This window comes from Microbacterium sp. PRF11 (assembly GCF_031844085.1).
Classification (GTDB): domain Bacteria; phylum Actinomycetota; class Actinomycetes; order Actinomycetales; family Microbacteriaceae; genus Microbacterium.
Map to the genome: position 1 here is coordinate 1 of NZ_JAUZUP010000002.1, position 115343 is coordinate 115343.

Sequence of the window (115343 nt, forward strand, 5' to 3'; positions counted from 1 at the left end):
CCCCCCCCCCCCCCGCCGCCCCCCCCCCCCCCCCCCCCCCCCCCCCCCCCCCCCCCGGCACGGGCCCGACCCCGGGAACCGGAGCCACGGCTTCTCCCCCGCCGTGCGCGCATCCACAGCCGACCGCAACCCCGTGGCGCGCAAGCAGACGGATGCCACGATGGGCGCATGCGCTTCATCGTCCGCGTGGCCGTCAACGCCTTCGCCATCTGGATCGTGACCCTGCTGCCCGCCCTGCAGGTCCGACTCATCCCGTTCGCACCCGGCGAGCCGTTGCAGGTGCTGCTCACGCTGCTCGTCGTGGGCTTCATCTTCGCCCTCGTGAACACGATCGTCGGTACCGTCGTGAAGATCGTCGCGATCCCGCTGTACATCCTCACGCTGGGGCTCATCTCACTCGTCATCAACGGGTTCCTGCTATGGCTGACGGCGATCATCACCGAGAACTGGGACTGGGGTCTGCGCACCGGCGAGTTCTGGCTGACGGTGGTCGCCGCTCTGCTCATCGCGGTCATCAACGCCGTGCTCGGCGGCATCCTGCGCCCGCGCCGCGAGGAGACGCGACGCCGCTGATGCGCCGACGGCGCTTCCCCGCCATGATGGAGGGATGACCGCGAGTGCCGACGCGCCCTTCCGCGTCGTGTTCGTCTGCAGCGGCAACATCTGCCGGTCGCCGATGGCCGATGTGGTGTTCCGGCGTATGGCGGAGCAGGCGGGCCTCGGCGCGCACGTCGCCTCGTCGTCGGCGGGCACGGGCGACTGGCACGTGGGCGAACGGGCCGACCATCGCACCCTCGCCGCCCTCGACCGGCTCGGCTACGACGGCGCCGCGCATCGTGCCCGCCAGTTCCAGTACGCCGACTTCGAACGCAACGACCTCGTCGTCGCCCTCGACCGCAGCCACGAACGGGTTCTGCGCGGCTGGGCCCGTGACGACGACGACGCCGACAAGATCGCCCTGCTGCAGTCGTTCCTCCCGGATGCCGAGACCCTCGACGTCCCCGACCCGTACTATGCCGGGCCCCCGATGTTCGACGAGGTGCTCGGTATGATCGAACGGGCCAGCCGCGCCCTGTTCCGGCAGCTCGAGCCCGCCATCCGATCCGCGGGCTGACCCGTCCGCGCGACCCCCGGGAGACCCGTGTCCTCTCTGCCTCCGCAGCCCCTCAGCCCGCTCGACGGCCGCTACTTCGCCGCCGTCGCCGAACTCGGCGACTACCTGTCGGAGGCGGGCCTGAACCGGGCTCGCGTCGAGGTCGAGGTCGAGTGGCTCCTGGCCCTCACCGACCGTTCACTGTTCGGTACCGCTCCGGTGTCCGACGCCGACCGGGCGAAGCTGCGGGCGCTCTACGAGGACTTCGGAGCCGACGAGATCGCCTGGCTGAAGGAGAAGGAGGCGGTCACCCGCCACGACGTCAAGGCCGTCGAGTACCTCGTGCGCGACCGCCTCGACAGCCTGGGGCTGGCGGCTCTGGCCGAGCTCACCCACTTCGCCTGCACGAGCGAGGACGTCAACTCCACCGCCTACGCCCTCACCGTGCAGCGCGCGGTCGAGCGGGTCTGGCTGCCGAAGCTCCGCGCGGTCACCGAGGCCCTCACCGAGCTCGCCGCGCAGCACCGCGACGCCGCGATGCTCTCGCGCACCCACGGCCAGCCCGCCACGCCCACCACGATGGGCAAGGAGATCGGTGTCTTCGCGTGGCGCCTCCAGCGCGTCATCCGACAGCTGGATGCCGGGGAGTACCTCGCGAAGTTCTCGGGAGCGACCGGAACCTGGTCGGCGCACGTCGCGGCCGAGCCCGACGTCGACTGGCCCACCCTGACGCGGGACTTCGTCGAGTCGCTCGGCCTGGGCTTCAACGAGGTGACGACGCAGATCGAGTCGCACGACTGGCAGGTCGAGCTGTACGACCGCGCGCGTCACGCGGGTGGCATCCTGCACAACCTCGCCACCGACATCTGGACCTACATCTCGCTCGGGTACTTCACCCAGATCCCCGTCGCCGGAGCCACCGGCTCGTCGACGATGCCGCACAAGATCAACCCGATCCGGTTCGAGAATGCCGAGGCGAACCTCGAGATCGCCGCAGGGCTCTTCGGCACCCTGGCATCCACTCTCGTGACCAGCCGCCTGCAGCGCGACCTGACCGACTCCACGACGCAGCGCAACATCGGCGTCGCCTTCGGCCACTCGCTCCTGGCACTCGACAACCTGCAGCGCGGGCTCACCGAGATCTCGCTCGCCGAAGACGTGCTACTGGCCGACCTCGACGCCAACTGGGAGGTGCTCGCCGAGGCGATCCAGACGGTCGTTCGCGCCGAGATCGCCGCCGGCCGTTCGCAGATCACCGACCCCTACGCCCTGCTCAAGGACCTCACGCGCGGACGTCGCGTCGGCGCGCCCGAGCTGGCCGAGTTCGTGCGCGGCCTCGACATCGGCGACGCCGCGAAGGAGCGCCTGCTCGCGCTGACCCCCGCCGCCTACGCGGGACTGGCGTCGCGGGTGGTCGACGCGCTCTAAGCCGCGGGGCGCTCGCGTCGCCCGGTCGTCGGCAGGTGACTGCGCGCAATAGCGGTCGCGTGGCCTTCTCGAGTGTCCAGGACACCCGGACGCGCCACGGATATGTCCGGATGTCTTGGACACTCGACCCGCTCGGGCACGCGCGGACACGTCCTCCCCGCCGCGGACCACGCGTCACCTGACGTCGAGTGTCCAAGACACGCCGCGCGGGCCGCCCACGGAACGGCGTGTCTTGGAGACTCAACGGATTCCCCGGGGGCGGGTCACGGCACCAGCCCGCCCGCGCTTTCCCCTGGAGTGTCCAGAACACCCGGACGCCTCTCGGAAACGTCCGGGTGTCTCGGACACTCGACGCACCTCGGCATCCGCCGAAACCCTCGTACGGCGCGAGAAAGCTCTGGACGCCGCCTCGGCAGACCCTTAGTGTTGACGTCAACATCCCCCCACCCCGTGCGCCGCATCGTCGCGGCGCGGATCGGAACAGACGCGATGACGCCTCGACGCCCCTCGTCCCGACGCCGCCTGCTCGCGGCGGCGACGGCTGCCTTGCTCGCCGGAGCACTGGCATCCCCCCTCTCCGCCGTAGCGGGCGCCCCCGTCGATGCGGCCGCGGCTGCGACGGGCGTGCCGACCGATCCGGGCGACGGCGTCCCCCGCGTCGACCCGCCGGTCACCTACACGAACTACCAGCCGCTCGCCGACCCGGGTCTGGGGGCGACGGACTACTTCCAGCCGAAGTGGTTCGACACCGACGGGCGGCACATCCAGGCGCACGGCGGCCAGGTCGTCACGACCGAGGAGGACGGCCAGACCGTCTACTACTGGTACGGCGAAGACCGCACGAGGGGGTACTGGAACAGCCCCGGCGTCTCGGTGTACCGGTCGACGGATGCCATGAACTGGACGAACATGGGCGACGCGCTGCGCAGCATCTCCACGCGTGACGACCTGCTCACGCCCTACTTCGAGGAGCTGTACGACACGGTCGACGAGAACGGTCAGCCGCGCACCGAGAAGATCGACCAGCTGGCGTACCACTTGAACTCCACGCGGGAGTCCGATTACACCGCGATCTTCGAGCGCCCCAAGGTGCTGCACAACGACAAGACCGGCCAGTGGGTCATGTGGTGGCACGCCGACGGACGCATCGAGCCCGGCGGCAGCACCTACGCCCGCTCGATGGCGGCCGTGGCCGTGTCCGACTCGCCGACCGGGCCCTTCCGTATGACGGGCGCGTTCCGCATGCCGAATCGCAGCGACTACCAGGCCTGCACGCCGTACGCGGTTCCGGGGCAGGCCCGCGACATGACCGTCTTCCAGGACGACGACGGGAAGGCGTACATCTCGTACTCGTCGGAGGAGAACTACAGCCTCTACGTCGCCGAGCTCGACGAGAGCTACACGAACGTCACCCACACCACCGACCGCGACACCCTCGACGTGAACCAGTACTCGGAGGACGGCCGCTTCCCGTACGTCTTCGCCGACGGCACCCCCGAGGCGCCCGTGCGCGGTGAGGACTTCCAGATCGTCAAGGAGTGCGGCCACCTCGAGGCTCCCGCGATCTTCGAGCGCGACGGCACGTACAGCGTCGTCACCTCGGGGGCGACCGGCTGGGCGCCCAACCCGCAGACGTACTACACGACGAAGGACCTGATGGGCACGTGGATCCGCGGGGTCCAGGTCGGCGACGAGCACGAGAACACGTACTACAGCAGCATCCCCGACGGGGGCGACGGCCTGCTCTCCGTCGGTGACGCGCGCCGCTCGACCTTCGGCTCGCAGACCACGAACGTGTTCGAGCTCGAGCCGGGCAAGTTCGTCTACATGGGCGACCGCTGGAACGAGGGCGAAGCGGATTCGACGTACGTCTGGCTGCCGCTCACCGTCGGCGAGAACGGTCGTCTCGAGATGCACAATCCCGCCGCCGAGGACCCCGAGCGCTACGGCGACGGATGGGACCGGTCGTACTGGGACGACAAGGGCTTCGGTCACGGCACGTGGTCGCTGACGCCGAACGCCGTACCCACCACCGTCCTCCGCGGCGCCGCGCCGGCTCTGCCCTCGACCGTGGGCGTCGAGTCGAACGGCACCGTCTCGCAGGTCGGGGTGACCTGGTCGAGCATCGACACCACCGTCCTCGGACCGCAGACGCTCGTCGGCACGCTCGCGGCCGACGCCGACTTCACCGAGGGCCGGATGTTCCGCCGCACGATCGAGGTCACCGCCCCCGGCATCGTCGACATCGCGCCCGAGGCGGCGGTCACCGTCTCGAGCCGCTCGAACCTCGCGGGCACGCTCACCGACGGCAACGCCAGCGGCAAGGGCTGGGACGACTGGACGGGCAACGGTTACCCGCGCGACAGCTGGCTGCAGTTCGAGTGGAGCGCCGAGCGCACCTTCGACTCGATCGTCGTGCACACCTACAAGGACGGCCCCACCGCCACCTGGCCGTCGCGTATTCAGGTGCAGACCCGCAACGCCTCCGGCGCGTGGGTCGACGCGGATGCCGCGGCCACGCTCGCGCAGGACGCCTCGGCGTCGGCGCCGGTCGCCGTCATCGACGCGACGACGGTGCCCGCGGCGAGCGCGCTCCGTCTGCGCCTGACCAGCGAAGCGAACACCTGGCAGTCGATCGCCGAGGTCGACGTGTGGGGTACCTCGGCGGGGACGAACGTGTGCCGCGCCGCGGGGACGACGGTGTCGGCGTCGTTCCACCAGACGAAGTGGGCCACGATGCCGGCCGCGAACGCGTGCGACGGCCGCGTCGACACGCAGTGGTCGACCTGGACCGACGCCGGGTACAAGGACTCCGCGACCTTCACGATGGAACTGCTCGAGCAGCACCGCCTGAACGAGGTGCGGTTCACGAACAGCGAGGGCACGATCGCGGGGGTCACCGCCGAGTACCGCACCCCCGCCGGCGAGTGGCTGCCCGTCACCGCGACCGGTACCGCACCCGCGGTGACCAATGGCACCGAGACGACGCTGTCGTTCGAGACGGTGATCGCAACGGGTCTGCGGCTGACGTTCGCGACCCCGGGTTCGTACCTGAAGATCCCCGAGATCTTCGTCCCCGAGGCCGGGGGGATCGCCGCCATCACGCCGTCGGTCGAGGGCGAGACGAACGCCGCCGGCTGGTACCGCTCGGCCCCCGTGCAGGTGTCGCTGTCGCACGACGGCGGTGCCGACGTCGAGGTGCAGTACCGCATCGACGACCAGCCGTGGCAGACGGGCACGGAGATCGATGTGACCGCCGACGGCGCCCACACGGTGTCGTACCGCGCGCTGTGGAACGGCGCCGAGGTGCCCGAGGTGGCCGGTTCGCTGCCGGTGCGTCTCGACACCGTCGCCCCGGTGACCGAGGCTTCGACCACGGCCCCGGCGACCCTGAAGCGCCTGATGGCCCCCGCCGCGGTGTTCGACGCCCTCGCGCCGGCGCAGGCCACGGTGGTCTTCCAGGCGATGGATGCCACCTCAGGCGTCGCCGAGACCGCCTCCTCGCTCGACGGCGGAGCTACGTGGACCGTCGGCGACACCGTGACGATCGCGGATGCCGGCGACCACACCGTGCAGTTCCGGTCGACCGACGTGGCGGGCAACGTCGAGCAGACCCGCTCGATCATCGTGACGGTTCCGACCGCGACCGACCCGGGCACGGGTGGCGGCTCTCCCGGCACCGGCGGTGGCGGCACGGGTACTCCCGGCACGGGCACCCCGGGCGACGCGGGAGCGGGTGCGGGCGCTCCGGGCTCCGTGTCCGGTGCAGGCGCGGGCGGCTCCTCGGCCGGAGCGAGCGGCGGAAAGGGCGGCTCCGCGACGAACGGTGGCGGCCTGGCCGTGACCGGTGCCGAGGCGCCGATCGCCCTCGGCATCCTGGCCCTGGTCCTGGGAGGTCTCGGCGCCGGCCTGCTGGCGCTGCGCCGCCGCCGCGCCTGAGGCCGCGGGGCGCGCCCGACCCCCGGGCCCGCCCCGTCAGCCCCTCGAGTGTCCAAGACACCCGGACAGATCTGAAAAACGTCCGGGTGTCTTGGACACGCAACCACCCGAGGGGGCCGAACTCACCCGTGCCACGCCCCGCCGTGGGGCGCCAGACCCCGTCGCCGCGCCGCGGGAGAATGGATGCCATGCGCGCGATGATCATGGACGCCCTGGCCGAACCGCTCGAGGTCCGCGAGGTCGACGCCCCGACCGCACCCGTCGGCGGGGTCGTCGTCGAGGTGCACGCCACGGGGCTGTGCAAGAGCGACTGGCACGCGTGGGTGGGCCACGACGACGTCGCGCTCCCCCACGTCCCCGGGCACGAGCTCGCCGGGGTGATCGTCGAGGTGGGCGAGGGAGTGCGGCGCTGGAGCGTCGGCGACCGCGTCACCGTCCCGTTCGTCATGGGATGCGGCGCGTGCGAGTGGTGCCTCGGCGGGAACGCACAGGTGTGCCCGCGACAACAGCAGCCCGGATTCACCCAGTGGGGCAGTTTCGCCGAGCGGGTCGTGCTCACGGCGGCCGACACGAACGCGGTGCGCATCCCCGACGGCGTCTCGTTCGAGGCGGCGGCGGCCCTCGGATGCCGGTTCGCCACGGCGTACCGGGCACTCACCGGCCGCGCACGGGTGCAGGCCGGCGAGTGGGTCACCGTGGTCGGCGCCGGGGGCGTGGGACTCAGTGCCGTGATGATCGCGGCCGCGCTCGGCGCCCGCGTGATCGCCGTCGACCGCACCCCGGCCGCCCTCGACGCGGCGCGGCGCCTCGGGGCGGAGCACACGTTCGTCGCCGACGGCGCCGACGTCCCGGCCGCCGTGCACGAGCTCACCGGCGGGAGCCACGTCTCGGTCGACGCGGTCGGCAGCCCGCAGACCGCGCGCGACGCCGTGCTGAGCCTGCGCCGTCGGGGCCGGCACGTGCAGATCGGGCTGCTCCCCACCGCCGACGGCATGACCTCGATGCCGATGGCGCGCGTGATCGCGTGGGAACTCGACCTGCTCGGCAGCCACGGCATGGCCGCGGTCGACTACCCCGAGATGCTCTCGCTGATCGAGAGCGGCGCCCTGCGCCCGCAGGAGCTCATCGAGCGGATCGTCGGCCTCGACGAGGCGGCGACGCTGCTGCCGGGCATGGACTCGGCGTCGCCCGCGGGGATGACGATGATCGACCCGCGGCGAGCCTGAGCGGCGGGTTCCGGGGTCCCTTCGACGGGCTCAGGGACCGCGCGCGTCGCCCGAGGGACACCTGGGCGGGTTCCGGGGTCCCTTCGACGGGCTCAGGGACCGCGCGGGGTCAGGAGCGCTTCGCGCCCGGCTCGCCGTCGTCGGTGCGCGGAGCCTCCGGCGCGGTCGTGTCGCCGGGGGCGGCGGCATCCGGAGCGTCCTTCGGCAGGAGCAGCGGACGGTCGACCGTGGCGGTGACCTTGGAGGGATCGACGGCGAGGAGCATGAGCGAGACGCTCACGAGCACGATGATGAAGGTAGCGCCCGCGGCGATGAGCGCGACGATGAGGGCGTGCTGAATCTGGTCGGCGGGCCGCGTCTGGAAGAAGCCCATCGACATGAGCGTGACGAAACCGGCGAACAGCGCGGCGATGAAGGCCAGACCGAGAAGCTGGACGGGCTTCATCAGGTCGCGGCGGGTGGCGGGCTTGTCGGTCATGACGCGGCCTCCTCGGAGGGTACGGCCGGAACGGGCTCGGGGCGGCGCGGCGAGAAGCCGGCGATCGCGAGGAACACGGCGACGACCGCCGCGTATCCGCCGAAGAGTCCCACGGCGATGGTGATGCCGGTCAGCGTGAACGAACCCGCCCCGGCGATGCTGTAGTCGAGCGCGTACTGCTGATTCGGGATGAACAGCACGACCCCGAGCACGAGACTCAGGATGCCGATGAGCACACCGTCCCGCGAGCCCGCGGCCCCGACCGTCTTGCGTTGACGCAACGCGCCGACCAGCTCGATCGCGCCCGTGATGAGGGCCCAGGCGATGACGACGCCGAAGAACACGCCCGTCGTGCGCCACGCGCTGACGCTCGCGACGAGACCGGCGACGATGCTGACCGCGGCGAGCAGCAGCACGATGAGGCGCTGCCCGCGCGGGAAGATCAGCCACGCCGAGAGGGCGAAGACGAGCCCGGTCGCCAGAGCGAATCCGCTGAACACGCCGAGCCCGAGGGGCGCGGAGTGGTCGGACGAGAACGTGACCATGACGGCCGCGAGCGCCGCGAAAAGGGCGCGCGCCAACTGCAGATGGCGAACGTCGAAGACGCGCTCGGAAGAAGGAGTGGTCACGGAGGGTCCCGGTGAGACGGTGTCGATGCCATCCAGTCTATTCCTCGGCACCTGAGCGGTCCTCGGGGAACCTCGACGACGAGGGAGTCGCGCGCGAGCGCGGCGCCACGCATCATGGACCCATGACATCAGCGAAGGCCGTCGCCGGCACCCTCGTGCACCGGCTGCGGCGGTGGGGCACGGCATCCGTCATCGTGGGCGGCGCTCTCGCGCTGTTCCCGCGTACTCGCGCCTTCGGCGCGCAGACGGCGATGTGGGGAGCGGTCGACGTCGGCTTGGCGATGCTCGCCGGCCGCCGGGGTGCCGCACCGAAGCGGCGGCCGCTGCGGCGCCTGCTGCTGATCAACACGGTCCTCGACGTCGGGTACGTCGCCGCCGGCGCGCATCTCGCCGTGCGCACCCCGTCGTTCGGCGGGCGCCTGAGCCCCGACGCGGCGCGTGGTCACGGCGTTGCCGTCGTCATCCAGGGCGCCGTGCTCTTCTGCCTCGACCTGACCGCCGCGCAGCGCCTGCGCCGCTGAGCCGACCGCCGGGGTCACGCCGTCCACACCGCCGCGCAGCGCGCCTGCGCCGCCGAGTCCCGCGCCGGCGCCGGGCCCGCGGGTCACTCGACCAGCTGACGCTCCTTCTCGGCGAGGGTGCGCTCGACCGCAGCGGCGACGCGCGCGTCCTCCGCCTGCTGGGCCCGGCGACGACGCTCGCGCAGCAGACGTGGGCCGAAGACCGCCGCCACGACGATCAGCGCGAGCAGGAGCAGCAGCGGCCACGGCACCGCCCACCCGAAGGTCGAGACTTCGAGGGGGTCGAGCGTCGAGATCGAGCCCGCGGCATCCGTGACGATCGGGGTCGCCGACACCGACGCGATCAGCACCCCCATCGCCGCCACCGCCGGTACCCGCACGTCGCGCTCCCAGCTCTCGCCGGGCAGCAGGGTCGGGGCCGCATCGTCGGGCGCGGCCTCGATGCGCGCGAGACCGAACGGTCCGGTGACCGCGTCGGCCTCTTCGGCCGCGAGCGAGACGTTGCCGGTGTTGTGCAGGCGGTAGTGGACGGTGGCGTCGCCGAAGAGGAAGGGCAAGAAACCGCCGTCCCACCCCACCCGCAGGTCGTCGACGGCGAGCGCCGGGGCGAGGTCTCCTCCGACACGGATGCCGGTGCGGATGCCCAGGCGACGGTCGACGTTGACGTTCGCGGAGGCGTCGGCGACGGTGAGCGAGGTGACGATCCCGCCGGCGTAGTCGCCGGGGGTGGCGTTCGGGGGCACGTCGACGGCGAAGGGCACCTCGACGGTCTGGCCGGCGGGCACGGTGACGTGGCGCTGCGGCACGGTGACCCACGCACCGACGCCCACCGACTGCTCGGCCGCGACCCGCAGGTCGAGCGCGCCGGTCGAGGTCGTGTACCCGTCGGCCGCGTAGACGTCGAGCTCGACGGCCTCGGTCCCGCGGTTCGCGACCACGAGGGCGTCGTCGAGGTGGGCGCCGGGGTTCAGCGCGTAGCTGTAGTTCGTACGATCCGCGCCGAGGGCGTTCGAGGCGGTGCGCACGGTCCAGGTCACGTCGTCGGTCGCGGCGAGGGCGGGACTCGCGCTCAGCGCGCCCGCGGCGACCATCGCGGTGGCGAGAACGAGACCGGCGGTCCGCGGGAGGGAGAGCAGTCGAATCATGGGGGGTCCTTCGGGACGGGCGCCGGCGGGGAGACACGCTCCCCGCCGGCGCTGTTCGCTCTGGTCAGCCGGCCAGGGCGGTGAGGGTCAGGGTCGCGCGGTAGCTTCCCTTGTCGATGGTGTTGGGGATCTTCAGGTCGAGGTCGGCGCCGACGACTCCGGCGCTGCGGTCGTGACCGGTGGGAGCCGAGCCGAGCAGACGCGAGACCGACAGACCGTCGCCGCCGTCGTAGCCGGAGTTCACCGCGGCACCCGCGACGGCTCCGGCACCCGGGGTGACGACCTTGGGCGCCCAGCCGAGGAACGACCCCTTGAAGGTCTTTCCGTCGTCGACGAAGTCGCTCACCGACGCCGAGACCGACCACGGCGACTTGCTCGCGCGGGTGTCGGTGACGGTGATCGGGTTGATCTGACCGGTGGCCTCGAAGTACTGCAGGTTCTTCTCCTGCGCGGTCCCCATGTCGACCAGGCCGTTGTGGCCGTTGATCGTCCAGCCGAACTCACCGGGGGCGCCGCTGGGGACGTCGACCTGGATGTCCTGGCCGTCGCCGTGGTTGGGGTGGATGGTCACCTCGTCCTGGATGGTACCGACGGCCTCGGCAGGCTTCGACCCGTTCTCGGGACCGCACCACAGAACCTTCTTCAGCTCGACGGCCGCGTTGGGCGCGTCGCAGGTTCCGGAGCGGATGTTCTGGACGATCAGCTGGTCCTTCTTGACCTGCACCTTGACGTACGAGCGCACGTGCTCCTGGTTCTGCACGGAGTTGTACCAGTAGTTCGCCGGGTTGAGCGGGTCGGCGCCGTTCCCGGCTCCGCTGGTGCCGCTGTTGTCGGGAGCGGTGATGTCGTAGTACTTCGATCCGGATGCCGTGTTGGCGGTGACGTAGACGACGCCGCCGGGGCCCTCGAAGATCTCGTCCTGGCCGGGCTTCTCGTCGGCGTTCGCCTTGGCGCCGTTCTTGATCTCGTACGAGCGCGAGTAGCTGTGGTCGTGGCCCTGGAGCACCAGGTCGACGCCGAGCTTCGAGAACGCGGTCGGGAAGTCGGTGCGACGGACCTTGTTGTCGGAGTCCTTCGCGTGATCCGCCGGCGAGTAGATCGCGTGGTGGTACACGAGCACCGTGTACTTGGCATCCGCTCCGTGCTTGTCGACGACGTCGGTGACGTACGAGATGTGCGCGGCGTCGCCGCCGCCGCCCTGCGAGGTGGCGTAGCTGTTGCTGTTCAGGTCGATGTACAGCACGTCCTTATAGATGAACCAGTAGTCACCGCCCGACTCGGTGCCGAGGCTGCCCGAGCCCTTGCGGTAGTAGGCGCCAGAGCGGTCGGTGTTGGGGGTGTAGAGGTGCTGCTCGTAGGCCTTGCCGCCCACGTCGTGGTTTCCGATGGTGGCCGCCCACGGGATCTGGCGCAGCGCATCGGGGGCGAGGAAGGCGTTCCACTGGTCTTCGCGGTTCGCGGAGTCGACCTGGTCGCCGCCCGAGACGAGCATCTCGGCGTTCGGGTTGGCCGAGACGGCGACGTTCATCGTGTCCTGCCAGCCGGCCTGGTCCTTCGCGATGTCGCCCGACGAACCGATCTGCGGGTCGCCGAAGAAGAGGAAGTCGTAGTCGCCCTCGAACGACTGCGTCTTGAAGGTGTAGGTGTTCGACCAGTTGCCGTCGGAGCCGACGCGGTACGAGTACGCCGTGTTCTCGCTGAGGCCCGTGATCGTGGCGTGACGGTTGAAGCCGCCGCTCGAGGCGATGTTCGCCGTTCCGGATGCCGAGAAGGTCGTCGCCGACGCCGGGAACTGGCCGCCCGTCAGTGCCGAGGTGGGGGCGAGCTGCACCGTCTGGGCGGTGTCGGCCGAGGAGTACCAGGTCACGATGCGCTGCGACTGGTCAGCACCGACGCCGAGGATGACGCCGGTGAGGGTGGCCGTGGTGTCGGCCATCGCCGCCGGGACGCTCGCCACGCCCGTGAGGACGAGGGAGGCGCCGACCGCGGCGGTTGCGATCCACGAGACACGGCGACGCGTGCGCGTCCCGTGCGACGTCGATGCGGTGAGGAACATGGTTGTCCGTTTCTTTCGAGGGGGTCTCTGGTGCGCACTCACCGATGGCGAGCGCATCCCACGCTCCGCCGGCTGGGTGACATCGCGGTGAATAGTTGACTCAGCACACCTATCGACTGCGCCAACACCCGTCACTCGATACCGAGGACGCGCTGCACGAACCACACCAGGCCCGCGATGGTGACGATCACCGCGATGGCCGCACTCACCCACATGCCCAGGCGCGGTGCACGCCGGCGCAGCAGCACCAGCAGGGGGAAGACGACGACGATGATGCCGATCTGCACCGCCTCGATCCCGACGTTGAAGACGAGCAGCGACCACAGCAGGGTCCACGACCAGGGTTCGTCGATGCCGAGGGCCGACGCGAAGCCGAGACCGTGCACGAGACCGAAGACGAACACGACGGCCACGCGCATCCAGCCGGCACGGTCGAGACGCAGGAACCCGTGGGCGTCCGAGAGGTCCTGGTCGGCCCGATCGCGACGGAACAGACGCCAGAGGTACCAGGCCGCCACCACCGCGATCGAGAGGGCGATGGTCGGCTCGACCACCTCGGGCGGGGCCGCGATCACCCCGGTCGCGGCGAGAATGAACGTCACCGAGTGCGCGAGGGTGAACGTCGTCGCCGCGATGACGATCTCGCGCAGGCGCCGCGAGCCGACGATGAGCGCGAGCAGGAAGAGGATGTGATCGATTCCCGTGAGCAGGTGCTCGGCGCCGAGGCGGAAGAACTCCCAGAAACGCTCGAGCGTCGTCTGAGCGGTCGTGAACGACGGGTGCTCGGCATCCAGGACCGTGCTTCCCTCGTGCAGGTCGAGGTCGTACGTGAGGATCGTCTTCGTGTCGGTGACGAAGCCCTCGGCGTCGGGGAACAGGGATGCCGTGATCTCGTGGCCGTTCTCCGAGGGCGGGCAGGTGTCCTCCAGTGTGACGACGGCGTAGGGCACGCCGTCCTGCTGGGTCATCGAGATGTCGTCGTCCAGGCGCGGGGCGCACGCGGCTCCCGCCGCCGTGATGCGGAAGCGCTCGGTGACGTAGCGGGCGATCGTGTCGCGGTGCGCGGTCAGCACCGCCGCCTGCGCGGCCGCGTCGCCGCGCTCGAACGCGTCCATCCCGGCCCGGTAGAGCGGGTCGTCCTTCTCGGCGTCGGCGGCCGAGACGACGAGCAGGTCGTACTCGAGCTGCAACTGGGCGCGGACGACACCGGTCCCGCCGCTCTCGAGATCCGCATAGACGACCGACAGGATGCCGTGGGCCGAGGCCGGCGCCGCGAGCGACAGCAGCGCCGCGATCCCCGCGGCCACGATCAGGACGCGCGAGAGGACGCGTCGAACGAAAACAGACATGTGCACCTTTCCGGGATGAGATGGTGCGCCCCGGTCGTGAACGGTTGCCCGCGGTGGGGCGAACGGAAACGAAACGTGCGGGCGTCGTTCTCCTGCGGGTCACCTGCACCGTCCAGGGTGAGGGGGTGAAACGACGGGTCCTTGCCGCGGTGGCGGCGACAGCGGTGGTGACGCTCCTGGCCGGATGCGCGAGCGCCGAGGGCTGGTCGACGATGCGTCCCGCTCCGGAGGCGGTCGGGACCCCGGCGCCGGGCTTCTCCCCCGACACCGCGCCCGCCCCCGAGTCGACGCTCGCGCCCGCCCCCGGTTCGTGGAACAGCGTGAGCGCCCCCGCCGGCTACCGGGTGGTGCTGCTCACCGTGGGGGACGACGCCCCCACCGCGACGCTCGTCGCCGCGGTGCAGGACTGGGCCGAGGAGACGCACGCCGATCTGCGTGTCGTGCACGCCGATGACGACATGATCGACGGCGCCGTCCGCGCGATGGAGCTGAACCCCGACCTCATCATCAGTGCGGGTGACGCCCTCGTTGACCCGCTCGCGACGGTGACGGCGAACCATCTCGACCGCCAGTTCCTCATCGTGGGCGCCGAACTCGCAGAGCCGACCGAGAACGTCACCGCGGCCGATTGGACCGGCGCCGCCTACCGCGGCGAGGACCTGGGAACCGCAGCCGCCTACGACCCCGCGACCTTCACGCCCGAGCGCGCGGGAGCCGCGGTACGGGCGGGGGTGGCGGCGGTGCTCACGGGGCTGCGCGGCGTCGTGCTCTGGATCGACTGAGCGCGGCCTCAGGCGCGACGACGACGTCGCACGCCGCGAACCGCCGCGCCGGTGGCCACGGCCGCGACGGCCAGGGCGGCACCCCACAGCGCGACCTCGACCCCCGTGGCGGGGAGCGTTCCGGAGCGGGGGGTCGTGGCATCCGGGACCGCGCTCGTCGCGGGCGTCGGCGTGGATGTGGTCGGAGCACCCGTGCGGGCGGGCACCTGCACCTGGATGATCATCGAGTCGTCGGCGGGCGCGGAGCCGTCGGCGGTCAGGGGCAACCACAGGGCGGAGGTCACGAGCACCACAGCCGCCGCCTTGAAGGGGATCACGACGTCGAGTGTGTCCGTCGCAGGTGAGCGCGGGGCGACCGGGGAGTGAACGGCAGATCGATCTCGAGGACGACACGGATCCTCCCCGCGGCGGACGACCCCGAGCTGCCCTCTCGGTGGGATGGAGGCATGACTCCCTCACCTGTGCTCACCGCCACCGGCCTCGTCAAGCAGTACGGCGCGCTGCGCGCCCTCGACGGCGTCTCGTTGACCATCCGCGCCGGCGAATCGGTCGCCGTCATGGGCGCGTCCGGCTCGGGCAAGACGACGCTGCTGCAGTGCCTCGCCGCGGTCATCGCCCCCGACGGCGGGTCGATCGTGCTCACCGTGCCGGGCGTGGCTCCGCGCGAGCTCGTCGGGCTGAGCGAGGGCGACCGCGCCCGGATCCGGCGCGACAGCCTCGGCTTCGTGTTCCAGGAGCACCTGCTGCTGCCGGAGCTGACCGCGGTCGAGAACGCCGCGCTCCCGCTGCTGTTGAAGGGGGTGCGACGACAGGATGCCGAGCGCCACGCCGCCGCGTGGATGGCGACGCTGGGACTCGCCGGCCTCGAGACCCGGCGCATCGGCCAGCTCTCCGGCGGACAGGCGCAGCGCGTCGCGATCGCCCGCGCGCAGGTGACCGGTGCCCCCGTGGTCTTCGCGGACGAGCCCACCGGCGCCCTGGACTCCGCGACGTCGGCGGAGGTGCTCGACGCCCTACTGTTCGCCACGACGGGTCAGGGCCGCACGCTCGTCATGGTCACGCACGACGCCGACGTCGCCGCGCGCTGCTCGCGCATCGTGCGGGTGAGCGACGGGCGCATCGTCGCGGACTCGGCCGCGGCATCCCTCTCTTCCGGGGGTGCGCGATGAGCACCGTCCTCCCCCTCGCCCGCCAGCTGTCGCGTCCCGGACGCCAGGGCCGCGCCGCGGTCGTCCTGCCCGTCGTGGCCTTCGCCGTGACCACCGCCCTGTTGCTGGTGGTGGCCGGCGGCGCGCGCATGTTCCTCGTCGACCCGCGCACGGGCTCGGATGCCGGGTTCTACGGCATCCTGACCGCGTTCGGCGTGCTGATGCTCGCGGTGCCGCTGATCACCCTCGGCGCCGCGGCGGCCCGGCTCACCAGTCGCCGCCGCAACGACCGTCTCGCGACGCTCCGCCTGCTGGGCGCGAGCACGCGGGAGCTGTGGGCGCTCACCGTGCTCGAGGCGACCGTCGTCGCCGCGGTCGGCGCGGTCGCGGGCGTCGTGCTCTACGCGCTGCTGCTCCCGCTCGTCGGTCTGCTGCCGTTCTTCGGCGGTCCGGTGGGTGTCGCCGCGGTCGCCGTCGATCCCCTGACCGGGTTCGCCGCGGTCGTCGCCATGATCGTCGTGGGCGCGGGGAGCGCCGCCGTGAGCCTGCGCCGCGTGAGCGTGACGCCGCTGGGCGTGCGCACCCGCAGCGACGCACCGCCGATGCGACGGCGCGCGCTGGCCATCGGCGGGGTGCTCATCGCGGGCGTCGTGCTGCTGGTGGCGAACTTCAGCATCCTCGGTCAGGTGCTCGGTTTCGCCGCGACCATCGTGCTGCTGCTCCTGCTGTTCGCGGGGGCCCTGGGGCTGCTCAACCTCGTGGGCGCGCCGATCATCGCCGCGCGCGGCCGGAGGATGGCCCGGCGTGCGCGGACCGCAGCGGCGCTCGTGGCGGGCCGCGAGCTCGCCGCGCACGCCGGTCCCGCCTGGCGTCGCGTGTCGGGGATGGCGATCGTGTCGTTCATCGCGATCGTCGCCGGGTGCGGCATGTCGCTCGCCGACGCTGCGAGCACAGCCGGCCCCGGGACGGTCATGAGCGACATCCGCGTCGGCGCGCTCGTCATCCTCGGGATCGGCTTCATCCTGCTCGCGTGCACCGTGGGCGTCACGCAGGCGGCATCCGTTCTCGAGGACCGCGAACTCATCGTCGGCCTCGACCGCCTCGGCACGCCCGAGCACGAACTCGCCCGGGCCCGCCGGCTGACCGTCATGGTGCCCCTGCGCTGGGCCGCGCTGGGTGGCGCGACGCTCGGCGGGGTGATGACGCTGCCGATCGTGGGGATCAGTCTGCTCGTCGCCCCGCTGTCGGTGCTGACGATCGCCATGACCTTCGCGGCCGGCTTCGCCCTGGTCGCCGCGGCGGTGGCGTCGACGCGACCGGTGGTGGCGGGGATCCTGCGCGAGACCGCGTGACGCTTCGGTCCTGCTAGCGTGCGGGGGTGATCCCGGATGCCACCACCCCCCGCCGCATCCACGTCTCGGCCGCGGTGATCACCGACGCCGACGGGCGCCTGCTGCTCGTCCGCAAGGCCGGGACGACGGCGTTCATGCAGCCCGGCGGCAAACCCGAACCCGGCGAGACCCCCGCCGAGACGCTCGCGCGCGAGCTCGCCGAGGAAGTCGGCCTGCACGTCGACCCCGACGCCCTCGAGCCCCTCGGCGCGTTCCGAGCGAGCGCGGCGAACGAGCCCGGCTTCGAGGTGGTCGCCGACGTGTTCCGTGTCGACATCGGCGACCAGCGTCCGGTCCCGGATGCCGAGATCGCCGAGCTCCGCTGGGTCACCGCCGCGACGGCATCCGGGATCGAGGTCGCCCCGCTCGCGCGGGAGTACTTCCTGCCTGCGTGACGCCGCGCGCTCCGCGCCTCCGGCGCCGCGCGCTGTCGGCTCGAGCGTCCAGAACACCCGGACGGATCTCGGAACCGTCCGGGTGTTGTGGACACTCAACGCCCGAGGCTCACCGCCTCGGCCAGATCGTTGCCGCGGACGGGCACCGCGCTCTTACCAGCTGCCCTTGGCGTAGTCCTTGAGGAAGATGCCGAACAGGTCTTCGCCGGCCTCGCCGCGCACGATCGGGTCGTAGACGCGCGCGGCGCCGTCGACGAGGTCGAGCGGGGCGTGGAAGCCCTCCTCGGCCAGGCGCACCTTGGTGAAGTGAGGGCGTTCGTCGGTGATCCAGCCGGTGTCGACGGCGGTCATCAGGATGCCGTCGGCCTCGAACATCTCGCGAGCGCTCGTGCGCGTGAGCATGTTGAGCGCGGCCTTCGCCATGTTGGTGTGCGGGTGGCCGGGGCCCTTGTAGCCGCGGCCGAACACGCCCTCCATCGCCGACACGTTGACGATGTACTTCCGGCGCGCGCTCGACGCGGCCATCGCGGGACGCAGCCGGCTCACGAGCAGGAACGGTGCGGTCATGTTCGCGAGCTGCACCTCGAGCATCTCGAGCGGCTCGACCTGGTCGACGTATTGCGTCCAGCTGTTGATGCGGTCCTCGTCGGGGATGAGGCCGCCGGCGTCGATCGCGGTTCCCGTCATCAGACGCTCGAGCGAAGAGGAGCCCGCGGCCATCGCCTCGGCGGTCAGCTCGTCGGCGGTGCGCGCGGCCGACGCGAGGATCGGGTGCGCAGATACCGACTGCGCGAGCGCGAGCGGGTGCGCGTCGTTCGTGTGCCCGAACGTCAGCAGCTCGGGCAGCGGTCCATCCGGAAGCGGCGCGAGTTCGGCATCCACCAGGGGTTTGTAGGCTCCCGGCGAGCGCCGAACGGTCTGCGCGGCGTTGTTGATGAGGATGTCGAGCGGACCCTCGGATGCCACGGAATCGGCGAGTCCGATCACCTGAGCGGGGTCGCGCAGGTCGATGCCGACGACCTTGAGGCGGTGGATCCAGTCGGCGCTGTCGGGCAGCGACGAGAAGCGGCGCACGGCATCGCGCGGGAAGCGCGTGGTGATGGTCGTGTGCGCACCGTCGCGCAGCAGGCGCAGGGCGATGTACATGCCGATCTTGGCGCGCCCGCCGGTGAGCAGTGCGCGCTTGCCGGTGAGGTCGGTGCGGGCGTCGCGCTTCTCGTGGCTCATCGACGCGCAGTCGGGGCACAGCTGGTGGTAGAACGCGTCGACGAGCGTGTAGTCCTGCTTGCAGATGTAGCAGGCGCGGGCCTTGATCAGCTCGCCCGCGAACGGCATCGAGGTGCGCGCGGCGAGCGGGATGCCGCGCGTCTCGTCGTCGATGCGGTCGGGGGCGCCGGTGGCGGTGGCGGCGACGACCGCGCGATCGGCCTCGGCGATGCGCTGGCGCTTCTCTTTGCGCGACTGGCGCTTGACGTCCTTGTAGAGCTTGCCGGTCTGACGGCGCAGGGCGATGTAGGCGGGGTCGTCGTGGTCGAGCGAGGAGGCCGCGTCGATGACGCGCAGCGCGATCTCGAGCTCGTAGGGATCGATGGATGCCGATCGCGCGGCATCGCGATCGGGGCTCAGCAGTGTTTCGGGCACGGGGCAGTGTACCGAGGCGCGGCTGAACGCGCGGTGGGCCGGGCGTGTCGCGGGCTGCCGCGGCCCTCACAACAGGGGATGCAACCGGAATCGGCGATCAGCCGCGGACCGGCCTGTCCCCGCCGCTCGCCCTCTCCTGCTTCCCGCCATCCACCCACCGCGTGTGCGCCTTCAGCGCGTGCAGCACGGCGAAGCGCACCACGACGTACAGGGCGGCGCCGAGGACGACGAGGCCGATGCCCCAGGTGAGAAGAAGGATGAGTGCGTGTGCGCCGAACATCCGGCGAGGCTAGCGAGTCGTGACCGGTTCCGCCAGGTCGCGCGCCGGGGCGGGCTGCACGCGCGCCCGCGAACGGTCGTATCGCAGCAGCCACCGCTGAGCCGGCACCTCGACGGTCTTGTGCAGCACCCATGCGATCGCCAGCGAGATGGCGAACGCCGCGAGACCGAGCAGAACCGCCTGCCGCCAGGGCAGTTCGGGATGCCCGTCGGGCCACGACGACGACACCGACGCGATGACCAGCAGGTGCACGAGGTAGAACGCGAACGACACCCGCCCGAGCTCCTGCCACAGCGGCCGGGCGAGGAACGTCGAGCGCCCGCGCGCATCGGCGGCGGCGAGGGCCGCGACCAGCAGCGCGTAGAAGCCGACGTTCGCGGCGAGCCCCGGGTGGATGTCGGTGCCGGGGATCGTCGGCGCCTCCGACGCCGCGTATCCCACGACGGAGAGCGGGACCGCGATGCCCAGGTGCAGCGGCATCCATCTCCCGCTCTTCATCATCAGCGCGAGGGTCATGCCGATCACGAACTCCGGCAGGCGGAGGAGGGGTGTGGATGCCGCGGACAGCGCGCCGGGAGCGAGGGCGGCGATCTGCGGAGCGAAGGCGACGAGCACGAGGGATGCCGCGATCACGATGATGCGGGCACGGTTCGACAGCCGCGCGAGGGGGCGGATGAGGAACGGGAAGCTGAGGTAGAAGAAGGCCTCGCACACGAGCGACCAGCTCGCGGGGTTCCCGGCCTGCCACCAGTCGGGGACCCAGCCGTTGAGGAGGAACACGTTGGCCACGACGGGTGCCGGACCGTCGCTGCGGATCTCGGGGACGAGGGTGGCCGCCGTGATGAGCGCGAGCACCACGCCCACCAGGTGCAGCGGGTAGATGCGCGCGAAGCGGTGCCAGTAGAACGAGCCGGAACTCTGCTGCGGCTTGTACCCCCAGGCCAGGACGAAGCCCGAGAGGATGAAGAACAGGGTGACCCCGGTCTTCCCCGCTTCGAACAGGAAGCCCCAGGCGACGCCGGCGTTGCCGCCGAAGTAGTTCACCGCCATCAGGTGGTGGCCGAAGATGAGCATCGCCGTCGCCCAGCGCAGACCGGTGAGCGACGGGAGATTTCGCACCCTGTCGAGCGGCCCCGGGTGGGCGGCCATCGGCGGCGAGGCGGGTGCGGTCATCGTGCTGATGGTCATCGCCTCCCGCCGTCGAACCGGGCGCGACGGCGTGCTCCCGAGATGCGCCCGGGGGCACGCGGCATCGCGCAGAACGATAGGACGCTACCGCGCGCCGTCGAAGAGAACGCTGAAAAGGCCGGGGCTTGACGCCACGACGACGCGGTCGTCAGCTGATCGTGATGGGGGTGCCGAGGGGCAGCAGGCCGGCGAGTTCGGTGATGTCGTCGTTCGACAGGCGGATGCAGCCGTGGCTGGCCGCCTGTCCGATGCTGTCCTCGTCGTCGGTGCCGTGCAGGCCGATCTGGCCCGGTCCGCCGCCGAAGCTCGACAGCACGTCGGAGAACGCCGAGAGCCCGAAAGCGTAGGGGCCGTACCCCTCGTTCGTGGGCTCGAGCAGTTCGGTGAGGTAGAACGACCCGTGCGGCGTCGGCGTCCCGCCGGTGCCGGTGGCCGCGCTGAAGGTCTTGACCGCGGCGCCGTTCTTGCTGAGCGTGACGGTGTTGTCCTCGGTCGAGACGGCCAGGCTGTACTCGAGGCTGTGCAGGGTGACCGCGTCGGCCTTCACCCAGCCGGTGCTGCCGTTCGGACGCTGGGCGAGCTGCACCTGCAGCCAGTCCCCGTCGGTGGACTCGACGAGGAGTGTCAGCGGCGCGCCCGATTCCCGGGGGTTGGTCAGCGTAGAGGTGACGGTGCCCGAGGGGGCGTCGTAGACCTCGAGCGTGGCATCCGTCGCGGTGGCCGAGGTGCCGACGACCGTGGGAACCGGAGCGGCCGAGGTGGCGACCGCGGTGGGCACGGGCATCGTCGGCGTGGGCGTCGCCGCGTCGGGCGTGGCGGCCGGGGAGCACCCGGTCAGCAGCAGGGCGGCGACGAGCGCGACGGCAGTGGCGGACATGCGAGGGGACACGGGGACTCCGGGGAGGGTTTCGCGGGGGAATGGGAGCGCCGGGCCGGAACGAGAGTTCCGGCCCGGCGTACGGGATGCCGTGAAGGTCAGCCCGTGAAGGTGGCGGCGCGCTTGACCGGCTTGGCGGGAGCGGCGACCGGAGCCGACGGGGTCGCCGCGGCGTCTGCGGTGACGACGAAGCTCACCGGAGCGGCGCTGACGGCGAAGCCGTTCGAGAACGCGCTGAGGAAGTAGGTGCCCTCGTTGGCGTAGTTGGTGCCGACCTCGGGCACGAAGCGGAGGACGACCGTGCCGTTAGCGTCGGCGACCTGGTCGGGACCGGCCTGGTCGCCCGAGCCCTCGTTGCCGATGCCGAACGAGACGGTGGCGCCGGGCTCGAAACCGGTGAAGGTGGCGGTGACGCCGTTCTTCAGGTACGAGGAGAGCGACTGCGACCCGGGGGTGACCGAGGAGGTCGGCTGCGCGACGATGGTGATCTCGATCGACGCGAAGCGGGGGAGCAGCTCGCGCTCGCGCGCGTCGGGAGCGAGAGCGTCGCGGTTGACGACGGCGACCTCGTGGGCGCCCGGCTCAAGCGATTCCGGGAGCACCGCGGACCCCTTGTAGGTGCCGTCCTGGCCGGCCGCGACCGGGCCACCGTCGACCGGGTAGGTGACCAGTTCCTCCTGCAGGTCGATGACGAACGCAAGTTCGGTGCCCGGCTCGAAGCCCGACGCGGTCAGCACGACGGTGCCGCCCGCGGTGGCGGTCGAAGAGCTCGACTCAAGCGAGGGGTCGGCGATGGCCTGGGCGGCGGTGGTCCCGCCGAAGAGCATCGCGGCGGCCAGCAGACCGGTGGAGACGAGGGCCGTGGTGCGCTTCAGCGCCGAAGCGCGGCGCGGGGATTCGGTCGACATGCGGTGTCCCTTTCAGGGAAACAAGGCACCGCCCATTGCGTTTCTCGTGGGCGGTTGCCGATGGGCAGGGCGCACCCAGGAAATGACGCTGGCGAGAAAGCGACGGAGTGAGCTACTGCATTGTTCCATATGAAAGCACCCAGAAAACGCAATCATTTCCCGCGATGTCCGTGAGATCGCTCCCGTGCGTATCGATCGTCTGAACGGGTGCGTATCGTGACGGTTTCACGACCCCGGGGAGAGCTCATGCCCACACCCTTGTCACCCGAGAAGCTCGATCGCAGAGCGCGCATCGTCGGCTTCGTGATGGCGCCCGTCTATGCCCTGATGGGACTCGGTTTCGTGATCCTCGGGCTCGGTTTCTGGCCGATCCTCGTCGGCGGACTCACCCTGATCGTGCTCACGATCCTCCTCGTCATCGCCGGCCTGACCCCGGCTCCGGCGCTGCGGTGGATCGCCGCGGCGGTCGGCGTCCTGGGCGGGGCGACGGCCTCGACGCTCGCATTCACGGGTTTCGGCTCCGACCTCGGACTGGCCGTGACCTACCTGCTCGGCATCCTGCCCATCATCGGCCTCGCCACGTTCGTGGTGATCGCGGTCTCGCGGGCGCGCCGGCGGGGGTGACGCGGGCGCGGGCTGCGGGGCACGTCGTCGCGGAGCGCTGGCTGTGGGGCCGCGTGAGGGAGGAGAAAGTGCGGGCGGAGGACAAAACCCAGCCGAAGATTCCTCCCCCGGCCGAATCCCCTCCGCGCGGGCCACGGCGCTACTCCCCCGCGTCCGGCAGCGCGCGCTGCGCCACCACCCGGCGGGCTTCGACCGCGGCCTCGGCGAACTCGACGTCGGGGTCGTCCATCACGATCAGCGTCGCGCGCGCGTGCGCGCTGACCACGTCGTACGAGGACTCGGCGGCGCGCTGAACGGTCGGCTCGGCCCGGAATCCGATCGCCGCGAACGCCCGACTGAGGCTGCGTTGGGTGTCGTGGTCGCCGCGGCCGAACTGGGTGGCGAGCTCCTCGGCGAGGCTCTCGTGGGCGTCGTCGGGAACGAGACCGGATGCCGTCCGCCAGGCCGCGCGAGCCACCTCGGGGTGTCGGTCGCGCAGCACCGCCCGGGTGATGGCCCCATATGCGGCGGGGTCGCCGATCTTCGACAGCGTATGGAGCGACTGGCTGCGCGCCTGCGGGATGTCGGACGTCACCTCGGGCAGCAGCCGCGGCACCACGCGCGCGGGGTCGTGGCGGGTAAGGGCCCAGGTGAGCATGTCGCGCACGAAGAAGTCGGACTCGACGGCGCATCGTGCGACGAGCTCGTCGATGTAGCTGTCGTCGGGACGGGTTCCCGCGGCGAGCGCGGCCTGCAGGCGTGCCGAGGCGTCGGAGTGCTCGAGCGCACTGCGGAGCCGCTCGGCGGGCGTGGTGTCGGTCATGGTGCTTCCAGCGTTCCACGGCGCGGCGCGGGGTGGGCCGTGCGCCGGGCCGTCCCTCGTATCCCCCGGGCTACGGGCGGGCCGGCACCCGCAGCGGCGAGCGGGCCGCCTCGGTCCCGAAAACCGCATCGAGGAACAGGCGCGCCGCACCCAGGATGCCGCCCGTGCGGGGGTGGCGCGGCACGGCGACCTCGAGGTTCTCGGTCGCCATGGGGAGGCAGTCGGCCCACAGCTTCGACTTGATCGCGGCGATGAAGACGTCGGAGGCGCTCAGCGAGCCGCCGACGACGAGCCGGTCGGGGGTGAAGAAGTTCACGATCGTGGCGAGGACGCCGCCGGTCATGCTGCCCGCCTCGCGGAGAAGACCTGTGGCGAGGGCGTCTCCGTTGCGGGCCAGATCGATCACCGTCTCGACGTCGGAGACATCACGTCCGGCCTCCTGGGCCGCACGGGTGAGAGCCGACCCGCTCGCCACCGCGTCGAGGCAGCCGACGCGCCCGCACGAGCAGGGTACGGGGCTCGCTCCGGGCACGGTGACGTGGCTGATGTCACCGGCGGCACCGCTCCGACCCGTATAGAGCTGCCCCCCGGCGACGACGCCCGACCCGATGCCCGCCCCGGCCTTGATGAACACCTGATTGCGGGCGTCAGGGTCGCCCCCGACGAGTTCGCCGACGGCCATGCAGTTGGCGTCGTTGCTCGCGAGGGCCGGCACTCCGAGGATGTCGGAGAGAACAAGGGCGACGTCGACGTCGTGCCACCCGGGCATGCGCGAAGGCGCGACGAGACGGCCGGTCTCCGCCGACACCGGCCCCGGCAGCGCGATCGCTGCACCCGTCACCGTGGGGGCGCCATTCGCCTCGGCCAGCGCGTCGAGTTCTCTCGCGACGCGGCGGAGCACGGCATCCGGGCCCTCCGCCAGATCCAGCACGAGGTGCTGGTGGGCGAGGGAGGTGCCGGCGTAGTCGACCAGACCGATCGTGCTGCGCTCGACGCCGAGGTCGATGCCGGCCACCGTCCCGAGATCGCCGCGGATGGCGAGACGCCGGGGCCTCCGGCCCCCTCGAGAGTCGTCGGTTCCGTCTTCGACGATGACCCCCGCCGCGATCAGCGGGTCGACGCGGGCGGTCACGGTCGAGGGTGACAGGCCCGTATGCGCGGCGAGTTCGGCGCGCGATCGCGCGGCGCCCGTGCGCAACGGCGTCAGCACCGCAAGAGTCTGCGGGCTGAAGGACGGCAGGGCGACGGGAGGGGTCTGCACGGTTCCATCTTACTCCAAAGTTGGAGTATCTGACTCGAATTATCTCTGTAACATGGCCTCGTTAGTTTGATTTCACCAAGGACGCGGAAATCACCTCCGCGTCGGCTGTATCGATATCGCGGCGAGTCCGCGGGAAGGATCCACACCCGTGTCGACGCCCGCCTCCCCCTCCGCCCCGATCTCCGCGCCCCTCGTCGCGGTCCGCGGGGTGCAGAAGCACTTCGGCGACCATCACGTGCTCAAGGACATCGACCTCGACGTCGCCCGCGGCGAAGTGGTGGTGATCGTCGGCCCCTCGGGGTCGGGCAAGTCGACGCTGTGCCGTTGCCTGAACCGCCTCGAGACCATCACCTCGGGCACCATCACGATCGACGGTGTCCCGCTCCCCAGCGAGGGCCGCGGTCTCGCCGACCTGCGCGCCGAGGTGGGCATGGTCTTTCAGTCATTCAACCTCTTCGCGCACCGCACGGTGCTCGACAACGTCGCTCTCGCCCCCCGCATCGTGTCGAAGGCGCCGCTGAAGAAGGCGCGCGAAGAAGGTCTCGCCCTGCTCGACCGCGTGGGCATCGCCGACAAGGCCGATCGTTTCCCCGGCGAGCTCAGCGGCGGTCAGCAGCAGCGTGCGGCGATCGCCCGCGCCCTCGCGATGAAGCCGAAGCTGATGCTCTTCGACGAGCCGACCTCGGCACTCGATCCCGAGATGGTCAGCGAGGTGCTCGATGTGATCACCTCGCTCGCCGAGGAGGGCATGACCATGGTCGTCGTCACGCACGAGATGGGCTTCGCCCGTCGCGCCGCCGACCGCGTGATCTTCATGGACGACGGCCGCATCGTCGAAGACACCACCCCCGAGCGCTTCTTCACCCACGCCGAGAGCGACCGCGCGCGGGCGTTCCTGTCGAAGATCCTCGCCCACTGACATCCTCCCCGCCCCCGACGCGGCTCGTTCCGCACGCACCAGCAAACGAAAGGCAGTACCCGTGATCTCCTCTCGCTCGATCCTTCGCCGAGGCCTCGTCCTCTTGGCGTCCGCGGCCACGGTCGCGTCTCTCGCCGCGTGCTCGTCCGGCACCGCGGCCGTCCCCGGGTCCGACCCCAGCGCCGCGGCCCAAACCGGCAGCCTCGAAGAGGTCTACGCGAACGCGCCCGTCGCCGACGCCGCAGCCCTCATCCCCGACTCGACGATGGCCAGGATCAAGGAGCGCGGCAAGCTGATCGTCGCCGAGGCCCTCGACGCCCCGCTGCTGTCGCAGCAGGACCCGACCAACCCCGAGGACGTCCAGGGCTTCGACGCAGACCTCGCCAAGATGCTGGCCATCTACATCCTGGGCGAGCCCAACGTCGAGATCGTCCCGCCGGCATCCGAGACCCGTGAGGCCCTCCTCGCCAACGGCACCGTCGACGTCGTCTTCAACACGTACACGATCACCGAGAAGCGCGCCGAGCAGGTCGACTTCGCCGGTCCGTACCTCGAGTCGGGTCTGGCCGTCGCCGTTCGCAGTGACAACACCGACATCAACGGCATCGACGACCTCGGCGGCAAGACTGTCATCGTCGGCGCCAACACCCCCGCCGTCACCGCCGTGCCCGAGGAGCAGCCCACCGCGGAGATCGTGAGCTTCGCGACCGACCCGCAGGCCCTCCAGGCGCTGCAGCAGGGTCGCGGCGACGCGTACGTGCAGGACTTCACCCTGCTCGCGAGCCACGCCATCGATGACAAGAGCATCAAGGTCGTCGGGCAGCCCTTCACCAGCGAGGCCTACGGCATCGGTCTGAAGAAGGACGACTCGCAGTTCAAGTCGTTCATCAACGACTGGCTGAAGCAGATCCAGGACGACGGCTCGTGGGCCAAGATCTGGGACGCCACCCTGGGCTCGGCGGTCGAGTCGAGCGCTCCGACTCCCCCCGCGATCGGCAGCGTCCCCGGCTCCTGATCCCCCCGACCGACCGGCGCCCGTTCCGCACATGACGGGCGCCGGTCTCCCTCTTCCCCTCCCGCTCTCCTGAGGACCCCATGGACTTCTTCGCCTCGAGCGCCGGGCCGATCGCGCAAGCGCTCGGAACGACGATCCTGCTCGCCGTGTCGGCCGGCATCGGGTCGATCGTGCTGGGCACGCTCGTCACCGCCGCGCGCATCAGCCCCGTGCCGGTGCTGCGCTGGGCCGCGTTCGCCTACGTGCAGTTCTTTGTCAACGTGCCCCTCCTGGTGCTCCTCGTGCTGGCGGTGTTCGCCTTACCGGACGCCGGATTCCTGCTGCCCCTGACTCCGACGGCGATCATCGTGCTCACGCTCTACGAAGCCGCGTACGTCGCCGAGGCCGTGCGCAGCGGCGTGAACACCGTGAGCCGGGGCGAGATCGAGGCCAGCCGTGCGCTGGGCTTCTCGCTCGGGCAGACGCTGCGCGTGCTGGTCATCCCCCAGTCTCTGCGGGCGGCGATCCAGCCCATCGGCAACGTCATGATCGCCCTCACCATGAACACCGCCCTGGCCGCCGCGGTGGGCGTCGTCGAGCTGACCAGCGCGGCCAACAAGCTCAACCTCGTCGAGGCTCAGCCCATCCTGATCTTCACCGCGGCGGGGCTCGTCTACATGGTGCTCGCGCTGGCGATCGGCCTCACCGCCGGCCGCCTCGAGAAGAAGTTGAGGATCCGCCGATGACCTCCCCCCTTTCGCTCTACGACGAGCCCGGTCCCCGCACCCGTCGCCGCATCCTCATCTGGTCGATCGTCAGCGCCGTCGTCATCCTCGGCCTGATCGCGCTCGCGCTCGCGCAGTTCGCGTCGAAAGGCCAGCTCGACAGCGACCGCTGGCTGCCGTTCCTCGACATCGCGATCTGGGAGTACCTCGGCGTCGGCCTGCTCGGGACGCTGCAGGCCGCCGCCCTGACCGCCGTCTTCGGGTTCGTGCTCGGCCTTCTGCTCGCGCTCGGCCGCCTCAGCCGGGTCCGCTGGGTCAGCTGGATCTGCACCGCCTACATCGAGATCGCTCGCACGGTCCCCGTCCTGCTGCTGATCTATCTCATGCTGTTCGGTCTCCCCCAGCTCGGGCTGAACTTCCCGGTGCTGTGGAAACTCGTCATTCCGCTGACGATCGCCAACGCCGCGGCCTTCGCCGAGATCATCCGCGCGGGCGTCCTCGCCCTTCCCCGAGGGCAGACCGAGGCGGGCCTCAGCCTCGGTATGACGCGCTGGCAGGTCGACCGCAAGGTGGTGCTGCCGCAGGCCCTGCGCTTCGTCGCGCCCTCGCTCGTCGTGCAGCTGGTGAGCCTGCTCAAGGACACATCGCTCGGCTACATCGTGGCGTTCACCGAGCTGCTGTACCGCGGACAGGTGCTGTCGAGCTTCAACGGCCTGCTCATCCAGACCTTCGTCGTCGTGACCGTCATCTTCCTCGCGCTCAACGGCGGCCTCTCGGGTCTCGCCGCCCGCCTGCAGAAGCGCCCGGGCCGGCGCAGTCTCGCGACCCCCGCCGAAGTCGCCCCCGCCGGCCTCACCACTGCGAACGCCCCCGTCGACCGCTGACCCGCCTCTCCGCCCCGGCCTCGAAAGAACCACCCATGACGTCCCTTCCCCCCGTCCCCTCCCCGCTGGCCGACCTCGCCGTCGTCATCCGCTCGGGTGTCGTCGAGAGCCGTCACCTCGGTTCGATCGCCGCCCTGGCCGCCGACGGGTCGGTGGCCTGGCAGACCGGCAGCGGCGAGCAGATCCTGCCCCGCTCCACGGTCAAGCCCGTGCAGGCGCTCGCCTGCCTGCTCGCCGGCGTCGACATCGACGGTGCCGATCTCGCCATCGCCGCCGGCAGCCACACCGGCGAAGACGTGCACGTCGACGTGGTCCGCGACCTGCTGACCCGTGCCGGCCTCGACGAGGACGCCCTCGCCTGCCCGGTCGACTGGCCCGAAGACGAACCCACGCGCGAACGCCTCATCCGCGACGGCGAGCGTCGCTCCCGCGTGCGGATGAATTGCTCGGGCAAGCACGCCGCGATGCTGCTCGCGTGCGCAGTCAACGGGTGGGACACCGCGACCTACCTCGACCCGGCACACCCCCTGCAGCAACTCGTGCGGTCGACGCTCGAGCGCCTCTCGGGCGAGACGGTCGCGTACGAGGCGGTCGACGGCTGCGGGGCTCCCCTCTTCAGTGTCTCTCCCCTCGGCATCGCCCGCATCTTCCGCGCCCTCGTGACGGCCGCGCCCGGGACGCCGGAGCGGAAGGTGGCGGATGCCATGCGGTCGTACCCCCGTTTCGTGGGCGGTGACCACCACGCCAACACCGACGCCATGCTGCGCGTGCCGGGGCTGCTGTCCAAGGGCGGCGCGGAGGGCGTGATCGGCATGGCCACGGCCGACGGCGCCGCGGTGTCGATGAAGATCCTGGACGGGAATCCGCGCGCGACGACGCTCGTCGCTCTCACCGTCCTCGAGGCGCTCGGCGCCGACATCTCGACCGCGGGCGACCTCGTCGACCTGCCGATTCTCGGCGGCGGCGTCCCGGTCGGTTCGATCCAGGTCGGCGGAGACGTCCGCGCCTGGCTCGGCGCCACGCCCGCTGCGGACGCCGCACCGTGACGAGCGCTGCCGGCCCGGCATCCCTCGCCGAGAAGTCCTCCTCGGGCGCCCGTGCGCTCGTGGAGATCTGCGTCGACGACCTCGCGGGGGTGCTCGCCGCCGAGCGCGCGGGCGCCGACCGCGTCGAGCTGTGCGCCGACCTCCTCGAGGGCGGCATCACACCCAGCCTCGGGATGATCGAGTCGGTCCTGCAAGCGGCCCAGCGCGTGGGTGTGCAGGTCATCGTCCGCTCGCGCGGCGGTGACTTCGTGTACTCCGACGACGAGTTGCGCGTGATGCAGGCCGACGTCCGCGCGATCGCCGCCCTGGCGCGCACCAGCCGCGTGCCGGTCGGTATCGTCTTCGGCGCGCTCACCGTCGACGGACACGTCGACGAACGGGCCCTCGACGCGATCCGCGCGGCGGCGGGCGACGTGCCGATCACCTTCCACAAGGCCTTCGACGACACCGCCGACCTCTTCGAGGCGTACGAGACCCTCGCCGACCACGGCGTCGCTCGCGTGCTCACCTCGGGCGGCCGAGCCACGGCCCGCGAGGGAGTCGAGGTGCTCGCGGCGCTGCGCGCACGTTCGGAGGGGAGGGGGATGCCGACGATCCTCGTCGGCGGTTCGGTGCGGGCCCACAACGTGGCGGCGCTCCTGGACAGCACGGGCGCCCACGAGGTGCACCTGCGCGCGCAGGTCGCCTCAGGCCGGGGCCACCTCGTCACCGACGAGTCCGTCATCCGCGACACGATCCTCGCCGCGGCCGAGAGCGACCGCGCATCGCACCCCGCGGTGATCGCCGTCGACATCGGCGGCACCTCGGCCAAGGGCGCGCTCGTCGACAGCGACGGGCACGTCCTGCAGAGCTCGCGCGTCGCGACCGGCGGGTCGGGAGCCGAGACGGTCACGCGCATCGCCGAGCTCCTCGCCGACCTCATCGCGGGAGCCGAGACGCTGGGCCGCTCGGTCGTGGGTGCGGGCGTCGTGAGCCCCGGCCTGATCGACAGCGCCACCGGCACCGTCCGCTACGCCTCGACGCTCGGGTGGACCGACGTCCCCCTCGCCCGGCTCCTGTCGGATGCCACCGGCCTTCCCGTCGCGGTCGACCACGACGTGCGCGCCGCCGGTGCGGCCGAACTGGCCTACGGTGCCGCCGCCGGGTCGCGCAACGTCGTCTTCGCCGCGATCGGCACCGGGGTCGCGGCATCCCTCACCTCCGACGGCCGCGCGGTCGCGGGAGCCATCTCGGGCGCCGGCGAGCTCGGCCACATCCCGGTGGTACCCGGCGGAGAGCTGTGCGCGTGCGGGCAGCGCGGCTGCCTCGAGGTGTACTTCTCGGGCGCGGGGCTGGCCCGGCGGTACGCGGCGAGCGCGTCCACGGCTGACGACCTGCTCGTGGAGACTCCGGATGCCGCTGCCATCGTCGCCCGCATCGACACCGACCCCGTCGCCGCCCGCGTCTGGTCGGAGGGGCTCGACGCCCTGGCCACGGGGCTCGCGACCCTCACGCTCCTCGTCGACCCCGAGGTGATCGTGCTCGGCGGTGGCGTCGCGCAGGCCGGTGACGTGTTCCTCCAGCCTCTGCGCGAGCGCCTGTCGGCCGCTCTCGCGTGGCGCGAAGCCCCCCGCCTCACGACGGCCGCCCTCGGCACGCACGCCGGTCGCATCGGGGCCGCGATGCTGGCCTTCGAGGCGGCGCAGCGACCCGAGGTGATCCGTACGTGGGCCGCGCCTGGCATCCTGGCTGAGCCGACCACCCCCCGAACGGAGGCCCGCGCGTGACCGAGATCGCGATCGTGCACGACCAGGCGGATGCCGGCCGCATCGCCGCCGACCTCATCGTCGCCGCGCTCGGTCGCCGCAGCGATCCGACGCTGGGGCTGGCGACCGGATCGACGCCCCTGCCGGTGTGGGCGGCCCTCGCGGAGCGCTCTCTCGACCTCTCCACCGTGCGGGGTTTCGCTCTCGACGAGTACGTGGGTCTGCCCGCCGCGCACCCCGAGAGCTACCGCGCCGTGGTCGATCGCGACATCGTCGCGCCCCTCGGACTCGACCCTGCGCTCGTGCGGGTCCCGGGCGATGACGACGGTCCGCTGGCCGAGGCCGGCGAGCGCTACGAGGCCGCGATCGCCGCGGCGGGCGGGATCGACCTGCAGATCCTCGGCATCGGCCGTACCGGGCACATCGGGTTCAACGAGCCGGGGTCCTCGCTCGCGTCGCGCACGCGTCTCAAGGCCCTGACCCCCGCGACCCGCGCCGACAACGCGCGGTTCTTCGACAGCATCGACGACGTGCCCACGCACTGCCTCACCCAGGGCATCGGCACGATCCTCGACGCGGGAGTGCTCGTGCTGCTCGCGTTCGGCGAGTCGAAGGCCCCCGCGGTCGCCGCGGCCGTCGAGGGTCCGCTGACCTCGTCGTGTCCGGCATCCGCGATCCAGCTGCACCGACGGGCCGTGGTCATTATCGACGAGGCCGCCGCCTCGCAGCTCGAGCACCGCGACTATTACCGCTTCGCCTGGGATCACCGCGAGATCGCCTCGGCATGACCGACGACCTGCTGCTCACCGGCGCCCGGGTGGTCGACGCCCGGCGCGACCTGCCCGACGCCTGGGTGCGGGTGAGCGGTGGCCTGATCGCCGAGGTGGGCACGGGGCCTGCTCCGTACGCGACCGATCGGCTCGACCTGGACGGGGCGATCCTCACCCCCGGACTTATCGACCTGCACGTGCACGGGGGCGGCGGGTACGCCTTCGACGACGGAGCGGATGCCATCACCGCCGGCGTCGCCGCGCACCGCCGCCACGGCACGACGGCGACCCTGGTGAGCCTGGTCTCGTCTCCGCTCGACGTTCTGCGTCGGCAGCTCTCCTCCGTCGAGGTCGCACGCCGGTCCGACCCCGGGATTCTGGGCGTCCACCTCGAGGGCCCCTGCCTGTCGCCCGCCCGGCGCGGGGCGCACGATCCCGGCGCGCTCGCTGCGCCCGATGCGCGGTTCCTCGAGCTGGTGCGGGATGCCGAGCCAAGCCTCATTCGTCAGGTCACCCTCGCGCCCGAACTGCCTGGGGCGCTCGACGCGATCGCGGAGCTCGTCGCCCGCGGCATCCGCGTCGCGATCGGCCACACCGAGGCCGACTACGCCCTCACGCGCGAGGCGATCGACCGGGGAGCGACCCTGCTCACGCACGCCCTCAACGCGATGCCGGCGATCGGGCACCGCCTGCCCGGACCCGTGCCCGCCGCCCTCGAGGACGACCGCGTCACCCTCGAGCTGATCCTCGACGGCGTGCACGTGCATCCGTCGGTCGCGCGCCTGCTGCTGACCGCAGCGCCGCAGCGGGTGGCGTTGATCACGGATGCCATGGCCGCCGCCGCCCACACCGATGGCAGGTACCGACTGGGTGAGCTCGATGTGCAGGTCACGGACGGCCGCGCGCTGCTCGACGACGGCGTCACGATCGCGGGGTCCACGCTGACGCTCGATCGCGCCGTGCGCACGGCTGTCGTCGACCTCGGCCTGAGCGCCTCGGATGCCGTTGGGGCGGCGACCGCGGTGCCCGCTGCGGCGTTGGGCGACTCCTCCCGCGGGCGGCTCGAGCCCGGGAGGCGCGCCGACCTGGTCGCGTGGGACGCCGACTGGCGTGTGCAGCGGGTGTGGCTCAGCGCTTCGTGACCCGCCGCTCCACCAGCTTCCGCGCGACGTCCATGAAGCTCGGCGCGTACTTGGCCCACTCCTGGTCGAGCTTGCGCACGTCGATCTTGCCCGTGTGCAGGAGTTCGCAGATCTTCATCCAGCTCTCCCCGGTCGCGGCGGTCAGCGCACCCGCGACCGCGGCGTTGACCACGATCCCGGCACCTGGAATGAGTTTGAGGAAGCTGGTCGCCAGGGCTCGCCCCGCGACCTGCACGCCGAACTGGGCGAGGGCTCCGGCCGAGAGCATCGTCTTGACCTCGAGGTCGTAGATCGCGGCGATGCGCCCCATCATCGTGAGTTGGATCGGCGCAAGAGTGAGAGCATCCGAGACAGGAAGCGGAACGGTCGCCGCTCCCGCGGCCGCCGTGGCCGCCGCCGCGATGATCGGCCGAGCCATCTCGCGCTTCCACGGGAGGTTGAGGCGCTGTGCGATGCGAAAGGCATCCTTGTCGCGCTCGGGGGCGAGGTCGAGGGTCTCCGTGACAAGGTCACCGAGGCCGTGCCCCTTCCCCTTCCCGTGCTTGTCGCGGGTGGAGGTGAGGATGACCTGCCGGTAGGGGATACGCAGCCGCTCGCCGGTCGACGGATCGATCGGGTCGTTCAGCCAGTCGACGAACGCCTGCAGGTCTTTCGCGACGCCCTGGTGCCCGGTGATCGGGTTCTTGATCCAGTCGACCTTCGTCAGCACGAGGATCACGGGCAGCCCCCGCGCGTCGAGCTCGCGGATCATCGCGATGTCGGCCGGGGTCAGCCGGTCGTCGGCCGCCCGGACGCAGTACCAGACGACCGAGATCTGGTGGTCGCCCGGGTGGGCGGCGATCGCGTCGAGATGGTGGCGCAGCTGCTGGTCGGGCGGCACCGGCGAGCCGATCTCGAACCCTTCGACGTCCCAGATGCCGAGCGAGTCGTCGCTGTAGAAGTGCACCCCGCGGGTCACCGGCAGCCCGCGCCCGACCTTCGCCCAGTCCCGCCCGAACACCGCGTTCACGAGCGACGACTTGCCCACGCCCGATGCGCCGACGATCGCGAGGTTGAAGCGGCCGTACCGCGATTTCGCCTCCGACGTCGCGTCGACGAACGCCCTCTGGTCGAGGTCGGGTCTGTCGGCGTTCTTCTTGGCCATGGTGTCGCCTCACAGGGGAACGGTGTCGCGCCGCGGATGCGGATGCCACGAATCTACGGCCCGGAGTCCCACACCGACGTTTCGGCGGTGCCGCTTGCGCGTGCGCGGTTGCGGTGGAAGGAGATTCGGCGAGGGGAGGGCTTCCCCCGCACCGGCGTTCCTGCCGTGCCTTGCGCGGGGCTGTGGGGGGAGGAGATTCGGCGAGGGGAGGACTTCCCCCGCGGCATCGGTCCTCCGCTCCCGGATTCCCCTCCGCTCCGACGCCGACGGGTCACGGCCCGCCGCGACGCCGACCCGTCACGGCTGTCGCCGCATCCCCGCCCACTCGTCACCCTCGCGCGTGAACACGATCCGGTCGTGCAACCGCGACGGACGCCCCTGCCAGAACTCGATCTCGCGTGGCTCGATGCGGTATCCGCCCCAGTGCGGCGGCCGCGGGACGGGTTCGTCGCCGGCGAAGCGGGCGCTCACCTCAGTCATCTGCTCCTCGAGGGCGGTTCGGGATGCCACGGGCTCCGACTGATGGCTCGCCCAGGCCGACAGCTGCGAACCGCGCGGACGCGAGGCGAAGTAGGCGTCGTCACGCTCGGCGGGGAGCGGGGTGGCCGTGCCCAGCACGATGACCTGCCGCTGCAGCGCGTACCAGGGGAACAGCACCGACACCGACGGGTTCTCGGCGAGCGCCCGACCCTTCCGCGACTCGCGGTTGGTGAAGAACCAGAGGGCGCCGTCGTCGTCGATCCCGCGCAGCAGCACGGTGCGTGCGGTCGGCGAGCCGGCGGCATCCACTGTCGAGACCACCATCGCGTTGGGTTCGGGAAGCTCTGCCGCGTCGTCGAGCCACCGCCGGACAAGGGCGATCGGCGAGGCGGACAGAGCGTCGTCGCCGAGCTCGTCGAGCCGGTAGTCGAGGCGGTGGGCGAGGGGGTTCTCGGTCATCGCCGGTCCTTTCGAAGCGTCGCGGGAGGCACCATCGTATGCGCGGGTCAAGCGGTCCTTTCCCGACTTGCGCGCCCTGTGGAATAGGTCGTCGCCTCCTCCCGTTGGGGAGGCGTGGCCCTGTTCCCCCACGAAAGGACACCCGTGAGCCTCTTCTCCCCCACCACCGTCGGCGACCTCGGCGTGCGCAACCGCGTCTCGCTCGCTCCGATGACGCGTCTGCGCTCCGGCGCCGACGGCGTTCCCGGCCCCATCGTGGCGAAGTACTACGCGCAGCGCGCGGGCATCGGCCTGCTCGTCACCGAGGGTGTGTACCCGAGCGACGAGTCGAAGGCGTACCCGGGCCAGCCGGGCATCGTGACCGACGCGCAGGCCGCCGGGTGGGCGAAGGTCGCGGATGCCGTGCACGCCGAGGGCGGCGTGGTGTTCATGCAGCTCATGAACGGCGGACGCGTCACCCACCCCGACATCACCGGCACCGACCGCATCGTCGCCCCCTCGGCGATCGCGATCGACGGCGAGACCCGTCTCGCCGACGGCTCGAAGGTCGCCTACGCCGTGCCGCACGCGCTCGAGACCGCCGAGCTCGCCACCGTGCGCGACGAGTTCGTCGCCGCCGCCCGTCGCGCCGTGGATGCCGGCATCGACGGCGTCGAGCTGCACTCGGCCAACGGCTACCTGCTGCACGAGTTCCTCTCGCCCGCGTCGAACCAGCGCACCGACGGCTACGGCGGATCGCCGGAGGCCCGTGCGCGCTTCGTCATCGAGGTCGCGCAGGCCGTCGTCGCCGAGGTGGGCGCCGGTCGAGTCGGCATCCGGATCTCGCCCGCCCACAACATCCAGGACGTGTGGGAGAAGGACGACGCCGAGACCCGCGCCACCTACGAGGCCCTCGTCGCCGGCCTCGCGCCCCTGGGGCTGGCGTACCTGAGCGTGCTGCACGCCGACCCCGCGGGCGAGCTGATCCAGGATCTGCGCCGCGCCTTCGGCGGCACCTTCATCGTGAACTCGGGTTTCTCGGCGGTCACCACCCGCGACGAGGCCATCTCGGCCGTCGACGACGGCATCGCCGACCTCGTCGCCGTGGGTCGCCCCGCGATCGCCAACCCCGACCTCGTCACCCGCTGGGAGAAGGGCGCCGACGAGAACGAGGTCGACCAGGCCACGGTGTACGGCGGCGGCGAGGGCGGCTACACGGATTACCCGTTCCTGCAGGGCTAATCCGACCCGCTCTCGGGGCCCCGCGCGACTCGTTCGCGCGGGGCCCTTCTGCATCACGCCGACCGGTAGCGCTGCACACTGGCGCCCGACCGGAACTGCCACCGTTCCACGAGCTCGAGCTTCATCTGATCCCGCACGCCCTCGAGCAACCGCGGACCTCGCCCCGTAATCACCGGATGCACGACGAAGGTGTATTCGTCGATGAGCCCCTCCGCCGCGAGCGCTGCAGGGAGCGTCACCCCGCCGAGCGAAATTCCTCGCCCGGGCTCCTTCTTGAGCCGTTCGACCGCCTCGACGACGTCCCCCTCGATCCGTTCGGCGTTCCAGTCCACCGCGTCGAGAGACGTGGATGCCACCACCTTCCGCATCGGATCCATCACCTCCGCGAAGGCCACCTCATCGGCATCCATCCAGTCGGGCCACTCCCTCGACGCGGGTCGGCGCCACGCGCCCTCCATCAGCTCGTAGGTGACGCGGCCATACAGGAGGGTGTCGGAGCGGCGCAGTTCGTCGGTCCAGAACGCCATCGACTCCGCGTCGGGCGGCAGTCCGGTCTCGTGTGAGCAGCAGCCGTCGAGGGTGACGTTGATGGCGTAGCGGAGAGGCTGGGTCATGCGGCTAGCTTCCTCGCCGGTCCCCGTCTTTGGAAGAACCCGCTGCCGCGAACAGCGCCGCCTGCACCGCGAACGCGTCCGCCAATTCCGGAGGCTCGACGACCTCCATCGCCACCTCGAACCGCCCGAACGATGCGGCGAGCGCACCCCACGACCACGACCCGACCTCGAGAGTGCAGCGGTCGTCGTCGACAGCCGTGACGACGCCATCGCCGGCGAACGGCAGCACGTCCCGCGCCGACGCATGCAGCAGCACCGTTCCCCGACAGGGCCACTCATTCGTGTCCGCCCCTTTGAACCGCGCCGATACGAACGCGTCGACGTCACCACCCGGCAGCGCACGCGGTACGAATGGCGCGCCCTGAGGGACACGAGGACGCACCCGCTCCGCCGAGAACAGCCGCCAGTCGTCCCGCTCGAGATCCCACCCGAGCAGGTACCACCGACCGTCCGACGTCACGAGGTGGTGCGGCTCGATGCGCCGCGACCGAGGGTCCCCGTCGCCCCTCGGCAGGTAGTCGAACCGCAGCGTGACCCGGTCGCGCACCGCCTGGGCAAGAGTGAGCAGCACGTCGAGCGGCACAGCCTCGATCGGCGCCTCGCCGGCACGGGCCACCGTCGTCACCTCGACGGCATCCAGTCGGTGGCGCAGACGCAACGGCAGCACCTGGCGCATGGTCGCGAGGGCGCGCACGGCCGCCTCGCCGATGCCAGCGCCCAACGCCGGGGCCGACCGCAGCGCGATCGCGACCGCGAGCGCTTGATCGTCGTCGAACAGTAGCGGCGGCATCTCGGCACCCGCGTCGAGGCGATATCCCCCGTCGGGACCCATCGTCGTCTCGATCCGGTAGCCCATCTCGCGCAGGCGATCGATGTCTCGCCGCACCGTGCGATCGCTGACGTCCAGCCGCGAGGCCAACACCGACCCCGGCCAGTCCCGCCGGGCCTGCAGCAGCGATAGCAGTGTGAGCAATCGCGACGTCGTGGCCATGTATCCGACGGTACTCGCGGTCTAGGACAGGAATCGACCTATACGGGTGGGAACGTGATTTCACGAGCCGATCCCGGCCCATTCATCGAGGAGCAGACATGCCCGTACAGACCACCACCCACCTGAACTTCCGCGGCGATGCCCGTCAGGCGCTCGAGTTCTACCAGACCGTCTTCGGCGGCCACCTCGCCGTCAACACCTACGCCGACTTCGGCATGCCGGCCGAGATCCCCGGATCCGACAAGGTCGTCTTCGGCCTCGTCGCCGCCGAGAACGGCTTCCGCATCATGGGCTACGACATCCCCGACCAGATCGAGGGCGGCATCGCCGGCGGCGGCTCCACCCGCCGCGAGAACAATACGACGATCACCGACCAGGCGCTTTTCGTCTCGATCAGTTCGCCCACGCTCGATGAGCTGCGGGTCTACTGGGATGCCCTGGCGGTGGATGCCACGATCGTCGAGCCCCTCGCGGCGTCGGCGTGGAGCGCCGGGTTCGGGATGCTGACCGACCGGTTCGGCGTGACGTGGAGTGTCTCGGTCGCCGCGGATTGACGCGGACGGCCGCTGCGCGCACTCGCTGCGCGTCGCGATCGCCCTCTCAGGCGCCGAGCCCGCGAGCAGCCTCGTCCAATGTCGGGGCCGCACCTTTGGCTGCACGTCCGTCAGCCGCTGGCTTATGATCACACGCGACCGGTCAAAGAGACGGCAGAAAAGCATTACAAATGGTCTGGCTATCGAAGAAGTATCTGGCCAGAAGCGAAAGTCGCCGTTCCCCTGGCGGGACTCGAACACGTTTTGAGCCGTCTGCATAGCGACGTCAAACGACAACTTCCGCGGAATTACGGGGATATCTGAGACTACGACGACATTGAACGACGTCCGAAACAGCCAAGGGCGAATGGGATGCGGCCAAAATGCGGGCAAGACTCGCCAATAGTAGAGCGGGTATCCAGCCCACGCAACGAGCAGATGCGGGCAAGTTCGTTTTGGGCCTGTTGCGGGGGCATCGATTTTGGGCAGTCTGCTCAAGACATGGATCGTCACTAAGCAACATGTCAACCAGCTCTCAGCGACGCCTGGGCGGCATCACCCGTGCAATTGGCGGGGGCGTGTTCGCGCTAGTTCTCGTGACGGTGATCACGATCGGCGCCCTGAGCGAACGGAACGCTCCCCCAGCGGAGGCCGACGTCGCGCCGACGCCTTCGGCAACCCGGTCTCCTCCCGCGAAGACGGAGCCCGCACAGCCTGTTCAATCAGAGGAGGCTGCAGAACCGGAGCAACCCGAAGCTGCCGTGATCACGCCGGCCAACAACGCCGAGTTCGCGGCGATCCTCGCTCTCACGGACTACTGCGCACCCGCAATTGCGGCGTTTGCGGACAAGTACTCCGGGCAGACGATCTCCTTCGACGGAAACATTGGCGCCCTGAACAACCACGATGGGTACGCCACTCGCTACGACGTCCTAATCGGTGTCGGGGACTACAGTGAGACCGCCCAGCCCGGACCGGCGTTTCAGTTCCGAGATGTGAACCTTGCGAGCGACCTGAACATCATCGGAGATAACCCCGGCAGCATCGGCGCGGGCACCACACTTGGAGTCGTCGCCGAGGTGGGTGAGTACGAGTCGAGCTCCTGCTTGTTCTTGATTGAACCGCTCGCGACGTCGGTCCGGTAGACAGAATTCGCGGTTGACGCTGTGGCAACTGGAGTCTCGGCTCGTTAATGCGGCTGTGGGGATACCTATCACGGAAGGGACTAGGTCTCGTCGTCAGCCGCACACTGCCCACACCGACGGGATAGAAGTTGTCCGCGATGCTCAACGAGTATCGCCTGCTGGAGACGGCGTTCGCGCGTCTTGAGCCCTCGCGGCATCAAGGGGCGGTGGAAGTTGGCGTCCGCTTGACTAGTCGCAGTCTCCCGCCGTCGCAGACGCGACCGAGGCGGTTCAGTTCCGGTTGAGCCCGTGACGTCGTGAATCGAGCGCGTCCTTGAAGTGGTTCTCGGCTGCGTCGATGTCTCGTGTCGGAGTCGACGGGTCAAACACACGCAGCAGCGAGAAGCGAAAATGGGCGGGGTCCAGTCCGCGCAGTTCGACGTTCCCGCCGTGCCCGTTGGTTGCGTAGGCGCTCCAACGCTGCCGGATGCTGTCCTGGCCGTCCGCCTTGCCGACGTAGTGGCGTCCGTTCACAGTGTCGGTGATGAGGTAGATCCCGTACACCGACGCTAGAGCTGTGCGCCACGACGCGTAGCGGTGCTCGCGCATCACTGCTTGCAACGCGACGTGGTCGAGGATCAGGCGGTCAAAGCCAGGAAATGGAATCGGTTCCGCGTCGGCGATACCTATGACCGGATAGCGCGCGGCGGTGGCTGCGCTCATCCGCCACGTGCGAGGCGATCGCCAGCCGATCACGAGCCGATCGCGTAGATCCGCCATCTGATCGGTCTCGGCGACGTCGAACGTCCGAATGATCCCGTTGTTGGAAATCTCACCGCGGTTCTCCACCACCGACCACAGTCGTGCTTGGTCGCCGCCCTCCCTGATGAATACCACCCACACCGGTGGAGGAGCGGCCGGGAAACTCTTCGTATTGGAAGACTGTCTCCGCGTGTACTCGAATATCTCCATGTGGGTGGAGTTGGCGTGAAGCCCCGCGAGACCGCTCTCTTCGGACTCCTGCACGAACGCGTGACGAATGACGAGCGCCTGGGAGGGATCGATTCCGGCGTCCATCAGCAGCGGGCCAAGCGTCAGTGTCATGGGTGCGTCGTTCCTCTTGGCAATCAGGCTACGGGCTGGATTAGGTGGGCCCGCACCCTGGAGAGTAGTCCCGGACTTCCAGAGCCGATCTACGAGCTCGCCGCGGCCGGTGGGGGACTCCTCGGGGCGCAAGCAAGCTCGTCGGTGGTCGCGGGCGCAACCCCTCCGGTGTCCAAGCTTGATCGACTCGACCCCAGCGCGAAGAAGACGGGCCGTCACACAGCGAGATCGGCGCGTAGCGGGCCTACCGCGTAGCGCCCAGCGTGTGGGTGACCCCTGCTATCTTTCGAATGACATCGGCACCTCGGGGGGACCACTTGCCAACCAATCCAACGTGGGATGTCGTTCGGCAGACCCCTTCGGGAGCGCCCTACGGCGACCTTCATGGCACGAACGTGATGGAGCAGTACAGCATCGCTTTCGCGCACTCGATCGCCACGCGAGCGCGTTGCAAGATGGAGAATCTTCGCGTCGACGACGAGCAAGTGGACGTCACGATCCGGCAAAAGGCTAGCCACACGATCTATGACGCGTGCGCGGTAGATGTCCAGCTCAAGTGCACGCATCGGGATGTGTTGCACGCAGATGGCGTTCACTTCAAGCTCCCGCGAAATCAATACGACGGTCTGCGGATGAGGTCGTACTTGCCCAAGATCCTCGTCACACTGCTGGTAGACGAAGACTTCGATCAGTGGATGTCCCACTCTCCGGACGATTTGCTCCTTCGAGGGCAGGCTTACTGGATGTCCACTGCGGGGCTGCCCGCGACCACCAGCGACTCCAAGACGGTGATCCTTCCTTCTGCCAACCGGTTTGATGCGGACCAGTTACTAGACATGCTTCAACGAATCGGAAACGGGGGCACGCCGTGAGCAAGTACTTCCCTGATTCGCAGGCTCGAAACTACAACCCATCCGTCGACTTGACGCCGTGGGCGGTCGAGCAATACCTCCTACTTTCGGAATGGCGCCTGGTCGAACGGCGAGGGTCCGACTTTGCAATATGGGGAACCGCTGACGAGCGCGCCAGCCTCATGCTGCCGTACGACAGTTCCTTCAGCGATTTCGGTCTCAGATTCCGCGAGGCGCTCCGGGCGATCGCGGAGGTAGTCGAACTCGAGGGGGAGGCTCTTGCGCTCGAAATAGTCTCAGCACGCAAGGACATCTTCCTCGTTCGCGCGGATCAGGACACAGCCGATGGATCAATACCGTTCGTGGAGGCACGTAACCTGATCACCGGTGTCGAGAAACTTTTGACGACGGCAGCTGCCAGCGCCATTCGCCCCCGGGCGTCAACGGCTGGACGCAAGTCTGGAGTCGTGAGGGGGTTCCTCGAGGACGATGTCCGGATGGGACACACCATGCGGGGGAGCTTTGTCATCACCGTGCTCGCAGCGGACTCGGTCGAGGACGGAAAGCGCCAGGCCGCATGGGAACGCGCTATAGCAAGTGCGCCGATCGGCGTGAGTGTCCCGGTGCCGCGGAGCGAGCCAGATGACGTCACGTTCTCGCGGCAAGTAATGACAAATCTTGCAACCGGCCTCGAAGCGGCACAGGACATCCTGTCCAACCCCGTGACTGAGAGCCGGCTTGAAGATGCGGTGGAATTGGGGCTGACTGCTCAGCTGCTAGAGGCTGTGACTTCCATGTCGTCGTCCGAGGGCGTCCAAGGACTGGACCTGTCATTTCGATGGTCCCGACTCGACCGCCAAGACTCGGACGTGCCCAAAGCGGTCCGTCTGGATCGCGACGACGCGCGGTCGGCGAAACCGGTTATCGAAAAGCTGCGCCGCGCACCCGAAGTGACCGAGGACCAGGTAGTAGGCGAAGTATGGCGCCTTGAAAGGTCGCAAGGCTCCTCGGATGGTCTCGTCATTATCGACGGCACTGTCGGCAAGTCACGCCGACGCGTCCGGGTCCCACTAAGCGGTTCGGCGTATCAGCGTGCCATTGCGGCGCACGACTCGCATGCGATGGTGAAGGTTGTCGGAACGTTTGTGCCCAAGTCCCGCGGCTGGGAAATGCAGCCGAACGCGACACTCACCCTGGTCTGAGTCTCGGGCTACGTCATAGTGAATTGGCCTGACTTTAGCTCCAGGGAGCCTTGTCCGGCGGGTCGGTTGGGCGGATTCCCTGGTCAGCGTCGGCCACGAGACTGCCGGTAGTTGTGGCCATCGACCCATTTGCCAACATATACCGCCGAAGATGTTTGTGAAGCCGCTTCCGGAGTCGGTGAGATCACGCAAGAAGCAGGCCGTTACATCCCAAACCCGCGCCCCGTACTCGGCGCCCCAAGCACCGGCCCCGTAACCATCGCCGCCTCCCGGTTCCTCGCCGCACGCCGCAGCTCCGCCTGGGCAGCGCGCACGGCATCCTGAATTGTCAGCTCCGGAGTGCCGCGCTGCGTCGACTCGGCGAGGCACTGTCTCTGGTTGGTCGAGGAGGCTGCTCCAATAGGCTAGGCACTATCGCTTGCATTGGCGGTTCGAAGGTCGCTGGAGAGCTGGCCATCCTTTCGGTAGCGTCGGGTTCTCGCCCGCCGTTTCTCGGGTGAATGCATCGACGTGCCTGACGGATCCGGGGGCGAGCAGTCCGAATGCGCTGCCGCCGACGACGATCGGCCGCCGAAGTCGGTTTGACATGCCCAGCTGGCCGTGATGAGCTCGCATTGCGAAGTAAGGATGGATCCCCATGAAGCTAACCGCGCTGTCGCTGTTTTCTGGCGCAGGCGGCATGGATCTCGGCCTCGAGCAGGCTGGCTTCGACTCGGTAGGGGCGCTGGAAATCGGCGGCACCCAGCGGGAGTCCATTCGTCTCAATCGGGACTGGGAACTAATCGGGAGCGGCGACGTGAACGAGCTGTCCCGCTCCCTCACCCCTAAGTCGCTGGGGCTTCGCCGAGGTGAACTGGACTTGATGGCCGGCGGGCCGCCCTGCCAGCCATTTTCTATGGCTGCCCAGTGGGCGCGGCGCGGTCGCCAAGGAATGCTGGACCAGCGGGCTGAGACAGTGCTGAGCACGCTCCGGCTGATCGAGCGCTTCCTGCCGCGAGCCGTTCTCCTGGAGAACGTGGCCGGATTCGTCAGAGGCCCAGGCGCGGCGCTTCAGTACTTGGAGGACGAGATTGCGGCGCTGGGCAAGCGTTGCGGCGTGACCTATCGACCCTACGTGTCCGTCGTCAACGCGGCGGACTACGGCGTGCCTCAAAACCGTAGGCGAGCAATCGTCATCTTCATGCGGGATGAAGTCCCGTTCGATTGGCCCGCCCCGAGCCATGCGGATTCACCGCGCACCGCCTGGGACGCGCTCTACGATCTGACGACGTCGTCTGCGCCAGGAGCAACCGGTAAGTGGGGTGAACTCCTACCATCGATTCCTCCAGGGGAGAACTACCAATGGCTGACAGCGCGAGGCGGCGGTCCTGAGCTGTTTGGATATCGAACTCGGTATTGGAACTTCCTTCTCAAGCTTGCGCCTTGGCTGCCCTCGTGGACATTGTCAGCCTCTCCCGGTCCCGCAACTGGCCCGTTTCACTGGGACAACCGACCGCTCACGGTGAGTGAGCAGCTCCGACTGCAGTCATTTCCAGATGGCTGGCGGCTCGCGGGCGACTCGCGTGCGCAGGTCTTGCAAGTGGGCAACGCGACCCCACCGCTCCTCGCGGAAGTAGTAGGGCGAGCGCTGAGAAGGTCGCTGACCGGCGCATGCTCCGTCGAGTTGCCTCGTTTGCTGCGGGCGCCGGCGCCCACGCCTCCGCCAACCAGTCCAAAGCCCGCGCCGTTGCCACGTCAATTCGACCGCCTGGTCGGCCAGCAGCCCGCGCACAAGGGGGCGGGCCTCGGACCCGCACCCAGACCCGCGTTTGCGACCGGCTAGCGTCGCGAACCGGCGACACGAGTAGTGATGCCATCTCGCAGGCCGGCGCCCGACGCGAAGTGCGGGTAGTCCGCCGCGCCTGCAAGCACTACACGCCCCGTCCAGGCCTCGGGCTGAAGCTCCACGCCCTTGCTGTCGAGAGGCCCCTCCAGGCGCACCGCCTGGTGGGTGGCCTGCGTCACGTTGATCGAGTACACGACAATCAGCCAGAACTTGTGACCGCGAGCAGCTGCGTGCTGTCGCTGCCCCTCCGATAAGTGGAACACGGGGTCCGGCAGCACCGTGCCTTTCACCTCGACATGAAGGTCGCCGTCGACCCGATCCACCAGGATGTCAAAGCCGGGATTGCCTGGCGGCATTTCTCGCACACGGTCCGCGCCGAACAACTCAGCGAGTAGATCCATGGCCACCGCGACTGAATACCGTTCCATCGCAGACGTATGCTGTGGCGACACAATCGCATTCGCGCGGCTCGGCGTTGTACGTTCAGAGTTCGACCGATCAGCTGCTCGGTCAAGTACGCGCTCGAGTACATCCATAGAGATGCGCCGCACTCCGTTGGGCCAGTTAGTACCTCGGGTGCTACCGGTCTCTAGATACGTGCCATCGGGTGCCTTGGCGAGTACCGGACTGTCGAACAGATGGACGTCGTGTACCTGCGCAATCAGGTGATCGGCGCGGGAGCTTGCGCGCACTTGACCAATCACACCTACACCGAAATACGACGCTCGCCCGTCGCTGCCGCCGCGCGATCCTCGATAGTAGATGAAGGCGTCACCAGGGGTCACCATATCGTCGTACCTGGCGGGAAACTCGTACTGCTTACCCAACACGTCGTCGTAGCGATGACCGGAAGCGGTCGGCGCGTCCGTAACGAAAACCACGGGCATGCCGTCTCCCTCTTTTCCCGACACAGCGGATTTTACCCGATCGGTGTCCCCAACAATCTGTAGCTTTATAGCGACTGGGCGAGGGGGACAAGTTTGAGTGCTGCGTACGAGCGCGTTAGCGAGGCTATCGCTGACGAGTTGTTCGGATCCGAACACGCGGGCCGCCCCGTCTATGCCCTTGCGGACGCAGCAGCGCTGGAGCGCATTGCATGCGCGGCCGGACTCGACGACCTGGACCCCCTCGCAAGTATTGCGCAATTGGTCCGCGCGTCCCTCGGCTTCGAGGAAACGGGTCGGCCGCCGTTTCGAGCGCATGCGAATGCGGCAACTGCACACAAGACGCAAGTCCTCGAGACGCCGTACGCATTGCCCTTGCTCGTAGTCCTATCTGTCGCAGCTGAGCAGATGCAGGCCGACGGACAAGTGGCGGCGCACAACTACTATGCGCGACTCCACGACCTGCTTGATATCCCGGCCGATCGAAGATCACGGGTCCAAAGCGACTATCGCCGCCACGCCGCTGCCTTGTGGGGTTCGCTGAACGCGTGGCTCGAGGCGTGGGAAGGAGAGCGAGGGATTCCGACCGCTTACAGCGTAGGCGGCCACGAGTACATTGGCTTGCCCCTGTCTCAAGCCGTGGTCCGGCAGCATGATCGGGATGGCCTCCACGAGTTCTTCTCGCTCGAGGGTCTGGCGCCCGGGGCGCGGCTGTCGCCCGCCGATATGGAGATCGGCATGGACCCGTATGCGATTGCGACGCCGAGCCCGCTGAGTTCTCACTTGCGAACGCTGTGGAAAGCGCCTGGTGCACGAGAGCGGATCGTTGAGGCAGCATGCCTCGAACTCGAAGCATGGAGCGGAGCCGATAGCACCGAAATCGGACGTGAAGGCAAGGCCGCGTCGCCACGGCTGCTCGCGTTCTTGCGGACCTTCCCGAGGAAGTCTGTCGCGTTCGGGCTCATGCTGCCATACCGATCGGAGGGGCCAGACATACTGCGTTTCGGTCTTGTCGACGGTGAGGTCTCCGTGCCGACGTCGGTTGGTCCTGGTGGGTCAACTAGATTGTCGGCCGCCGAGGGAGTTAGCGCGATCTCCCTGCTAGAGGAAAGGCTCAGGGGGGAACTCGGAGATGATGCGGGGCGACCGTTCGAGCGACTTCCCAGACGAGTAACGCCGCTTCGTTGGGACGACATGCAAGGCGCCTTCGTAGAGGTCGAGCGAGTCTCACTCGGCGACGACACTCTTGTCGTCGCGAAGGAGGATACGAGGGACCGAGTCGAGACGCATCTCGCCTCCCACGCCAGACCCGGATGGGTCGAAGTACAGAACCTGGGGGGCATGCCTGAGGGGTGGCTCATCTACGAGCACGTTCAGATCGTGTCCGCTGCGATCGAGGGCGTTCATCCCGACCTCCTGCCCCTGACGCCACGTGCACGCACGAGCCTCACTCTCCGTGGCGGATTCGTCCTCCCCGGGCTCCTTCGCAAGTGGTCGTCGCTGGAACCTCCGGAGGTAATCGCTGTCGCCGCCGGCGCTGGTTCAATTACGGTCCGGGTTTACCGGGGCGCGCGAATCGACGCGAGTGAACTCATTCTCGAGGTAACGCAGCCGGGAGAACTCAATGTAGTGCCCCTCGTCGACCACCATCTGGAGGACGGGGAGTACCTGATCACGATGCTCGTCGACTATTCGGCGCGACCCTCATCAAGTGCTCTGCTCCGCCTTCGTTCCGCAGCAACGCCCCAGTTCAGTGTGGACGAAGCCGACATCCGGCTGGTCTATTCACCTGATGCTGCCAAGACATGGCCGCTTTCAGCGGCGGCGGCGCGCTGGGACCGGTACGTCAATGGTGCGAGGGTGGTCGGCGCGCTGGGCAGCGATCTCGCCCACTCCTCGCAGATGGGCGAATTCACGCTGCGCGAGCGGACGAAGGCTAACGCATTTCCTCGTCCCACAGCCGTGGGGATCTCGATGGAGGTCGACTCGTGCCTCGTGACTGGCAAACATCACTTCCAGCTACCAACGGTGTTGCCCGGGCAGCCGCCGATTCGGAGCGTCGAGGGGGGATGTCGAACGTGTGGTCTCGTGCGTCGTTTTGCCGGAACGCCGTGGGCTGCGCGTCGGCGCACCGCGGGCAATAGCCGCCCGCCGGTTGAGATCGCCATTCCGCCGGTCTCGGTGTCCGCCGAACCCGATTTCCAGGTGGCGTTCGACGCGCTCAACCACATCGGACACGGAAGCTTCGCCACTTTCGAACGCGTCGCGGCGCAGGTGGAGGGATCGGGACTGTTTGCGGACGCATTCCTGAGGCGCCAAGAGGTCGCGGGGCACATCGATGTCGCCCGCAACGATTGGTTTGAAGTGACTGACTGGGCCGTGAACTCTGCCACCTTGGTTCCCGTAGCAGCGGATCGATGGGTGTTGATCGGAGCCCGGTCGCGCGCGCTCCTCGAGGGACTCCACGCGTTGGTTGGCGATGGCGCCGAAGTGCGCCAATCCGTTGACGCGGAACTGGCACGGGTGGAGGTCGTTGGCGAGATACCGAACCGAGCCGCGCTGTCCACCTTGGGCGTGTCTCTTCTTTCGGAGTCGCCAGCACCCCTGATCGCTTCGGGTCTGCCGGCCCTCTCGGTGGTTGCGCTAGGGCTCAAGAGAGTCGCGGTACCCGCTCATCGCTCTGCAGAACGGTGGGACACGGCATCGGCCTCGTGGCACTTGACCAGCTCGCTCGCCGCGCCCGGTGCTTACCGACTCAGGGATTTTCGGTCTCTCTATGTCGTTCGATCCGAGGACGACGTTGACGCAGGGGTAGTCAGACTTGGCAATGCCCAGCTCGTGAAGCACATCGCCAATCTCTGGAGTGACGACCCCCTCCTGGGATACCACTCACGCAGCGGATCAGTGGTCGTGCCGCTTGGTGCCGATCTGCCCGCGCTTTACGGACGCGCGCTAGCCCTCTGCTCAGGCATGTCACCACGTGAACTCGTCGAGCATCGAATGCTTCAGTATCCGTCTGTTCCTCGACAAGTCGCCGACGTCGTTTTCAGCAAGCTAACCCAGTGAGGTCTCGTTGAGTTTTCCCACGCCAGTACAGATCGCGCAAGACCTCCGCGACGGTTTCCTCCGGTATATCGACACCGCCTACGCACTCCGCAATCTAGACCTGGTGGAGGAACGCAGGCGTCTCCTGCTAGAGGGGCAAGGGAATCTCTTTGCGCCACTTATGCTCGAACCGGTCTTGCCGTACGAGGGACGTGTATCGGTGAGTGCCGGCGCCTCGACCGCAGGCATCGAACCAGACGATCTTCGCGACGTGGTCGGGTCTGTGTTCGGCGTGCCTCTCGAACTGCTTGACGAAGTGAGGCTCAGGCACCATCAGGCGTCCGCACTGTTTGCCCACTTCGATCGCGGTCAGCGTCACAACCCAGTCGTCACGTCGGGCACGGGGTCTGGAAAGACTGAGTCGTTCCTAATTCCGATGCTCACGCGGATCGTCAAGGAGAAGCGCTCGAATGAGGAGATCCCTTCATGCCACGACTGGTGGGACGTTAGACGTCAGAACGAGCAGTGGCGGCCCGCTCGCTCAGCGGGCCGGGCGCCCGCGGCAGTTCGATCGCTCATTCTTTATCCAACCAACGCACTCGTCGAAGATCAGGTAGCGAGACTTCGCCGAGCCGTCAGAGGGCTCCGCGAGCAGGCGAAGCCAATTGACATCTGGTTTGGCCGATACACCGGCGCGACTCCCGGGTCAGGTGCACTCCCGGCGGGAAGGTCATCAGTTCCCGCAGTTCTTGACGTCGCGCGGGACATCCGCGACCTAACTCGGCAGAACGCCCGTCTGGCGGAGTTGGGCGATGCAGAGTTGATGGCTCAATTTCAAGACCCGTACGCAGGCGAGCTTCTCACGCGCTGGGACATGATCGCGACGCCGCCCGACGTCCTGGTGACCAACTATTCGATGCTCAACGTGATGCTGATGCGAGACGTTGAGGAGCCTCTGTTTGAGTCCACACGCAGCTGGCTTGAGCAGTCCGCGGATCATGTCTTCACCCTTGTCGTTGATGAGCTTCACCTCTACCGCGGCAGCACCGGCGCGGAGGTCGGCATGGTCGTCAGGAACCTGGCGTCGCGACTCGGGCTAGACCCGGGGTCCGATCAGTTCCGCATCATCGCCACAAGCGCCTCGCTCCCTGGCGACGAATCGGGTCTGGAGTATCTAGAGCGGTTCTTCGGTGTTGATCGCCGCACATTCTTGATCGAGCCTGGACAACCAATCGACCTGGTCGCGCCGCCGGCACCCAGCGCTGGCAAGATCGTGACGATGCCGGAGAACGACATCGCTGACGCCGCCTCGCAGGGTCGCTGGGCAGAAGCCATCGCACTGGCGTGTGTGAGCGAGTCTGATCCGCGTCCGCGCGCGACGCGGTTCGAGGAGGTCTCGCGGCGCCTGTTCGGAAGCCAGGTTGAAGGCCCAGCAGCACTCGCAAGGATGCTCACCGGACTCGCTGCAGTCGAAAAGCCAGCCCTCCAGATCCGGGGCCACGTGATGATGCGTGGGATGCGAGGATTATGGGCATGCTCTGACCCGGAGTGCGCGGGGGGCAAGCCCGGTACGGGTCGCCGAATTGGACGGATGTACGACACCCCTCGTTCGACCTGTGAGGCATGTGGGTCGCGCGTTCTCGAGCTGCTGTACTGCTTCGAGTGTGGAGACGTGAGCCTCGGTGGTTATGTGGTCGATCGGCCGGACCGAGGCACGGTTGTCCTCTCCACAACGCCAGTTCAGCCGGGTGACAACGCGGGTGACTTCGTGTACAGGAGAACCAACGACGAGTACCGGTGGATTTGGCTAGGGTCCCCGGTGCCCGACAGCCCTACACGGCATAGGGCGCCCGCGGACGAGGACCAGGACCCGATCACGGTGGATGTCAACTTTGGCGCCGCTGTGTGGGACCCAAAGTTGGGCGCGCTGATGCCGACTGGAACCGGAATTCCGGCAGTGGTGCTCACCCACAACGCCCCCGACGCGAGCGGGCTATCCGTACCTGCGCTGCCGGAGGCGTGTCCTCGATGCGGAGGCAGTCAGGACAACCGTGACGCGAGCGTCTACTTCGCTGGGAACGTTCGTTCCCCCATCCGGGCACACACTTCGGGCCGCTCTCAACTGAATCAAATGGCCGTGTCACAGTTGTTCAGGAGTTTGGGAGACGAAGCGGCCGAGTCGCGCACGATTGTCTTCACGGATAGCCGCGACGACTCCGCCCGAATCGCGGCCGGGATCGCCCTCAACAACTTTCGCGACCAGGTGAGGCAGGTCGTTCGTCAACTGCTGCACGGTCGCGAGAGTCCGGTTCCCTTGCTGAGAGCTCTCGCCCGCAACGAGGTCTCGGGGGCGGATCGTGTCAGAGCCGACGAACTTCGGCACCTTCGACGGGATCTCTACGACAAGATTCGGCTCGAACACGCGGGTGTGATGGACGAGGCAGATCGGGAATACATCGAGGCTGCGGAGCGGGAGGCGGAAGCATTACCGTGGGCGACTCTCGTTCACGAGGCCGAGCGCGTACTTGTCGCCGCTGGCATCAACCCGGCGGGGGCTGGGCCTTCCGTGGCTCAGATTGACGGCGAGACTCCTTGGTATCGCGCATATGATTCGCCTGCACCCGAGGCGTGGGTTCCGCTTCCGGAAAAAGTTGCACGACCTCACCGTCGAGAGCGCAGCCGGTCCACAGCGACAGCGGTTGCCGAGGCTGTGTTCGATCGAGCGTCACGAGATCTCGAGTCCACTCAGCTCGGGTTCGTTCGGTGTCGGGCGCGTACACCCGAGTCTTGGGATCTGCCCCCAGCTGTGGCCAGCGACGCGCTAGCGAGCGTGATTCGTCTGCTCGGCATTGCGAAGCGCTTTGAGGGCGGTTACGTCGCAATGTCCAACTCCGCACCGAGGGTGGTGCGAACCTACCTCGCGCGGGTTGCGGCCAAGTATGGACTTCCGACAGACCAGTTGATTGCGGACGTCGGCGACTTCTTGCGATCGCACCGGATCGCCGACGATTCCTGGACCCTCAAAACACAAACGGGTCAAGGAGCGCTCGAACTCCATCAACCGGGTGGGTCCGTCTGGATCTGCAGCAACTGTGGTTCAACACACCTCCACCCCTCCGCCGGCGTTTGCACGAACGAAGAGTGCTCCTCGGGAGTCCTCATCCAGCAGAGGAGGACGGAGGAAAGCGACTACTACGGCTGGCTGGCATCCCAGCCGTTGCGCCGAATGCGCGTCGCTGAACTCACGGGGCAGACCAGTCTCGTTGATCAGCGCACGCGTCAGCGACTATTCAAAGGGGCGGTTCTGCCTTCGCCGGAGGAGAGTCCGCTAGCGGACCCCCTTGATCTCCTATCCGTGACGACCACCATGGAGGTCGGCGTCGACATCGGCTCGCTTCGTGCCGTTGCGATGGCCAACATGCCACCGCAACGGTTCAACTACCAGCAGCGAGTGGGTCGAGCGGGCCGGTCGGGCCAGCCCTTCGCATTCGCCGTAACGGTTTCGAGGGACCGTGCGCACGACGATTACTACTTTCAGGCCCCAGAACTCATGACAGCCGCGGACCCGCCACCGCCGTTCATTGATCTGTCAAGGCCTCGGATCGTCCGTCGGGTCATCGCGGCTGAGCTTCTTCGGCGCGCCTTCCTCAGACTGCCGGCTCCTCCACGACGCACAGCCGACAGCATTCACGGGATGTTCGGGCCCACGAGCGAGTGGACGCAACGCCGCTCTCATGTCGCAGCCTGGCTCGATCGTTCGGTCGACGTGCCGCAGGTGTGTGAACGGTTTTCAGCATTCACCGACTTGAGCGTCGAGGATCTCCTTTCTTGGGCGCGCGGCGCCCTGGTGGCGGATGTCGACGAAGCGGTTGCCAACCCGTACTTCGGCCATCCGGAACTGAGCGAGTTGCTCGCCAACGCCGGCGTTCTGCCCATGTTTGGGTTTCCCACTAGAGTGCGCCCGCTCTACTCCCGCCAGCTGAGAGCGGCGCGAGATGCAGAGCTACATACAGTCGCAGATCGCGACCTAGGAATGTCAATCACGGCGTTTGCTCCGGGGGCGGTAGTCGTTAAGGACGGCGCGGAGCATCTGGCGGTCGGATTCGCCGCGTACAACATCATCGGAGCGAGCGCGCGGCCGGTAGATCCACTGGGGCCTCCGCTACCAGTGCACCGCTGCGGGGAGTGTGGAAGTCTCGACACAACTCCGTCCAATCAACCTCGCAACTGCTCTGTTTGCGGTGAGCTAATGCGCAGCTTCCCTCTGTATCAGCCTGAGGGTTATCGAACGATCTATAGCAACCCCGATTTCGACGACACGCATATCGCTCCGATGTACGCCGGCTACTCGGAACTTTCCACGAACACGAAGCTTGGGCAGGCGGAGCGGCTGTACGGCGCGACCGTCCAGCTGCTCGAGCAGGCAGAGGTCGTTGCCGTCAATGACAACAGTCGGAAGCTCTTCGCGTTGCGGCGCCTCGCCGACCAAACGGTGATCGCAACTAATCGGGATCTTTATCGCCGGCCGCTTCCGGATTGGATGCGCACCGGCGGGACAGCGCTCGACGAAGCCGCCATCGGCGAAGTGCGACGCACTGACGTTCTCTTGCTCGACCTCGATGAGCTCAAGATACGGGACGGTGCGATCGCCACACGCCAACGAGATTGTCCGGCGGGGTACGGGGCGATGCTTTCCTTCGCCGAGCTGCTTCGCAATGCGGCGAAGGCATACCTCGACATCGATCAAGCTGAACTCGAAGTCGGACTCCAACCGCATCGCTCTGGAACGGTCGTGTCAGCCAAGGTGTTCCTAGCGGACGCACTCGACAACGGCGCGGGCTACGCACTCGAACTCGGCAACCCTCGGACTCTGGAACGACTACTGCGGTCGATTCAGAACGAGACGGGAAATCGACTTCGGGATACCCCGCACGGAGACTCGTGCACCTCGTCCTGTCCGGGTTGTTTGCGCAACTACGAGAATCGATTTCACCACTGGGCACTCGATTGGAGGCTTGGGCTCGACGTCGTGGATCTTATGCTCGGTGAGGAACTCAACTTTGAACGTTGGCGGGATCGCATCGCCCCCCTCGTCCAAGGCTTTATCGGTGGATTCGGAACGTACGTCGAGATTGCCGATGAGCTGGTGAACGGGCTCCCCGTACTGGCTAGCGGTGAGGTCGGCTCCGCCGTTGTGATCGGTCATCCGCTGTGGCGCCACGACGCCCAAGGATGGAACACACAAGTCCGTCACACGGTCGACGAGCTGCGCAGGCGGGGCATCGCCTCGGTGACGGTGTCCGACGCGTTCGTACTCGACCGGACGCCGATTAGAATTTTCGGCGCTCTAATGAGCAACTAGCACAGCGATGATCCCTTTTGCGCCGCGATCGTTATCCGAAGGTCTCGAATCAGCTCGATCGGACCGATCGACGAACGCTGGAGAACCTGCGTGATCTCGCCTTTCTCGGACCGAAACGGGGCGAGAGGTGGCATAACCCCGTTTGGTCCCGCCGTCGCAGGACACAGTGGCACCGCGCGTTTTAGGGTTGCGCGACGGTGGTCGATGTCTGATCGACGCCAAGGACAGATTTGAAGTGCTCCCGAAGGCCTGGATCGCATACATAGAGGTAGGTGCCGAGGATTCCTCGTGTGAGCAGCACCCCGTAGATGTTCTGGATCAGCGCGAGGAGATCGTCATCGGTCGTATGTTGACGGAGCTTCCTGAGGTTCTCTTTGCCCTTCTTGTCACGATAGGCGGCGCGGTCGACCATCACCTGTCGCGTGAGTTCGTCGTAACGAAGATCCGGGCCGATGATCACGCCGGCGTAATTAAGGTCGTATCCCTGCACCGTGTGGATTGAGCCAACCTCATTGATCGATCCCTTCGAGTTGATCCAGTCCCTATCAGTGCGATTCCAGATGAACGCGGCACCCTCCAGTTTGAAGTCGAAGCCGGGCTTGTTGCCGCGGGTCTTCCAATCCCAGGCGTACCCGGCGACAAGCCTGGCGAGCCCCGCCTCTCGGTCGCGTTCGCGGATCGCTTCCTGCATGTCGACGACGCTCTCAAAGAATCGCAGGTCGTACTCACCAAGGTCCGGGCGTTCACCTGTGCGAAGTTCGCCTCGAAGAAGCTGTCGAATGAAGCCGACGTAGTCTGCGTCCGCCCTCACCCGCATCTGCCTCGCCAGCGGAAACCACCGATGCACTCGCTTTGCATCAGCGATCTCAGCGGCAAGAACCTCACTCGGGAGGTCTGCTGGCCGCACGCCTTGCTGCTCGTCGATGAGCAGGATCTGGTGCGTGCTCCGGGCGCGGAGCCAATCGAGCTGGGTCTTGTTGAGGTCATCAGAGCCGAAGAGTCGTTCGTTGATGTCCGCGAAGTCACGGTTGCGCATACCCGACGATTGGTTCGCGCGGCGATTGAGCCGGTGCGTCTCGTCGACGATGAGCAGGTCGAACGGCGTCGACGACTTGCCGACGTCGAACGGGTTCAACACGAGGTCCTCACTGACCTTCGGCGTCTTCTTGAACACCTTCTTGATCGAGTCTCGAAGCGACTGCTGAGGTACGACCATTCCGACGCGGACGCTCTTCAGTAGCTCGCGGTTCTCAGGGACAAAGAACTCGGAGAAGAGCGAGTCTTGCTCGATCTCGTCCGTGTCTTCGTAGTCGCGGATGTCGGCCAGCAGCTTTATGAGGAAGATCGCCACGATCGTCTTGCCCGTACCCGGATTGCCCTGGATGACGCTGGTCGATCGTGTGCCCGTCGCGAGGTCCGCGAGCAGCGATTCGACGATCTGCTCGACGGCGATGGCCTGCTCTCGGGTGAGGACCTTGAAAGGCGAGAGCTTGAAGAGATCGCTGTTCTCGATCTCGGGGATGCTGCGCTGAAAGATCCCGTCCGATCGCAGCTGCTCGAAGATGTCACGGAAGCTCTCCCGGTACTGGTCGCGCTCGTAGTACCGCGCGTCGATGATGCCCTCGTTGCCATTGAGCACTGTGAAGTGCCCGTCGCCGGCGAGCCAGCGGATGAGGTGCGACTCGAGGTCGAGACACGCCGACTTGTTGAACGTCTCGTCAATGACGACACGCGCCCGGCGGAACCCTGCCTTTGATGGATTCTGGATGTGCTGACGCATGCGTGACACCGCACTGACCGTCTCGCCGACATAGACAGATGGCGCATCTGGGGACCCGGCGCTGTCGAGAACGTAGACGACTGGCCAGTTCGTCCGCCGTTCATCGCCGGACGCCCAAGTCGAGATCGCGGGTGTGGTGAAGTCGAGCCGTTCGATCTCAAAGGGCGTCATACTTCGTGCTCCGCCCTCTTGATCGATCGGCGGGGTACTTCGAGCCTGTTACCGCGAGCTTCTGGAGGACGATCTCGTCCAGATCGACTCCCAGTTGAGCGGCGAGCAGTGTGCAGTATGTGACGACGTCGGCGAGTTCATCGCGCACGCGAACCTCGTCTGCATCGTCGCTCCACTGGAAGCACTCGAGCAGTTCGCCAGCCTCGATCGAAATGCTCTTCGCGAGATTTGCCGGCGTATGAAACTGAGCCCAGTCGCGCTCGCGCACGAACTCCGACAACGCCTTACGAACTCGCTCACTCGTCACGGTGTGACGGTATCGCACAGCGGCCTCCCCTCCGACAATCAGCCGTCCCAGCGCTTGGGCGCGGCGCAGTGCTCGTCGTGGAACGGCTGCTGAGCGACGCGCGCAAGCGCGGAGTCTGCAAAGAGTGAGCGGCGAGAACGGAGGCGCGACCGAGCGCTACGCTCTCGGCGTCGGAGGGAGGCGCCCCTGCCGACGCCAGTTGAGAACGTCTGCCGACATCTATCCACATCTGCGATCGGCCGCGTTGACGAGCCGCGATCAGTGTCCGACACTGAGCGGACACGGACCGTCGAGCCGGGAAGAGCGGAGGTCGACATGGGCACCATCACCTCGTACGAAAGGGCGAAGGGCCGCCGATACCGCGTGCGCTACCGCAAGCCTGATCGCACCGAAACGCAGAAGCGCGGATTCACGACGATGCGCGAGGCGAAGCTTTACCTGTCCATGGTCACCGTGTCCAAGTCGAAGGGCGAGTACATCGATCCTGTGGCATCGCGGGTGCCGGTCCGGATGTTCGCGGACAGCTGGCTCCGGTCGAAGCAGCCGCCTATGTCGAAGCCTTCGTACTACATGACGCTTGAGCGGGCGTGGAAGAACCACGTCGCTCCAGTCTGGGCAGACAGGGAGATCTGGTCGATCCGGCGGTCAGGACTGGGTGTCAGAGTTCGCGACGCAGAAGTCGCGCACGGTCATTCTTCGCGCGCTGGGAGTCCTCGCAGGCATCCTGGATGTCGCCATCGATGATCGTCGCCTTGCGAACAATCCGGCGCGACACATTCGCAATCTCCCTCGGAGCGGACCAGGCAAGCGCCGCGTCTATCTCTCGCATGGCCAGGTGGCGACGTTAGCGGCATGCTCGGCGTATCCGACGATGGTCCTGACCTCGGCCTACACGGGCCTGCGCTGGGGTGAGGCGACGGGGGTACGCGGCGGAGTGTGAATCGACTGCGTCGACGCTTCGTGATCGAGGAGAACGCCGTGATGATCGCGTACGAGATCCACGTCGGCACGCCGAAGACGCACGAGAAGCGCTCGGTGCCATACCCCGCGCTGCTCGCTCCGATGATCGAGCAGGGGTGCGCCGGCAAGGGACCGGAAGGGCTGCTGTTCGGCGACGGCATCAACCACATGCGCAACTCAGGCGCACAGGGATGGTTTGCCAACGCGGTCCGCCGTGCGCAGGCTGTGGACCCATCGATCCCGAGGGTGACGCCTCACGACCTCCGCCACACCGCCGCATCGCGATCAGCTCGGGCGCAAACGTGAAGGCTGTGCAGCGGATGCTCGGCCACGCGTCGGCCGCGATGACGCTCGACACCTACGCCGATCTCTTCGACGACGATCTGGACGCCGTCGCAGCGCGCCTCAACGACGCGATGCCGCTCGTGGCGCTGCCCTCAGGTCCGCAGACCCGCTACGCCCGACCGACGTAAACGCCGGAGATGCTCGATCTCGTCGTTCTCAGGCGTCGAACGACGCTCCCTGAAGGGCGTCGAATCTGCCTCGGTTTCGGCTCACACGTTTCTCGAGTGCGGCCAAAAAGCGGCCAAAAAAGCTACCTCAGTGGTCTGGCCACAGAAGAAATACCCGGTCAGAGGCAAAAAGAGACTGTGCCCGTGGAGGGGCTCGACCCCATGAGTGCAGTCGGAATCGACTCGAGCTACACCGCCGGCAGCCCCCCGCAGAGAGTTACATCCCCGGCGCCATATCCGCGAACCGCGAATAGTGACCCTGGAACGCAACCGTGATCGTGTCGGTCGGGCCGTTACGGTGCTTCGCCACGATCAGGTCGGCCTCGCCGGCACGGGGCGAGTCTTTCTCGTACGCGGCCTCGCGGTGCAGCAGCACCACCATGTCGGCATCCTGCTCGATCGAGCCCGACTCACGAAGGTCGCTCAGGGCGGGCTTCTTGTCGGCGCGCTGCTCGGCGCCACGGTTCAGCTGCGACAGCGCGATGACGGGAACCTGCAGCTCCTTCGCCATCAGCTTGAGCGCACGCGAGAACTCACTGACCTCCTGCTGACGCGACTCCACGCGCTTGCCGCTCGTGAGCAGCTGCAGGTAATCGATGACGACCATCTTCAGACCCTCGCGCTGCTTGAGGCGACGGCACTTGGCCCGGATCTCGACGAGCGTCATGTTGGGGCTGTCGTCGATGTAGAGGGGCGCGTCGTTGATGCGACCGCGGGTGGCGGCGACGGTGGTCCAGTCGCGGGAGTCGAGGGTTCCCTTACGCATGCTCTGCAGGGGGATCTGGCCCTCGGCGCTGAGCAGACGCATGGCGATCTCGGAGCGACCCATTTCGAGCGAGAAGAAGATGCAGGGCGCGTTCGACTTGATCGCGGCCGCGCGGGCGAAGTCGAGCGCGAGCGTCGACTTACCCATGGCGGGACGCGCGGCGAGCACGATCATCTGGCCCGGGTGCAGACCGTTGGTGAGCTGGTCGAGACCGGCGAAGCCGGTGGGGATGCCGGTCATCGACCCGTCGCGTCCGCGAGCGGCCTCGATCTCGTCGACAGCGGCATCCACCGCCACCGTCAGCGGGATGTAGTCTTCCGCGCTGTCGTCGCCCGAGACGTTGTAGATCTCGGCCTGGGCGCTGTTGACGAGCTCGACCGGATCGCCCTCACCGGCGTAGCCCATCTGCACGATGCGGGTGCCGGCCTCGACGAGGCGGCGGAGCATGGCGCGCTCCGACACGATCGACGCGTAATAGCCGGCGTTGGCCGCGGTCGGGACGATCGAGGTGAGGGTGTGGAGGTAGTCCGCTCCCCCGGCGCGCTGCAGCTCGCCCGTCTTGATGAGCTCGTCGGTGACGGCGACGACGTCGGTGGGCTCGCCGTGCGAGTAGAGCGTGAGGATGGCCTCGAAGATCAGCTCGTGCTTGGGCACGTAGAAGTCGGGACCGCGAAGGGTCTCGATGACGTCGGCGACGGCGTCTTTCGACAGGAGCATGCCGCCCAGGGCGCTCTGCTCGGCGAGCATGTCGTGCGGCGGCGTGCGCTCGGGACGCGGTGCTTTTCCGAGACGCTCCTCGGCGATGTCAGCGATCGACACGGGCTCTCCTTCTGCTCTCGGGCCGCCCCGGCACCCCCCTCACGCGCGCGCGACCGAAGGGCGGTGGCGAGAGGTGGAGCGACCTCGGGAGCATCCGATCACCAAGTTCCGACATCGACGCGCGCGGGAGGTGATGGAGTTGCCCGATGGGCTGCGTCCACGGTAAAGACGACGCTCCTCCCACGCAAACAGGCCTGTGGATAACTTTGTGGACAGTTTGCGGGAAACGCCGCCAGGTCTGTGCACAACCACTGTGGAAAACTCGGTGGATGGATGGGATCTCGGTCGCACATTTAACGCCTGACCTGGTTCTTACTTCTCCACAGGTTCCCTGTGACAATCCTGGTTGAAGTAGGCGTTGAAGGTTGCTCGATTTGACATCCACATGTGTACAACTCAGGGGATAACTCCCGGATCAGCTACCCATGCGGGCCCCCGCTGTCAAATCTTTTTCCCGCTCGGCGTGTCGCCCGTCACCCGGCCTTCACCCTCCGCCGTCAGAAAATTCACCCTCTCCTCTTTTGCTCCGGCGGAACCCGGCGTACCGTAGCGCCCCAAGAAGTTCGGACGATTCTCCTTGGGGGGCGGATCATGGACGACACGCTGGGTAGGGGGGCACCGCACATGCTGCGGATGCTTCTCTTCGGCGTGCTCGCGGCTCTCGCCTTCATCGTCCTCTCGTTCTTCACCTCGGCCTCGTCGGCATCGGCCGACGACGGTTCCGGCTCGGGGCTGCTCGGTGCCGTCGGCTCGACCGTCGAGACCGTCGCCGACACCGGCAGTGGCGCGGTCGAAGCCGTCGCCGAGCCGGTCGTCGAGACCGCGAGCCCGATCGTCGAGAGCGTCGTCGAACCCGTCGCCCAGGTCGTCGAACCGGTGACCGCACCCGTCGCCGAGGTCCTCCCGGCACCGGTCGCCGAGGTCGTCACCGCCCCGACGGAAGTCGTTCCGACCGTCGTCGACACCGTGAACACGGTGGGCGATGTCGCGAACGACACGGTCTCCGGCACCGTCGGAACCGTGGGCGACGTCGTGGGCGGCGTCACCGGATCCGGACTGGTCGGAGGCGTCATCGCCCCCGTCGTCGACACCGTCGAGTCGCTCCCCGTGGTCGGCGCCGTCATCGAGGGCACGGGCCTCGGAGGCGTCGTGACCGACGTGGCCGTCGGCGTCGACGAGACCCTCCCCGTGGTCGTCGGCGAGCTGCCCTCCTCGGTGGCCCCCGTCGTTCCCACCGTTCCCGGTGGCACGCAGGGCGGTGGCGTCACCGTCCCGTCCCTCCCGTCCTTCCCCGGCCTTCCGATCCCCGGGGCTCCCTCCGTGGGCCTTCCGGGCGCGAGCGCCGCAGATCTGCCGCAGGCCGTGGCATCCGTCGTTCGTCAGTCCTCCTCCCCCGTGGATGCCGCGCGGCTCTCGCGCCTGTTCCGCGACGCGGGAACGGCGAGCGCCCAGACCGTTCAGGACGCGGCGGGAGCGCCATCCATCGGCCCCTCCTCCCCCGCCGACCGCGGCGCCTCGAGCTACACGCTCGGTGCCGCGAGCGGCGCGGGCTCGGCCGTCTCGGGCGGCTCGGCGACCGGAGGCGTAGCCCCCGCCACCGCCGACCACGGTGCCCTCTCGGCATCCCTCGTTCTTCTCTCCCGCGGGGGCGACGTCGACGACGACATCCCCGCGGTCCCCGTCTACGCCACCGACGTCTCTCCTGACTGAGGGCGATCGCGCCGTGCTCGACACGGCAGACGATCCCGCGCTTCGGCGCACCCTCATTCATCTACAGGAGAAACTCTCATGCGCAAGTTCTACTCGCGCGTCCTCATGGGCGCGCTCGTCGGAGGCGGCCTCGCCGTCGCCGGTTGCGGCATCGCCAACGCCGCAGAAACCTCGGGAACGGACGGTCTGCTCTCGGGCGACCAGGCCGTCGTCTCGCTCGATGCACCGGTCACGGTCGGCGGCAACGCCGTCTCGCTGATCGGCGACAGCCACAGCGAAGGCGCCGACACCGCCGCTCCCCCGGCCGCGTCGACTCCCGCCGCGTCCACCGACGGCACCGACAGCCTGCTCGGGGGCAACCAGGGCATCGTCTCGGTCGACGTGCCGGTCACGGTCGGCGGCAACGCCGTCTCGGTCGTCGGTGACAGCCACAGCGAGGACGCCACCACCACCGGCGGATCCACCGACGGCGGCGCCGGCGACGTCAGCACCGACGGCGACGACAGCATCGGCGGCGGCAACCAGGCGCTCATCCCGGTCGAGGTTCCGATCACGGTCGGCGGCAACGCCGTCTCGGTCGTCGGCGACAGCCACAGCGAGGATGCCGGCACCACTGGCGGATCCGGCGGCTCGGGGGCCGGCGATGTCTCCACGGACGGCACCGACAGCATCCTGGGCGGCGACCAGGCGGCCGCGCCGATCAGCGTCCCGGTGACCGTCGGCGGCAACGCCGTCTCGGTCGTGGGTGACAGCTGGACCGAGGGCGCCGACACCACCGGCGGCACCACCAGCGGCGGTGCGGGCGACGTCTCGACCGACGGTTCGGACAGCATCGGCGGCGGCAACCAGGTCGTCGCACCGATCGGCATCCCCGTGACCATCGGCGGCAACGCCGTCTCGGTCGTGGGTGACAGCTGGACCGAAGGCGCCACCACCACCGGCGGCACCAGCGGCAGCGGCACGGGTGACGTCTCCACCGACGGCTCCGACAGCATCGGCGGCGGCAACCAGGTCATCGCACCCATCTCGCTGCCCGTCACGGTCGGCGGCAATGCCATCTCCGGTCTCGGCGACAGCTGGACCGAAGGCGCCGAAACCACCGGCGGAAACACCGGGGGCACGGGTGACGTCTCCACCGACGGCACCGACAGCATCGGCGGCGGCAACCAGGTCATCGCACCCATCTCGCTGCCCGTGACCATCGGCGGCAACGCCGTGTCGGTCGTCGGTGACAGCACCAGCACGGATGCCACCACCACCGGCGGAACCACCGGCGGCGGACTGCTCGGCGGCGTCACGACCGGCGGGGGCGACAGCATCCTCGGCGGCAACCAGCTGATCGTCCCGATCTCGCTGCCCGTCACCATCGGCGGCAACGCGGTCTCGATCATCGGCGACAGCACCACCGGCGGCTCGAACACCGGCACCCCGGGTACGCCCGGCACCCCCGGAACGCCCGGCACCCCCGGCACCCCGGGAACGCCCGGAACGCCCGGCACCCCGGGAACGCCCGGCACCCCCGGAACGCCCGGCACCCCCGGCACCCCCGGCACCCCCGGCACCCCCGGAACGCCCGGCACCCCCGGAACCCCCGGAACCCCCGGCGCCCCCGGCACCCCCGGAACGCCCGGCACCCCGGGAACGCCCGGTAGCAACGGCACCAACGGAACGAACGGCGTCAACGGCTCCACCGGTGTGTCGGTGGTCGGATCCGTGGCGTCGGCGTCGACGGCATCCCCCCTCGCCACCGGCAGCAACGCTCGCACGCTCGCGGTGACGGGAGCTGACGGCGCCTCCGCCGCCGGTCTCAGCGTCGCGGGTCTGATCGCCCTCCTCGTCGGAGGGGGCCTGCTCCTGCGTCGTCGCCGCTCGGTCGCCTGACCGGAAGCGTTCGCGCACAGAACGCGACACCGGATGCCACGCCCTCGGGCCGGCATCCGGTGTCGCGGCGTGCGTGGACGAGGCGTTCGAAGAGGTCCCGGACCCTTCGACAGGCTCACGGTCCTCCGTTGCGGCAGAACCTCCACCACGGTGGCTGAGCCCGTCGAAGCCACCCCCGGACCCTTCGACAGGCTCACGGTCCTCCGTTGCGGCAGAAGCTCCACCACGGTGGCTGAGCCCGTCGAAGCCACCCCCGGACCCTTCGACAGGCTCAGTGTCCTCCCGTCGGGGGATCGCCCGGCTCCGGACTAGAGAGCTCCGCCGCGACGCTCGCGCTCGAGGAACGCGATCGTGTCAGGATTCTGCGGGGCGTCGAAGATCTGGGCGGGTGTGCCCTGCTCGACGATCCGGCCGCCCTTCATGAAGACGATGCGGTCGGCGACCTCGCGCGCAAACGACATCTCGTGCGTCGCCATGAGCATGGTCGATCCGCGGTCGCGCAGGACCCGAACCAGGTCGAGCACCTCGCCCACGAGCTGCGGGTCGAGCGCCGAGGTGATCTCGTCGAGCAGTAGCAGCTCGGGGTCGGTCATCACGGCGCGCACGATCGCGACGCGCTGCTGCTGTCCACCCGAGAGGCGGTCGGGGAACTCCCGCGCCTTCGCGCCCAGGCCCAGCTGCTCGAGCAGTTCGGTGCCGCGGGCGTAGGCCTCGGCCTTCGGCATCCCGTGCACTTTGCGTGCCGCAAGGGTGACGTTGTCGATGACCCGGAGGTGCGGGAACAGGTTGAAGTGCTGGAACACCACGCCGATCCGCGAGCGGGCGGCATCCTGGTCGATCGTCGGGTCGGTCAGGTCGTCGCCGTTCAGCAGGATCTGGCCGTCGTCGACACGCTCGATGAGGTTGATGGTGCGAAGCAGGGTCGACTTCCCCGAGCCCGAGGCTCCGATCAGCACCACGACCTCGTGCTTGGCGAGGTCGAGGTCGATGCCGTCGAGCACGACGTGATCGCCGAACGCCTTGCGGACGCTGCGGACCTCGAGCACGCTCATACGATCCCGCCCATCTGCTCGCGTCTGGCCAATCGCGCCGAAACGTAGTCGGTGAGGCGGATCATCGGCAGAGCCATCGCCACGAACAGCAACGCCGCCACGATGTACGGCGTGAAGTTGTAGAACTCAGCCGCCGAGATCTGCGCCGCGCGGACGGCATCCACCGCTCCGAGCACCGAGATCAGACCGACGTCCTTCTGCATCGACACGAAGTCGTTCATCAGCGCCGGCACGACCTTGCGCACGCCCTGGGGGATCACGACGATCCGCAGCGTCTGCCCGTGCGTCAGGCCCATCGAGCGAGCGGCGACCCGCTGCGAGGGATGCACGGCCTCCATGCCGGCGCGCAGCACCTCGGCGATATAGGCCGAGTAGGTGAGCACGATCGCGATCGTGCCCCACAGCACCACGGGCACGCGGCCGAAGATCCCGAGCGCCGGCAGTCCGAAGCCCACCAGGTACAGCACGATCAGCAGAGGGATGCCGCGGAACAGATCGGTGTAGACCGTGGCCAGGGCGCGCAGCGGGAAGAAGACCGGTCCCCGCAGCGAGCGCAGCACCGCAAGGGTCGTCCCGAGCACGGCCACGGCGAGCGCGGCGACGATCAGCACCTGGATGTTGACCCACAGCCCCGCGAGGATCGACGGGAAGCTCTGCACCGCGATGTCGAGGTCGAAGAAGCTCCGACGCACGTCTTCCCAGCCGGGGCTCGACAGGATCGCCCACCCGACCACCGCGACGAAGACGACGGTGCTGACCAGGGCGATCAGCACCGACTTCGTCGACTGCTGACGCCGCGTGGCGCGCCGAGCGAGTTCGAGCTCGCTCGGCCGCCACGCGGTGTCGGATGAGGTGGATGCCACGGAGTTACTTCAGCACGGGCGCGGCGGCCGTGCCGCCGAGCCACTTCTGCTGCAGCTCGTCGAGGGTGCCGTTCTCGCGCAGCGCGTCGACCGCCTCGGTGACGGGCGTGGTGAGCGCCGAGCCCTTGGGGAGGACGAAGGCGAGCTCGTCGCCACCGGCCGAGGAGTCCGGGAGCTGACCGACGACCTTGCCGTCGTCGAGCACGGCACCGGCGAGGTAGAACGCGGTGGGCAGGTCGACGACGATCGCGTCGACCTGGCCCGACTGCAGGGCGGCGACGGCGTCGTCGTTGGAGTTGAAGACGCTGAGGTTGCCGGTGCCGAGCTGGTCGGCGGCGACCTGGTAGCTGGTCGTGGCGCTCATGACGCCCACAGGGACGTTCTTCAGCTCGGCGACGGTCGTGGCCGAGGCGGCGGGCGAGGTGCCCGTGGTGACGACCGCCTGGGTGGTCGTGTAGTACGGCGACGAGAAGTCGACGGCCTGCTTGCGCTCCTCGGTGATGGAGAACTGCTGCAGGTTCATGTCCCAGTCCTTCGGACCCGGGGCGATGGCGCTGTCGAAGTTCGAGCGCACCCAGACGACGTCATCTTTCGAGAAGCCGAGCTGCGTCGCGACGGCGTCCGCGACCGCGGCCTCGAAGCCCTCGCCCGAAGCGGGGTCGTCGTTCTCGACCCACGGCGAGAAGGCGGGCTCGCCGGTGGCGATGGTGAGCTTGCCGGCGGTGACGGTCTGCAGAGCGCCCTCGGTGGCAGGCGCGGCACCGGCGTCGGAACCGGTCGGGGCGAAGGCGCAGGCCGTCAGGGTGACGACCGTGGCGGCGGCCACCGCGGTCAGGGCGGCGGCACGGCGCAGGCGTGCGAAAGCGGTCACGATGTCTCCTCGTGGACGTATCGGGGTCATCCCCGGAGTGCTGTGATGTGCACAGCGTACCCAGCGCATGTTTCCGGCGATGTCGCCGACGACATCTGACGACACGGGCGGAGCTACTCGGCGAGGCGCCAATCGGCGAAGCTGAACCCCGGCGAAACGACGCAGCTGACGACGACCTCGGCGTCGCCCGCCGGCCGAGCCGCCTGCCAGACGCCCGCCGGCACCGTGTGCTGCAGCACGTGACCGGCCGCGAGGTCGGGCCCGAGGGTGACCGTTCGCGCGGCGCCGGGCTGTTCGCCGTCTCCGCCGAGGGACAGCTCGAGCGCGCCCGGCCCGTGCCAGAGCCACACCTCGTCACTCGTCACGACGTGCCACGCGCTCTCGTCGCCCGGGGTCAGCAGGTAGTGGATGCAGGTCGCCGCGGGCCGCACACCGCCGGGCGTCTCGACCTCGACGCTGCCGGTCCACATGCGCCGGAACCACCCGCCCTCGGCGTGCGGTTCGAGATCGAGCAGGACGGCGGTCGCGGGACGCTCAACGGTCATCGGCGGATACTCCGGTCTCTCGGGTGAAAGCGGCGGATGCCGAGCGCACCACGCCGTCGATGACGGTCGCGGCCGCGCTCCCCTCGCCGGCGACGACGAGGTGCTCGATGGTGTCATCGACCTCCGACACCGGCACGTCGAAGAACGCCAGATCCGCCACGGCGCCCACGGCGAGGTACCCGTTGCGAGCCGGGCCCGTGTCGAGTCCCATGGCGTGCGCCCCGCCGAGGGTCGCCGCCCGCAGCAGCAGCTCGGACAGATCGCGGTTCGCGTACCCCTGCGCCCGTGCGAGCCGGTGCAGCGCCGAAACGTCGGCCAGCAGATCGAGGGACGGACTGGATGCCAACGAGTCGGTGCCCACGGCGAGCGCGCTGCCCTCGAGCAGGTACGCGGCGACCGGCGGCTCGTCCAGCCCGATGACGGCGTTCGACCGCGGGCACAGGGCCACGCTCGTTCCCCGGGCGCGCAGGATCGCCCGATCGCGCGCGGTCATGTAGACGCCGTGCGCGATGTGGCAGTCGGGGCCCAGCACGCCGAGCTCGTCGACGAACTCCGTCGCTCCCGTGCCGAAGCCCTCGTCGCGCAGCGCGCGGAAGCTCGCGGGACGGTGCAGCTGCCAGGGGGCGGTCTCGCCGTGCTCGCGCTCGAAGGCGGCCTCGCCGAGATGCAGGTGCAGGCGGCTCCCCCGTTCGCGCACGATGTCGGGGATCTCGAGCAGCGGTTCGACGTCGAGGGAGTACGGCGCGTGCGGTGACAGTCCCGTCCCCGGCGGCGAGGGCAGCGCGTCGAGGCGCGACTCGACCTCGGCGCGGCCGCGCTCGGCCCACGCCGCGTTGGTCCAGCTCATCACCTCCCAGTAGGTGATGCCGTGCAGCCGCGCGTCGTGCAGCGCCGACGCCGCCTCGACGTCGGTGACGATGTCGGCCACCGCCGTGGTCCCCGCGGCGATCATCGCGAGCGCACCGGTCCTGGCATCCGCTGCCCAGTCGTGACCGGCGCGGTAGACCGGGGTGAACGCCTCGTCCCAGTCGTCGAAGCCGGCGTACGAACCGCGCCCGACCTCGGCCATGCCCGTGTACTGCAGGTGCGAGTGCGCGTTCACGAGTCCCGGGGTCAGCACCCCCGGCCAGTGCACCTCGTCGAAGGCGACGCCGCGCGCCCGCAGCTCGTGCCGCACCCACTCGCGGTCGCCGACGTGGCGGATGCGCCCGCCCGCGACCGCGATGGCCCCGCCGGGAATGGGTGGCGCCGTCACGGGCACGACGAGGGATGCCGAGTACAGCACGACGTTCACGCGTCGCCGCCCGCGAATCGGGGCGAACGCCAGTCGTCGAGACCGGCGGGGTCGAGCGCGCGCGGGTCGTCGAGCGCGGCTTCCCGCACCGCCAGCGCCGTTCGGGCCACGAGATCGTCGACCTCGGGACCGAGCGCGTGGACACCGGGGCCGGGCCGCCGCGCGAGCAGGTCGTCGAGGGCGGCGAGCTGTACCGCGAAGGAGAGGTCCATGATCTCGATGGGGTTGCCCTCGGCCGCGGTGATGTTGACCGCTCCGCCGCCGCCGAGCACGAGCGCGTCGCCCGCGTCGGACACCTCGCCCGGGACTCCGCCGGCGACCGCGACGACCCGCGCGACGACGGCGATCTCGGGCGTGACCGTGGCGGGGACGCCGGTCGCCGAGACCACGAGCGCTCCCCCGGCCAGCTCGACCGCCCGGCCGGTCGCGAACCCGTCGTGCCGCGCCTCGAGCGCACGCACGGGGTCTGTCTCGGCGACACGGACATCGGCACCGAGCGCCCGGAGGTGCACGGCGACTCCCTTTCCGACGGGCCCGTAGCCGAGAACGAGGGCCGGCTGGTCGGTCAGCGCGATCCCCCGCTCCTCGAGCAGGTCGGCGATCGCGAAGACGCACGACTGCCCCGTGCCGTAGCGGTTGTCGAACATCGTCTTGGTGCGCGCGTCGTTGACGGCCATCACGGCGCAGCGCAGGATGCCGGCATCCTGCATCCGCCGAAGCGGGGTCAGCCCGCTCGTCGTCTCCTCGCACGCGCCGATCCAGCCGTCCACGAGCGCGGGGTCGTCTTCGTGCGCGAGGCGGATCAGGTGCGCACCGTCATCGAGCAGTACGTCGAGACCCGCACGCAGGAAGCTCAGCGCGGCAGCGCGCTCAGCGGTACCCGACAGAGACGTATCCGCCGTCACGGCGAAGCCCTCGGCCCGCAGCGCGTTCGCGACCCCGACGTCGGTCTCGTCGGGATGCGCGTACACCGACACCTCAGCCCCCCGCTCGCGCAGCAGCAGCGACAGCACCGCGGTCTTGGGCTCGAGCACCATGGCCACGCCGATCCGCAGGCCCGTCAGATCGAGACGCCCGGCGAGGGCGGAGGCGACGGGCATGTGCTCGCGCGCGAAGGCGATGCGGCCGGCGGCGTCGCCGCGCTCGGGCAGCAATCGTCCGTCGAGCAGCACGCGATCGGCATCCAGGTCGAACTCGACGCGGCCCGGGGCCGGCTCCGAGCTCGGGATGCCGCCGAGCCCCGCCAGAAGCGCGTGCAGCGCAGCGGATCCCTCGCCGCGCACGGCGAACGGGCGGCCGGCGATCATGAGGTTCGACGCGCGCGCGAAGCGGCGGACGATGCGCTCGGGTGCGCGAGGGTCGGTCACGGCACTCAGCCTAGGGTCACGGCATCCGTCCCCCCGACGCCCCCGGCCCGTGCGCCGAACGCACACGAACCGCACGAGATGACACGTTCCGGCCCTCGCGAAGGATGTGACCTCGGCCCGATCGTGTGATCTCGGCATGGCCCCGCGCCGCCCGCTCGGATCTGCGCGCCGAGGACGGCGGGGTCGTCGGGGCGTGAACCCCCGCCCCGAGCGGAAGAACGCGCCCGGCACCAGAAGGTCCGCCGCGAGCACGCGAAAAGGCCCCGCCCTGCCGAAGCAGGAGCGGGGCCGAATCGTGCATCGCGAATTACTTCGCGGCGACCACCTGGAGGGTGATCACGGCGGTGACGTCGTCACGCAGGCGAACGGTCGCCTCGTGCTCGCCGACCGACTTGATCGAGGAGGTGATCTGGATCTTGCGCTTGTCGAGCTCGCCGAGACCGGCGGCCTTGACGGCGTCGGCGACGTCGGCGGGCTTGACCGAACCGAAGAGGCGACCCTCGTTGCCGGCCTTGACCGACAGCTTGACGGTGTTCGACTCGAGCGAGTTCTTCAGGGCCACGGCGTCTTCGTGCGCGTGGATCGCGCGGGACTCGCGAGCGGCGCGGATCGACGCGACCTGCTTCTCGCCACCACGGCTCCAGGCCACGGCGAAGCCCTGCGGGATGAGGTAGTTGCGGGCGTACCCGTTCTTGACCTCGACAACGTCACCGGCGCTACCGAGCCCGGTGACCTCATTCGTGAGAATCAGCTTTGCCATCGGGTGCTCCTTAGCGGCCGGCGCCGGCGTAGGGCAGGAGAGCCATCTCGCGCGCGTTCTTGATGGCGCGGGCGATCAGGCGCTGCTCCTGCACGGAGACACCGGTGATACGACGGGCGCGGATCTTGCCGCGCTCCGAGATGAACTTGCGGAGGGTTGCGACGTCCTTGTAGTCGATGACGCCGACGCGGATCGCCTTCGCGGGGGCTGCGTTCTTCGCGCCCTTCCGCGGCTTGCGGCGGTCGCCAGTGGCCTTTCCAGCCATGCTTCCTTCTTTCGTGTGGTTCGGATGCCGAGCCGGTCACGCGGACCGGGACGTGGCATCCGGAATTTCGGGGGTCGTCTCGCTCGAGAGCGGGTCGAAGATCAGAACGGGGTGTCGTCGCCGTAGGAGCCGGGAGTGCTCCACGCGTCCGCGCCGCTGTTGTTGCCGCCGCCGTTGTTCGAACCGGGCGTGGACCAGGGCTCGTCGTTCGACTGCTGCACCTGAGCGCGCTGACCGCCGCCGCCACCGTTACCGCCACCGGCGGCACGGGTGACCTGGGCGGTCGCGTAGCGGAGCGAGGGACCGATCTCATCGACTTCGAGTTCGATGGAGGTGCGGTTGTTGCCCTCGCGGTCCTGGTAGGAACGCTGCTTCAGGCGACCGGTCGCGATGACACGGCTGCCCTTCGTCAGCGAACCGGCGACGTGCTCGGCGAATTCGCGCCACACCGAGGCGCGCAGGAAGAGCGCCTCGCCGTCCTTCCACTCGTTCGCCTGACGGTCGAACGTGCGGGGGGTCGACGCGATGGTGAAGTTCGCCACCGGCAGCCCGTTCTGCGTGTAACGCAGCTCCGGGTCAGCGGTGAGGTTCCCCACGACGGTGATGACGGTTTCGCCGGCCATCGTCGTTACTTCGCAGCCTTCTCGGCGGACTCGACCTTGCGGGGAGCGGCGGCCTTGCGGGCGGCCTTCTCCTCGGAGCGCTTGGCTTCGGCGGCGACCTGGGCGATCGCCTCTTCGGCGCGGAGGACCTTGGTGCGCATGATCTGCTCGTTCAGCTTCAGCTGACGGTCGAGCTCGTTCGTGGCCTCGCTGGTCGCGACGAAGTTGACGACGGCGTAGATGCCCTCGTTCTTCTTGCGGATCTCGTAGGCCAGACGGCGGCGGCCCCAGATGTCGATCTTGTCGATGGATCCTCCATCGGCCGTGATGACCTTGAGGAAACCGTCGAGCTTCGGAGCGACCTGGCGCTCGTCGACCTCGGGATCGAAGATGACCATGAGTTCGTACTGGTGCGTCACTAACCCACCTCCTTCGGACTAGAACGGCTGACGGGCATTTCCCGGCAGCAGGAGGGTGTGTTGCACGTCGTCTCGGGCTTACACGCGCATGGGCGTCGCCAGACAACTTTCCCAGTCTAACGGATGCCGCTCGCCCGGCGGAATCCGGGTCGGTAACGTGGTCCTGAGCCACCGTGGGGGGACGGATGCCAGGGATACGACCGTTCGACGCACGCGCTCTGCTCGTGCCGGAAGATCGCGCCGCGGCGCGCGCCTTCACGCAGCGACTTCGGGCGGAGGGGCGACTGCCGCCGGTGAACACCGCGGCGACGGTCATCGTCATGGTCGTGCTGTGCGTCCTGCTCGGGGGATTCGGCGTCGTGGCCCTCGTCCTGCTCGTGGTGTTCGCGTCGGTGCTGCGCGAGGGCGCCGTCGTCGTCGGCATCCTGTTCGGCATCCCCGCCCTCCTGCTGATCGGTGTCGTTGTCTCGATCCCGTTCCTCATGCGGCGAACGCAGCGCACGCAGGAGGACCGCCGCTGGCGCCTCGCCGGCTTCGCCCGAGACGTGGGCATGGAGTACGTGCCAGCGCTGCCGGACCCGGCGCTCCCGGGGGCGATCTTCCACATCGGCGACGCGCGCACGGCCTACGACATGCTGCGCGCGCCCCTCCCCCGTTTCGTCGAGGTGGGCAACCATTCGTACACGGTGAGCAACGGCAAGACCACCACGACCTCGCGCTGGGGGTACATCGCCGTGCGGCTCGACGTGCCGCTCCCCCACATCGTGCTCGACGCCGTCGGCAACGGCGCGCGGCTCGGCTCGTGGGAACGCGGGCAGCACCTCAGCCTCGAGGGCGACTTCGACCGGTACTTCCGGCTGTACTGCCCCGAGGGCTACGAGCGGGATGCGCTCTACCTCTTCACGCCCGACGTCATGGCCCGTTTCATCGACAACGCCGCGGTGCTCGAGGTCGAGATCATCGACGAGTGGATGTTCCTCGTCGCCCCGCAGGAGCTGTCGACGACCGACCCGGCGCGCTGGGCGTGGGTGTTCTCGGTGATCGCGGCGCTGCTCGACAAGCTCGAGCAGTGGGGGAGGTGGCGCGACGACCGGCTGTCGGTCGAGGCCGCCGCCGCTGCGCCCGCGCCCTCGGGCGGTTCCGCGCCGACCGGTGCTCCCGCGCCCGTCGCGTGGCCCCAGCCGCCGGTCGGGGTGGCCGCTCCCGGACGACGCCTGCGCCGCACGAGCCCGTGGCTGATCCTGGGGATCGCGCTCGGCATCCTGTTCGTCGGGGGGCTGGTCTTCACCCTCGGACCGCTCGTCGCGCTGTCGTTCGTGCGATGACCGGGGGCTCTCGCAGCGGGATGTCCGACGTCGTCGCTACGGTCGTCAGGGGAGGCGATGCGACATGACAGGACTCGACACCAGCCCGCTCACCGACGCGATCGACCGTCGCGAGGTGCGCGCGTTCACCGCCCGCCTGCGCAGCGAGGGGACGATCGCGACGGGGGTGCTCACGATCATCACGCTCACCATCGTGGGGGTCGCCGGAGTCATCATCGCGGTGCCCGTGCTCGGGGGCCTCGCCGCGTCGATCTTCGCGGGCGACGGCGTGAGCCCGGTCGGCCTTCTCATCTCTCTCGCCGTCCTCGCCGTCATCGCGCTCATCATCGTCGCGATCGTCCGCGGCTTCGGGGGAGCGGCCGCCCGCCGCTACCGACTGGACCGCTTCGCTCGCGCGAACGGGATGCAGTGGCATCCGGGGTACGACGACCCCGACCGGCCCGGCATGATCTTCCGCCTCGGGCGCGACCGGCAGACGCACGACCTCATGCGCCGACCGGCGCCGCGGTTCGTCGAGGTCGCCAACTACCGCTACGAGACGGGGTCGGGGAAGAACAAGGCGACTCACAAGTGGGGCTACGTCGCTCTGCGTCTCGACACTCCACTGCCGCACATCGTCCTGGATGCCGTGGGCAACAACGGTCTGTTCGGCGGCTCGAACCTGCCCGTCCACTTCGGCACCGAGCAACGTCTGAGTCTCGAGGGCGACTTCGACCGGTACTTCGCGCTGTACTGCCCCGCCGGGTACGAACGCGACGCGCTCTACCTCTTCACCCCCGACGTCATGGCCCGTTTCATCGACAACGCCGCGACCCTCGACGTCGAGATCATCGACGACTGGCTCTTCCTCTACGCACGGCGCGACCTGTCGACCCTCGACCCGGCGACCTGGCAGTGGCTGTTCGGCACGGTCGCCGCGATCGACGACAAGCTCGCGCAGTGGGCGCGGTGGCGCGACGACCGCCTGGCGGTCGCTCCCACGGCGGGCGCGGCGGCATCCGGAATCCCGGGCTCTCCCGCGGCGGCGCTCAGGCCGCCGCCCGTCGGTGTCGCTCGCGAAGGGCGCCGGCTGCGCCAGGGGATTCCGTGGGTGACGCTGCTCGTCGTCGCCGGGGTGTTCGCCGCGTGGACGGTGATCATCGTGCTGTTCCGGTGAGGGCGGCGGTGCGCAGCCGGGCCCGGCTTTGACCGGCGCGGCGGGGTGCCGTCGGGCTGGGGCCGGGCGCGGCGCAGGCGTGCCTGGCGGAGCGGCGCCGGGCTATGCCCGGTCCCCCGGGTCACGACGGCCGCGGGAGTGGCATCCCCTCTTCAGCGTCCGGAGACGACGAGCGGGTCGCCCGAGCGGGCGAGGTCGGCCTCGAGCTCCCGGACGATCGGGATGACCGTCTCGCCGAAGCGCTCGAGCTCCTCCTGGAAGTGCAGGAAGCCGAGCAGGAACAGGTCGACGCCGCGCTTCTTGTACGCAATGATGCGCTCGGCGATCTGCTGCGCGTCGCCGAACAGCTGCGTGCGGAATCCGTCGTTGTACTGCACGAGGTCTTCGAACGAGGAGTCGGCCCACATGCCCTTCTTGTCGGACGTGGCGTTGCCCGCCTCCTGGACGCTCTTGCGGAACCCCTCGACCGCGCCGCTGTCGGCTCCGGCGATGATCTCGCGCAGCTGCTGCTCGGCCTCGGCGCGGCTGTCGCGCTGGATGACGAAACCGTTCAGGCCGAACCGCGTGCGGCGACCGTGCTCGGCCGCGATGCGCGTGACGTCGTCGTACTGCTCCGTGAAGCCGTCGAAATCCTTGCCGTTCGAGAAGTACCAGTCCGAGAACGCCCCGCCGTTGAAGCGGGCCGCGGTCGAGTTGCCGCCCTGGAAGATGTCGGGGTGCGCGCGCCCGGGCACCTCGTACGGGAACGGGCGGAGCGTGAAGTCGGTGATGTCGTAGTACTTGCCGTGGAACGAGAACTTCTCCTGCGTCCACAGCCCCCGCAGCACCTGGATGAACTCCGCGGCGCGCTCGTACCGTTCGTCGTGCTCGAGCCACTCGAGGCCGAGATCGGTGTACTCGTCCTTGAACCAGCCGCTGACGACGTTCACGGCCGCCCGGCCGTGCGAGAACTGGTCGGCGGTGTTGATGAACTTCGCGAGGACCGCTGGATGCCAGATCCCGGGGTGGATCGCCGAGATGACCTTGAGCTTCTCGGTGGCCAGCAGCAGGGCGAGGCTGATCGAGGTGGACTCGTGCTGCTGCGCCGCCCCGTAGCTCGAGGCGTACCGCACCTGGCTCAGGGCGTACTCGAACCCGACGCGCTCGGCCGTGCGGGCGAGCTTCACGTTGTAGTCGTAGCCCCAGTCGGTGCGCTGCTCGACCGAGCTGATGACCAGTCCGCCGCTGACGTTCGGCACCCAATAGGCGAACTTCAGCGGCTCGTGGGTGGGGTGGATGTCGGTCATGGGGTCCTCCTCGCGGATCGGAACCCGGCAACCGTCGCATCCGCCCGCACCGCGGTCAACGACATATGACGGACCGTTGCAGTTCATGACGACACCCCTCCGGCGCCGGGCGAGGATGGATGCCATGACCTCACCCCAGCGCGTGCGTTTCGGCTACTGGACCCCGATCTTCGGCGGGTGGCTGCGCAACGTCGACGACGAGCAGACGCCCGTGTCGTTCGCCCACATCGCAGAGATCGCGCGGGCCGCCGAGGAGGGCGGGTTCGATCTCACGCTCATTCCCGAGCTGAACCTCAACGACATCAAGGGCGTCGAGGCGCCCTCGCTGGACGCGTGGGCCGTCACCGCCGGTCTCGCCGCGGTCACCTCCTCGCTCGAGCTGATGACCGCCGTGCGTCCGGGGTTCCACAACCCGTTCCACACGGCGAAGCAGGCCGCCACCATCGACGAGATCAGCGGCGGGCGGTTCACGCTCAACGTCGTCTCGGCGTGGTGGGCCGAGGAGGCGAAGCAGTACGAGGGTCTCTTCAGCGCTCACGACGACCGGTACGCCCGCACGATCGAGTGGGTCGAAGTGCTGCGCGGCCTGTGGTCGCAGACGCCGTTCGCGTACGAGGGCGAGTACTACCGCACGGAAGGCACGTACACCGAGCCGAAGCCGCAGGTGCAGCCCCGCCTCTACGCCGGCGGTGAGAGCGAGGCCGGACGCACAGCGATCACCCGCTTCGCCGACGCCTACCTGACGCACGGCGGCACGCTCGAGGAGCTCGAGACGAAGGTCGCCGACATGCGCCGTCGTCGGTCCGACGCCGGAGCGACCCCGTTCGAGGCGTTCGGCATGGCCGCCTACGCGATCGTGCGCGACACCGAGGAAGAGGCCCAGGCCGAGATCGACCGCATCACCGACGTGCGCGGGGGAGCGGCCTACGGCTCGTACCAGGACTTCGTGAGCAAGTCGAAGCTCGACACCCAGGTCGACCTCAAGGAGTACTCGGTGTCCAACCGCGGGCTCCGCCCCAACCTCGTCGGCACGCCCGATCAGGTGGCCGAGCGCATCGTCGCCTTCGCGAACGTCGGCGTCTCGACCCTGCTGCTGCAGTTCTCGCCGCACCTGCCCGAGATGCAGCGCTTCGCCGCCGAGGTCATCCCGCGCGTGCGGCGCCTGGAGGCGCAGCGCGACGGTTGAGCCCTCCGTCGCGGCGTCAACGCGAGGTGGCTGAGCCCGTCGAAGCCACCGACGCCGGCAGCACGCCCGGACCCTTCGACGGGCTCAGGGTCCTCTTGCGGTGTATGCACAGACCGATGGGCGCCTCATCCTTCGACGAGCTGAGGGGTCCATCGATGCAGGGCTAGATCGCCGCGCGAAGCGCCTGGTCGAGGTCAGTGATGAGGTCGTCGGCATCCTCGAGGCCGATCGACAGGCGCACGAGACCGTCGCCGATGCCCAGACGGTCGCGCGTCTCCTGCGTGAAGCCGAGGTGCGTTGTCGTGGCGGGATGCAGGGCCATCGAGCGGGTGTCGCCGATGTTGGTCATGCGGCTGAACAAGCGCAGCGCGTCGAAGAAGCGCTCGGCGGCGTCGCGGCCGCCGCGCACCGTGAACGAGAACACCGACCCCGAAAGGCCGCCGTAGTCGCGGACGGCGAGGTCATGCTGCGGGTGCGACGGGAGCCCCGCATAGTCGACGCTCTCGACGGCGTCGTGCTGCTTGAGCCACACCGCGATGTCGCGGGCGCTGGCGAGGTGCTGCCGCATGCGTACGGACAGGGTCTCCATGCCCTGCTGCAGCAGGAAGCCGTTGAGCGGGGACAGAGCGGGACCGGTGTCATTCGCGATACCGAAGCGCAGGTACAGCTCGAAGGCCCGCGACCCGAAGGCGTCGACGATCGACGGGTGTCCTGCGATCGGGGTCTCGGTGATGCCGGGGTACCGGCGCGAACTGCCGACCCAGTCGAAGGTGCCGCCGTCGACGACCGCCCCGGCGAGGTTGGCTCCGTGTCCGGAGAGGAACTTGGTCGCCGAGTGCACCACGATGTCGGCGCCGTGCTCGATCGGACGGATGAGGAACGGGGTCGCGATCGTGTTGTCGACGACGAGGGGGATGCCATGGCGTCGGGCGACCCGCGCGACCGCGTCGATGTCGACGACGTCGTTCTTCGGGTTCGGCAGGGTCTCGGTGAAGATCGCCTTGGTCTCGGGCCGGATGAGGGCGTCCCACTCGGCCTCGTCGAGCGGGTTCCACACGTACTCGACCGTCACGCCCATGCGCGCGAAGGTGCGGTCGAACAGCACGCGGGTGCCGCTGTAGATGCTGGCGGTCGACACGATGTGCTCGCCGCTCCCGGCGAGACCCAGCAGCGCCGCGGTGATCGCGGCCTGTCCCGAACCGACGACGATCGCTCCTGCGCCGCCCTCGAGAGAGGCGAGACGACGCTCGGCGACCTGGTTGGTCGGGTTGGCGTTGCGCGAGTAGAGGTGCCCGAGGTCGGCACCCGCGAAGCGGTCGGTCGCCTCCTGGAAGGACGCGAAGCGGTACGCCGCAGACAGGTGCACCGGCGTGATGCGCGAGCCGTGCGTCAGGTCTTCTTCTTCACCGGCGTGCACCTGCCGCGTGGCGAAACCGAAGCCCGCCCACTCGCTGTGGGGTGCGGCGGGCTCAGCCACGGAGGTCGACCAGGTCGCGCGGCAGCAGCGTTCCGAGCCAGCGAGCGATCTCGCGCGGTCCGGAGCGGGGGGCTTCGGCCTCGACGTCGGGGTTGTAGTTCGTGTTCGTGTTGACGTCGTAGGTGACGGTGCGCCCGTCACGCGTCTCGATGAACTCGATGCCGGCGATGCCGACGCCCTCAGCGGCGAGGAACGCGAGGAAGCGGTCGATCAGCGCCGGGTCGACGTCTTCGCGACGACGGAAGAGGGGTTCGGGCTCGACACCGTCGGCGCCGGGGACGGCGCATGCTTCGGCGGGGCACAGCTCGAAACTGCCGGCGCTGGTGTCGACGCGCACGGCGTAGACGAACTCTCCGCCGACGAATTCCGCGCGGGTGATGAACGGATCCCGAGCGGTCAGGAGCTCCTGGATGAGGGTGATGCCGTCGGGAGAGGGCTCGAACGCCGGTCCCGAGACCCAGGCGGTGAACTCGTCGATCGAGTCCCACCGGCGCACGCCGAGGCCCTTCCCACCCTGGTTGTGCTTGCTGATGAACGGCGCGCCGAAGTCGCGGGCCGTTTCGACGAGGTCGTCGGTGCCGAACACCGCGACGGTGCGCGGCACGTCGATGCCGGCGTGACGGAGCGCCGCGTGCTGCGCGACCTTGCTGACCTCGAGCTCGAGCACGTCGGCGCCGTTGATGACGGTGCGCCCCCACGACGACAGCCAGCGCAGCACGGCGCGGCCGAACTCCTTGCTGTGGGCGTGATCGCGCGTGTGCGCCGACGCGCTCAGTCGCGACCAGAACACCCCCTCGGGCGGCTCGACGGCCAGGTCGATCGACCCGTCGGTGAGGAGCCACTCCTCGAACGGCACACCCTCCGCCTCGAAAGCCGCCGCGAACGGCGGGATCCACTGGGGGTTCTCGTGGATGACATAGACCTTGCCCGACATGACGCCAGGCTAACGCGCCCCTCCGACATGGCATCCCTCGATCGTCACGGGACGACACCGGGGCGCGTCATCTCTAGGCTCGGGACAGGAAAGGGATGCCAATGACCTCCAACTACATCGACGCCAATCGCGCCAACTGGGACGAGCGCGCCACCCTGCACGCCGCCCGCGACGGTTCGGGCTACGGGGTGCAGCGCTACGTCGGGGATCCGGCCGCGCTGTCGGACGTCGTGCGCTTCGACCTCCCGCTGCTCGGCGACATCGCGGGCCAACGCGCCGTGCACCTGCAGTGCCACATCGGCACCGACACCCTCTCGCTCGCCCGACTCGGCGCCCGCGTGACGGGCCTCGACTTCTCCGAGAACGCCGTCGCCGAGGCGCGACGGCTCGCCGCGGAGGCCGGTGCCGACGTCGACTTCGTTCAGGCGGACGTCCGGGATGCCGCCGACTCACTGCCGCGCGGGGAGTTCGACCTCGTGTACACCGGTATCGGCGCGCTGTGCTGGCTGCCGTCGATCACGCAGTGGGCGGGGGTTGTCGCGGAGCTGCTCGCTCCGGGCGGCACCATGCACATCCGCGAGGGCCACCCCGTCCTGTGGGCGATGAACGAGGAGAAGCCCGGCCTCGCACTCGAGTTCCCGTATTTCGAGCAGCGCGAGCCGCTGGAGTGGGATGACGACAGCACCTATGTCGAGGTGTCGGCCCCGCTGACGTCCACCCGCACCTACGAGTGGAACCACGGTCTCGGCGAGATCGTCACCGCCCTGCTCGACCGTGGCCTGCGTCTCGACGCGCTCGTCGAGCACGACAGCGTGCCCTGGGAGGCCCTGCCGGGCCGGATGACCGAGCGACCCGACGGCGAATTCGCTCTCACCGAGCAGCCGTCGGTGGTGCCGCTGAGCTACACGATCCGCGCATCGAAGCCGGCCTGAGGCTCTTCGCTCAGAACAGCTTCCCGAGGGCTTTGATGGCGGTGTCGGAGTCGTCGTCCAGGTCACGGGGGACACCCGTGACCTTCGGTACGGTCTTCGCGATGCGTGGGCTCGGCGCCCCGCCGCACGTCATGGCCACCCTCAGGTCGCTCACGGCCGTGCGCAGGCTGGATCGATCGGGCGGCCGGGACGCCGCCTCCGCGCAGATCGTTCCGTCGATGTCGTGTGCTGCGCCCCGGGGCGCTTCCGTGTTCCGCATTCGGAGAAGCTACCGGGGTGGCCGCAGACGCCCGTGAGGTTGTCCACAGGCCGTCGGAACCACCTCAGCCCGGCGTCGCACCGACGCCGAAGGCCACCGCCTCCTCCTCGGTCAGCATCCGGGAGCGGATGAGGAAGCGCATACCGGTCGGCCCCTCCACCGAGAAGCCGGCTCCGCGCCCGGGGACGACGTCGATCGTGAGGTGCGTGAACTTCCAGTACTCGAACTGCGACTCCGACATGTAGACCTCGATGGGGTCGTCGAGGCCGGCGTCGATGTCGCCGAGGTGCACGTCGCTCGACCCGATGAGGAACATCCCCACCGGGTAGCACATGGGGGAGCTGCCGTCGCAGCATCCGCCGGACTGATGGAACATCAGGGGGCCGTGCTTCACCGTGAGGTCGCGCAGCAGCGCGGCAGCGGCATCCGTCACGTCAACGCGGGAAAGTCCGTGCATGTCCCACTCCTTTCAGGCGATGTCCCACTTCTGGCTGTTTGAAGGGCCCCTAGACGACCAGAAGTGGGACATGGGGGAAGCGGCGCCGGGTCTCCACGGCGCCGCCGCGGCTCAGAAGAAGCCCATCGCCCCTTCGGCGTACGACACGAGCAGGTTCTTCGTCTGCTGGTAGTGGTCGAGCATCTTGAGGTGGTTCTCGCGGCCGATGCCCGACTGCTTGTACCCGCCGAACGCGGCGTGCGCGGGGTACTGGTGGTAGGTGTTCGTCCAGACGCGTCCGGCCTCGATCGCGCGTCCGGCACGGTACGCGGTGTCGCCGCTGCGGCTCCACACGCCGGCACCGAGGCCGTAGAGGGTGTCGTTCGCGATCGAGATCGCGTCGTCGAAGTCGTCGAACGACGTGACCGACAGCACGGGTCCGAAGATCTCCTCCTGGAAGATGCGCATGTCGTTCGTGCCCTCGAACACCGTCGGCGCGACGTAGTACCCGCCCGACAGGTCGCCGCCGAGGTCGACCCGCTCACCGCCCGTGAGCAGCTTCGCGCCGCCCTGCTTTCCGATGTCGATGTACGACAGGATCTTCTCGAGCTGGTCGTTCGAGGCCTGGGCGCCGATCATCGTCTCGGGGTCGAGCGGGTTGCCCTGCCGCACCTTCTTCACGCGCTCGAGGCCGTCGCCGAGGAACTGGTCGTAGATCGACCGCTGGATCAACGAGCGCGACGGGCACGTGCAGACCTCGCCCTGGTTGAGCGCGAACATCGTGAAGCCCTCGAGCGCCTTGTCGTAGTACGCGTCGTCGCTGCGCAGAGCCACGTCTTCGAAGAAGACGTTCGGGCTCTTGCCGCCGAGCTCGAGCGTCACCGGGATGAGGTTCTGCGACGCGTACTGCATGATCAGACGGCCGGTCGTGGTCTCGCCGGTGAACGCGATCTTGCGGATGCGCTTGTGCTGCGCGAGCGGCGCGCCCGCCTCGATCCCGAAGCCGTTGACGATGTTCACGACACCGGCCGGCAGCAGGTCGCCGATGATGTCGAACAGGAAGAGGAGGGATGCCGGCGTCTGCTCGGCCGGCTTGATCACGACGCAGTTGCCCGCCGCAAGAGCCGGGGCGAGCTTCCACGCCGCCATGAGGATGGGGAAGTTCCACGGGATGATCTGTCCGACCACACCGAGCGGCTCGTTGAAGTGGTATGCGACGGTGTTCTCGTCGAGCTGGCTGAGCGAGCCCTCCTGCGCCCGCAGCACGCCGGCGAAGTAGCGGAAGTGGTCGACGGTCAGCGGGATGTCGGCCGCGAGCGTCTCGCGCACGGGCTTGCCGTTCTCCCACGTCTCGGCGACGGCGATCTTCTCGAGGTTTTCCTCGATGCGGTCGGCGATCTTGTTCAGGATGACGCTGCGCTCGGCGGGCGTGGTCTTCTTCCAGCTCGCGAACGCCTTCCACGCGGCATCCACCGCCCGATCGATGTCGTGCGCGTCGCCGCGCGCGACCTCGCAGAACGGCTTGCCGGTGACGGGGGTGATGTTCTCGAAGTACTCGCCGCTGTGCGGCTCGACCCACTCGCCGCCGATGTAGTGCCCGTACCGCGAGCGGTACTCGGCGACGGCCCCGCGCGTTCCCGGGGCGGCGTAGACGCTCGAAACGCCTTCTTCGACGATGGTCATGCGTGTCTCCTTCGACGGTCATGAGTCGCCGCGTCGGCTTCGGGCGGCGATGCGCCGACGGTACGCCGGGGGAGGTTGCATCTGGTTGCACCGGGACTCGTCGCCCGTCGGAGGGCCCGGGCGTGCGCGAGGCCACGTGACCTGGCGGGCGTCGGCCCCGGCCCGCGACGCCGTCGAGGTCACGTGACCTGGCGGGCGTCTCCCCGAGGTCACGTGACCTCGGCGAGAACACAGGCCAAAACCCGCGTTCCCGGCGACGTCACGTGATCTCGCGAGCCCCAACCCGGCGCAGGAACGACGGATGCCACGACCCCGAGGCCGTGGCATCCGTCCTGGTGGGTCTACGCGTCGGCGTCGGCCAGCACCGACCGCAGCGGCGGAACGTTGACCTCGTGCAGGTCGACGTCGTCGAGGCGCTCGATGCTCTGCACGCGCGGGGCGATGGTGCGGTCGTCGGCGACGATCCAGCTGCCAACGAGGAGGAAGCGGTCGTTGCCCGCCGTGATCGGCCCGGTGAGCGCGAAGGTCTGGTGGGTCGGCGTGAGGAACGTGACGCGCACGGGCGTACCGTGCGGCAGCGTCGAGGGGTCGACCACATCGGCCTCGAGCGCGGGCTGCGGGGCTTTGATGCCGAGGTCGATGCGCTGTATCTCGGCGCTCGTGGCCAGAATGACGTCGCCGACGAGCGGCTGGCCTCCCACGCCGATGCGCACGGTGCCCTCGAGCGCGTACAGGCCGTACCGCGGCGAGCGGACGATGACGCGGGCGACGTCGCCGGCCTTGACCTCGGCGAGCGCCTCGCGAATGCGCCCCACGTCGCGACGGGCGCGAGCTGCCGAGAAGATGTCGAGCGCGTTTTCGTCCATATGTTCAGCGTAACGAGGGCCTCCGACATCAAGGACGTCCGGAGGAGAATCCCCCGGTCGCGTGGGCGTCACCCCCGCTCGAGGCGCTCCAGTCTCGCGACGAGTCCGGCCCGCTTCGGTGAACGGGCGGGCACGAGCTCCAGGCACAACCGCAGCACCTCTTCGTCGTCGCGGGCGTCCGCCGTGTCGGCGTAGGCGAGCAGCACGTCGATCCCGGCCTCCGCGATCAGTGCTTCGCGCAGCGCCGCGCGCACCGACTCGCGAACCTCGACCACCCCTGGCGCCTCGGACTCGGGCAGCACGGGACCCGCATAGGCGGCGAGCGCGACCCGGTGAGCCCCACGGTCGAGCAGCGACAGCACGTGCTGGGCGTCGGTCTCGAGCCCCTCGGGCAGACGATAGGGACGGGATGCCGGAACCAGCCGCGGAGCCACGGGGACGAGCGCGCGACGCAGACGCACCATCTCGGGCCTGAGGGTCTCGACTGCGGCGTGGCCGTACACCGCCTCGCTCAGGGCCTCAGCCGAAAGCCCCTCACGGTGGACCGCCAGCAGCAGCAGGATCTCCGCGTGCCGCGCGCTGAGCTCGACGGACGCACCTCCCACCTCCAAGAGGGCGCGGTCCCGGCCCAGGATGCGCAGCAGAGCCCGCGCGGGCACGGATCGGCGCGGGGGAGGAGCCTGCTGCGCGCGCAGTCGCGCCACGAGGATCTCGCTCTCGATCGCCCGGGCCGTGGCATCCACCAGCAACTGGGCCTGAGGCGTCACGGCCTCGGGCCCGCCCGTCACGTCGATCACACCGAGCAGCCGCCGCGTCTCGGGGTCGTGAACGGGCGCCGCTGTGCACGACCAGGGCTGCACGAGGCGGTTGAAGTGCTCGGCGCCGCGGATCTGCACCGACCGATCGAGGGTCAGGGCCGTTCCGGGGGCCGAGGTGCCCACGGCATCCTCCGCCCAGTTCGCTCCCGCGACGAAGCCCATGTCGCCGGTCAGTGCGCGGATGTGCCGGTCACCTTCGACCCACAGCAGGCGCCCCGCGGCGTCCCCGACGGCGACGAGGACGCCGGACTCCTCGGCGGTCCCGGGCAGCAGCAGCGCGCGCACCATGTCCATCACGCTCGCGAGGGGGTGGGCGCGCCGGTAGGCCTCGAGCTCGTTGCTCGCGAGGTCGAGCGACGGCAGCCCCTCCGGACCGACGAGGGATGCCAACGACCTCCGCCACGACTCCTTGACGAGGGGCCGCACGTCGTCGAGGCGCCGGTCGTCGTTGCCGGCGAGGAGTTCCTCGTGCGCGCGCGCGATCAGCAGCCCCGAGGTCTCGGGGGACACGGCCGGTCGCGACCAGGCAGAGGACACGGAACTCCCATCGGCGGTGACGGAGGTGGGTCTCAGTGTAGGTGCGCGCACGGGCGGGCGGGAGGGTTCACGGCGGGATGCCAGGGGAGTAGCTGAGGTCTCGGCTCCGTGGCGCCCTCCGTGCACCGGGGCGGCCTCTAGACGCCCCACTGCACGCTTCGCGCCCCGCTACGGCGCGACCTCCCACGACACGACCCGAGCTCGAGCGAGGGGTACCGGACCCGGCGCCAGAACGTGCGGGATGCCGTGGAACCAGGCCCCGCTCACCCCGCGGCGCGCGCACTCCTCGAGCCAGGCGCGATTCTGCGGGGTCGTCGTAAGGGCAGCTCGGTGAGACGCACTGTCGAACGGTGTCACTTCGCGCGGATCGAGGGGGTCGCCTGTGGCGGTGAGGAATCGGTCCAGCAGGACGCTGCCCTCCGGAAGTTCCTCGGCGGGGATCGCCCAGAACTCCAGGGGCGGGCGCCGGAAACCCCGGATCTCGAGCCACGCCCGCCAGATCGCGTGCGGATGGACGGGGGAGAGGAAGACCACCTCCGTCCACCGCCGATCGAGGCCGGGAACGACCGTGTCGCGCAGCCGCCGGCGCTCCGGTGTGTCGTCGTACTTCGCGATGGCGGCAGCGTGAGCCGCGGGATCAATGCCCGCCAGGTCGCTCAACGGCAGAAGCGACGACGTTCCCTCCGCGAGGTCGACCCGGGCGTGGAAGACGCAGTCCATGGCATCCATGTATCCAGCCTGTAGGAGAGAAAGCGTTATGCACACTACCGCGCACTGCGTGGTACTGTCCGAGGCAGACAAGCGAAGGGGGCCGCGTGGACACGACGCAGCTGTTGAAGGGGGTGCTGGATGCCGCCGTGCTCGCGGTCGTGCAGCACGACGACGGGTACGGGTACGACATCGTGCGACGTCTGCGCGAGGCGGGACTCGGCGAGGTGGGCGACGCGTCGGTGTACGGGACGCTCCGGCGGCTGTACTCCGCGGGGGCGCTGTCGAGCTACGTCGTCCCGAGCGAGGGCGGTCCGCACCGCAAGTACTACGCGATCAACTCGCAGGGACGCGAGCTCCTCGATGCCCAGCGCGCCAGCTGGGCGCACTTCTCCTCGGCCATGACCGGACTCCTCGACGACACGACCCCCGCTCCCCAGCTGCGCACGATCGGAGACGCACGATGATCACCACGCCCGTCCGCGACGACATCCGCGCCTTCGCCGCCGCCGTCCGCACGCACCTCGACGATCTGCCCGTCGACGAGGTCGACGACCTGCTCGACGGGCTCGAGGCCGACCTGTCGGATCAGGCCGCGGAGGCCGGAGAGCACTTCGAGATCCCGGATGCCGCGACCTACGCCGCCGAACTCCGCTCGGCCGCGGGTCTCCCCGAGCGTGGGGCGCCTCGCACCGCCCCGAAGCGTGAACCGCTTCTCGAGCAGGTGAAGGACGGGTGGCGCGAGGTCGGTGAGGTCATCCGGAAGAACCCGGTCGGCGCATGGCTGCTGGACCTGTTCGGAGCGCTGCGTCCGGTCTGGTGGCTGGTTCGCGGCGCCACCTGGTACGTCTGCCTCTACCTCTTCGTCTGGATCGTCGTGCCGTCGAGCGTCTCGGGCGGCCTGCTCGGCGCCATCCTCGCCCTGGGAGGCAATCCGGTCGCGTGGGCGATCCTGCTCGCGGCCCTCACCCTGAGCGTGCAGTGGGGCCGCGGGCGCTGGCTCCCGGGGAAAGGCGTTCGGGTTCTGCGTTTGGTCCTGACGGTCGGCGCGGTGTTCGCCCTCCCGATCCTCGCGGGTCTGTTCGCGCAGGGGCTGAGCCTCGCCATCGAGCGCGCCAACGCGGTGCCCGAGCCCTACCTGATCTCGGGCCTCTCGGTCGACGGCCAGCGAGTGCGCAACATCTTCGCGTTCGACGTCGAGGGCAACCCCATCCCCGTCGTGCAGCTGTTCGATCAGAACGGCGCCCCGCTCACCACGGTCGGAGCCGACAGCGGGCCGCAGACCATCGACGGCTACTTCTACGGCGGCGGTGGTCCGGTGCCCGTTCCCTACCCGGTCCCGGGTGGCAACGGCGCCTGGAACATCTTCCCGCTGCGAGAACTGCCGGCGGGGTCGTGGATGACGCCCGACGACATCGCGAACGCGGGACCGACGGAGTTCCCGTTCTCGCGCGTGCAACCGCTCCCCGCGGACGTCGTTCGATCCGCTACGGAAGCGGACACCACGCCGGTCCCCACGCCCACGCCCCTGGCGGATGTGGAGCATCTGCCCGACGCGTCGGCGCCGTGAGCGAGATCGGCACCTCTCCGCCACGGAAACGAAACGTCGCCCGTCTACTGTCACAGCCGTGGACAGCGTGGATGAGGCGATCCTTGACCTGCTCTCGACCGATGCGCGCATGCCGTTCTCCGAGATCGCACGACGGATCGGACGCTCGCCGTCTCTCGCGAAGCGCCGGGTGGAGGCCATGCTCGCGTCGGGAGTCATTCCCAGTTTCACGATCGCGCGGCGAGACCCGGCGACATTCGACGGCACCGAAGCCGTCGTCGAGATCTTCTGTCGAGGCAACGTCAGCACCACGGAGCTGCGCTCGCTTCTCGCCGATCTCGACGGGGTCGTGACCGCGGTGTCGGTCGCCGGGGCGGCCGACGCCGTCGTCATCCTGCGCGCCGCTGACAACGAAGCGCTCGGAAACATCGTCGAGACGCTCCGCAGCTCCAACCGCATCGAGCGCACGCGCACCTCGATCGTGCTCGATCGACTCATGTCCTGAGGTCGAACGCGAGAAGGGGCGGCCCGTGGATGCCACGGACCGCCCCTTCCACCATCGTTCAGTCAGCTCGACATCGGCGCCGCGATACGGCGAGCGCGATGCCTCCACCGGCGAGCAGGGCGAACGCGGCGACGATTCCCGGCAGGGGGAGCTCCGAGCCCGTCGCTCCGAGCTGCGACGGCGTCGCCGAGACCGGCACCCCGGCGCTGCTGGACGGCGCGGGGGCCGCCGTCGGCGAGATTGTCGCCGTGGGCGCCGGTGCTGCGGCGATCACGACCTCCACGGATGCCGTGGTGAACGGCGCCCCGAAGAAGTCGGCGCCGGATCCGGTGAGCGTGACCGTTCCCGGCTCGGTCCAATCCGCCGAGGCCGTGTCCCACGTCACCGCGGCCGGTTGCGACAGACCCGACGCGTACTCGGGAGTCACCGTCGTCGGCAGCGCCGGAGCCGTCCCTGCGGTCGTCTGCACCGGGTCCGACGCGAGGATGCGGAGGATGTTCTCCGGCACCCAGGGCACGGTGTCCCCGACGATCCACTGGTCGAGCGTCTGGCTGAGATCACGCCCCGAGACTTCGCTCGCGAGCCGGATGAAGTCGGCCGTCACCACCGAAGACGTCCGGTACTTCGTGGCCCAGGCCTTCACGACGTCGTCGAATCCCTCCGGTCCGAGGGCGTTCATCAGGGCGCTGTAGACGTACGACCCGCGGGTGTAGCTCTGCCAGCCGTACAGATCCACGGGGTCCGTCCACCCCACCGAGGGCGACTTCCACTTCTCGGCCTTCTCGTTCTTGACTCCGTCCTGAGCGACCTCGCGGGGATCGTCGCCTTCCTTCAGCACATCGAAGGCGTAGTAGCGCTCGAAGAACGTCGCCGCCCCCTCGCTGAGCCAGATCTCCGACCACGTCTTCGGGCTCACCGAGTTGCCGAACCACATGTGCGAGAACTCATGCAGCAGAGTGCTCTCGTTGATCCAGCCGTCGAAGAACGGTCGGTCCTGCGTCTCGAGGGCGTACCCCACGTCGGCGTGATCCCAGATGATGCCGGTGCTCTCACCCGGGTAGGGTCCGAGCTTGCTCTCGAGCCAGTCGAGCATGAGCGGGATACGGCCCCGCAGGGAGTCGATGTCCTTTCGGTCATCGGCCGACGCGCTGTTCGCCACGAACGACCATTCCTTCAGAGTTCGTCCGCTGGCAAGAGTGATGTCCGACTCGAGGACGTCGAACTGCCCGACGGAGAGCACCAGCATCGATGTCGACAATGGTGTCGCGATGTCCCACGACCAGCGGGTGCGGTCCGCGTCGACGGCCTTCTGTCCGACGAGGTTGCCACTGCTGGCGACCGAGACGTCCTGGCCGTCGGCCTGGGTCGGAGCGGTCACATCGATGTCGTACGTCGCCTTGTCGCCCACCGTGTTGTTGCTCGGCAGCCAGGTCATGGTGCCGACCGGCTGCCCCAGCGCGGCCACGCCCGTGGCCGTCGGCATCCACCCCTCGGTCGACCCGTCCGGATCCTCGTGCCGAACGGGAGCGCCGTGATAGCTCACCACGACCGTGAACTCCCCGTCGACCGTCTCGGGAGCAGCCACGACGAGCTTGTGCAGCGTGGTCGCGTCGTCGTCTTCACGGGTGAAGGCGGCATCCTTCCCGTCGACGGTGACCGCATCGACGGTGAGCCCCTCGAGGTCGAGACGGATCGTGTCGAGCGGTTTCGCCGCGACGGCCGTGATGGTCGTCACGGCCGAGATGTCGGCGTTCGTGCGGTAGTCCATCTGGACGTCGTAGTGCTGGACGTCGAAGTCCGCGGTACCGACGTTCGAGAAGATGTCCGCCGCCGGCGGCGGGAGCTCGACATCGGCGACCGCCGGACTCGGGAGGGTGATACCCGCGGCGATCAGAGCCGCCGCTGCTGCGGCTGCCCCGCGTCCCCGGGAAGCGGATCGAGCGAAGTGCATCATGGTCCGGTCCTTTCGGGGTCAGTCGTGGGACGAGGTCGCCGATTCGTGGCGGCGGCGGATACGAACGACCACCAGAGCCGCCGTTCCCAGTGCGAGGAGCAGGGCCGCGACACCGATCACGTTCGAGGTGTCGGGGGTGCCGGTCGCGCTGAGGCGAGCGGGCGCCGATCGCGCCGGAGTCGCGGCAGCAGCGGCCGAGGCCACCGTTGCCGGGGTCGGCGATGCCGTCGGGCCATCCGTCGAGCCATCCGTCGGGGTGGGCGTACTCCCGCCACCGCCACTGTCATCCGGCACCTCGTAGGCGTGGATCTTCACGGTCTCCGACATCGCCTCACCCGAGAGGAAGCCCGCGCGTTCCGCGGTGACGCGGGCCGAGAGCGACGTCCCGGCGTCCGCCGACCCGAGTGCGTAGGCCGTGCCGGTGCGGGGCTGAGCCACACCGTCGCGCAGCCAGACCACGCGGAGTTCCGCATCGGCCGGGTCGACCGCGGCCGCGAGCCGCACCTCGCCGACCTCGACGATGAGCCGCGGTTCGTTCGTGAAGGTCGCACGACGGCTGACGATCAGCTCGTAGGTCCGGGTCGTCTTCCCGTCGGCGGCGGTGACCTCGATCGCCACCCGCCCCGTGGCCGGATCGACGGCGCCCACCGAGACGGTCGCCGCGGTGTCGGACGCCACAGCCGACACGATCGGCCACCGGGAGCCATCCACGGTCGCCTCGTAGTGCGTGGTCGCGGGGTCGAAGCCCGTGAGCGGCACCCCGTTCACGTTCAGGCGTCCGAGCGAGGCGGACGATGCACGACTGGCCGTCCGAGAGAAGGCCTCCACCTCCGAGATCGTCAGGTAGGAATCCTCCGTCGCCGTCAGCTCGACGTCGATCGACGAGGTCCAGGCCGGACGCCCGTCGACCCTCAGATCGACCGTGGCCTGCGGCAGGTCGCCGTCCGTGTCCACGGGCACCGGCGCCGTCGTCACGCGTTCGCCGGACCGGTCATCGGTGTACGACACGCGCACCTCAGCGGGCAGCGAGTGGTCGCCCCCGTCGCGGAAGCCCGTCAGCACGACCGTGTCGAGCAGCTGGGACGACGACCACGTGTAGGTCAACGTCTCGGTCGGGTTCGAGCCGCCCCACCGCCAGTCCGACCAGGCCTTGTCGCGCAGGTCGCCGTTCACCGTCCGGTCGATCGAGTAACCGGGCTCGGTGTACGAAGCCGTCCGCGTCTCGCTGTTCGGCGCGACGTTGACCGCGTTCCCCTCCGTCACGAACACCGTGAGCACCGCCGGGAGGCCCGGATTTCCGGCGATCGCCGAGTCGGCGGTTCCGTCGATGCGGATCGAGCCGACGGCATCCAGATCCGCCTGCGTCACCGTCGCCGTGTCCCACGTCACTCCGGTGTCGAACCGCGCCTCGCCATCGCCGATCTGGGCCGGCACGGTGGCGGGCAGCAGATCCGCGAGCGATGACACCGGCTGGCCCGTCGGCACCGTCGCCGAAACCGGATCGGTGCGGCTGAAGTCGCCGATCTCGACGGTGAGCACCGCGTCCGAGAACGCGTTGCCGTAGTCATCGACGCCGGTCCCGATCACGCGGTAGCTGCCGGCCTCCGCCCAGTCCACGCCGGAGGCGTCCCAGGTCACCGGGACGGGCGTGCGGGCTCCGTCGGAGTAGACCGGGACCACCGTCGTCGGAAGGTCGACCGGGGCACCGGGGATGGTCCGCACCGCCTGCGGCTCGATCGACGTCATCACGGTGTCGACGATCGTGAAGTCGGCGCGGTTGACGGCGAAGAAGTAGTTGTCGACCGCCTCGATCTTGATGCGGGCGTTCTTGGTCGAGACGCTCGGGAACGTCACGCTCTCCGCGCCGTCGTTCGCAGTCCGCTCCGCCAGGACGCGGTCGAAGGTCTTCCCGCCGTCGGTCGACAGCATGATGCGCACCTCGGCAGCGAGCTGCGGGGCGTCGGTGCCGTTGACCGCCCAGGTGATCTCGGTGCTCCGTCCGCCGATCACCGACTGCCCGGCGTCCGCCTGGCTCGTGACCTCGAACGGACCGGCCTCCCGGTCGATGCCGAGGTGAACGGCAGCCATGGCCACACCGCCTCCGTCGACGCGCTGGTCCCGCGCGGTGACCCGGAAGTCGAACCCGCCATTGCCGTTGCCCTCGTACGCCGCGGTCGGCAGGAACTCGGAGTAGCAGTCCCGCACCTGCGCCGAGTCGGACATGTCGCACAGGCCCGTGTGCGCGTTCGTCGCCCCGCTGAGGATCTGGTCCATGTCGGGGAACACCCGCGTGGGCACGGGGCCGGCCGCGTTCTGCGCACCCGAGTAATAGGAGTGGGCCTGCTCGTACGTGAGGTCCGCCGCCTTCGAGAAGACGCGGAACAGCGGTCCGTCGACCTTGTTCGGGTCGCGGAGTGCGCGCCCGAAGTCGCCGAGGTTCGCCTGCTCCCACACGTAGGTGAGCGCGTCGCCGTCGGCGTCGCTGCCCGAAGCGGTCAGGGCGAAGGGCGTGCGGATGGGAATCGTCCGGCTCTCGGGAGCGGTCACCACCGGAATGGTGTTCGTGGATGCCACGTGCTCACCGGCCAGGCCCGTCCAGTAATGCATCTGGTCGATGGTGAAGGCCGAGAAGTACGGGTCGGAGTTCGACTGCAGGTCGTTCTCTCCGCACAGCCCCGCGTAGCCCATGATCGTCGAGGACGAGCCGGGCTCCATGGCCGAGTCGCCCTGCGAGTTGTAGCAGGCGTTCATGGTGTGCGTGCCACCGAACTGGTGCCCGATCTCGTGCGCCAGATAGTCGGTCGCGAAGATGTCGCCGACCGGAGCCGAGAGGCCGGTGCAGCCGCCTCCCTTCCAGTAGTCCTTACCCACGACGTTCCAATAGGCCATGCCCCCGTCGCCCGATCCGAGGGAGATGTGACCGACGTCGTACGCGCCGTCGCCGAGGATGCGCTGCAGGACGCCGGCGTTCGCCGACAGCAGCCCGTCACTGCACTCACGCATCGCGTCACGCCAGTAGCAGGCGTCATCCCCGCAGGCACCGCCCGGATCGTACGCGGCCGCATCGCTGTCGAAGTTCAGCTGCTCGGTGCCGTCGACGAGCTTCAGTTGCACACCCACGTCGTCGTTGTAGATCTGCGCGACACGGTTGACCATCACGACCTTGGCGGCCAGCACGTTCTCGGTTCCGTAGAACTGCGCGAATGCGGGGTCGCTCGCGAGCGCGAGACGGATGACCTGCCGCGTCGCCTTCGGAGCATCGCCGGGAGCCTCGTCGGGCACGGGCGCCTCCTCCCGCGGTTCGAGGAACTGCGCCTCGCCCTTTCCCTCGCGGGCGGCATCGCGTCCGTACGAGATGTGCTGCGGCTTGGCGCTGCCCGCGTCCGAGGGGATGGGGTCGATGTACCACGGCACCGAGCGGTTGTCTCCGCTGCGCACCGACGCGGAGACGCCGAGCGGAGTGATGCTCAGGCGGATCGACGTCGTGGGATCGGAGGTCGCGTGACCGGCGTAGGTCTTGAGCTCCGGATGCCGTGCCGCGAGGTCGTCCTCCATGACACTGATCGGCTGCACGTCGAAGTCCACGAATGCGCCGGTGGGGTCGGGAAGCTTCACATGTTGCGTCGCGGGCACGACCGATCGCGCCATGGTGCGGAGCCCGGTCGACCCGCTGAGCACGGAATCCAGGTCGACGTCGAAGGCGGCGACCGGCGCGTCGGCCTTCAGTCCGAGTTCGGTCTGCGTCCCCTTCGTTTCGACGGGAGTCCAGACCGGTTCATCGGCACGCGCCGAAGCCGGTGTCGCGGACAGGAGCGCGGCTGCCAGGGCCGCGACCAGCGCGGCTGCGGTTGCCGCGACGAATCGCCGATGCGGGCGAGGGGCGGAAGGGGTCACAAGGGCTCCAATGCGAACGGACAGCGGGACGCCGAATGGCCCTCCGGACGCTAGAACGCGCTGATTTCGGTCGCGTTTCGTTGACTGAATCGTCCGCGCTGACGACAGATATTTGCGAAACGGCGCCGTGAATGCACCACATCTGTCACGTTAGCGCTCACAATCGGTCGCGTATAGAGCAATGTGTGAAATCGCTCCCACGTCCGAGGAAGCCCGTTTCGGCATTCCGATACGCCGTCGGCGACGGATCAGCCCCGCGCGGCCCACCACTCGCGCAAGCGCTTCTCGGCCTCGTCCTCGCCGAGCACGCCCTCGTCGAGACGCAGGTCGAGCAGGAAGCGATACGCCTCGCCGACCTCGCGGCCGGGCTTCAGCCCCAGCACCTCCTGGATGCGGTTGCCATCGAGTTCGGGGCGGATCGCGTCGATCTCCTCCTGCTCGCGCAGGGTCGCGATGCGGGTCTCGATGTCGTCGTATGCGGATGCCAGGCGCTGGGCCTTGCGCTTGTTGCGCGTGGTCACGTCGGCCCGCGTGAGGATGTGCAGACGCTCGAGCTCGTCGCCGGCGTCGCGCACGTAGCGGCGGACGGCGGCATCCGTCCACGCACCCTCGGCGTAGCCGAAGAACCGCAGGTGCAGCTCGACGAGGCGCGACACCACCGTGGTCGTCGCGGCGTCGAAGCGCAGTGCCTGCAGGCGCTTGCGCGCCATACGGGCGCCCTTGACGTCGTGGTGGTGGAACGTCACGCCGCCGCCGGACTCCAGACGGCGCGTGGCGGGCTTGCCGATGTCGTGCAGCAGCGCCGCGAGGCGAAGGGGCACATCGGGGGCGGCATCCGGATGCCGCTGCTTCTCGAGGGCGATCGCCTGGCGCAGCACGGTGAGCGAGTGCTCGTAGACGTCTTTGTGGTGGTGGTGCTCGTCGACCTCGAGGCGCAGGGCCGGCACCTCGGGGAGGAACTGCTCGCACAGCCCCGTCTCGACGAGGACGCGGATGCCGCGGACCGGGTCGTCGGTCTGCAGCAACCGCACGAGCTCGGCCTGGACGCGCTCGGGGCTGACGATGGCGAGCGACTCCCTCAGCTCGGTGATGGCGTCGAGCGTCGCCGGGTCGACGGCGAACTCGAGCTGGGAGGCGAAACGGGCGGCGCGCAGCATGCGCAGCGGGTCGTCGCCGAAGCTCACGGCCGGGTCGATGGGGGTGCGCAGGCGCCCGGCGATCAGGTCCTCGACACCGCCGGTGGGGTCGACGAGGGTGCGGGCGGGAACCCGGAGGGCCATCGCGTTGACGGTGAAGTCGCGGCGACTGAGGTCGGCTTCGAGGGTGTCGCCGAACTCGACGGTGGGCTTGCGGGTCACGCCGTCGTAGCTGTCGGCGCGGAACGTGGTGATCTCGACCTGTTCGCCCTTCACACGGGCGCCGATTGTGCCGAAGGCACGCCCCACGTCCCACTGCACCGACGAGATGGGCTTCACCAGCGCCAGGATCTCGTCGGGTCGGGCGTCGGTGGTGAAGTCGAAGTCGTGGGTGACCCGGCCCAGCAGCGCGTCACGGACGGGACCGCCGACGATCGCGAGATCGCGACCCGCGTCGGCGAACGCCCGCGCGACGGCGGAGACGACCGGATGCGCCGCGAGCTCCTCGAGGCGCGCGAGACCCTCGGCCATGTTCAGCATGCCTTCGAGCCTATCCGGGGCCGCTGATCTTTCCCCGGCATCCGCAGTCCTGCCCCACCCCCGTCGAGTGTCCACGACACGCCGTGTCGCGCGCGCGGGGTGCGGCGTGTTCTCGACACTCGACGCCGAGAGGAGCCCAGCCCGTCACGCGTCGGCGAAGCGGAGGAATCCGGTCACCAGCAGCTCGCGCACCCGCGGGAGGAGGTCGGCGCGGAGGTGCGCGGCATCCACTTCCATGAGCTGCGCGATCGCGTCGATGAGACTACCGGTCGCGAGATCCCCGTCGCACGCGCCCACGAGGGCGGCGAGCGCGGGGTCGACCTCGATCGTGCGGGCGAAGCCGCCGCCCTGGCGCAGCTCGATGACCGAGGGATCGCCCTCGCCGGGGCGGTGGTGCCGGGCCTCGGTGACGTCGCCGGACACGACGAGCACGCTGTCGGCGAGGTCGTCGTCGTCGAGCAGCGCGGCGCGATCATGCGCCGCGAGGCACGCCGCCAGGTGCGGGCCGAACGCCGCCTCGCCGCCGCCCGCCACGCGTTCGTAGCGCGCGAGGGTGGGCCCGCCGGCCAGCGGCTTGCGCACGAGCACGTACCCGAACCCGACACCGGTGACCCCGCGCCGGACGAAATCGTCGAGCCATGCGTCGATGAGCCGTGCGTAGGCCGGGGTGCCCGGGACCGTTCCGCCGTCGCGCACCCACAGCTCGGCGTAGGCGAGGGGGTCGAGCACTTCCCGCTCGACGATCCACGCGTCGAGCCCGGTCCCGACCCAGGCGCGGACGCGGTCGAGCCCCGACTCGCCCTCGCGGTACTCCCAGTTGCCGAGCGACTGCGCGACGCCACCGGGCGCGAGGTGCGCGCCGACCCCGCCGATCACGGACGCGACGAGCGCGTCGCCCTCCATTCCGCCGTCGCGGTACTCGTACGCCGGGACGCCCTCGACGCGCGGGGTGATGACGAACGGGGGATTGGATGCCACCCGGTCGAACGTCTCGCCCTCGACCGGCTCGAACAGCGAACCGAGCCGGGTCTCGATGCCGTCCACACCGTTGAGCAGCGCGTTCAGGCGCGTGAACCGCAGCGCGCGTTCCGAGATGTCGGTCGCCACGACCCGGTCGACGAGCCGACGCAGTCGGAGAGCCTGGATGCCGCAGCCGGTCCCGAGATCGAGTGCCGTCGCGGCACGACGCGTCAGCTGCAGCCGGGCGAGCGTCTGAGACGCCCCGCCTACGCCCAGCACGTGGTCCTCGGGCAGCGGGCCTCCCAGGGCCGCCTCGTCGAGGTCGCTCGCGATCCACCACTCCACCTCGCCGCGATCGTCCGAGAACGCTTGGGGACGCACGAGCACCGCGGGGTGCACGAGCCCGTCGGCGGCGGTGGCGAGGCCGAGGGCAACGGCACCGTCGACCCCCACACGGGGCAGGGCGGCGGCGGCAGCGGCATCCGGGACCGCCAGGCCCAGCCCCCACAGGCGACCGAGGATCGCGAGGGCGTCGTCACGGCCCGCCAGGGCGCGTTCCGCGGGGCGGCGCAGCCCGCGCGCGACGGCGTCGTCGGCCTGCTCGCCCCACGCGTGCCGCAAGGCGGCGCTCGCGTAGCCGGCGGAGCGGAGGTCTTCGGCGAGCGCCTGGGCGAGAGCGGGATCGGGTTCGGGGAGCACCGGTCCATTCAATCGGTTGCGCGAGGCTATCGGGGGGCTCGAAGGGACGCGGGCCTAGACTCGTCGCGATGCGAGGCCCCCTCGTCCCACCCACGACCGTATGACCGTGACCTCCCCGCCTTCGGGCCCACCCGTGCCACGGCGCTCGCTGACGCGCCGGCTGCTGGCGACCCTCGCCGCGGGGGCGCTCGCTCTGGGCGTCGCGCTGCCCGCGTCCGCCGCCGTCGCCGCGACGACCCCCTCGCCGTCGCCCACCGCCTCTCCCGCGGTCCTCGCGGCCGCTCCCGGGGCGAACGGCGTCCTGCGCGCGGGCGAGCCTCTGTCGGTCGTGGTCTCGCTCACCGCGGGTTCGACCGGCCAGGCCTCCAGCCCGGTGACCCTGTCGATCGGCGCCTCCCCCTTCGGCGACGACGCGAGCCTCGACCGATGGCTGAACGGCGATCCCACGGGAGTCACCGTGCAGCAGATCGCGACGGGAACAGTGGATGCCGCCGCCTCCGGCGCTCAGGCCACGACGACGCTGAGCGTCCCGCCGACCGACCCGGCGCTCTCGGGCCGCGGCGCGGGGGTCTACCCCGTGCTCGTGACCGCTCCCGAGGCGGGCCTGTCGACGCCGAGCGTCGTCGTCGTGCCGGCCGACGGCGGGTCGCAGACGCCGGTCGCCGTGGTCGTCCCGATCACGGTCGCGCCGATGACACGGGGCTTGCTCACGGCCAACGAGCTCGCCGAGCTGACGGCCGTCGACGGCGCCCTGTCGGCGCAGCTCGACTCGGTCGACGGCACAGCCGCCACCCTCGCCGTCGACCCGGCGATCCCCGCCGCGATCCGCGTGCTCGGCTCGGCCGCCCCGCCCACCGCCGTGGCGTGGCTGCAGCGCCTGCTCGCGCTGCCGAACGACCGTTTCGCCCTGCAGTTCGGCGACGCCGACATCGCTGCGCAGCTGCGGGCGGGCCTGTCCGCGCCGCTGGCCCCGACCTCGCTGCAGAACTACATGTCGGCCACCGACTTCACCCAGCCCGCACCGGCCGTCTCGGCCGTGTCGACGCCGGATCCCTCCGCGTCGTCGACCCCCGGCCTGCCGACCTACCCGTCGCTGACGACGCTGCTCGACATCGGCACCGCCGCGCCGAACGTGTACTGGCCCGTGACCGGCTCGGCCGGTGCCGAGACGGTCGCGGCCCTCGGAGCCCTCGGCACGGGCGACGACCCGACGCACGTCCTCGTCGCCTCGACGAGCGTCTCCGGGGGCGGCCGTCAAGCCGCTGCCGCTTCGGGCGGGGTCTCCACCCCGGTCTACGACGCAGAGGTCTCCCGCGCCCTTGCCACCGCCGCCGGTCAGAACGACGCGACCCGACGGGGTGCCTCCCTCGCCGCCGCCCAGGGATACCTCGCGATCGCGCGATCCACCGCCGGCGACCAGCCCCTGCTGGCGGTCCTCGACCGCGGCACCGACCGTTCGCGCGTGAGCCTGCGGGCCACCCTGGGTCTTCTCGCCGGGGCCCCGGGCTTCACGGGCACCACCCTGCGCACGATCGCCGCACTTCCGGCATCCGAGGTCTCGCTCGACGCTCCGTCGGTTGACGACGCACGGGTGGCCGACGTCAACGACCTGCTGGGCGACGAGCAGACCATCGACAGCTTCGCCACGATCCTCGACCAACCCGAGCTGCTCACCGGACGCGAGCGCGCGGAGGTGCTCCAGGTCATGAGCGCGTCGTGGACGGGGGATGCCGCCCGCCAGGCCGTCGCCGACCATCGCGCCGCGACGCGGACCACCCTCGACTCGGTCGGCATCCTGTCATCCGACTTCCGCCTCGTCAGCTCCAGCGCACCCCTGCGCCCGTGGGTGCGCAACGACCTGCCGTGGCCGGTGACCGTGGTGCTGGCGGTGCGCACCAATGACGCGCGACTGCGCGTGCAGGAGCGCACGACCGTCGACGCCCAGGCCTCGGCGAACACGCGCATGGAGGTGCCGGTGGAAGCTCGCATCGCCAACGGCGAGGTGAGCGTCGACTTCCAGCTGTACAGCCCGACCGGCGTGCCGATCGGTTCCCCTCAGTCCGTCGACGTCGAGGTGCGCGCGGAGTGGGAGAACATCGGCCTGGTCGTGATCATCGCCCTGGTCGTCGGGTTCCTCTCACTCGGCGTCGTGCGCACGGTCGCCCGTCGTCGGCGGGTGCGCGCCGAGGAGGCCGCGGCCTCGGATCCGGATGCCGACACCCCCACCGACGGCATCGGGGTGAAGGACCCGGATGCCGACGGACGCAGCCCGGCCGAAGACGCCGACGACCCGACCGAACCCGTGGACGACGAGCAGGAGACGCGCCCGTGAGCAGCATCGGACGGGCCAGCGTGCTCATCGGAGCGGGGACCATCGTGTCCCGCGTGAGCGGGGTGCTGCGCACGGTCGTGCTCGTCGCGGCCATCGGGTCGATCAGCAGCGCGGGTGACGCGTTCGCCGTCGCCAACCAGCTGCCCAACAACATCTACGCCATCATCTCGACAGGTCTGTTGACCGCCGTCGTCGTCCCGCAGATCGTGAAAGCCGCCGCGCACGCCGACGGGGGACAGGCCTTCATCTCGAAACTGTTCACACTGGGAACGGTCGGCCTGCTGGGTGCCACGGCTCTCGCGATGGTCGCCGCGCCTCTGCTGGTGCAGGTCTACGCGAGCAAGTTCACCGACGATCAATTGGCCCTCTCGACCGCCTTCGCCTACTGGTGCCTGCCGCAGATCTTCTTCTACGGTCTCTACGCGCTGCTGGGTGAGATCCTCAACGCCCGCCGCGTCTTCGGCCCCTACACGTGGGCGCCGATCGTCAACAACATCGTCTCGATCGCCGGTTTCGGGGCCTTCATCCTCCTCTTCGGCGGACCACAGACCCGCGTGGAGGCGTGGACCCCGGCCATGATCGCCGTGCTCGCCGCCACGGCGACGGCGGGCATCGTCGTGCAGACGGCCGTCCTCATGTTCTTCTGGCGCCGGGCCGGGCTCACGCTCCGGCCCGACTTCCGTTGGAGAGGCGTGGGGCTGCGTCACATCAGCCGGCTCGCGGGTTGGACCTTCCTCATGGTCGTGGCAGGTCAGCTCGCCGGCATCGTGCAGTCCAACGTGCTCTCCGGCGCCTCCGGTGAGGACCCGGCGATCTTCGCCTCTCAGAACGCCTGGCTGCTCTTCATGCTCCCGTACTCGATCATCGTGCTCTCGATCGGGACGCCCTACTTCACACAGCTGAGCGAGCACGCCGCCGCGGGACGCGACGACGACGTGCGGGCCGACATCGCGCGCAGCATCCGCACGCTCGGATTCTTCATCGTCGCGGCGACCGCAGCCCTCGCCGTCGCCGCCGTGCCCGCAAGCCGGATCTTCACGAACGGGCCGGAACAGGCGATCGCGGCCGCCCCCGTCCTGTGGTGCTTCCTCGTCTGCCTGGTGCCGCTCGCCGTACTCTTCGTCGTCCAGCGCACGTTCTACGCCTACAACGACACCCGCACCCCCTTCCTCTTCACGCTGCTGCAGTGCGCGCTCGTTGCGGGCGGGGCGGTCGCTGCGGGCGCCGTCATCGATCGCTCGGAATTGGCCGCCGCGGTCGCCCTCACCCAGTCGTTCGCGAGCATCGTGCAAGTGGTCGTCGCGACCGTCCTGCTCCACCGCAGACTGTCGGGCATCGGTGTCGGTTCGTGGCTGCCGGCGCTCGGTCGGTTCACCCTCGCCGCCATCCCCGCCGCGGCCGCCGGGTGGGGAACCCTCGTCCTGCTGGGTGGCTCCGAAGGATGGATGACGAGCAGCGTGCCCGCGGGGATCGCCGGTGCCGCAGTGCTGGGTCTCGTCGTCCTCGCCGTGTACATCGGCATCCTGGCCGTCTTCCGCACCCCTGAACTCGCCCCGGCGCTCGCGCTCGGCCGGCGGTTCCTCCCCAAGCGCTAGCCCCGGGGCCGCGGAATACCCCGCGGCTACCATGGGTTTCATCCGACGGAATCAACGAGAGGAAGGCGCAACCGTGCGTCACGTCATCATCATCGGATCGGGCCCGGCCGGCTACACGGCCGCCATCTACGCCGCCCGAGCCAACCTCGAGCCCCTCGTCGTCGCGAGCTCCGTCGAAGCCGGCGGCGACCTCATGAACACGACCGAGGTCGAGAACTTCCCCGGGTTCCCCGACGGCATCCAGGGTCCCGACCTCATGGCGAAGATGCAGGCGCAGGCCGAGCGTTTCGGTGCGAAGGTTCTGTACGACGACGTGGTGTCGCTCGAGCTCGACGGGCCCGTCAAGAAGGTCACGCTCGGCAGCGGAAAGGTCGAAGAGGCCGTTTCGGTCATCTACGCCACCGGCTCCGCCTACCGCAAGCTCGGCCTCGAGGGTGAAGACCGACTGTCGGGTCGCGGCGTCTCGTGGTGCGCGACGTGCGACGGGTTCTTCTTCCGCGACCGCACGATCGCGGTCGTCGGCGGCGGAGACTCGGCGATGGAAGAGGCCAACTTCCTCACCAAGTTCGCGTCGAAGGTCTACGTGATCCACCGCAAGGACTCGCTGCGCGCGTCGAAGATCATGCAGGAGCGCGCGTTCGCGAACCCGAAGATCGAGTTCATCTGGAACAGCGCCGTCGACGAGATCCTCGGCGACGAGGCGGTGAACGGTGTGCGCCTGCGCTCGACGGTCGACGACTCGACCCGCGAGCTGCCCCTCGATGGTCTCTTCGTCGCGATCGGCAACGACCCGCGCACGCACCTCGTGCACGACAAGCTCCAGCTCACCGACCAGGGCACCATCTGGGTCGACGGCCGTTCGTCGCGCACGTCGGTGGAGGGTGTCTTCGCCGCCGGCGACGTCATCGACCCGACCTACCGCCAGGCCATCACCGCGGCGGGAAGTGGAACCGTCGCCGCTCTCGACGTGGAGCACTTCCTCGCCGCCCGCGGCGAGGCCGGCGAGCCCGCCGTCGCCGAGAGCCCCATCGAGGGTCTTCCCGACGCCGCGGTCGTCTGAGGAACAAAACCGGGCTCACCGGCGTTTTCATCAACTGACGCTCTCATCTAAGGAGAAATAGCAATGACTGCCAAGGCGACGACCTCCGCAACGTTCGAGCAGGACGTCCTGCAGGCCGACGGACCCGTTCTCGTGGACTTCTGGGCCGAGTGGTGCGGACCGTGTCGTATGGTCGCTCCCGTCCTCGACGAGATCCAGAGCGAGAACGCCGACAAGATCACCGTCCTCAAGCTCAACGTCGACGAGAACCCCGACCTCGCGATGAAGTACCAGATCACGTCCATCCCCGCCATGAAGGTGTTCCACGGCGGCGAGGTCAAGACGACCATCATCGGCGCAAAGCCCAAGTACGCGCTCGAGCAGGATCTCGCCGCATTCCTCGGCTGACATCTGCTCCCATGAAGGCCCCGACGCTCCGGCGTCGGGGCCTTCATGCGTTCACCGTCCGGAGGAGAGAAGCCCGTCGGAACCGGGCTAGAGAGGACGGGGTGCCGTGACCTCGGCGCCGTCGCTGCGCCGCTCTGTGCGGCCCGCAGAGCGCCTGCAACGGGATGCGGGCGATCAGGAGGCGTCGAGGCGAACGGAGGCGTCCCAGCGGCGGTGTGGCTCTTCCTCGCCAAGGATGCGCCACACCGCCCGCGTGAGCGGGGGATAGTCGAGAGCGATCTGCCGCAGGACGCGGTAGTTGCGGGAACGATTCGGGCGGACGCCGCCGTTCTCGGAGATGTTCTCGGCCCGCAACGTGAGCACGACGAGCTCGTCGACCGAGGGAAGATCTTCCATGAAGTCCCACGGGTCTTCACCACCCCGGAGGCGTTCGTGGATCAGCACGGCCAGTTCGTCGGACGCCTCGGCGCGCAGAAGCTCGAGGCTGGCGCGACGGCGCGGGCTGTCATCGTTCGCTGTCACCATTCCAGCGTACGTCGACCCACCGACACCGAGGGCGCCGAACGGTTCGCTGTCCGCGAGATGGACCCGGGATCAGCCCGTGTAACCTTCTTCACCCAGCACCGCGAGGATGCGATTCAGGTCCTGTACCGTCGCAAAATCGATGCTGATCTGGCCTTTTCGCGCTGTGAGAGACACTCGCACCTTGGTGTCGAAGCGATCTCCGAGACGCTCGGCGACTTCGTCGAGCCCCGAGCGCTGGCTGCCGGCCCGCGGCTTCTGCCGGACCGGCGCGACGCCGGGCATCTTGGCCGCCGCTTCCGCGGCGCGCACCGACAGATCTTCGTTGACGATCTTGTCGGCGAGTCTCTGCATCTCTTTCGGGTCATCGAGCGACAGGATGGCCCGCGCGTGACCCGCGCTCAACACGCCCGCGGCCACGCGCTGCTGCACCGGCACCGGCAGCTTCAGCAGACGGATGGTGTTGCTGATCTGCGGCCGTGACCTCCCGATGCGGGTCGCCAGCTCCTCCTGAGTGATCCCGAAGTCTTCGAGTAGCTGCTGGTAGGCGGATGCCTCTTCGAGGGGATTCAGCTGAGAGCGGTGCAGATTCTCGAGCAGCGCGTCGCGCAGCAGGAACTCGTCTTCGGTTTCGCGAACGACAGCCGGGATGGAGTCGAGACCCGCCTCGCGCGAGGCACGGGTGCGTCGCTCACCCATGATGAGCTCGTACGTGCCGTCGCCCTTGTCGCGGACGACGACAGGTTGCAGAACACCAAACTCGCGCACTGAATGGACGAGCTCGGCGAGGTCGTCGGGGTCGAAGTGCGTGCGCGGTTGTCGCGGGTTGGGGACGATCGTCTTGGGGTCGACCTGGATTAACCGCGCACCGGGCACGGACACGAGCTGATCATCGACGGCGGCGGTGTCGATCTCGGGGGACGCCTCCGTCTTCTGTGCCGTGGAGGCACCGGGGAAGAAGACGTCGACGGGCCGCGACTCCGACGGTTCTGCGGTGGGGATGAGGGCGCCGATCCCGCGGCCCAATCCAGTCCTTTTAGCCATCAGGAGCCCTTCTTCGTGGTGTCGCGTGCGACGATTTCGACCGCGGCTTCGCGGTAGGCGATGGCGCCCGCCGATTGGCCATCGTACGCGATCACCGTCTGCCCGAAGCTCGGCGCCTCCGAGACGCGGACCGACCGTGGAATCACCGTGCGCAGCACCTCGTGCGTGAAGTGCGAACGCACCTCATCGGCGACCTGCTGCGCGAGCCGGGTGCGACCGTCGTACATGGTCAACAGAATGGTCGACACGTGAAGCCCGGGATTCAGATGCTTCTGGATCATCTGCACGCTGCCGAGCAGCTGACTCAGACCCTCCAGGGCGTAGTACTCGCATTGAATCGGGATCATCACCTCGTCGGCCGCGGTGAATGCGTTAATGGTCAGCAAGCCGAGGGAAGGCGGGCAGTCGATGATGACGAAGTCGAGATGCGCCGTGTCATCGGCGGACAGGTAATCGCGCAGCGCACCGCGGAGGCGGTGCTCTCGAGCCACCTGGGAGACCAGCTCGATCTCCGCTCCCGCGAGGTGGATCGTGCTGGGCGCGCACAGGAGGTTCGGTGACTCCGGGCTCTCCTGGACGATGTCCGCGAGGGGGAACTCATCGATGAGCACGTCGTAGACACTAGGGGTCTCTGCGTTGTGCGCCACGCCCAGCGCCGTGGACGCGTTGCCCTGCGGATCGAGATCGATCACCAGGACGCGGGCACCTACGGATACGAGAGCAGCAGCGATGTTGACCGCGGTGGTCGTCTTGCCGACGCCGCCCTTCTGGTTCGACACTGTGAAGACACGCGTGCTTCCGGATAGCTCCACCTGGCTAGCCTCGAGGGCGCGGCGTCGCGCTGACAGATCCGCGATTTCTCGAGCGATGGGGGAGTCGTCGAAAGAAGACGATGCAGCCGTCTCACCAGACTGTTTCACGTGAAACACCTTCCACCGTCGCGAACGCCACCAGTCTACCCGGGCGGTCTGACATCACCCGCGGACGCGGAGACTCGCCTCACGGGTTGCGTTGAATTGAGGGTCTGCCGAGCCGGCGTCGCCTTTGTTTCACGTGAAACACATGGATCTCCTGGGTCGCGATGGCGACGAGAATCCTTGGATTCTGCCAATTCAGCTGGAGTGACTGTGGGGTCCGGATGCGTCCGCGTGCGCGGCCGCCTCGCTGCAGGCGAGGTGTTTCACGTGAAACGCTCCCTTTGCACAGTGCGGCCTGCGACGTGTGCGATGAATGGGTGTGCAACCACCTCCGCTCCGAGTGGAGCCGTCATAGCGGTGAAGGATTGTCTCGATGGCCTTCACGCGCCCGGGCCAGCGTGATGTTTCACGTGAAACGCGAGCACTGCCAGATGCTCGTCGTGGAATGGGGTAGCGCTGGCGTGCTCCCGCAGGGACGACGCCACGTTGCCCCCTTTGCTCTCACGATCGCTGCGCTCTCCACCACTGCGTGAGAACGTGTGGGGCCGGCACAGAGCACCCAAGCCATGTCGGCGCACTCTCCACCTGACACGGCCCACGACGGACCCGAATGGACGAAATATGGCACCTCCGTGCGGCTTGCCCTTGTGTAGAACGTGCTGCCGCGTCCAAGCAGGGACGAGCCACCGAACCGGCCAGCGCGCTTGTCACGGCGAGAAGCACCGCCGCTGGTTCGACCCACCAGCGATGAGCAAGGGAAACCCGCAACCACTGTCCATCTCTGTTCACACCTCGGCGCCATTGCCGTCGTGGGGGAGTGAACGCCGGCTCTGTCATCACTCATGATGGATGTTGCACGTGAAACGTCCACGCACTGTGCTGCCTGCCCGATCGCGTCGAGTACTGACGGGAGGCGGCGGCCCCACGCGACTGGGCACACCGTAATGCCGAGGCGGACGGGACCTCCCCGCCTTGAGATAGGGCGTCGTGCAGACTTGGCATCCGCGCCGCACGCATTCGAGAAGCTCTGAACGGGTTTCCACGGCCCGCCCGGCCCTTTCCTAAGATCCCGCCCAGGGGCCGCAACAACAATCGCAGGTTGGTATGGCGGGGTACATCAGCAACTCGCCGAGGTGCGATGTTGCGCCAGCCAGGCGTGGTGCAGCTTCGACGACGCGACCGCCACCCTCCATCCACCGACGGGCGGAGCTTCGCAACTGCCCTTTCGTTGCGATCGAGGGAGTACTCCGGATGGAATGGCCTGCCTGCACGCGGGGGAGCGCCCCTGGTGCTGAGCAACGGAGGCAAGCGGGCCCGAGGTCGGGCCCTGTACTCGCGTCAACGACGAAGGCCGACCCATTGCCCCTCCTCTCGATAGCCGCACATGCAGTGGTACAAAGCGGGATTGACGACAGCACGACCCACCACCCGAGCACGCGCGGCTCAGCGACACCGGCGGTGAAGATGGAAGTTGCCCATGCCACGGGCTACCTGGCGAACCGCGCGTTCTCATCCGAGCCGATGGGCCCTTCCGAATTCGTATCCCGACGATTGCCGAATCTCCCCGCGTGACGCAACGCGCTGGATCGATTCGACTCTGTCCACTGTCCGTCGCGGCTCCGACGGTCCTTGGACCATGTCGGGACTGCGCAGTTCCGACAGGAGACCTGCGCCGCAGCGTTTCACGTGGAACAGCAGTCCCTCTGCTACCGAACGCTGCGCGTCGCCTCCCTTCTCCGCGCTCGCGCACCAGCACCCAAGCGTCTCGCGTCTAGGGCGCCTTGGAACGGTTGCGATAACGCAATCGACCCCTCGCGCCGACCAGGAAATGCATACGCAAATCGCATTCGACGAGCCCGGTGTTTCACGTGAAACACCGATCACTCACAAGCCAGCCCGACCACGGCTATCCGTAGCTCGGTAGGGGGCGACCTCCACACGGACTCGAGACTGCACCGCCCGTCACGGGACGATCGGACGATACCGAGCCACATCCTCCTCAACTCCGACATCGAGCCACCGTAGGCCTCACTGTCCTCCCGAACCCTCGTGAGGCAGCAGACCGAGGGCCGACGCGGACCGCCCCGCTTCGCATACGCGTCCGAGACCCGTCGATCCGCGAAGATCGAGCGCCTATGGATCACGCAGCCGACTCAGCGTCTTGCTCGCGGTTGACCCGTCCGAGGGGGCGGGTCGCGCTGGACGGGGTATTTCGGCGGAACGAGGACAACGGGAACGATGAGCAGCGGCGCAAACCGGAGGGGGACACGGCGAGCAAAGGTCAACCCAGGGGACGAGCCCGCCGAATCGGCGTCACGACGACCAGACCCCACTGTGCGAAGAGGCCGTTCGGGCGAGTCATGCGCGTACGAGCCGGGAGGACGTCGTCCTGGTATCCGTCGCGTCAGCTGACACCCGCTCGAGGGTCGCGCGGAACCGGGACCGGCCAACGGCCATTCATGACAAGCGCCACCTCCGGGGCGCGCAGCAGCTGCCGTGCGATTACAGGGCACGAGCTCATAACCCCGTGCTCCACCCCGCACTCAACGTCGTAGGCCGGCGGTCACTCGAAGGACGGTGTTGTACGAGACGACCACGTTCCGTCGCGCCGACCCATCGGACCCTCAGCCATCGGAGCAACCGGGTCGTCGCTGCACACGCTGCGACCTTCGTCGTCTGATCGACCCACCGACCGTGAACCATCCCCCACCCCACGCTGTCTGGAGGCGAGCCGCCGGCATCCGACGATGCGGGGCCGCCACCCGTGCTTGCGCGGGATCTCGAGCCCACGCGCCGAGTTACGGACCGTCCGCTCTCGACCGTCTCAGGCGCGACCGGTCGCGGCAGGTATACATGCTAAGGTCAGCGGGCCACGGTAGCGAGGAACACGCGCGTCGGTTCCTCCAGCAGTCCCTCACCGACGACCTCGACCGACACGTCCTCCAGCCCGTACTTTCGCACCTGCTTCGCGGCCGCGTCGATCTCAGCCGCCACGTTGGCTCCCTTGAGAAAAACCAGCTTCCCGCCCGGGCGAACCAGCGGAGCGGTGAACGGCAGCAGCGTGCGCAGAGCGCTCACCGCACGCGCCGTGGCCACGTCGAACACTCGCCCATGGGGCCACTCCTCCCCACGCATCCGCGCGACCGTGACGTTCTCGAGCGCGAGCTCGTCGACCTGCTCGGAAAGCCACTGCGTACGTCGCTCCATCGGCTCGATCAACGTCCAGTCGACGTCGGGACGAGCAATGGCGAGCACGAGTCCGGGAAGACCCGCTCCCGAGCCCACGTCGACGGCACGCCCCGTGAAGAACGGCGCCGCGATCGCGCTGTTGAGGATGTGTCTGGTCCACAGGCGCGGGAGCTCCAGCGGACCGATCAGTCCACGCTCCTCGCCGTGCGCGGCCAGGTTAGCCGTGAAACGCCGTGCCAGCTCAAGACGGTCACCGAAGAGCACGGCTGCGGCAACGGGCTCCGCTTCGAGTTGTTCCGGCACGGTAGGGCTCAGCCGCGTCGCAGAACCGTGTGACGGTCTGCGCCCTCGCCGAACGACTCGGAGGAGTACCCGCGATCAGCGGCGATGTCGTGCACGAGCTTGCGCTCGTAGCTCGACATCGCCGGCAGCGACGCCTGCGACGCACCCTCTTCGAGCCGGGAGATCGCCCGGTCGACGAGGGTCTCCAGCTGCCGCTGGCGCGCGTCGCGCGAGCCGCCGATGTCGAGGATGAGGCGCGAGAACCGCCCTGTCGAGTTCTGCACCGCCAGCCGCGTCAGCTCCTGCAGAGCCTGGACGGTATCCGGGTGCGACAGGGCCGACAGCGAACCGGCGTCGTCGGCTTCGACCGAGACATACGCGCGGCCGGCGCGCACGTCGAGGGCGAGATCGCCGTCGATGTCGGCGATGTCGAGCAGTCCCTCGAGGTAGTCGGCGGCGATGTCGCCTTCCTGCTCGAGCTGCTCGTCGGTCGCGGCGGTCGGTTCGGCGATCTGATCGGACGTCGTCATCGTGATCTTCCCAGGGGTCAGGAGGCGGGGGAGGACCCGGGGTTCCCCGCGGCTCCGCTGTTCTTCGTGGACTGCTTCTTGGCGCGCTGCTTGCCCACCGGCTGCTGACGCTTCGGAGCTGCGGCGCGAGCGCGCTCGGCCTCTTCCAGGAGGCGCTGCTGCTCGGCCTGGTACTTCTCGATCGGCACGACCTTGCCCGACGAGTCGATGGCCTTGCCCTTGCGCGCGAGGCGCTCCTCGCGCGCCTTGGCGGCGTCGGAACCGGGCGTCGGCATCTCACGGATGACGATGAACTGCTGCACCATCGTCCACAGGTTGCTGACGAACCAGTAGATGACGACGCCGAGCGGGAAGAAGACACCCGAGAAGATGAAGGCCAGCGGCAGGATGTAGAGCATGATCTTCTGCATCTGGTACGCCTGACCGGTCTTGGCCTCGGGCGACAGGTTCTTCGAGATGATCTGCAGCTGGGTGAAGAACTGCGACGCGATCATGAGCACGACGAGCGTCAGCAGGATCGCGACGGTCACCTGACCGTCGGCCTGACCCCACGCGGTGACGAGGTTGACGTGCATGGATGCCACGTCGAACAGTCGCGCGTCATAGAACTCGCGGGTGAGCTCGGGGGTGAGCAGACCGACGCCACCCTGATTGCTGTTGGCGTGCTTCGACACGTCGTTCAGCACGCTGAAGAGTGCGAAGAAGATGGGCATCTGCACCAGGAGCGGCAGGCAGCTCGACACCGGCGTGGTGCCGTGCTTCTTGTACAGCGCCATCGTCTCGCGGCTCATGGCCTCGCGGGAGAGCTGGTCGCGCTTGCCCTTGTACTTCTCCTGGACCTTGCGCAGCTCCGGAGCGATCTCCATCATCTTGCGCTGGCTCTTGATCTGCTTCACGAAGAGCGGAATCAGCGCGGCGCGCACGATGAGCACGAGACCGACGATCGACAGCACCCAGGTCAGACCGGCCGCGGGCGGCATGCCCAGCGCGGTGAAGAGCGCGTGCCAACCGACGAGCACCAGCTCGACCGCCCATTTGAGCGGCCAGAGGACGATTCCAATGAGATCCGGCACGGATCAGTCCTTTCGGGAGGGCACGACGAAGCCGTGCCGAGTGAGGTCGTGGGGGAAGGCCCGATGAGGACGGACGTCGTCGATGCCACCCTGAGCCCAGGGATGGCAGCGTGCGAGACGGGCGGCGGTGAACACGACGCCCTTCACGAGTCCGTGCTGCTGCACGGCGCCCACCGAATAGGCGGAGCAGGACGGGTAGTACTTGCACACGTCGCCGTAGACGTGCGAGATCGTCGCCCGGTAGGCGTGCAACAACGCGAGCCCGGCGTTGCGCGGGAGCAGGGGGACGGATGCCAGGACTCCGTCGACCGTGAGACGGGCGGTGCCCGTCGCCGACGCGGGGAGTGTGGACGTGCTCATGCCGAAGCTTTTCGTTCGAGACACCGCACGACGTCTGCTCGGAGCGTCGCGTAGTCGACGGTCGCGGCCGAGGGGAGTGCGCGGATGACGATCGAGGCGCCCCCGCGGATGGACGGGAGCGCCTCGGCGCACACCGCCTTGAGGCGGCGGCGAATGGTGTTGCGGATGACCGCGGAGCCGACCTGTCGGCTCACGATGAAGCCGAAGCGCGGGGATTCGGTCTCAGCCGACGATCCGACATAGGTCACGGTGTGCGCTCCGGCACAGCGAGAGCCCCGTCGGACTGTGGCTTTGTACTCCGATCCGCGGGTGAGTCGGTTCGGCTTCGCGAGCACCTGGTGGGTCAGGCCGAGAGCTCGGTGCGGCCCTTGGCGCGACGCGCGGCGAGGATGCCGCGGCCGGCGCGGGTGCGCATGCGGGCACGGAAACCGTGCTTCTTGGCACGACGACGGTTGTTGGGCTGGAAGGTGCGCTTGCTCATGGGTCACTCCGGAGGTGGTGTCGCCCGATGCTCTTCTGCCGGGGACGGGGTCGGGACTGCCGTATAGGCATAAGTCAACCGACTAAGGCTACGTCGCGCGCGGCGTTAACTCAAACCGAGGACGCGACCGCCCATTATCCCCAGGTGTTGTCCACAAGCGTGGCAAAGACACGCGGCCGGGTCCTACAGTGGATTTTGCTCCGCGAGAGCCGCGAACTAGCGTGGCCCCGGAAGTTATCCACAGGTTCGACGCGACACGTCGATCACCCGTCGCGTCTAGATCCCGGAGGGGATATGTCTTTGCACGAAGTACCGGATGTCCCCGTCTGGTCGAGTGTGCTGGACCATCTTCTCACCGACGACCGCGTCACTCCGCAGCTCCACGGCTTCCTCAATCTGGCTGTTCCGCAGGGCGTGATGGGCGGAACGCTCTACCTCGACGTGCCGAACGACCTCACCGCCGCGCAGTTCAACAAGCGCATGCGCGCGCCCATCCTCGAGGCCCTCTCTCAGGTGCAGGGCTCCGACCCCGAGGTGGCGACGTTCCGCGTCGTGGTGAACCCCGACGTGGTCGAATCGCACCGACCCCCCGCTCCGCGCGTGGAGCGCACGCCGGCGGCCGGCGTCTCGGTCCCCCCGAGCACCGTCGAGGCCGAGCCCGAACCGATCGTCCCCGCTTCTCGCAATGACACGCGACTCAACCCGAAGTACACCTTCGACAACTTCGTCATCGGCCAGTCCAACCGCTTCGCGCACGCGGCGGCCGTCGCGGTGGCCGAGGCGCCCGCCAAGGCCTACAACCCGCTGTTCATCTACGGCGACTCGGGTCTCGGCAAGACGCACCTCCTCCACGCGATCGGCGACTACGCCGCGAGCATGTACGCCGGCATCCGGGTGCGGTACGTCTCGAGCGAGGAGTTCACGAACGACTTCATCAACTCGATCGCGAACAACCGGGGCTCCGCTTTCCAGGCCCGCTACCGCGACGTCGACATCCTGCTGATCGACGACATCCAGTTCCTTCAGGGTCGGGCCGAGACGCAGGAAGCGTTCTTCCACACCTTCAACACCCTCCACGACCACGACAAGCAGGTCGTGATCACGAGCGATCTGCCGCCGAAGCAGCTGACCGGTTTCGAAGACCGCATGCGCAGCCGGTTCGAGTGGGGCCTCATCACCGACGTCCAGGCGCCCGACCTCGAGACGCGTATCGCGATCCTCCGCAAGAAGGCGCAGAGCGAACGCCTCCTCATCCCCGACGATGTGCTCGAGTACATCGCCACGGTGGTGTCGTCGAACATCCGCGAGCTCGAGGGCGCGCTCATCCGAGTTTCGGCGTTCGCGAGCCTCAACCGCTCGACCCTCGACATGTCGCTCGCCCAGACGGTGCTGCGCGACATCATCGACCAGGACGACGCGAACGTCATCTCGCCGACCGACATCATCACGGCGACCGCCCAGTACTTCAAGCTGTCGGTCGACGACCTGTACGGCTCCAGTCGATCGCAGGCGGTCGCGACGGCGCGACAGATCGCGATGTACCTCTGCCGGGAGCGCACGAGCCTGTCGCTGCCCAAGATCGGTCAGTTGTTCGGCAACCGCGACCACACCACCGTCATGTACGCCTACAAGAAGATCAGCGACCTCATGAAGGAGCGGCGCTCGATCTTCAACCAGGTGTCGGAGATCACCAGCCAGCTCGGACGCATGCGCTGAAAGCCGTTCTCCGAAGGGGGTTCGTTCACATCCGTGAGCGAACCCCCTTCGCGTTTTCTCGCCCGGAACAGCGGTCTACGGCCCCTGAGGACCACTTTTCGACGAGGTTCTTCACAGTGTGGAAAACCTGTGGATAACTCGGATTTGCTGCGGATGACCTGTGCACGGACGCGTTAACTCTGTGGAGGAGCGGTCGACGCGGTCGTCGGCCGGAGCTGTTAACCGCCCAGCTTCTCCGCAACGCGTCCACAGTTACCAGCGGCCGCGATCCCTGCTGTTAACACGCATCGCGACAGTTATCCACACTCTCCACAGCGGTTAACAAGATGAAGACCATTTCCCGTTGTTAAGAGAGATTCGATGACCTCGCCGTGCGGCGGCGGCTCGACGGACCCGCGTGGGAGTGGGCACTAGCATGGGTAAGCCATACCCGCCGTCAAGGGAGCGTCCGTGAAGTTCCACGTCAATCGCGATGTGTTCAGCGAAGCCGTCTCGTTCGTGGTCAAGCTCCTGCCTCAGCGCAATCCCCAGCCGATCCTGGCCGGTGTGCTCATCGAGGCCGGCGAACAGGGACTCACCCTCGCGGCCTTCGACTACGAGGCATCCGCGCGCACGACGATCGAGGCGACGGTCGACGAGCCCGGCACGATCCTCGTCCACGGCCGCCTCCTCAGCGACATCGCCAGCCGTCTGCCGAACGCTCCGATCCAGATCGCGGTCGACGACGACGGCGGCATTCTGCTCACCTGCGGTTCCGCGCGGTTCACGCTCGCGTCCATGCCCGTGCAGGAGTACCCGGCCATCCCCGAGGTCACCGGTGAATCCGGCCTCGTCCCGGCCGACGAGTTCGCGACGGCGATCGCGCAGGTCGCCTTCGCCGCGTCCCGCGACGACGTCACCCCGGTTCTCACGGGCGTGCAGCTCGAGGTCACCGGCACGCAGCTGAGCCTGGTCGCCACCGACCGCTACCGCGTGGCCCTCCGCGAGATCCCCTGGGACGGTGGCGCGGCGGCATCCGATGAGCCCACGTCTGCCCTCGTTCCGGCGCGCACCCTGCAGGAGGTCGGCAAGACCTTCGCCCACGGCGGCGACATCTCGATCGCCTTCTCGGGCTCAGGCGACCGCGAGATCATCGCGTTCTCGTCGGGTAACAAGACCGTCACGTCGCTGCTCATCAAGGGCAACTTCCCGCCCGTGCGCCGCCTGTTCCCCGCGCAGACCGAGCACCACAGCGTGGTGAACACCGCCGAGCTGGCCGAGGCCGTCCGCCGCGTCGCCCTCGTGCTCGACCGTTCCGCGCCGCTGCGTTTCAGCTTCGGCCCCGAGGGCGTGTCGATGGATGCCTCGGGCACCGAGCAGGCTCGCGCGACCGAGTCCGTCGATGCGACCCTCGTCGGCGACGAGGTCACCCTGGGCCTCAACCCGCAGTACCTCCTCGAGTCGCTCGGGGCGGTGCGCAGCGAGTTCACGCGCATCACGTTCACCTCGAGTGACAACGCCAACAAGCTCAGCCCCGTGCTGGTGACGCCGCAGACCTCGGTCGACAAGGGTGGCGAGGGTTCGTTCAAGTACCTGCTGCAGCCCAACCTCCTGCTGCGCTGAGTACGCGCTCCCGGCGGCGATGTCCGACCCGGCGGGTAGTCTGACTCGGTGATCGTGGAGCAGCTCGGACTGAAGGACTTCCGCAATTACGCGGGCGCCGACGTCACGCTCTCCGCCGGCGCCAACGTGTTCGTCGGCCGCAACGGTCAGGGCAAGACCAATCTCGTCGAGGCCGTCGCCTACCTCGCCACGCTCGGCTCGCACCGGGTCTCCAACGACGCACCGATGGTGCGCGACGGAATGGATGCCGCGATCGTGCGCGCGCGCCTCGCCCACGGGGAGCGCAGCGTGCTTCTCGAGCTGCAGCTCAACCGGCAGGGCGCCAACAAAGCCCGCGTCAACGGCGTCAACGTCCGCACCTCCGAGCTCCCGCGCTACGCGCAGGTCGTGTTGTTCGCTCCCGAAGATCTGCAGATCGTGCGGGGCGACCCCTCGTCGCGGCGGCGGTTCGCCGATCAGCTGATCGTCCAGCGCACCCCGCGCATGGCGGCCGTCCTCGCCGACTACGACCGCGTGCTGCGTCAGCGCAGCGCGCTGTTGAAGTCGGCTCGCGCCCGCGGGGTCCGTGGGGACGCCCTCAGCACCCTCGACGTGTGGGACGACAAGCTCATCACCCTCGGGACCGAGGTCATCGAGGCCCGGCTGGCCCTGGCATCCGATCTGTCCGAGCCGGTGGCACGCGCGTACGCCGCCATCGCGGGCGCCGACCATGAACCCCGCCTGTCCTGGGCGCTTTCGCTCGGCGGCGGCGACCCCGAAGAGGGCGACGACGTGAACGACGGGGCCTCGGGCCCCCTCGCTGAGCAGTTCCGCACCGCTCTGGCCGCTCGTCGCTCGGCCGAGCTCGAGCGGGGGCTCACGCTCGTCGGTCCGCACCGCGACGACCTCGTGCTGCGCGTGCGCGGGCTGCCGGTGAAGGGCTACGCCTCGCACGGCGAATCGTGGTCGGTGGCGCTCGCGCTCCGGCTCGCCTCGGCCGAGCTGCTGCGGGCGGAGTCTCGGCTGGGCGACCCCGTCCTCATCCTCGACGACGTGTTCGCCGAGCTCGACGCCGGTCGACGCGTGCGACTGGCCGAACTCGCCGCCGGCTACGAACAGGTCATCGTGACCTCCGCGGTCGAAGAAGACGTGCCCGACGGACTGCGGGCGCACGTCGTGCGCGTCGAGGCCGGCCAGATCAAGGACGCCGTCGATGGCTGACGAGGCCGAGCTGCCCGAGACGATGGCCACGTACCTGCGGCTGCGCGGCCTCGAGCCCTCGCCGTACCGCAAGAAGAAGCGCCGACGACGCAGCGACGACGGGGAGAACGCGCCGTTCTCCCCGGGGCGCGATCCCCGCGGCCTCGGTGACGTGCTGTCTTCGCTCACCCGCTCGGCGGGCTGGGAGCCGCAGCTCTCCCGCGAAGACCTCGTCCGCACGTGGGACGAGGTGGCCGGGGCGGACACCGCCGCGCACACCCGGCCGGTGGCTCTGGATGCCGGAACCCTCACGGTCCAGGCGGACTCGACGGCGTGGGCCAAGCAACTGCAGCTGATGCGCGCGCACATCCTGTCGGAGATCGTCCGGCGCTTCCCCGAGGCGGGGGTCGAGGCTATCCGCTTCGTGGGCCCCGACGTCCCCTCGTGGAAATGGGGGCCCAGAGCCGTTCCAGGCCGCGGTCCGCGCGATACCTACGGTTAGGCCATGGTCGATCCCGGCTCGACACGATTTATCCCCGTGTAGAGCCGCACACGGCATTTGGAGGGGCCTCGCGCGATAGGATGGAGGTTCCGACGAACCGATTCTGGAGCGCGCGTACCCATGACGTCCGAAAACCCCGACAGCGTTTCCGAGGAACCCGAAGCCACCGCCGCGAAGGTTCCCAACGAGTACGGGGCAGACGCCATCCAGGTGCTCGAAGGTCTCGAAGCCGTCCGCAAGCGCCCCGGCATGTACATCGGCTCCACCGGTGAGCGCGGCCTGCACCACCTCGTGCAAGAGATCGTCGACAACTCCGTCGACGAGGCCCTCGCGGGCTACTGCGACACGATCGACGTCACGATCCTCAGCGACGGCGCCGTGCGCGTGATCGACAACGGCCGTGGCATCCCGGTCGACATGCACCGCACCGAGGGCAAGTCCACGGTCGAGGTCGTGCTGACCGTGCTCCACGCCGGTGGCAAGTTCGGTGGCGGCGGGTACGCCGTGTCGGGTGGTCTGCACGGCGTCGGCTCGTCCGTCGTGAACGCCCTGTCGACGCGTCT

At 68.9% G+C, this 115343-nt stretch carries 102 protein-coding genes (1 of these 102 running past the window's edge); 48 read left to right on the forward strand and 54 right to left on the reverse strand.

Annotated features, from left to right (window positions below; genetic code table 11):
- Nucleotides 1–168: 168 nt before the first annotated feature.
- From Q9R20_RS05610 to Q9R20_RS05630, 5 genes are all read left to right on the forward strand, one after another.
- Complete coding sequence (locus tag Q9R20_RS05610; RefSeq protein ID WP_311248413.1) at nt 169–573, forward strand: phage holin family protein; 405 nt, start codon at nt 169–171, stop codon at nt 571–573.
- 34 nt (nt 574–607) lie between these two features.
- Nucleotides 608–1114 (forward strand): low molecular weight protein-tyrosine-phosphatase, encoded by a 507-nt coding sequence (locus Q9R20_RS05615; RefSeq protein WP_295839893.1) that lies wholly within the window; start codon nt 608–610, stop codon nt 1112–1114.
- A gap of 27 nt (nt 1115–1141) precedes the next feature.
- Nucleotides 1142–2521, forward strand: coding sequence for an adenylosuccinate lyase (gene purB, locus Q9R20_RS05620; protein WP_311248414.1), 1380 nt, complete (start codon nt 1142–1144; stop codon nt 2519–2521).
- A gap of 489 nt (nt 2522–3010) precedes the next feature.
- A complete protein-coding gene (locus tag Q9R20_RS05625; RefSeq protein WP_311248415.1) occupies nt 3011–6460 on the forward strand; it encodes an OmpL47-type beta-barrel domain-containing protein in 3450 nt (1149 codons plus the stop codon).
- Nucleotides 6461–6648: 188 nt separating this feature from the next.
- Nucleotides 6649–7686, forward strand: coding sequence for a zinc-dependent alcohol dehydrogenase family protein (locus tag Q9R20_RS05630; RefSeq protein WP_311248416.1), 1038 nt, complete (start codon nt 6649–6651; stop codon nt 7684–7686).
- 109 nt (nt 7687–7795) lie between these two features.
- Here the strand turns inward: Q9R20_RS05630 and Q9R20_RS05635 are convergent, their stop codons facing one another.
- Nucleotides 7796–8164: an amino acid transporter gene (locus Q9R20_RS05635; RefSeq protein WP_311248417.1), complete on the reverse strand. Its 369-nt coding sequence runs from the start codon at nt 8162–8164 to the stop codon at nt 7796–7798.
- Nucleotides 8161–8793 (reverse strand): acyl-CoA synthetase, encoded by a 633-nt coding sequence (locus Q9R20_RS05640; RefSeq protein WP_311248418.1) that lies wholly within the window; start codon nt 8791–8793, stop codon nt 8161–8163. The genes Q9R20_RS05635 and Q9R20_RS05640 overlap by 4 nt, the downstream gene beginning before the upstream one ends.
- 122 nt (nt 8794–8915) lie before the next feature.
- Here Q9R20_RS05640 and Q9R20_RS05645 point away from each other — a divergent pair, with 122 nt between their 5' ends.
- On the forward strand, nt 8916–9314 hold the full coding sequence (locus Q9R20_RS05645; protein ID WP_311248419.1) for a DUF6992 family protein: 399 nt from the start codon (nt 8916–8918) through the stop codon (nt 9312–9314).
- Nucleotides 9315–9397: 83 nt separating this feature from the next.
- Here the strand turns inward: Q9R20_RS05645 and Q9R20_RS05650 are convergent, their stop codons facing one another.
- The 3 genes from Q9R20_RS05650 to Q9R20_RS05660 all read right to left on the reverse strand — a co-directional run bounded on the left by Q9R20_RS05650 (nt 9398) and on the right by Q9R20_RS05660 (nt 13864).
- Nucleotides 9398–10459, reverse strand: coding sequence for a WxL protein peptidoglycan domain-containing protein (locus Q9R20_RS05650; RefSeq protein ID WP_311248420.1), 1062 nt, complete (start codon nt 10457–10459; stop codon nt 9398–9400).
- 64 nt (nt 10460–10523) lie between these two features.
- Nucleotides 10524–12515 (reverse strand): metallophosphoesterase family protein, encoded by a 1992-nt coding sequence (locus tag Q9R20_RS05655; protein ID WP_311248421.1) that lies wholly within the window; start codon nt 12513–12515, stop codon nt 10524–10526.
- A gap of 131 nt (nt 12516–12646) precedes the next feature.
- Entirely contained in the window at nt 12647–13864 is a 1218-nt protein-coding gene (locus Q9R20_RS05660; protein WP_311248422.1) for a HupE/UreJ family protein, read from the reverse strand.
- A gap of 125 nt (nt 13865–13989) precedes the next feature.
- Between Q9R20_RS05660 and Q9R20_RS05665 the strand changes: the two genes are divergently transcribed.
- Nucleotides 13990–14646, forward strand: a complete 657-nt coding sequence (locus Q9R20_RS05665) for a hypothetical protein (RefSeq protein ID WP_311248423.1) — start codon at nt 13990–13992, stop codon at nt 14644–14646.
- An 8-nt stretch (nt 14647–14654) separates the two neighbouring features.
- Here the strand turns inward: Q9R20_RS05665 and Q9R20_RS05670 are convergent, their stop codons facing one another.
- Nucleotides 14655–14963 (reverse strand): LPXTG cell wall anchor domain-containing protein, encoded by a 309-nt coding sequence (locus Q9R20_RS05670; RefSeq protein WP_311248424.1) that lies wholly within the window; start codon nt 14961–14963, stop codon nt 14655–14657.
- Between the two features lie 129 nt (nt 14964–15092).
- Here Q9R20_RS05670 and Q9R20_RS05675 point away from each other — a divergent pair, with 129 nt between their 5' ends.
- The 3 genes from Q9R20_RS05675 to Q9R20_RS05685 are packed head-to-tail and all read left to right on the forward strand — an operon-like array spanning nt 15093 to nt 17580.
- The gene (locus tag Q9R20_RS05675) at nt 15093–15815 is read left to right on the forward strand and encodes an ABC transporter ATP-binding protein (protein ID WP_311248425.1); all 723 of its coding nucleotides are present in this window, start codon (nt 15093–15095) and stop codon (nt 15813–15815) included.
- Nucleotides 15812–17146, forward strand: a complete 1335-nt coding sequence (locus Q9R20_RS05680; RefSeq protein ID WP_311248426.1) for an FtsX-like permease family protein — start codon at nt 15812–15814, stop codon at nt 17144–17146. Before Q9R20_RS05675 ends, Q9R20_RS05680 begins: the two co-directional genes overlap by 4 nt.
- A 26-nt stretch (nt 17147–17172) precedes the next feature.
- Complete coding sequence (locus tag Q9R20_RS05685) at nt 17173–17580, forward strand: NUDIX domain-containing protein (RefSeq protein ID WP_311248427.1); 408 nt, start codon at nt 17173–17175, stop codon at nt 17578–17580.
- A gap of 153 nt (nt 17581–17733) precedes the next feature.
- On the opposite strand, the gene Q9R20_RS05690 is transcribed toward Q9R20_RS05685, so the two are convergent.
- The 5 genes from Q9R20_RS05690 to Q9R20_RS05710 all read right to left on the reverse strand — a co-directional run bounded on the left by Q9R20_RS05690 (nt 17734) and on the right by Q9R20_RS05710 (nt 22474).
- Nucleotides 17734–19221 (reverse strand): SDR family NAD(P)-dependent oxidoreductase, encoded by a 1488-nt coding sequence (locus Q9R20_RS05690; protein ID WP_311248428.1) that lies wholly within the window; start codon nt 19219–19221, stop codon nt 17734–17736.
- 97 nt (nt 19222–19318) lie between these two features.
- On the reverse strand, nt 19319–19501 hold the full coding sequence (locus tag Q9R20_RS05695; protein WP_311248429.1) for a hypothetical protein: 183 nt from the start codon (nt 19499–19501) through the stop codon (nt 19319–19321).
- A 9-nt stretch (nt 19502–19510) separates the two neighbouring features.
- The gene (locus Q9R20_RS05700; protein WP_311248430.1) at nt 19511–20674 is read right to left on the reverse strand and encodes an acyltransferase; all 1164 of its coding nucleotides are present in this window, start codon (nt 20672–20674) and stop codon (nt 19511–19513) included.
- Nucleotides 20675–20837: 163 nt separating this feature from the next.
- Complete coding sequence (locus Q9R20_RS05705; protein ID WP_311248431.1) at nt 20838–21566, reverse strand: L,D-transpeptidase family protein; 729 nt, start codon at nt 21564–21566, stop codon at nt 20838–20840.
- Nucleotides 21567–21664: 98 nt separating this feature from the next.
- The gene (locus tag Q9R20_RS05710; RefSeq protein WP_311248432.1) at nt 21665–22474 is read right to left on the reverse strand and encodes a hypothetical protein; all 810 of its coding nucleotides are present in this window, start codon (nt 22472–22474) and stop codon (nt 21665–21667) included.
- A 246-nt stretch (nt 22475–22720) separates the two neighbouring features.
- Between Q9R20_RS05710 and Q9R20_RS05715 the strand changes: the two genes are divergently transcribed.
- Entirely contained in the window at nt 22721–23098 is a 378-nt protein-coding gene (locus tag Q9R20_RS05715) for a hypothetical protein (protein ID WP_311248433.1), read from the forward strand.
- A gap of 139 nt (nt 23099–23237) precedes the next feature.
- Here the strand turns inward: Q9R20_RS05715 and Q9R20_RS05720 are convergent, their stop codons facing one another.
- Nucleotides 23238–23900 (reverse strand): HEAT repeat domain-containing protein, encoded by a 663-nt coding sequence (locus Q9R20_RS05720; protein ID WP_311248434.1) that lies wholly within the window; start codon nt 23898–23900, stop codon nt 23238–23240.
- 70 nt (nt 23901–23970) lie between these two features.
- On the reverse strand, nt 23971–25161 hold the full coding sequence (locus Q9R20_RS05725) for an ROK family transcriptional regulator (RefSeq protein ID WP_311248435.1): 1191 nt from the start codon (nt 25159–25161) through the stop codon (nt 23971–23973).
- A gap of 148 nt (nt 25162–25309) precedes the next feature.
- Here Q9R20_RS05725 and Q9R20_RS05730 point away from each other — a divergent pair, with 148 nt between their 5' ends.
- The 8 genes from Q9R20_RS05730 to nagA all read left to right on the forward strand — a co-directional run bounded on the left by Q9R20_RS05730 (nt 25310) and on the right by nagA (nt 33386).
- Nucleotides 25310–26080: an amino acid ABC transporter ATP-binding protein gene (locus tag Q9R20_RS05730; RefSeq protein ID WP_311248436.1), complete on the forward strand. Its 771-nt coding sequence runs from the start codon at nt 25310–25312 to the stop codon at nt 26078–26080.
- A 61-nt stretch (nt 26081–26141) separates the two neighbouring features.
- The gene (locus tag Q9R20_RS05735; protein WP_295836196.1) at nt 26142–27095 is read left to right on the forward strand and encodes a glutamate ABC transporter substrate-binding protein; all 954 of its coding nucleotides are present in this window, start codon (nt 26142–26144) and stop codon (nt 27093–27095) included.
- Nucleotides 27096–27175: 80 nt separating this feature from the next.
- On the forward strand, nt 27176–27820 hold the full coding sequence (locus Q9R20_RS05740) for an amino acid ABC transporter permease (RefSeq protein WP_115916550.1): 645 nt from the start codon (nt 27176–27178) through the stop codon (nt 27818–27820).
- Nucleotides 27817–28683: an amino acid ABC transporter permease gene (locus Q9R20_RS05745; RefSeq protein WP_311248437.1), complete on the forward strand. Its 867-nt coding sequence runs from the start codon at nt 27817–27819 to the stop codon at nt 28681–28683. The genes Q9R20_RS05740 and Q9R20_RS05745 overlap by 4 nt, the downstream gene beginning before the upstream one ends.
- Before the next feature lie 35 nt (nt 28684–28718).
- Complete coding sequence (locus Q9R20_RS05750) at nt 28719–29729, forward strand: asparaginase (RefSeq protein ID WP_311248438.1); 1011 nt, start codon at nt 28719–28721, stop codon at nt 29727–29729.
- A complete protein-coding gene (locus tag Q9R20_RS05755; protein ID WP_311248439.1) occupies nt 29726–31495 on the forward strand; it encodes a copper homeostasis protein CutC in 1770 nt (589 codons plus the stop codon). The genes Q9R20_RS05750 and Q9R20_RS05755 overlap by 4 nt, the downstream gene beginning before the upstream one ends.
- Nucleotides 31492–32262, forward strand: a complete 771-nt coding sequence (locus tag Q9R20_RS05760; protein ID WP_311248440.1) for a glucosamine-6-phosphate deaminase — start codon at nt 31492–31494, stop codon at nt 32260–32262. Before Q9R20_RS05755 ends, Q9R20_RS05760 begins: the two co-directional genes overlap by 4 nt.
- Nucleotides 32259–33386 carry an N-acetylglucosamine-6-phosphate deacetylase gene (gene nagA, locus Q9R20_RS05765; RefSeq protein WP_311248441.1) on the forward strand — a complete coding sequence of 376 codons (1128 nt, stop codon included), beginning with the start codon at nt 32259–32261 and terminating at the stop codon, nt 33384–33386. Before Q9R20_RS05760 ends, nagA begins: the two co-directional genes overlap by 4 nt.
- On the opposite strand, the gene Q9R20_RS05770 is transcribed toward nagA, so the two are convergent.
- Nucleotides 33373–34530 carry a DUF697 domain-containing protein gene (locus Q9R20_RS05770; RefSeq protein WP_311248442.1) on the reverse strand — a complete coding sequence of 386 codons (1158 nt, stop codon included), beginning with the start codon at nt 34528–34530 and terminating at the stop codon, nt 33373–33375. The genes nagA and Q9R20_RS05770 overlap by 14 nt on opposite strands.
- Nucleotides 34531–34827: 297 nt before the next feature.
- Nucleotides 34828–35469: a pyridoxamine 5'-phosphate oxidase gene (gene pdxH / locus Q9R20_RS05775; protein ID WP_311248443.1), complete on the reverse strand. Its 642-nt coding sequence runs from the start codon at nt 35467–35469 to the stop codon at nt 34828–34830.
- Nucleotides 35470–35613: 144 nt separating this feature from the next.
- Between pdxH and Q9R20_RS05780 the strand changes: the two genes are divergently transcribed.
- Nucleotides 35614–36690 carry an alkene reductase gene (locus tag Q9R20_RS05780; RefSeq protein ID WP_311248444.1) on the forward strand — a complete coding sequence of 359 codons (1077 nt, stop codon included), beginning with the start codon at nt 35614–35616 and terminating at the stop codon, nt 36688–36690.
- Nucleotides 36691–36743: 53 nt separating this feature from the next.
- On the opposite strand, the gene Q9R20_RS05785 is transcribed toward Q9R20_RS05780, so the two are convergent.
- Together Q9R20_RS05785 and Q9R20_RS05790 are read right to left on the reverse strand one after the other, a co-directional pair.
- Nucleotides 36744–37304 (reverse strand): dihydrofolate reductase family protein, encoded by a 561-nt coding sequence (locus tag Q9R20_RS05785; protein ID WP_311248445.1) that lies wholly within the window; start codon nt 37302–37304, stop codon nt 36744–36746.
- A gap of 4 nt (nt 37305–37308) precedes the next feature.
- Nucleotides 37309–38295 carry a WYL domain-containing protein gene (locus Q9R20_RS05790; protein WP_311248446.1) on the reverse strand — a complete coding sequence of 329 codons (987 nt, stop codon included), beginning with the start codon at nt 38293–38295 and terminating at the stop codon, nt 37309–37311.
- A 98-nt stretch (nt 38296–38393) separates the two neighbouring features.
- Between Q9R20_RS05790 and Q9R20_RS05795 the strand changes: the two genes are divergently transcribed.
- On the forward strand, nt 38394–38849 hold the full coding sequence (locus Q9R20_RS05795) for a VOC family protein (protein ID WP_311248447.1): 456 nt from the start codon (nt 38394–38396) through the stop codon (nt 38847–38849).
- Nucleotides 38850–39349: 500 nt separating this feature from the next.
- Nucleotides 39350–39973, forward strand: coding sequence for a DUF4839 domain-containing protein (locus tag Q9R20_RS05800; protein ID WP_311248448.1), 624 nt, complete (start codon nt 39350–39352; stop codon nt 39971–39973).
- Between the two features lie 270 nt (nt 39974–40243).
- Here the strand turns inward: Q9R20_RS05800 and Q9R20_RS05805 are convergent, their stop codons facing one another.
- Nucleotides 40244–41056, reverse strand: a complete 813-nt coding sequence (locus Q9R20_RS05805) for a GIY-YIG nuclease family protein (RefSeq protein ID WP_311248449.1) — start codon at nt 41054–41056, stop codon at nt 40244–40246.
- A gap of 398 nt (nt 41057–41454) precedes the next feature.
- On the opposite strand from Q9R20_RS05805, the gene Q9R20_RS05810 reads away from it, so the two are divergent.
- The 3 genes from Q9R20_RS05810 (at nt 41455) to Q9R20_RS05820 (ending at nt 44931) form a co-directional block, all read left to right on the forward strand.
- Complete coding sequence (locus Q9R20_RS05810) at nt 41455–41928, forward strand: DUF4365 domain-containing protein (RefSeq protein ID WP_311248984.1); 474 nt, start codon at nt 41455–41457, stop codon at nt 41926–41928.
- The gene (locus Q9R20_RS05815; protein WP_311248450.1) at nt 41925–43109 is read left to right on the forward strand and encodes a hypothetical protein; all 1185 of its coding nucleotides are present in this window, start codon (nt 41925–41927) and stop codon (nt 43107–43109) included. Before Q9R20_RS05810 ends, Q9R20_RS05815 begins: the two co-directional genes overlap by 4 nt.
- Before the next feature lie 637 nt (nt 43110–43746).
- The gene (locus Q9R20_RS05820; RefSeq protein ID WP_311248451.1) at nt 43747–44931 is read left to right on the forward strand and encodes a DNA cytosine methyltransferase; all 1185 of its coding nucleotides are present in this window, start codon (nt 43747–43749) and stop codon (nt 44929–44931) included.
- Here the strand turns inward: Q9R20_RS05820 and Q9R20_RS05825 are convergent.
- On the reverse strand, nt 44928–45821 hold the full coding sequence (locus tag Q9R20_RS05825; protein WP_311248452.1) for a protein NO VEIN domain-containing protein: 894 nt from the start codon (nt 45819–45821) through the stop codon (nt 44928–44930). The genes Q9R20_RS05820 and Q9R20_RS05825 overlap by 4 nt on opposite strands.
- A gap of 372 nt (nt 45822–46193) precedes the next feature.
- Between Q9R20_RS05825 and Q9R20_RS05830 the strand changes: the two genes are divergently transcribed.
- Together Q9R20_RS05830 and Q9R20_RS05835 are read left to right on the forward strand one after the other, a co-directional pair.
- Nucleotides 46194–48884 (forward strand): hypothetical protein, encoded by a 2691-nt coding sequence (locus tag Q9R20_RS05830; protein WP_311248453.1) that lies wholly within the window; start codon nt 46194–46196, stop codon nt 48882–48884.
- A gap of 7 nt (nt 48885–48891) precedes the next feature.
- Nucleotides 48892–54225, forward strand: a complete 5334-nt coding sequence (locus Q9R20_RS05835) for a DEAD/DEAH box helicase (RefSeq protein ID WP_311248454.1) — start codon at nt 48892–48894, stop codon at nt 54223–54225.
- A gap of 181 nt (nt 54226–54406) precedes the next feature.
- Here Q9R20_RS05835 and Q9R20_RS05840 read toward each other — a convergent pair whose 3' ends face one another.
- Together Q9R20_RS05840 and Q9R20_RS05845 are read right to left on the reverse strand one after the other, a co-directional pair.
- Entirely contained in the window at nt 54407–56176 is a 1770-nt protein-coding gene (locus tag Q9R20_RS05840) for a DNA/RNA helicase domain-containing protein (protein ID WP_311248455.1), read from the reverse strand.
- On the reverse strand, nt 56163–56483 hold the full coding sequence (locus Q9R20_RS05845) for a nucleotide pyrophosphohydrolase (RefSeq protein ID WP_311248456.1): 321 nt from the start codon (nt 56481–56483) through the stop codon (nt 56163–56165). Before Q9R20_RS05845 ends, Q9R20_RS05840 begins: the two co-directional genes overlap by 14 nt.
- Nucleotides 56484–56798: 315 nt before the next feature.
- Between Q9R20_RS05845 and Q9R20_RS05850 the strand changes: the two genes are divergently transcribed.
- The 3 genes from Q9R20_RS05850 (at nt 56799) to Q9R20_RS05860 (ending at nt 57916) form a co-directional block, all read left to right on the forward strand.
- Nucleotides 56799–57227 carry a hypothetical protein gene (locus tag Q9R20_RS05850; RefSeq protein WP_311248457.1) on the forward strand — a complete coding sequence of 143 codons (429 nt, stop codon included), beginning with the start codon at nt 56799–56801 and terminating at the stop codon, nt 57225–57227.
- A 234-nt stretch (nt 57228–57461) separates the two neighbouring features.
- Nucleotides 57462–57749 carry a hypothetical protein gene (locus Q9R20_RS05855; RefSeq protein WP_396653666.1) on the forward strand — a complete coding sequence of 96 codons (288 nt, stop codon included), beginning with the start codon at nt 57462–57464 and terminating at the stop codon, nt 57747–57749.
- A gap of 5 nt (nt 57750–57754) precedes the next feature.
- A complete protein-coding gene (locus Q9R20_RS05860) occupies nt 57755–57916 on the forward strand; it encodes a hypothetical protein (RefSeq protein WP_311248458.1) in 162 nt (53 codons plus the stop codon).
- A gap of 256 nt (nt 57917–58172) precedes the next feature.
- On the opposite strand, the gene dnaB is transcribed toward Q9R20_RS05860, so the two are convergent.
- Nucleotides 58173–59468: a replicative DNA helicase gene (gene dnaB / locus Q9R20_RS05865; RefSeq protein WP_285836963.1), complete on the reverse strand. Its 1296-nt coding sequence runs from the start codon at nt 59466–59468 to the stop codon at nt 58173–58175.
- A 696-nt stretch (nt 59469–60164) separates the two neighbouring features.
- Here dnaB and Q9R20_RS05870 point away from each other — a divergent pair.
- Together Q9R20_RS05870 and Q9R20_RS05875 are read left to right on the forward strand one after the other, a co-directional pair.
- Nucleotides 60165–61250 carry a hypothetical protein gene (locus Q9R20_RS05870; RefSeq protein WP_311248459.1) on the forward strand — a complete coding sequence of 362 codons (1086 nt, stop codon included), beginning with the start codon at nt 60165–60167 and terminating at the stop codon, nt 61248–61250.
- Nucleotides 61251–61328: 78 nt separating this feature from the next.
- Complete coding sequence (locus Q9R20_RS05875; protein ID WP_311248460.1) at nt 61329–63131, forward strand: hypothetical protein; 1803 nt, start codon at nt 61329–61331, stop codon at nt 63129–63131.
- Nucleotides 63132–63439: 308 nt separating this feature from the next.
- Here the strand turns inward: Q9R20_RS05875 and Q9R20_RS05880 are convergent, their stop codons facing one another.
- The 10 genes from Q9R20_RS05880 to rpsF form a co-directional block, all read right to left on the reverse strand.
- Nucleotides 63440–64183: an amino acid ABC transporter ATP-binding protein gene (locus tag Q9R20_RS05880; RefSeq protein WP_311248461.1), complete on the reverse strand. Its 744-nt coding sequence runs from the start codon at nt 64181–64183 to the stop codon at nt 63440–63442.
- Entirely contained in the window at nt 64180–65046 is an 867-nt protein-coding gene (locus Q9R20_RS05885; RefSeq protein WP_311248462.1) for an amino acid ABC transporter permease, read from the reverse strand. Before Q9R20_RS05885 ends, Q9R20_RS05880 begins: the two co-directional genes overlap by 4 nt.
- Nucleotides 65047–65050: 4 nt before the next feature.
- Nucleotides 65051–65917, reverse strand: a complete 867-nt coding sequence (locus Q9R20_RS05890) for an ABC transporter substrate-binding protein (protein WP_311248463.1) — start codon at nt 65915–65917, stop codon at nt 65051–65053.
- Between the two features lie 113 nt (nt 65918–66030).
- The gene (locus tag Q9R20_RS05895; RefSeq protein WP_295839742.1) at nt 66031–66462 is read right to left on the reverse strand and encodes a cupin domain-containing protein; all 432 of its coding nucleotides are present in this window, start codon (nt 66460–66462) and stop codon (nt 66031–66033) included.
- A complete protein-coding gene (locus Q9R20_RS05900) occupies nt 66452–67756 on the reverse strand; it encodes an amidohydrolase family protein (RefSeq protein WP_311248464.1) in 1305 nt (434 codons plus the stop codon). The genes Q9R20_RS05895 and Q9R20_RS05900 overlap by 11 nt, the downstream gene beginning before the upstream one ends.
- Nucleotides 67753–69123 carry an adenosylhomocysteinase gene (locus Q9R20_RS05905; RefSeq protein WP_311248465.1) on the reverse strand — a complete coding sequence of 457 codons (1371 nt, stop codon included), beginning with the start codon at nt 69121–69123 and terminating at the stop codon, nt 67753–67755. Before Q9R20_RS05905 ends, Q9R20_RS05900 begins: the two co-directional genes overlap by 4 nt.
- A gap of 307 nt (nt 69124–69430) precedes the next feature.
- The gene (gene rplI, locus Q9R20_RS05910; RefSeq protein ID WP_295839745.1) at nt 69431–69883 is read right to left on the reverse strand and encodes a 50S ribosomal protein L9; all 453 of its coding nucleotides are present in this window, start codon (nt 69881–69883) and stop codon (nt 69431–69433) included.
- Nucleotides 69884–69893: 10 nt separating this feature from the next.
- Nucleotides 69894–70148, reverse strand: coding sequence for a 30S ribosomal protein S18 (gene rpsR / locus Q9R20_RS05915; protein ID WP_013584646.1), 255 nt, complete (start codon nt 70146–70148; stop codon nt 69894–69896).
- 101 nt (nt 70149–70249) lie between these two features.
- Entirely contained in the window at nt 70250–70771 is a 522-nt protein-coding gene (locus tag Q9R20_RS05920) for a single-stranded DNA-binding protein (protein ID WP_150954403.1), read from the reverse strand.
- A 5-nt stretch (nt 70772–70776) separates the two neighbouring features.
- Nucleotides 70777–71169, reverse strand: a complete 393-nt coding sequence (gene rpsF / locus Q9R20_RS05925) for a 30S ribosomal protein S6 (protein ID WP_311248466.1) — start codon at nt 71167–71169, stop codon at nt 70777–70779.
- 185 nt (nt 71170–71354) lie between these two features.
- Between rpsF and Q9R20_RS05930 the strand changes: the two genes are divergently transcribed.
- Nucleotides 71355–72494 carry a hypothetical protein gene (locus Q9R20_RS05930; RefSeq protein WP_311248467.1) on the forward strand — a complete coding sequence of 380 codons (1140 nt, stop codon included), beginning with the start codon at nt 71355–71357 and terminating at the stop codon, nt 72492–72494.
- A gap of 64 nt (nt 72495–72558) precedes the next feature.
- Nucleotides 72559–73650, forward strand: a complete 1092-nt coding sequence (locus Q9R20_RS05935) for a hypothetical protein (protein WP_311248468.1) — start codon at nt 72559–72561, stop codon at nt 73648–73650.
- A gap of 152 nt (nt 73651–73802) precedes the next feature.
- Here Q9R20_RS05935 and sfnG read toward each other — a convergent pair whose 3' ends face one another.
- Nucleotides 73803–74936: a dimethylsulfone monooxygenase SfnG gene (sfnG, locus tag Q9R20_RS05940; protein ID WP_311248469.1), complete on the reverse strand. Its 1134-nt coding sequence runs from the start codon at nt 74934–74936 to the stop codon at nt 73803–73805.
- A 124-nt stretch (nt 74937–75060) separates the two neighbouring features.
- Between sfnG and Q9R20_RS05945 the strand changes: the two genes are divergently transcribed.
- Nucleotides 75061–76122: an LLM class flavin-dependent oxidoreductase gene (locus tag Q9R20_RS05945; RefSeq protein ID WP_311248470.1), complete on the forward strand. Its 1062-nt coding sequence runs from the start codon at nt 75061–75063 to the stop codon at nt 76120–76122.
- Between the two features lie 163 nt (nt 76123–76285).
- Here the strand turns inward: Q9R20_RS05945 and Q9R20_RS05950 are convergent, their stop codons facing one another.
- Both Q9R20_RS05950 and Q9R20_RS05955 read right to left on the reverse strand, forming a co-directional pair.
- Complete coding sequence (locus Q9R20_RS05950) at nt 76286–77599, reverse strand: aminotransferase class I/II-fold pyridoxal phosphate-dependent enzyme (protein WP_311248471.1); 1314 nt, start codon at nt 77597–77599, stop codon at nt 76286–76288.
- A complete protein-coding gene (locus tag Q9R20_RS05955) occupies nt 77592–78533 on the reverse strand; it encodes an alpha-L-glutamate ligase (RefSeq protein ID WP_311248472.1) in 942 nt (313 codons plus the stop codon). Before Q9R20_RS05955 ends, Q9R20_RS05950 begins: the two co-directional genes overlap by 8 nt.
- 101 nt (nt 78534–78634) lie before the next feature.
- On the opposite strand from Q9R20_RS05955, the gene Q9R20_RS05960 reads away from it, so the two are divergent.
- Entirely contained in the window at nt 78635–79465 is an 831-nt protein-coding gene (locus Q9R20_RS05960) for a class I SAM-dependent methyltransferase (RefSeq protein WP_311248473.1), read from the forward strand.
- A gap of 10 nt (nt 79466–79475) precedes the next feature.
- On the opposite strand, the gene Q9R20_RS05965 is transcribed toward Q9R20_RS05960, so the two are convergent.
- From Q9R20_RS05965 to Q9R20_RS05990, 6 genes are all read right to left on the reverse strand, one after another.
- The gene (locus Q9R20_RS05965) at nt 79476–79619 is read right to left on the reverse strand and encodes a hypothetical protein (protein WP_311248474.1); all 144 of its coding nucleotides are present in this window, start codon (nt 79617–79619) and stop codon (nt 79476–79478) included.
- Nucleotides 79620–79788: 169 nt separating this feature from the next.
- Complete coding sequence (locus Q9R20_RS05970) at nt 79789–80181, reverse strand: DUF779 domain-containing protein (protein WP_311248475.1); 393 nt, start codon at nt 80179–80181, stop codon at nt 79789–79791.
- 111 nt (nt 80182–80292) lie between these two features.
- Nucleotides 80293–81843 (reverse strand): aldehyde dehydrogenase family protein, encoded by a 1551-nt coding sequence (locus Q9R20_RS05975; protein WP_311248476.1) that lies wholly within the window; start codon nt 81841–81843, stop codon nt 80293–80295.
- Nucleotides 81844–82184: 341 nt separating this feature from the next.
- Nucleotides 82185–82709 carry a hypothetical protein gene (locus tag Q9R20_RS05980; protein WP_311248477.1) on the reverse strand — a complete coding sequence of 175 codons (525 nt, stop codon included), beginning with the start codon at nt 82707–82709 and terminating at the stop codon, nt 82185–82187.
- Between the two features lie 68 nt (nt 82710–82777).
- Nucleotides 82778–84064, reverse strand: a complete 1287-nt coding sequence (locus Q9R20_RS05985; protein ID WP_311248478.1) for a GAF domain-containing protein — start codon at nt 84062–84064, stop codon at nt 82778–82780.
- A gap of 168 nt (nt 84065–84232) precedes the next feature.
- The gene (locus Q9R20_RS05990; RefSeq protein WP_311248479.1) at nt 84233–84793 is read right to left on the reverse strand and encodes a hypothetical protein; all 561 of its coding nucleotides are present in this window, start codon (nt 84791–84793) and stop codon (nt 84233–84235) included.
- A gap of 86 nt (nt 84794–84879) precedes the next feature.
- Here Q9R20_RS05990 and Q9R20_RS05995 point away from each other — a divergent pair, with 86 nt between their 5' ends.
- The 3 genes from Q9R20_RS05995 to Q9R20_RS06005 are packed head-to-tail and all read left to right on the forward strand — an operon-like array spanning nt 84880 to nt 86826.
- On the forward strand, nt 84880–85239 hold the full coding sequence (locus Q9R20_RS05995; RefSeq protein ID WP_295836064.1) for a PadR family transcriptional regulator: 360 nt from the start codon (nt 84880–84882) through the stop codon (nt 85237–85239).
- The gene (locus tag Q9R20_RS06000; RefSeq protein WP_311248480.1) at nt 85236–86342 is read left to right on the forward strand and encodes a hypothetical protein; all 1107 of its coding nucleotides are present in this window, start codon (nt 85236–85238) and stop codon (nt 86340–86342) included. The genes Q9R20_RS05995 and Q9R20_RS06000 overlap by 4 nt, the downstream gene beginning before the upstream one ends.
- A gap of 58 nt (nt 86343–86400) precedes the next feature.
- Nucleotides 86401–86826: an Lrp/AsnC family transcriptional regulator gene (locus Q9R20_RS06005; RefSeq protein ID WP_311248481.1), complete on the forward strand. Its 426-nt coding sequence runs from the start codon at nt 86401–86403 to the stop codon at nt 86824–86826.
- 58 nt (nt 86827–86884) lie between these two features.
- Here the strand turns inward: Q9R20_RS06005 and Q9R20_RS06010 are convergent, their stop codons facing one another.
- The 4 genes from Q9R20_RS06010 to Q9R20_RS06025 form a co-directional block, all read right to left on the reverse strand.
- Nucleotides 86885–88780: a M1 family aminopeptidase gene (locus Q9R20_RS06010; RefSeq protein ID WP_311248482.1), complete on the reverse strand. Its 1896-nt coding sequence runs from the start codon at nt 88778–88780 to the stop codon at nt 86885–86887.
- Between the two features lie 18 nt (nt 88781–88798).
- Nucleotides 88799–92674, reverse strand: a complete 3876-nt coding sequence (locus Q9R20_RS06015) for a reprolysin-like metallopeptidase (RefSeq protein ID WP_311248483.1) — start codon at nt 92672–92674, stop codon at nt 88799–88801.
- A gap of 248 nt (nt 92675–92922) precedes the next feature.
- Nucleotides 92923–94350 carry a CCA tRNA nucleotidyltransferase gene (locus tag Q9R20_RS06020; RefSeq protein ID WP_311248484.1) on the reverse strand — a complete coding sequence of 476 codons (1428 nt, stop codon included), beginning with the start codon at nt 94348–94350 and terminating at the stop codon, nt 92923–92925.
- 144 nt (nt 94351–94494) lie between these two features.
- Nucleotides 94495–96009, reverse strand: a complete 1515-nt coding sequence (locus Q9R20_RS06025; protein ID WP_311248485.1) for a methyltransferase — start codon at nt 96007–96009, stop codon at nt 94495–94497.
- Nucleotides 96010–96115: 106 nt separating this feature from the next.
- Here Q9R20_RS06025 and Q9R20_RS06030 point away from each other — a divergent pair, with 106 nt between their 5' ends.
- The 4 genes from Q9R20_RS06030 to trxA all read left to right on the forward strand — a co-directional run bounded on the left by Q9R20_RS06030 (nt 96116) and on the right by trxA (nt 101383).
- Nucleotides 96116–98341 (forward strand): DUF6049 family protein, encoded by a 2226-nt coding sequence (locus tag Q9R20_RS06030; RefSeq protein ID WP_311248486.1) that lies wholly within the window; start codon nt 96116–96118, stop codon nt 98339–98341.
- On the forward strand, nt 98338–99936 hold the full coding sequence (gene murJ, locus Q9R20_RS06035) for a murein biosynthesis integral membrane protein MurJ (RefSeq protein ID WP_311248487.1): 1599 nt from the start codon (nt 98338–98340) through the stop codon (nt 99934–99936). Before Q9R20_RS06030 ends, murJ begins: the two co-directional genes overlap by 4 nt.
- Before the next feature lie 73 nt (nt 99937–100009).
- Nucleotides 100010–100996 carry a thioredoxin-disulfide reductase gene (gene trxB, locus Q9R20_RS06040; protein WP_311248488.1) on the forward strand — a complete coding sequence of 329 codons (987 nt, stop codon included), beginning with the start codon at nt 100010–100012 and terminating at the stop codon, nt 100994–100996.
- Nucleotides 100997–101059: 63 nt separating this feature from the next.
- Complete coding sequence (gene trxA / locus Q9R20_RS06045) at nt 101060–101383, forward strand: thioredoxin (protein ID WP_311248489.1); 324 nt, start codon at nt 101060–101062, stop codon at nt 101381–101383.
- A 174-nt stretch (nt 101384–101557) separates the two neighbouring features.
- On the opposite strand, the gene Q9R20_RS06050 is transcribed toward trxA, so the two are convergent.
- The 9 genes from Q9R20_RS06050 to rpmH all read right to left on the reverse strand — a co-directional run bounded on the left by Q9R20_RS06050 (nt 101558) and on the right by rpmH (nt 109781).
- On the reverse strand, nt 101558–101905 hold the full coding sequence (locus tag Q9R20_RS06050; RefSeq protein WP_396653667.1) for a tryptophan synthase subunit alpha: 348 nt from the start codon (nt 101903–101905) through the stop codon (nt 101558–101560).
- 72 nt (nt 101906–101977) lie between these two features.
- On the reverse strand, nt 101978–102949 hold the full coding sequence (locus Q9R20_RS06055) for a ParB/RepB/Spo0J family partition protein (RefSeq protein ID WP_311248490.1): 972 nt from the start codon (nt 102947–102949) through the stop codon (nt 101978–101980).
- Nucleotides 102949–103878 carry an AAA family ATPase gene (locus tag Q9R20_RS06060; protein ID WP_311248491.1) on the reverse strand — a complete coding sequence of 310 codons (930 nt, stop codon included), beginning with the start codon at nt 103876–103878 and terminating at the stop codon, nt 102949–102951. The genes Q9R20_RS06055 and Q9R20_RS06060 overlap by 1 nt, the downstream gene beginning before the upstream one ends.
- Before the next feature lie 2850 nt (nt 103879–106728).
- Complete coding sequence (gene rsmG / locus Q9R20_RS06065; RefSeq protein ID WP_311248492.1) at nt 106729–107358, reverse strand: 16S rRNA (guanine(527)-N(7))-methyltransferase RsmG; 630 nt, start codon at nt 107356–107358, stop codon at nt 106729–106731.
- Nucleotides 107359–107366: 8 nt separating this feature from the next.
- Nucleotides 107367–107867: a R3H domain-containing nucleic acid-binding protein gene (locus tag Q9R20_RS06070; protein ID WP_311248493.1), complete on the reverse strand. Its 501-nt coding sequence runs from the start codon at nt 107865–107867 to the stop codon at nt 107367–107369.
- Between the two features lie 17 nt (nt 107868–107884).
- Entirely contained in the window at nt 107885–108940 is a 1056-nt protein-coding gene (yidC, locus tag Q9R20_RS06075) for a membrane protein insertase YidC (protein WP_311248494.1), read from the reverse strand.
- Between the two features lie 3 nt (nt 108941–108943).
- Entirely contained in the window at nt 108944–109300 is a 357-nt protein-coding gene (gene yidD / locus Q9R20_RS06080) for a membrane protein insertion efficiency factor YidD (protein ID WP_311248495.1), read from the reverse strand.
- A complete protein-coding gene (gene rnpA, locus Q9R20_RS06085; protein WP_311248496.1) occupies nt 109297–109635 on the reverse strand; it encodes a ribonuclease P protein component in 339 nt (112 codons plus the stop codon). The genes yidD and rnpA overlap by 4 nt, the downstream gene beginning before the upstream one ends.
- 8 nt (nt 109636–109643) lie before the next feature.
- Nucleotides 109644–109781 carry a 50S ribosomal protein L34 gene (gene rpmH / locus Q9R20_RS06090; protein ID WP_013584598.1) on the reverse strand — a complete coding sequence of 46 codons (138 nt, stop codon included), beginning with the start codon at nt 109779–109781 and terminating at the stop codon, nt 109644–109646.
- Between the two features lie 294 nt (nt 109782–110075).
- On the opposite strand from rpmH, the gene dnaA reads away from it, so the two are divergent.
- From dnaA to gyrB, 5 genes are all read left to right on the forward strand, one after another.
- Nucleotides 110076–111497, forward strand: coding sequence for a chromosomal replication initiator protein DnaA (dnaA, locus tag Q9R20_RS06095; RefSeq protein WP_311248497.1), 1422 nt, complete (start codon nt 110076–110078; stop codon nt 111495–111497).
- A gap of 450 nt (nt 111498–111947) precedes the next feature.
- Nucleotides 111948–113099 (forward strand): DNA polymerase III subunit beta, encoded by a 1152-nt coding sequence (gene dnaN / locus Q9R20_RS06100; RefSeq protein ID WP_295836012.1) that lies wholly within the window; start codon nt 111948–111950, stop codon nt 113097–113099.
- A gap of 48 nt (nt 113100–113147) precedes the next feature.
- Nucleotides 113148–114299 carry a DNA replication/repair protein RecF gene (recF, locus tag Q9R20_RS06105; protein WP_311248498.1) on the forward strand — a complete coding sequence of 384 codons (1152 nt, stop codon included), beginning with the start codon at nt 113148–113150 and terminating at the stop codon, nt 114297–114299.
- Nucleotides 114292–114780, forward strand: a complete 489-nt coding sequence (locus Q9R20_RS06110; RefSeq protein ID WP_311248499.1) for a DciA family protein — start codon at nt 114292–114294, stop codon at nt 114778–114780. The genes recF and Q9R20_RS06110 overlap by 8 nt, the downstream gene beginning before the upstream one ends.
- A 120-nt stretch (nt 114781–114900) precedes the next feature.
- Nucleotides 114901–115343, forward strand: the 5' portion of a protein-coding gene (gene gyrB, locus Q9R20_RS06115; RefSeq protein WP_311248500.1) for a DNA topoisomerase (ATP-hydrolyzing) subunit B. It continues 1591 nt past the right edge of the window; only the first 443 of its 2034 coding nucleotides appear in the window; it begins with the start codon at nt 114901–114903; its stop codon lies beyond the right edge, outside the window.

Coding starts and splice junctions, on each gene's coding strand:
- Q9R20_RS05880 (WP_311248461.1), bottom strand. CDS start 64,183: ATGAGCGTGCTCGAGGTCCGCAGCGTCCGCAAGGCGTTCGGCGATCAC.
- Q9R20_RS05745 (WP_311248437.1), top strand. CDS start 27,817: ATGACCTCCCCCCTTTCGCTCTACGACGAGCCCGGTCCCCGCACCCGT.
- sfnG (WP_311248469.1), bottom strand. CDS start 74,936: ATGACCGACATCCACCCCACCCACGAGCCGCTGAAGTTCGCCTATTGG.
- Q9R20_RS05720 (WP_311248434.1), bottom strand. CDS start 23,900: ATGACCGACACCACGCCCGCCGAGCGGCTCCGCAGTGCGCTCGAGCAC.
- Q9R20_RS05820 (WP_311248451.1), top strand. CDS start 43,747: ATGAAGCTAACCGCGCTGTCGCTGTTTTCTGGCGCAGGCGGCATGGAT.
- dnaB (WP_285836963.1), bottom strand. CDS start 59,468: ATGCTCGCCGAGCAGAGCGCCCTGGGCGGCATGCTCCTGTCGAAAGAC.
- Q9R20_RS05785 (WP_311248445.1), bottom strand. CDS start 37,304: ATGACCCAGCCTCTCCGCTACGCCATCAACGTCACCCTCGACGGCTGC.
- Q9R20_RS05700 (WP_311248430.1), bottom strand. CDS start 20,674: ATGACCGCACCCGCCTCGCCGCCGATGGCCGCCCACCCGGGGCCGCTC.
- Q9R20_RS05805 (WP_311248449.1), bottom strand. CDS start 41,056: ATGACACTGACGCTTGGCCCGCTGCTGATGGACGCCGGAATCGATCCC.
- dnaA (WP_311248497.1), top strand. CDS start 110,076: ATGTCTTTGCACGAAGTACCGGATGTCCCCGTCTGGTCGAGTGTGCTG.
- Q9R20_RS05850 (WP_311248457.1), top strand. CDS start 56,799: ATGGGCACCATCACCTCGTACGAAAGGGCGAAGGGCCGCCGATACCGC.
- Q9R20_RS05920 (WP_150954403.1), bottom strand. CDS start 70,771: ATGGCCGGCGAAACCGTCATCACCGTCGTGGGGAACCTCACCGCTGAC.
- Q9R20_RS05675 (WP_311248425.1), top strand. CDS start 15,093: ATGACTCCCTCACCTGTGCTCACCGCCACCGGCCTCGTCAAGCAGTAC.
- Q9R20_RS06020 (WP_311248484.1), bottom strand. CDS start 94,350: ATGCTGAACATGGCCGAGGGTCTCGCGCGCCTCGAGGAGCTCGCGGCG.
- Q9R20_RS05840 (WP_311248455.1), bottom strand. CDS start 56,176: ATGACGCCCTTTGAGATCGAACGGCTCGACTTCACCACACCCGCGATC.
- Q9R20_RS05930 (WP_311248467.1), top strand. CDS start 71,355: ATGCCAGGGATACGACCGTTCGACGCACGCGCTCTGCTCGTGCCGGAA.
- Q9R20_RS05990 (WP_311248479.1), bottom strand. CDS start 84,793: ATGGATGCCATGGACTGCGTCTTCCACGCCCGGGTCGACCTCGCGGAG.
- Q9R20_RS05875 (WP_311248460.1), top strand. CDS start 61,329: ATGCGCAAGTTCTACTCGCGCGTCCTCATGGGCGCGCTCGTCGGAGGC.
- Q9R20_RS06070 (WP_311248493.1), bottom strand. CDS start 107,867: ATGACGACGTCCGATCAGATCGCCGAACCGACCGCCGCGACCGACGAG.
- Q9R20_RS05790 (WP_311248446.1), bottom strand. CDS start 38,295: ATGGCCACGACGTCGCGATTGCTCACACTGCTATCGCTGCTGCAGGCC.
- Q9R20_RS05935 (WP_311248468.1), top strand. CDS start 72,559: ATGACAGGACTCGACACCAGCCCGCTCACCGACGCGATCGACCGTCGC.
- Q9R20_RS05870 (WP_311248459.1), top strand. CDS start 60,165: ATGCTGCGGATGCTTCTCTTCGGCGTGCTCGCGGCTCTCGCCTTCATC.
- Q9R20_RS05650 (WP_311248420.1), bottom strand. CDS start 10,459: ATGATTCGACTGCTCTCCCTCCCGCGGACCGCCGGTCTCGTTCTCGCC.
- Q9R20_RS05630 (WP_311248416.1), top strand. CDS start 6,649: ATGCGCGCGATGATCATGGACGCCCTGGCCGAACCGCTCGAGGTCCGC.
- Q9R20_RS05740 (WP_115916550.1), top strand. CDS start 27,176: ATGGACTTCTTCGCCTCGAGCGCCGGGCCGATCGCGCAAGCGCTCGGA.
- Q9R20_RS06055 (WP_311248490.1), bottom strand. CDS start 102,949: ATGGCTAAAAGGACTGGATTGGGCCGCGGGATCGGCGCCCTCATCCCC.
- Q9R20_RS05710 (WP_311248432.1), bottom strand. CDS start 22,474: ATGTCGACCGAATCCCCGCGCCGCGCTTCGGCGCTGAAGCGCACCACG.
- rplI (WP_295839745.1), bottom strand. CDS start 69,883: ATGGCAAAGCTGATTCTCACGAATGAGGTCACCGGGCTCGGTAGCGCC.
- Q9R20_RS05895 (WP_295839742.1), bottom strand. CDS start 66,462: ATGACCGTTGAGCGTCCCGCGACCGCCGTCCTGCTCGATCTCGAACCG.
- Q9R20_RS05750 (WP_311248438.1), top strand. CDS start 28,719: ATGACGTCCCTTCCCCCCGTCCCCTCCCCGCTGGCCGACCTCGCCGTC.
- pdxH (WP_311248443.1), bottom strand. CDS start 35,469: ATGACCGAGAACCCCCTCGCCCACCGCCTCGACTACCGGCTCGACGAG.
- Q9R20_RS05625 (WP_311248415.1), top strand. CDS start 3,011: ATGACGCCTCGACGCCCCTCGTCCCGACGCCGCCTGCTCGCGGCGGCG.
- Q9R20_RS05610 (WP_311248413.1), top strand. CDS start 169: ATGCGCTTCATCGTCCGCGTGGCCGTCAACGCCTTCGCCATCTGGATC.
- Q9R20_RS05810 (WP_311248984.1), top strand. CDS start 41,455: ATGGAGCAGTACAGCATCGCTTTCGCGCACTCGATCGCCACGCGAGCG.
- Q9R20_RS05680 (WP_311248426.1), top strand. CDS start 15,812: ATGAGCACCGTCCTCCCCCTCGCCCGCCAGCTGTCGCGTCCCGGACGC.
- Q9R20_RS05635 (WP_311248417.1), bottom strand. CDS start 8,164: ATGACCGACAAGCCCGCCACCCGCCGCGACCTGATGAAGCCCGTCCAG.
- trxA (WP_311248489.1), top strand. CDS start 101,060: ATGACTGCCAAGGCGACGACCTCCGCAACGTTCGAGCAGGACGTCCTG.
- rpsR (WP_013584646.1), bottom strand. CDS start 70,148: ATGGCTGGAAAGGCCACTGGCGACCGCCGCAAGCCGCGGAAGGGCGCG.
- Q9R20_RS05770 (WP_311248442.1), bottom strand. CDS start 34,530: ATGGCCAAGAAGAACGCCGACAGACCCGACCTCGACCAGAGGGCGTTC.
- Q9R20_RS05970 (WP_311248475.1), bottom strand. CDS start 80,181: ATGCACGGACTTTCCCGCGTTGACGTGACGGATGCCGCTGCCGCGCTG.
- Q9R20_RS05615 (WP_295839893.1), top strand. CDS start 608: ATGACCGCGAGTGCCGACGCGCCCTTCCGCGTCGTGTTCGTCTGCAGC.
- nagA (WP_311248441.1), top strand. CDS start 32,259: ATGACCGACGACCTGCTGCTCACCGGCGCCCGGGTGGTCGACGCCCGG.
- Q9R20_RS05975 (WP_311248476.1), bottom strand. CDS start 81,843: ATGACCATCGTCGAAGAAGGCGTTTCGAGCGTCTACGCCGCCCCGGGA.
- Q9R20_RS05795 (WP_311248447.1), top strand. CDS start 38,394: ATGCCCGTACAGACCACCACCCACCTGAACTTCCGCGGCGATGCCCGT.
- Q9R20_RS05695 (WP_311248429.1), bottom strand. CDS start 19,501: ATGTTCGGCGCACACGCACTCATCCTTCTTCTCACCTGGGGCATCGGC.
- yidD (WP_311248495.1), bottom strand. CDS start 109,300: ATGAGCACGTCCACACTCCCCGCGTCGGCGACGGGCACCGCCCGTCTC.
- Q9R20_RS06110 (WP_311248499.1), top strand. CDS start 114,292: ATGGCTGACGAGGCCGAGCTGCCCGAGACGATGGCCACGTACCTGCGG.
- rpmH (WP_013584598.1), bottom strand. CDS start 109,781: ATGAGCAAGCGCACCTTCCAGCCCAACAACCGTCGTCGTGCCAAGAAG.
- Q9R20_RS05955 (WP_311248472.1), bottom strand. CDS start 78,533: ATGTCGGGCAAGGTCTATGTCATCCACGAGAACCCCCAGTGGATCCCG.
- Q9R20_RS05715 (WP_311248433.1), top strand. CDS start 22,721: ATGCCCACACCCTTGTCACCCGAGAAGCTCGATCGCAGAGCGCGCATC.
- Q9R20_RS06010 (WP_311248482.1), bottom strand. CDS start 88,780: ATGATGCACTTCGCTCGATCCGCTTCCCGGGGACGCGGGGCAGCCGCA.
- Q9R20_RS06000 (WP_311248480.1), top strand. CDS start 85,236: ATGATCACCACGCCCGTCCGCGACGACATCCGCGCCTTCGCCGCCGCC.
- Q9R20_RS05660 (WP_311248422.1), bottom strand. CDS start 13,864: ATGTCTGTTTTCGTTCGACGCGTCCTCTCGCGCGTCCTGATCGTGGCC.
- Q9R20_RS05980 (WP_311248477.1), bottom strand. CDS start 82,709: ATGGACGAAAACGCGCTCGACATCTTCTCGGCAGCTCGCGCCCGTCGC.
- Q9R20_RS05945 (WP_311248470.1), top strand. CDS start 75,061: ATGACCTCACCCCAGCGCGTGCGTTTCGGCTACTGGACCCCGATCTTC.
- Q9R20_RS05705 (WP_311248431.1), bottom strand. CDS start 21,566: ATGTCCGCCACTGCCGTCGCGCTCGTCGCCGCCCTGCTGCTGACCGGG.
- Q9R20_RS05645 (WP_311248419.1), top strand. CDS start 8,916: ATGACATCAGCGAAGGCCGTCGCCGGCACCCTCGTGCACCGGCTGCGG.
- Q9R20_RS05655 (WP_311248421.1), bottom strand. CDS start 12,515: ATGTTCCTCACCGCATCGACGTCGCACGGGACGCGCACGCGTCGCCGT.
- Q9R20_RS05825 (WP_311248452.1), bottom strand. CDS start 45,821: ATGCCCGTGGTTTTCGTTACGGACGCGCCGACCGCTTCCGGTCATCGC.
- Q9R20_RS05800 (WP_311248448.1), top strand. CDS start 39,350: ATGTCAACCAGCTCTCAGCGACGCCTGGGCGGCATCACCCGTGCAATT.
- Q9R20_RS05960 (WP_311248473.1), top strand. CDS start 78,635: ATGACCTCCAACTACATCGACGCCAATCGCGCCAACTGGGACGAGCGC.